This window comes from Actinomadura sp. 3N407 (assembly GCF_052245875.1).
In the GTDB taxonomy this organism is placed as follows: domain Bacteria; phylum Actinomycetota; class Actinomycetes; order Streptosporangiales; family Streptosporangiaceae; genus Spirillospora.
On the sequence record NZ_JBQQBP010000002.1, the window covers coordinates 619,631 to 732,359 of the forward strand.

Sequence of the window (112,729 nt, forward strand, 5' to 3'; positions counted from 1 at the left end):
TAGGGTGGACGGTCTCCGGCGGTCAGAGACGCGCCCTGCATGTACTTCGGAACCTCGATACCGGCCAGCGACAGCACTGTCGGCGCCAGGTCGATGGAGGAGACGGGTGCGGTGATGACCGACCCGGGACCGGCTGGTGCCAGATGCGCCCACTTGCGCGGGTAACGGACGATCAAGGCGGTGCGCAGGCCGCTGTCGAAGCAGTAGCGCTTGCTGCGCGGCAGGACGCCGCCGTTGTCGGAGTAGTGGAGGACGATGGTGTCCTCGGCCAGCCCGTCGGCCTCGAGTTCCGCGAGACGGGCGGCGAGCTGCCGGTCCATCCGCTCCATCTGGTCGTGATAGCGGGCCCGATCGGCGCGAATGCGCGCGGTGTCGGGTAGATACGGCGGCACCCGTACATCCTGAGGCTGGGTCTTCCCGGGAGGAGCCAGGAAGAGACCGAACTCGTGCGTGGTCTCGAAGTTGAAGACGGCGAAGAAGGGTGCGCCGTTCGGTCGGCCGCGCCAGTGCGCCAGAATGTTCGAGGCGTCCCAGGTGCGCGACTCGTCGATCGGCGCGTTGTAGTCGGTCTTGGCGTTGTTCGTGCAGTAGTAGCCGGCCTTCCGCAGATATTCCGGGAAACCACGCAGGAACGCGGGTATATTTCCGCTGGCACGCATGTTCTGGGCAGGACCGCAGCTCTCCGCGTACATGCCGGTGACGATGGCGAACCGTGAGGGGGCACAGACCGGGGCGGTGGAGAAGGCGTTCTCATAACGCACGCCCTCCCGGGCCAGCCGGTCGATGGTGGGCGTGCGCGCCACCCGATCCCCGTAGGCACCGATGAAGGGACTGTTGTCCTCGCTTACCAGCCACAGAATGTTGGGCCTGCTCTGCTTGGCATCGGCCAGGGCCCGGTCGGGCAGGCCCGCGGCAAGGAGACCTCCCGCGCTTGCGGCCAGGACTTGTCTGCGCGAAAGCTGGACTTTGTTCACGGCGGCTCCACACCATTCGAAGTGAGGTTCTCACTTAGGGGAGCATATGACGATCTATCGATTAAGTCACGAAATGGAAACAGCTTCCGACCGTCATGCGCTGCGAGACGAGTTGAAGTTGCCCCGGTTGCGCGACCGGCTTACCGGTTTCCTGCACGATACGCACCGCTCCGGCCCGGAACTCCGGACCGAACGAGCGTCTCTCGGTATCCAACGACCCATCCTTCTCCCAGGTTAGGTCTCCACGATCTCAGGGGGAGCGCAGCCGCATAGCCGACCGACACAAACCAGCCCGCCGCACAGGCCACGGGCTGATGACGTGTGCCCGGTGACGCTCCGGATTTTCGGATGAGTCTCCCAGCCGGTCCCGCAGGAGGCGCATTGGCTACGGCCGTCGACCACGCCGGCTGCACGATGGCGACACCGGTGAGCACGGACACCCTCCGCCAGCGCCAACGCCGCCTCACCCGCTGAGGTCCATCAGAAGGATGCCGTTGCCCTCGCCCTCGGCACCGCCCTCCACTTTTAGTCCGAAGGCCATTTGCGTGCCGTCGGGCGACACGACCGGGTTGTTGGCCCCGAAGCCCTTGTAGTAGTTGAACCTGGTCATCCGCTCGAACGTCCCGGAGCCATCCAGCGGAAGGCGCCAGATGTCGACCTGGCCGGGGAACAAGGTGATCGCGAGGTCTCGCTCGACCATCAGGTAGCGGCCGGACGGGTCGATGCCTTCCGCTTCCTCGTAGAACAGCGACGACGACGTGTAATCAGCGACGGCGCCGGTGTCGAGGTTGACACCCATGGCCTGTCCGCCCTTATGGAAGTAGGCGCTGAAGATCAGTTCGTCGTCGGAGTCGGCGTCCCCATCGGGCAGGGATCGGAAGTCCTGCGCCTCGACGGCGGGCGTGTCCAGGGAGACATCGCGCTTGTCGAGGGCAACCCTCCGATCGGCGATCTCCGGTCGGCCATTGCGGTAGACGATTCGACCCGTCAGGATCTTCGACTTGCCCACCAGGGCTTCGATTATCACGGTCGGCTTGGTGAAGTCGATGGTCGACTGGTTCCACGCGATGCGGGTGGAACCCGGTTGCTTGGATACCGCGATGCCTTCCCAGCAGCTCTCGCCGAGACGGACCGGGGCACGTATGCCCAAAGGCTGCTGGAGCACCCACAGTTCACCGCGGAAGCGGTCGCCCTCGGGGTCGTCGGCGCTGCGCTCAGTCACCGCGCACAGGGCGACGTCGCCGTTGGTCAGGTGGTGCGCCCGTAGCACTCCCTTGTGGAGCACAGACGTCTCAGTCAGGTTGCGGCTCGCGCCGGTCGCCAAGTCGTACTTCCAAAGGTCACCGAACGGAGCATCGAGGAAAACAAGACGCTTCCCGTCGGGAGACCAGTCGGCCCGCTGCGGTGCGCCGCCGTTCGGCAGCTGGATGTCGAGCAGCCGGATGTGGTCGGGCAGATGATCAACCGGCGAGCCATCAAGGGTGCCCTTGTTCGGATCGAAGTTCACCCCCGACAGCCGACCCGTAGCCATGACCGGCGACGTGTTCGTGTTCGCTGCCGCCTTGACCGGCAGTGCGTGAACCTGAACCAGCAGGCACGCCAGGACGACCGACCCCGCGAACGTGGTTAAGTGACGAATCCTCATGTTTGTCAGCCTGGCATTTTGACGGCATCGATGCAAGAATCTTCTTACACGTCTCGCAATAAGATCACGCTGGCCCCGGGTCGTAGTAGCCCCCTCCTTCTCCCTGCAATTGCACCTATGTCAGTGCCGACGCGAATAGGGATCCTTCGCGGTGTGGGATCTTTTCCTGCGAGCAGGATTCGCCGGGACGACCGTGACGCAGATCGAGGCGGCGGCGGGCCTGTCAGCGGGGAGCGGCAGCTTCTATCGGCACTTCCGGTCGAAGTAGGAGGTGCTCCAGGCGGTCGTCGACCGCGAGGCCGACCGCACCAACGCCAAGCGGCAGATCGGTCCCGAGCCCGAAGAGACCAGAGGCGATGTGCGCGGCGCCCTCACGCTCGAGTTCGCGGCCGTCCCGTCATCGTCGCCGTCCGTGGCGCCCGCCGCCACGGGGTCCGCGCGGCCGCCCGGCCCCGCTGGTCAGGTTGCCGTCGGGGCTGTGCCGTCGCTCGACCACGCAGCTTCGAATTCCTGCACGGTTACGCGTTCCAGTTCCCACGCCTCCGGCTCGATCTCGCCCTCGGCCAGGAATCCGTGCTCGTCCTCAAGGTGCTCCCAGCCGTACCGCAGCACCCCGCCGGCGTCTTCGATCTCGATATGGCGGATCGCCCAGTGCGCCCCGCGGTCGATGACCGTCTCGAACAGGTAGACCCGGTCATGGACCTCAGCATGCCGACCGCGCCAGTGGTGAGTCTCTCGGCCCGACTCAGCCAGCTCCCGAATCGCCGGGCCGCGCTGGTCCCTCACCACCGGTCGCTGCACAGCAGGAGCTTAGGGCGAGGACGCCTTCGGCGGGGCGCTCCAGCTCCAGGAATGAGGCGTATCCGTGGCGGTCGCCGAGAGGTGGCGGCGCTCTGGTCGCTGTCGTGGCCCCCCCGTGCCTGGCCCGGAGCGTGCGGTGTGGGTGCTGGTCACCGGACGCTGCGCCGGATCGTCCCGACCGACCGATCCCGGGTACGCGTCGCCGCCCTGAGTGACGGTTCCTGCGGGCTAGTCTCATGCAGGTGCGACTTGGTCTGATCACGATCGTTGTGGACGACTACGATCAAGCCATCGAGTTCTTCACCGCCGCCCTGGGATTCGACCTGGTCGAGGACTCGCCATCACTGACCAACGACGGCCGCCCGAAACGCTGGGTCGTCGTACGGCCGCCGGGCGCCGAGACCGGCATCCTGCTGGCTCGTGCGGATGGCGAGCGCCAAACCGGCGCCGTCGGAAATCAGGTCGCCGGGCGCGTTGGGTTCTTTCTGCAAGCGGACGATTTCGATGCCGCCTATGAACGCATGATGGCCGCCGGCGTCGACTTCGTGATCTCGCCACGCACGGAGACCTATGGGCGAGTCGCCGTGTTCCTCGATATCGCGGGCAACCGATGGGATCTGCTCGGTTCGGCTTGATGAACTACGAACTTGCATCCGGCGGGGGCCTCGAGCCGACGCGCGTAGTGCGGATATCCGCAGACCACGGAGTCGAGCAGGGTGAAGGTCTGAACCGGGAGGGGAGAACACTGCTGGGGCGGTATATGTAATCCTCCCTTGTCGGGCCCGCCTTGGGGAGCGAGGGTGATCGCATGTTGTGGCTGGTCCTCGGATTCTTGGCCCTGTTGCTCGTTTACGGAGTGGTCTTCGACTGGCGTCTCCGCCGGCGGGGGCATCGGCTGCGAGACGGTGCGGCGCTGACGGCCGAGACGCGCGAGAACCGTCGCGACATGCGCGCATGGGACAGAGGCTCGCAAGGACACAGCGGGGCGGATTTGTCTTGGACGGATGAAGCGCGGCGTTACCGCGGCCGATGACCCGCCCATCAAGAGGCCCAGGTCAGAACCAAAGTTCTGGCCAACCTCGCCAGGCAGGAGGCCGGCTGGCGGTGATGCTCGCCGAGGCGGATCGGGTGGTCCTGATGCTCGCGGAATCGGGCGCCTGCACGGTCGGCGCTTGACAGAGGGAAGACGCGTCGGAGGTCAGGCCCGGGACCGCCCGACGTAGAGGTCGCGGGCCCGGTAGTAGGTGTCGGACGTCGGGCCGGGGGAGCCCGACGAGCCCTCCATCTGCAGGTTGATGATGATCCACATTGGCTGCCCGACGAAGCCGGCGCCGCGGTGGCGGCCGACCCACGAGCCGTCCAGGTAGTAGTGGATGTCGACGTCGGTGGCGTTGACCTTCGTGATCCAGGCGCGGTAGCCGTGCCAGGCGCCGGGGTTCGGGACGTTGACGATGGTGCTGGACCACCCGCCGGACGCGTTCCGGTACGTGTTGAACCAGTTGCGCGCGTCGCCCTTGTACTCCAGGATGTCGCTCTCCGGCGGCCAGGAGTCGGCGCCGGTCAGCCAGAACGCGGGCCACGTGCCCCGGGCAGACGGTGCCTGGAACTCCCCTTTCACCTCCCAGTTGGGGAACCGGTCATTGACGATCACGTGTTGCTTGGCGTGAACGGCGCCCGAGTGGTACCGGATCGGCAGGTGCGGGTCGGCGGAGCTGTTCCCCTCGTCCCAGGTGATGCGGGTCGCCTTGATCGTCAGGACTCCGGGGCTCGCCAGGTAGACGTGGTTGCGGTCGGAGGCGCTCCCGTACATCCGGGCGCTGCCGTTGTGGTCCGAACCCCAGGGGTAGCGGTGGTTCCAGGCCGCTTCCAGCGCCGAGTAGCTCGCGAACGAGTCGTTGATGACCGTCTCCCATGCCGCCGCCGCTGCGGGTCTGGCGACGCCGAGCGCGGCGCCGGCGGCACCGGCGCCGCCGGCGATGAGAAACCCTCGCCGCGTATGGCTCATGGTCGTCCTCTCCTCATGTCGGATCACTCCGGTCACGTGGTCGGCTGGTCGAGGGTGATGAGGTGCTCGATGCCGCGGGCGGCGAGGTAGGCGGTGTCGGTGGTGCGGCTATGGAGGACGACGGCGGGCCGCGTCCCCTCGTCCACGAGCTTCATGAACGGGTCGAAGAACGTGGTGAAGTCGGCCACCGGGATCATGTCGTCCGGCAGGACGAGCGCGGTGTCGCGTGGCCGCGGCGCCGGCGGATGGGCGTCGAACTCGGCGATGAGCCTGCGGATCGTCCTGCCGATCGGCTTCAGCCTGTGGTCGTTGGTGAACAGGCCGAGGTCGTATTCGAGGTCGACGTATCCGCTGAGCTTCGGGTTCAGGTCGTGTGAGTCCCACCAGGTGATGCCGAAGAGGCCGGAGCAGTCGGCCATCGCGCGGATCGACCGTTCGGTCCAGGGCGGGATGTCGGCGGCGTCCATCCACACGGTCGAGACGCCGGTCTCCTCGATCCACACCTTCCGTTCCAGGTCCGTCTGGAAGGCCTTGATCAGTTCGATGAAGAACTCGGAATAGTGGGTGGACGACGTGGACAGGGACCCGTATCGCTGGATCACCCGGGTCCATCCGGCCCAGGTGTGGTTGGCGGTCATCGTCCCCGACGTGGCGAGCCCGTGCCGCGTCCAGTAGGCGTTGTTCTGCCACGGCCAGTGGTCGATGCCCGACACGTGGATCTTCCCTGGCGCGACCTTCTCGCAGGTGTCGAAGAGGGCGGTGTGCCAGGCGTCGCCCTGCTCCGGGGTGGCGGTCATGCCGAGGGGGATCGCGTACCAGTGGATCTCGTTGGACAGGTCGAACCCCATGAACCTGCGGTGCCGCCCGATCCGTTCGGCGATCTGGCCGAGGAGCCACTGTTCCCGCTCGATCGCCACCGGGTCGGTGAGCACGTTCCGGATCTGGCCGTCGCTGTTGCCGATGAGGAACGGCGGGACGAACAGGACGCCGCTGACCGCGCCGATGAAGACGGTCACCTCCACGTCCAGGTGCCGGCGGTCGGCGAGGTCGAGCAGTTCCTCCAGCCGGTCGAGCTGCTCGCCGCGCACATAGGTGGCGTTCGGCTGGAGTTCCGACCAGATCAGCATGATGCGGATGTGGTCCATGCCGAGGGACGCGATGTCGTCGAGGTCGGCGGCGATGGACGCGCGGTCCCAGTCCGACCAGGAGAACCACCAGTTCTTGCTCGGCACGTAGTTCACGCCGAACCGTACGCGGCGGTGCCTGCGGTGGCCGCCGCCCGGTATGCGCGCATCGGCGGGTTCCGTTGCGTCGGCGCGTGCCTCTGCGGGGTTCAGGAGGGTGGACGCCGCGGCGGCCCCCGCGGTGACGCCGAAGAACTTTCTGCGGTCGATGCCTGTCCGGCCGCGGGCGGATGCGGGGGGCGATTCGGGCATGGACGGCCCTTCCGAGTTCGTCTCCGACCCCCGGAAGCCTAAGAAGATCCCATACATCGGACCAGTGGGCTTTCAGCCCTTTCACGACCGGGCGGGCTCGGCGGTTCGCTCGCGGTGCCACAGGGACCGGTAGATGCCGGGACGGGACAGCAGGCCGGCGTGGGTGCCGCGGTCGGCGACGCGTCCCTCGTCGAGCACGACGATCTCGTCGACGGCGTCCAGTCCGGCGAGGCGGTGGGTGACCAGCAGCGTCGTGCGGCCCTCGGTGGCGGTCAGGAGGTCGGCGGTGAGGTCGTCGGCCGTCGCGATGTCGAGGTGTTCGGCGGGCTCGTCCAGCAGGAGGATCGGGAAGTCGGCGAGGAGGGCGCGGGCGAGGGCGATGCGCTGGCGCTGGCCGCCGGAGACCTGGGCGCCGTGCTCGCCGACGCGGGTGCCGAGGCCCCTGGGCAGCGCGTCGACCCAGTCGAGGATGCGGGCGCGGCGCAGGGCGTCGCGGATCTCGTCGTCGGTGGCGGCGGGGCGGGCCAGCCGGACGTTCTCGCCGATCGTCGAGTCGAACAGGTGGGCGTCCTGGGCGCAGAGGCCGATGATCTGGCGGACGTCGTCGCCGGTGAGGGCGCGAAGGTCCACACCGTTGAGCGTCGCCCTGCCGCCGGCGGGTTCCAGGAAGCGCAGGAGGACGGCGGTGAGGGTGGTCTTGCCGGAACCGCTCGGCCCGACGATCGCGCAGCGGCGCCCTGGCGTGAGGTCCAGGGAGATGCCGTCGAGGGCGTACGGTCCGGTGGGCGTCCACCGGGCTCGCAGGTTCTCCACCGAGACGGTGTGGGGCGCCGCCGACAGCGGTGCCGGGCCGGCCGGGTCGTTGACCGGTTCGGGGCTGTCCAGGACGGCGAAGATGCGTGTGGCGGAACGGCGGACACGTTCCATGTACTGGGCGGCCAAGGGCAACCCGGCCACGACCTCGAACGCGGCCAGCGGAAGCAGGACGACCACGGCGAGCAGCACCCCGTCGAGCGTCCCTGAGCGGACGGCCGGGACCCCGGCGGCGAGGCCGCCCCACACGGCCAGACCTCCGGCGAGAGCGGAGATGGCCGCGCCCATGCCCGCGGTGGTGGCGGAACGCGCCGTTGCGCGGGTGAAGTCGCGGTCCAGCCGGGTGGCTTCGGCGAGTTGTGCGGGGGCGGCGCCGTAGGCGATGAGTTCGGGTGCGCCCTGGAGGGTGTCGACCACATGTGAGGTGAGTTCGCCGCGCAGGTCGGTCGTCTGCAGTTCGGCACGCCGCGCCATGGCGGCCGACAGCCACGGCGCGACGACGCCTGCCAGCAGCAAGGCGAACAGGAGGACGGCCCCCGCCGATGGGAGCAGCGCCCAAGCGAGGCCGACGGAAGCGCCACCGACGACGGCGGCGACCGTGCAGGGCAGCAACACCCGGAGAAAGAGGTCCTGGACGGCGTCGACATCGGCGACGAGCCGGTTCATGAGGTCGCCGCCGCGGAAGGTGGGCAGCCCGCCGGGCGCGAGCCGTTCCAGCCGTTCGTACACACACGCGCGCAGGTCGGCGAGGATCCGGAACGTCGCGTCATGTCCGGTGAGGCGCTCGATGTAGCGGAACACGCCGCGTCCCAGCCCGAACGCGCGGACGGCCACGATCGCGACCATCAGCGTCAGCACCGGCGGATGCTGCGCGGCCCGCGAGATGAGCCACGCCGAGGTCGCCATCAGCCCCACGCCGCTGCCCATCGCCAGCACGCCGAACACCACGGCGAGGACGAGCCGTCCCCGGGCCGGCCGGGCGAATCGGAGGAGCCGGAAGATCATGTCGTCACCGCCGCGGGCCGGGCCGCCCGGTGTGCCCGGGCGTTCACGGTCGAGCGGTGCGCCGGGAGCGCCACGGCGTGACAGGCCTGGGCGCTCATGCCGTCACCGTCGCGGGTTCGATGTGGACGACCCGGTCGGCCACGGCGGTGAGGGCCGGTCGGTGGGCGACGAGGATCACGGTGCGGGTGGCCGCCAGGCGGCGGACGGCGTCGGTGACGGCCGCCTCGCTTTCCGCGTCGAGGTTCGAGGTCGGCTCGTCCAGCAGGAGGAGCGGCGCGTCCCGCAGGAACGCGCGGGCCAGGGCGATGCGCTGCCGCTGGCCGGCGGACAGGCCGAGGCCCCGCTCGCCGAGGGGCGTGCCGAGGCCGTGGGGCAGGTCGTCGATGAACTCCAGTGCGTTCGCCGCTTCCGCGGCGGCCCGGACCTCGGTGTCCGTCGCGTCCGGGCGGCCGAGGCGGATGTTGGCGGCGACCGTCCCGGCGAACAGGTGGGGACGCTGCGGCACCCACGCGATGCGGGCCCGCCAGGCGTCCGGGTCGAGGTCGGCGAGGTCGTCCCAGTCGGCCAGGACGTGCCCGGAGTCGGGCCGGACGAAGCCGAGGAGCACGGCGAGGACGGTGGACTTGCCGGCTCCGCTCGGCCCGGTGAGCGCGACGGTCTCCCCCGGGTGGACGGTGAGGGAGAAGCCGTCGAGGGCGGGGACGTCGCGCCCGTCGTAGGCGACCGTCACACCGTCCAGGCGGACTGTGGCGTGCGCCAGGTCGGGGACGTCGGTGCGCGTGCCGGAGGGCGGCGGCGTCGTCTCGATCACCTCGAAGATCCGTCCGGCGGCGGTGAGGCCCTCGACGCTCGCGTGGTACTGCGCGCCGACCTGCCGCAGCGGGAGGTACGCCTCCGGCGCGAGGATCAGGACGAGCAGGGCGGTCTCCAGCCCCATGCCGCCCTCGACGAGGCGCAGTCCGATGGAGACGGCGACGAGGGCGACCGAGATCGTCGACAGCAGTTCCAGGACGAGCGCGGACAGGAACGCGATCCGCAGCGTCGACATGGTGGCCCGCCGGTGCCGGTCGGCAACCTCGCGGATCTTCGCGGCCTGCGCCCGCGCCCGGCCGAAGATCTTCAGGGTGGGCAGTCCGGCGACGACGTCCAGGAAGTGCGCGGCGAGGACGGACAGCGTCCGCCACTGCCGGTCCATCTTCCGCTGGGTGGTGAGGCCGACGAGGATCGCGAACACGGGGATCAGCGGCAGCGTCACCGCGATCGTCACGGCGGACAGCCAGTCGCCGAACAGGATCCGCGCGCCGACGGCCGCCGGGACGATCACGGCGAGGACGAGCTGCGGCAGGTAGCGGGAGAAGTAGTCGTCCAGCGCGTCGATGCCGCGGGTGGCGAGGGTGGCCAGTTCCCCGCTGCGTTCGCCGGACAGCCAGCGCGGGCCGAGCAGCAGGGAGTGCGCGAGCAGCCGGCCGCGCAGCTGCGACTTGACCGCGGCGGACGAGCGGTGGGCCGCGACCTCCTGCAGCCACGCCACGAGAGTCCGCCCGGCGACGACGGCGAGCAGGAGCAGCATCGGCGTGCGCAGGCCGGCGAGGGACGCGCCGCCGAGGAACGCCCGGGTGAGCATGTCGGCGAGCAGCGTCGCCTGAGCGATGATCAACCCCGCGGTGGCGGTGCCGAGCACCACGGACGACAGGAGGAAGACCCGTGTCGTCCGGGCGTACTTCAGCAGCCGGGGGTCGAGGGGTTTCATTTCACCCGCTCGGGCTTGCGCGCGGGGATGTGGGACGTGCCGATCCGCTTGCGGAACACCCAGTACGACCAGCCCTGGTAGATCATCACGATCGGGGTGAACACCGCCGCGACCCACGTCATGATCTCCAGCGTGTACGGGGACGAGGAGGCGTTCTCGGTGGTCAGGCGGCTCGCGGCGCCGAGGGTGGACGGCATGACGTCCGGGAACAACGAGGTGAACAGGGTGGCGACGGCGAGGACGATGGCGGTTCCGGTGCCGATGAACGCCCAGCCTTCGCGTCCGCGCCCGTTGGCGACGGCGGCGATGACCAGCCCGGCGGCGGCGCCCCCGGCGGTCGGCCAGGTCACGGGCTTGCCGTGCTGGAGCTGTGTGATCAGCAGGAAGCCGCCGCCGGCGGCCATGGCCGCGACGACGGCGACGCTCGCGACGCGGCGGGCCTGGGTGCGGATGTCCCCGGACGTCTTGAGCGCGAGGAACACCGCCCCGTGCATCACGAACAGGGTCATCGTGGTGAGCCCGCCGAGCAGCGCGTACGGGTTGAACAGGTCGGCGAGCGTCCCGGCGAACTCGTGGTCGGCGTCCAGCGGCACGCCGCGCACGATGTTCGCGAACACGACGCCCCACAGGAACGCCGGGACGAGGCTGCCCCAGAAGATCGCCTTGTCCCAGCGGCCGCGCCACCGCGCCTCGTCGCGCTTGCCGCGGTACTCGAACGCGACACCGCGGACGATCAGCGCGATCAGGATGAGCAGCAGCGGCAGGTAGAAGCCGCTGAACAGGGTGGCGTACCACTCGGGGAACGCGGCGAACATGGCGGCGCCCGCGACGATGAACCACACCTCGTTGCCGTCCCAGACGGGCCCGATGGTGTTGATGACGACGCGGCGTTCGACGTCGTCGCGACCGAGTACCGGCAGGAGCATGCCGACGCCGAAGTCGAATCCCTCCAGGAAGAAGTAGCTCGTCCACAGGAAGGCGATGATGATGAACCAGACGGTGGTGAGTTCCATGACCGGCGGCCCTCTCAGTAGGCGAACGCGAGCGAGCGCTCGGGGTCGGAGTCGTCGTCATCGGCGGCCGGGGGCGGCAGGACCTCGTCCTCCGAGGGCGGCCCGGCCTTGGCGTACTTGAGCATCAGCCCGGCCTCGATGACCATCAGGACGCCGTACAGCGCGGTCAGCGAGACGACGGAGACGAGCATCGAGCCGGCGCCGACGGCCGGGGAGACGCTCGCCGACGTCTTCAGCACGCCGAAGACCGACCAGGGCTGCCGTCCCATCTCGGTGAAGATCCATCCGGCGGAGTTGGCGATGAACGGGAGCGTCAGCGACAGCATGCCGATCCGGTAGGCCCACGGGCTCGACGGCAGCCGCCCGCGCCGCAGCAGCCACAGCCCGCCCAGCGAGACCAGCGCGGTGAGGAACCCGGCCCCGACCATGATCCGGAAGTTCCAGTAGACGACGGGGATCGCCGGCCGGTAGTCGCCGGGCCCGTAGGTCGCCTCGGCGTCGGCCTGGAGGTCGTTGATGCCCTGGACCTCGCCGTCGAAGCTGCCGGTGGCGAGGAACGACAGGACGGCCGGCACCTTGATCCCGAAGATCTCCTCGTCGCCGTCCAGGGTGCCGACGGTGAACACGGAGAACCCGGCGGGCCGCTCGGTCTCGTAGATCGCCTCGGCGGCGGCCATCTTCATCGGCTGCTGCTCGGTCATGACCTTGCCCAGGTGGTCGCCGCTGATGGCGACGCCGATCGAGGCGACCGCGGTGACGGCCAGGGCCAGCTTCAGCGACGGGCGGAACACCTCGACGTTCTTGCGGCGGGCCAGGTGCCAGGCGCTGACGCCGGCCATGAACAGCCCGCCGGTGACGAACGCGGCGGTGATCGTGTGCGGGAACGCGGCGAGGTGAGTCGGGTTGGTCAGCACGGCCCAGAAGTCGGTGAGGACGGCCCGTCCGGTCTCCTCGTCGATGCGGTAGCCGACGGGGTGCTGCATCCAGGAGTTCGCGGAGAGGATGAAGAACGCCGACAGCACGGTGCCGATGGAGACCAGCCACATGCACATGACGTGGAGCGGTTTGGGGAGCCGGTCCCAGCCGAAGATCCACAGCCCGAGGAAGGTCGACTCGACGAAGAACGCGAGCAGCCCCTCGATGGCGAGCGGGGCGCCGAAGACGTCGCCGACGAACCGGGAGTAGTCACTCCAGTTCATGCCGAACTGGAACTCCTGCACGATCCCGGTGACGATCCCCATCGCGAAGTTGATCAGGAAGAGCTTGCCCCAGAACTTGGTGGCGCGCAGGTAGGCCGTCCTGCCGGTCCGGATCCACGCCGTCTCCAGGCCCGCGACGAGCGCGGACAGCCCGATCGTCAGCGGGACGAACAGGAAGTGGTACACGGTGGTGATCCCGAACTGCCACCGTGCGATGTCGACAGGATCCATGGGCGGGGGCCTCTCCGGCTATCTACTACAAGCTGTAGTACTACATCCTGTCAGAGATACTACGAGCCGTAGTACTACGGAGAGTCGTTGAATGCGTCACACGCCCCGGACGCCGGCGCGCGTCAGTAGTGGAACGCCGAGGCGACCCTCGCGCCCTTGCTGCCCAGGTTCACCACGGAGGCGCCACCGGACGGGACCGCACGGCAGAACGCGCCGCCGTACTCCTCCGGGAAGACGAACAGACCCCAGACGGCCAGCCAGTCCTCGACCGCGCCGCTCGCCGGGTCCAGCACCGGCTCCCGGACCGGGACGACACGCCGCTGGACGATGTAGTCCCGGCCCAGGGAGTCGGAGACCGTCTCCGCCCATTCACGGTCGGTCTGGTCCCAGCCCGCGCGGATGCCCCTGCCCGACAGGCCCGCGAACGGCTTGAGGATCAGCTTCTCCCGTTCGGCGCGGACCCGGTCGACCAGGCGGGGGGTGAGGATCCGCGTCCACGGCAGGATCCGGTCGACCAGGGCCTTCTCGTCCGAGGACAGATCCGCGCGCAGTTCCGGGTCGGAGATCAGCGGCAGGCAGCTCTTGTAGGCCAGCATGGCGCTCGTCAGCGGAGTCCAGAGGACGACCTTCCCGTCCTCGTGGGCCCCCATGACGGTCTCCGCGGGCCGGTCGTTGCGCGGGTCGCGGGCCAGCTGGTTGACGGAGTAGTACCGCAGGACGAGGTCGATCGGACGGCCGTGCAGGAACAACCGGCCGTCCTTCACCTCCACCTGGTCCACTTCGCCGAGCAGCAGCTCGATCCCGCACCGCTTCATCGTCTCCTGGAAGGAACGGTGCAGCGACTCGTACGCCATCAGTCCCCCGATGGCCTCCAGGGTGGCGACGACCGGTGCCTCCTTCCCGGTCGCCCGGACGAACTGGCGCGCGATGGCCGCGGGCGTGTCCACGTGGGACAACCCGTACTCGACCGCGAACTCGGCGAACTCCCGATGCGCGAGGAGACCCCGGTTGACCTCGCTGATGTCGACGCCGCCGAGTTCGCTGCCGACGTTGAACTCCAGCAGCCGGAACCGCGAACCGTCGTCGTAGAGGTCGGCCCGCCCGTACAGGTGGGGTTCGCCGGCGAACGCGGTCATGAGGGCGGTGCGCCGCTCGTCGGCGCCGATCGCGGCGCAGAACTTCCGCCGGTCGCCGCCGAACAGCCGGTCGGGCAGGGACGCCATCAGCGTGAACAGCCCGGCGAGGTCGGCCGCGGCGCGGCGGGTCCGGCTCTCCTCGGAGAACAGGGGACGCGGCAGCAGGTACCTCCCCCACGCCTCGGTGAACACCGCCGGAAGCTCGGCGTCCGCCATGACGTCGCGCAGGCCGCCGCCCTCGGTGGCGCACGCGGCCAGGTACTTCTCGGTGACCATCTGCGGGCCTTTCCATCGCGGGGGTCGGGTCGTGTCGAGGGGTCACACGTCGGGGTCGACGATCAGGTCCTTCTCGATCTTCCGGATGGCCTCGCGGTCGGCGTGGATCTGCGCCGAGTCCTCGTGGGCGAGGACGATGTAGCCCATCGTCATGCTGGCGAACAGGTCGGTGCTCGCGTCCACGTGGTCTCCGGTGCCGACCATGTGCACCGGGGAGTGGTAGCTCGGCAGGTCCCGGGCCTGGTCGTAGATCTCCGCATTGCGGACGATCCCGGTGGAGTGCGACATCAGGAACACCGCCATGACGTTGCGCCGCAGCGTGTAGCCGGGCGGCATCTGCGGGCCGAGGCCGCGGCACACGTCCACGATCCGGGTGACCTGGCTCTCCCCCGTGGCGATCTCGGTCACCGCGGGGTTGCCCGCGCCGGCCAGCCGGGCGTTGACCTCCAGCAGCCGCGGCCCGTCCGGGGTCATCATGATCTCGGTGTGCGCCGCCCAGTTGCGCAGCCCCACCGCGTCCAGCGCGCCGAGCCCGTAGTCGATCAGCTCGCCGTAGGCGTCGGTGTCGTAGGGCAGCCACTCGACGCAGTCGTACACGGCGATGCCCTCGCCGAACGGCACCCGCTTGTACTTGATCATGTCGGTGATCGAGTGCCGGCCGTCGTGGCTGACGGTGTCGATGGCGTACTCGGTGCCGGTCATCATCTCCTGGACGAGCACCTCCTCGGCCAGCACGTCCAGCTTGTCGCGGGTGCCGAGCATCGCGGTGAACAGCTCGCGCCAGCCCCGCCCGCCGGGCGCGCGGCTCACCCCGACGGTGCCGGCGCTGGTCGGCGGCTTGACGACGAGGTCCCGGCCGGCGAGCCCCTCGCGCTCGATCCACGCGGCGACCTCCTCGGGGTCGGTGGTGGAGATCTGCCGGGGGACGGGCAGCCCGGCGTCGGTGAGCGCCTGGTGCATGAGGTACTTGTGCCGCCGGGCGTCGACCAGTTCGGCGACGTTGGAGAACTCGGGCGCTAGCGCGTCCGAGCATTCCTGCGCGAGCCGCAGCGCCGCCTCGACGCCGGGGATGACCGCGATCGGCTTCAGCCCGCCGAGCAGCGCGACGGTCTCCGCCATGTCGCCGTGGTGGTTGATGACCGCGTCATAGTTGCCGGGGTCGTGCGAGGAGTGCAGCGGGGCCAGCGACGGTCCCGTGTAGTCCATCACGGCCACCGGGCTGAACCCCGCCTCCCGCAGCGCGGGGGCGACCATCGCCGCCGAGGTGAAAGGCCGCACGATCGCCACGACTGGTCTGTCCATGATGTTCACCCTTGTCTCCGGTTGATCCGTTCGGTTGCGCGGTCGGGTGCGGGACGGCCGCCGTTCACCGGCCCCGCCCATCGGTCACGGCCCATCGGTCACGGCCCATCAGTCGCCGCCGTCGGCCGTCGTGGCGGGGGTCAGCTCCGGCTCGTCCGGTTCGTCCGGTGGACGCCGGCGCGCCAGCCCCGCCCCGGCCGCGACGAGCACGGCGGCGAGGAGCCCGAACGCCCCGGTCAGCACCCACACCCCCGAACCCCAGGTGTGCCACGCCGCGATCCCGATCATGGGGCCGACGGCGTAGCCGACCTGCTGCGGGACGGTCGCCGCGGCGATGTAGCGGGCGCGCAGCGCCGGCGGCGCGACGAGGCCGGGGTAGGCCATCATCGACGGCGCCGCGATGACCTCGCCGAACGTCCACACGACGGTCGCGAGGATCAGCAGCGCGATCGGCGTCGGGCCGGTGTAGAGGAGGTGGCCGACGCCCAGCATCGCCATGCCGATGGTCATCGGGAGCCCGATCGGGAGCCGCTGGAGCCACTTGGACAGCAGCACCTCGAACGCGATGACGATGGCCCCGTTGACCGTCAGCAGCGTCGCGTACACCCGCTCGTCGTGACCCGAGCCCGTCACGAACAGCGGCAGCGCGGCCGACGCCTGGATGTAGGCGACCGCCGTGAAGAACAGGCCGAGGACGACGAGCATGAACCGCCGGTCGGCCAGGATCTGCCCGTAGCCGGCGCGTTTGCCGCCGGACTTCTCGCCGCCGGTGTCCGGCTCGGGGTTGGACCGCAGCGCCGCGTAGGCGACGATGCCGAAGGCCAGCGACGTCGCCGCGTCCACGTAGAACAGGGCGCCGTAGGACGCGTAGGTCAGCAGCAGCGCGGCGCCCATGGGGCCGAGGGTCGCGCCGACGTTGAACGTCAGCCGCAGCACCGAGAAGACCATCACGTGCCGGTTCTTCGGCGTCAGCTCCACGACCCACGCCATCGCGGCGGGACGGTACGCCTGCGCCGTCATGCCCGCTCCCGCCGCGACGAGGGCGCCGGTCCACACGTCCGGCACGTGGACGAGGGCCGCGGTCAGGACGGCCGTGCTCACCATCGAGCCGACGATGACCGCGCGGTACCCGACCCGGTCGGCGGCGGCGCCGCCCACCGCGGAGCCGGAGATCCGCCCGATCATCAGCGCGGTCAGCACGACGCCGCTCTCCCACGCGGTGAATCCCTCGTCGGTGAGGAACAGCACCAGGAACGCGTTGAGGAACATCGCCAGGTTGCTGATCAGGTTGCCCAGGACCAGGATCCGGACGGTCCCGTTCATCTCCCGCAGCGTCGAAATGACGGTGGGGTGCTCGGCGGTGGTCATGACGCGGGCTCCAGCCTGGTTCCCTCGAATGTGAAGTACCGTCCGGCATCGGTGACCGCGCCGGCGGCCTCCTCCGCCGACGCGCCGACGGCGATCACGTAGCCGCTGCGGGCCAGGCCGTGCGGTGGCCGCCGGACCCGCATGCCCGGCTGGACGCCGACCTCCACCTCCGTGACCGGCGGGCGCATCAGCTCCCGGTGCGCGGTCGCCGAGGTGACCTCCATGTCGTAGGGCGGGTAGGCGAACCTGATCGACGCGGCCCGGGGCGGCTTGGGGAACGCCACGGTGGGGGGACGTCCCGCCAGCACGTCCGCCGCGGCGAGCGGGGCGTCCACGCCGGACGTCAGCAGCCCGAGATAGGGGATCATCCCGCCGCCGAGGCGGGCGTTGATCTCGATGACGTGCCGCGCGCCGTCCGGGGTGAGCTTGAACTCGATGTGGGTGAAGCCGTCGGTGAACCCGGCGGCGGCGTGGGCGCGGGTCAGGGTGGCGAGCATGTGCGGGTCGGTCAGCAGCGGGTCGTTCGCGTCCACGTCGTGGCCGATCTCCTCGAACGCCAGGTCGCCGCTGCCGCCGAGGACCTTGCGCGCGACGATCAGCGGCGTGCACTCGCCCTTGTGGACGACGCACTCGAAGGAGACCTCCGGGCCGTCGAGGAACTCCTCCACGACCACGTAGTCGTCGAACTGGCGGATGCCGCCCATCCGCGTCCCGTCGGTGAGCGCGAACGCGCGGTCCAGGTCGTCGGGGCCCTCGGCCTTGCTGAGCCCGAGGCTGCCGCCCAGGTTCCGGGGCTTGACGATGACCGGGTAGCCGATCTCGTCCGCGAACGCGCGGGCCTGCTCCAGCGACGCGACGGCACGGGACCCGGGCTGCGGAAGCCCCGCGTCCCGCAGCGCCGCCCGGGTGGCGGACTTGTCGCGGCAGCGCGCCACCGCGTCCGGGTCCAGGGCGGGGAAGCCGAGCGCGGCGGTCAGATGCGCCGACGTCTCGATGTAGACCTCGTCGTAGCAGAGGACGCCGGCGACGTCGTGGTCGCGGGCCACCTCCCGGGCCGCCGCCGTCAGCTTCTCCAGGTCGAGGCAGTCGACGACGGTGTGCCCGATGATGTAGGGGTCCTCCCAGGTGGCGGGGGCCGGGTTCAGCAGCCAGAGCCGGTACCGCGCCGACACCGACTCCAGGATGTAGGCGCGGTAGACCCGGTAGCTGCTCGCGACCAGGAGAAGGAGCGGACGGTCGTCGCCCGCGGACGGGTTGTGCGACATGCGGACCTCGTTGGGGGGCGTCGGGGGAGCGTCAGGAGAAGTAGTCCTGGAGTCCGCCGCGCCGGCGGACGTCGAGGGTGGCGCAGTGGAAACCGCCGCCGAACGTGTTGACCGTGCGGAACGGGACGGGGATGGGCGTGAACCCCTCCTTGTCCAGCAGCCGCAGCAGCTCGGTCTCCTGCGCCTCCACGAAGATCCGGTCGTGGTCGAGCATCAGGGTGTTCATCGTGATCCAGCGGCTGCAGAAGTACATCGTCTGGTCGGCGGGGATGGCGGGCTCGGGGCAGATCAGCACGTCCCAGTCGGCGAACATCTCCGGCAGTTCGGGCACCCGCTCCGGGTTGATCAGCACGCGGCCGGGACGCAGCGGGACGAACGTGGCGTTGAGGTGCATCGGATGGTCGTCGATGAACGCCACCTCGTGCACCCGGAACTCGTCGCCGAGCAGCCGCCGCGTCCACTCGATGCCGAACCGGTTGGTGACGTGGCTGCGCTGGACGAGGATGTCGCGGCCGAACCGCATGAAGTCGCCCGCGTCCACGATCGGCTCGAACTCGGTGATGACGGACGTCGCGTCCGGGAACGGGTCGTCCGGCGACGGCGTCTCCGGTTTCGCCGCGGCGTAGCCGGGGTTGTAGGACGCGTCGGTGAGCTGCGGCTTCGGGGCGGCGACCCAGCGGGCGCCGCGCCGGAAGTAGTCCTTGAAGATCGTCCGGAAGGGGTGGGTGGCGAAGTAGTACGACCGCCAGCCCATCGTCGCCTCGACGATCTGGTCCCCCGCCACGAGCGCGATGTCGCGGGGGAACGTGTGCGACGACCCGCCGGTGGACGACCAGTCGGCGGTCCCGAACGAACGGGACTGGTCGACCGGGTCGGGCCGCCGGACCGTCACGCCCTCGCCCTCCAGGATCGACACGAACCCTTCGAGTTCCTCGCGGGCCGCGTCGACCTGCGCGGCCGGGAAGCCGCCGCCCCCGTTGCGGCGGTAGAAGTCCCACGCCTCCGGCGGCACCGTCGCCTCGACCGCCGGATGCCACGGCGGGACGGCGGCGCCGTCGATCACGCCGACGATCACCTCTTCGAGCGGATCCCACTCGTTGTACGAGCCGACCGGGGAGGAGTTCTCAGCCATCGTGGGACGTCCTTTCGACGGTTCGGACGGTCACGCGCGCCTCCGGCGAGGCCGCCTTCAGGCCGTGCAGCCGGCTCCGCGGCACCAGCAGCACGTCGCCCGCCCCGAGGCGGTGCGGGTGCTCGGTCGCCCACGCGTACACGTCCACCTCACCGGCGGTGACCTCGATGAGCCGGTCGGTCTCGTACACGCCGGTGCAGAACGGGCTGTCGGGACGGAGGGTGCTGGTCACGGCGTCGTCCAGCGCGGAGGACGCCAGCGCGGCGCCCGCCTCCGCGTGGTCGTCGAGCGTGTCGGCCCAGGCGATCTGGGCGCGGAAGTCGGCGTCCCCGAGCCGCAGCAGGAGCTTGGTGTCCTCGATGCCGCGCACCAGTTCGGGGATGACCAGCTCACCGTGGGTGCGGGCCAGCCCCAGCAGGAGGTTCTCGTACGTCATCCGCCCGTGGTGGATGTCGATGTGGGCGTGCTCGTCGCAGTACTTGGCGTCCACCCGGTCGCCGTAGACGGCGCGGAGCATCGCCCCGGTGTCGGCGAAACCCTGGGCGAACAGCCACTCCAGGTAGGTCACCGCGGCCATGTAGCGGAACATGCCGCGGTGGTCCTCGGTGAGCCAGTTGAAGTAGTTCACCCCGACCAGGGAACTGGTCAGGTAGAAGTTCCAGTAGGCGTGCACGTCGGTGCGCAGCCCGACGCTCGCCAGCATCTCCTTGAAGATCGTGCTGTGCTTGGCGCCGTACACCCCGTACCCGAACTCGTCGTTGAAGATCTTGAAGAGTTCGGACTGCTCGACGCCGTAGGACCCGCCCAGGTTGCGCGCCATCGCCGACGCCTCCGTCAGCGCGTCCAGCGCGAGCTGGATCAGGTGCAGCGCCGCCGCCTCCTCCGGGTGCCGGCACTCGGTGATGGCCCGCATCGTGCCGGTCACCGGCGCCGCCGCGTCCACCGCCGGGTTGGTGCCGGACGCGTCCGCCGGAGCCCCCGCCCCGCCGACCTCGGCGAGGAAGTAGGCCTGCAGCTCGTCCAGCGTCCGGACCGGCGGTACCGTCACGGCGTCGTCCAGGAACGAGAAGGCGTACCGCTCCAGATCCGGCCGGACGGTGTCGCGCAGCCGCCGCACCTCGTCGCCGTAGAACAGGTCGAAGTCGTCCTTGGCCGCCGCGAGGCCCTCGGCGGGCAGCAGGATCATGTCGCTCTCGTAGGCGTTGCACAGCACACGCCCCGCGACGAGCTGCCCGCCGCTCAGGAACTCCGCCTCGGTGGCGGGGACGGAGAAGTCCCGGTCGCCGGTCCCGGGCGGGCCGATCGGCCGCCGGAACGGGTTCCCGGCGATGTACACCTCCGGCCCAGGCTGGAAGATCCGCTGCGCGCAGTACGCCGCGAGGGCATCGGACCGTTCCGTCGTGATGATCGTCATCGCGCCGCCTCCGAGACATCGCGTTCCTTGCCGGGGGCCGTCCCGGCGGGAATGGTGAAGCGGACGCACTCGCCGTCGTGCGCCGCGTCCAGCACGACCGGCTCGCCCGGCTGGACGTGCACGGGGACGGGCAGGCACTGGATCGCCTGCTTCCAGTGCGAGTCGTGCCCGGGTGCGTTGTCGAGCGTGATGCCGGGGAGCAGCTCCATCTCGAACCAGAAGGCGATCGCGTGGAGCTTCCCCGCGGCGGTGGGACGCACCCGCAGTTCGGTGCTCCGCGGCGTCGCGTCCGCGGTGTGGAAGTCGAAGTCGAACACCGTCAGCGGGTCCGACAGCGCCCGGTGCTCGTGCCGGTGGAGCCGGGAGTCGAAGTACTCCAGCGTCGACAGCCGGTTGAACGGCGCCAGGTCGAACCCGTACAGCTTGCCCACGTGGTTCTTGCGGTGCAGCCGCTCGCTCTCGATCAGCTGGGCGATGATCCGTCCCCGCGACGGCATGATCGTCGCGTCCCGGGTGAGCAGATGCTCGCGGGCGTGCGCGATCGTGCCGAGGATGCCCTCGCCCAGCAGCCCGCAGTCGACGATCTCGGTGACCAGCAGGTCGGCCCGCCTGGGCATGTCCTCCGGCACCGTCATCCGGGTGGACATCTTCGGGACGACGGTGACCGCGTCGTCGTACCCGGCGACCCGGACGACCCGGGACGCCGTCTCGGCGACGGCCGGCTGCCCCTCGCACGCCACCACCTGGCGCGCCCCGGCCCGGGCGGCCATCATCGCCAGCAGCCCCGACCCGGCGCCGATGTCCAGCACCAGCGAGCCGGGGTCCGACGCCACCGCCCGCCGGATCGCCCGGTCGTAGAACTCGGCGCGCTCCTCGTCGTGCAGCATCTCCCAGTGCCAGCGGGGGACGGCGCGGCGGACGGCGCGGTTCCGGCCGATCCGCGCCTCCTCGTTGTCGCGGTCCAGGCCGAGGATGAGCTCGTACGCCTTGGCGGCGTCCTCGTAGCGGCCCTGATGGTGCAGGTCGCGTCCCCAGCGCAGGAACTCCGCGAGCTCCAGGTCGGCGTGGGTCTCCGGGACGGGATCCATCAGGTCGGATTCGTGCGTCGGCTCCACGACCGTGCCTCCTCGGTTCGGACCAGGTGGTGAGGTGTTGGTGGCGCTGTCGGGCGTCATCGGCGCACGGCCCCCTTCCCGCCGGAGGCGTCGATCACGTCGGCGGCGCAGGGCGCGTCCGGCGGCAGGTTGGCGAGGACCTCCTTGCGGATGACCGAGATCGGCGCCCCGGCGTCTCCCCCGCCGTCGCCGTCCGGGAGGACGACGACGGCCTCGTCGCCGCTGCGCACCATCGGCAGGCTGGTGCGTTTCACGGCGGCGACACCGACCTTGGTGCCGTGCCAGGGGCAGCTCAGGCGCCGCCCGTCCGGGGTGAGGCGGGCCAGGCTCAGCGGCCCGCCCCGGTGCGGGCAGCGGTCGAGGACGAGCAGGGACCGCCCGTCGGTGTGGAAGACGAAGTAGCGGTCGTGGCCGACCATCACGGTGTTGTGGCGGCTCAGATCCATGACGATGACGCGGGCCATCGGCTCCTCTTGTCGTTCGGGCGCGGCCGACGGGCGGGGGGACACCGGCATGGCGCGGGCGAGCGAGATCAGGCGTACGGGGCGGGGGCGCGTTGGCGAGGACGGACGCGCCCCGCCGGTGTGTTCGGGGAGGGAAGGGACGCCGCTCCGAAGCGGCGCCTCGTGAGCGATCAGCCGTCGGGTGCCGCGGTATGGAGGAGGTAGGCGCTCTCGGGGGCCGCCGACCGCACCCCGTAGAGCCGGCCGGCCGGGATCAGCACCACGTCCCCCCGTACCAGCCGCTCCGGCGGGCCGGTCGGGGTGGTGATGAGCTCCGCCTCGCCGCGCTCGACCTCCAGGACCATGGCGTCGTCATGGCCGCGCGTCCCGAACGGGCTGTCCGGCGTCAGGACGACCCGCCGCGGCGGCGCGGACTCCAGTCGGACCGTTCCCGCGAGCTCCCGGTGGCGGGCAAGGCCGTCCGCCCACCGGATCTGCGCCGCGGTGTCGTCCTCGAACCATCCGCCGACGAGCCGGGCCTCGGCGACGCCGCGCATCAGCTCGGGGACGACCCGGGGACCGTGCCTTTCGGCCAGGGCGAGCAGCACCTGTTCCCTGGTGATGCGCCCGTGGTGCTCGTCGATATGCGCGTGCTCGTCGCAGTAATGCAGATCGACTTCGTCTCCGAAGATTTCCCGGAATACCTTGACCATTTCCACGAAGGCGGGCGCGAAAACCGCCTCCGCATAGGTCACCGCACCCGCGTAGCGGAAGAACTTCGCATGGTCGCGGGACAGGTAGTAATAGTAGTTGTTCGTGGCCAGCGGACCGGCGAGGTAGAAGTTCCAGTACGCGTGCACATGGGTCGCCATGCCGCGGCTGCGCAGCATCTTGGCGAAGATGGTGGTGTGCTTGGCGTCGTAGACCCCGTACCCGAATTCATCGATGAAGATCTTGAACAGGGCGGATTGTTCGGGCCCGTAGGCGCCGGCGAGGTTGCGCGACATCGCGGACGCCTCGGTGAGGCCGTCGAGCGCCAGCTGGACCAGATACAGGTCGGCGGCGCTCTCCCGGTCGCGGGCCCCGGCGATGGCGGTCAGCGCGGGCGATGGACCGTTCTCGGCCTCGGCGACCACATGCTGGAAGTAGGCGTCCAGCACCTCGGGCGTGGTGGCGCCGCTGACGTCCACGGCGTCGTCGAGGCAGGCGAACGCGAAACGTTCCAGAGCCGAAACGGACGATTCCCGCAGTTCACGCAGCCCGGAGCCGTAGAACAGGCCGAAGTCCTCGTGCAGGCCGTCCAGTCCCTGTTCGGGGAGTAGGACCGTGTCGGCCTCGTAGAAGGTGCCGAGCAGCCGGTGCGCGGCGAGGGAGCGGTGCGCGGCCCACTGGCCGGCACCCGGCGGCCGGTCGAAGTCGGCCTCGGCGAGCGAGTCCGGGACCAGCATCCGGCGGTAGGGGTTGGGAGCGTGCAGTACCTGGGCGGCACCTTGGAAAAGCGGGCTCCGCGCGAACGAGATGATTCGCTTTCCCAGTGTGCCGGCGACTTCCTTGTCGACAGATTGAATTGTCATTTAATTGTACCGTTCACCTGACTACTTCATGGGTCGGGTGTAGTTGTGCGCGCGCCCTTGCCGATTATGTGCGGGCCCGTGAGAACGGTTTGCGGTTCGTTGGCGGATACGGTCGGCGTTGCACAGCGGGAATGAACTCTCACTTGTGGCGAGAGCGCGGGTTCCCGCTGCCGGAGGCACGTTAACAAATGCCGGTGATCCGATCAATGATCAACCTTGACCTTATCGACCGGATGATCTGGCAGGTTTTGTGCGCGCCGATACCGGTCATGTCGCCGCCGAATTAGGACTTTCCTTATTCCGCGCGCCGGGTGCGGGCCCCGGCCCTCATTCGCGGTGGGCGCTGACCTTGGTGTCCGCCGCCCCGACGGTGCCGCCGTCATGGGGCGCACCGCCGCGCGGGTAAAGGACGGACTTCGCCTGACGCGCGGTGGAGGCACCTGTCAGACCGTAGCCGGAGACTGTCCCCGGTTCGTGACCGTATTCGCGATGCTCGCGGCCGCCCGCCCGCCGCGAGCCGTCCGCGCGTCCACCGGGCGGACCGGTACCCGTGGCGTTGCGCCGCGCCTAGACTCCCGTCATGAACCTCACCGACGCGACGCGCATGATCCTTTCCGAGTCGGCAGAGCATCCGGAACTCCTCCGGGTGACCCGGCGGACGCACGACGAGCTGGTACTCGGCCGAGGACGCGGTGTTCGCCGTCCGGTACCGCAGATCGAAGTGGGCGCTGAACAATCACCTGTTCGTCGACTACCTGACCACCGGCCTGGAGGTGGCGCGCCTGCTGACCGGCCTCGACAGCCTCCCTCAGGACGGCGACGTCGGATAGCCCGGCTCCCGGAAGGCGCGCCGGTAGGCGGACGGTGAGGTCTTCATCGCGCGCGCGAAATGGTGCCGGAACGTCACCGGGCTCTCGAAGCCGACGGCCGCGCCGACCTCCTCGACCGGTGTGACGCCCTCCTCGAGCAGCGGCAGCGCCGCCATGACCCGCTGGGCGACGACCCAGCGGAGCGGGCTCGTCCCCGTCTGCCGGTGGAAATGCCGGATGAACGTGCGGGGAGCGAGACGCGCTTGCCCGGCCATCCGCGCGACCGTGATGGGCTCGGCGAGGTGCGCGAGGGCCCACGCCATCGCGCGGGCTATCGCGTCGTCCTCCGCCGGGCGGGTCACGGCGGCCTCCACGAACTGCGCCTGCCCGCCCTCCCGGTGCGGCGGGACGACCAGCCGCCGGGCCACCGCGTTCGCGACCCGGGCGCCGTGGTCCTTGCGGACGAGGTGCAGGCACATGTCGAGCCCGGCGGCGCTTCCGGCCCCGGTGAGCACGTCGTCGCCGTCCACGTACAGCACGTCCGGGGTCACGCGGACCTTCGGGAAGCGACGCCGCAGCAGGTCCGCGTGCCGCCAGTGCGTGGTGGCCTCGCGTCCGTCCAGCAGGCCGGCCGCCGCGAGCGCGAACGCGCCCGAGCAGATCGACACGACGCGGGCGCCGCGCGAGTGCGCCTCCCGCAGGGCCGCGACGACCTCGGGCGCGGGGTCGTCGCGGACGTCGGGGACGGCGACGACCATCACCGTGTCCGCGGACGCGAACGCGTCGAGGCCGTGCTCGGCCGTCATCGTGAAGCCGCCGACCGCGCGCATCGGGCCGCGTTCCAGTGAGCAGACCCGCAGCTCGTACCAGGGGACGTCCAGTTCCGGCCGGGGCAGCCCGAACACCTCGACGACCGAGCCGAGTTCGAACGGCGCCATCCCGTCGAACGCGAGCACCGACACCGTGTGCCGGCGTGCCGGGGGAGCGACGAACATGGCGCGATCTTAACGATGGTCGGCGTTCATGCCACTGTCCGGCCGGGCCGCCATCGCCGCAGCATTGAGGCGTTCACAAAGACCCCCAGGTCAAGGAGCGTCAGATGAGCGATTCCCACCCCGCCGCGCCGAGCGAGGAAGCCGTCCGCCACTTCGCCGCCCGCCTGTCGTTCGAGACCGACGTGTCCGATGTGGCCGCCCGGATCCTTGAGCGAAGCGAACGGGGAGGTGTGGCGGGCCCCACCGGGAACGCGGGCACCGGCGGAATCGTGGTCGTCGACACGCGCAGCACCGAAAGTTGGGACCAAGGCCACATTCCGGGCGCGCTCCATCTGCCGGCCGCCGAGATCGCCGGGCTTGCCGCGACACGGATCCCCCGGGACGTGACCGTGGTCGTCCACTGCTGGGGACCCGGCTGCAATGGCGCGACGAAGGCCGCATTGCGGTTCGCGGAGCTCGGCTTTCCGGTGAAGGAGATGATCGGCGGATTCGAATACTGGGCCCGCGAAGGACTCCCCGTGGAGACCGCCGCCGGTGCGGTCACCCGGCGCTCCCCCGACCCGCTCACCGCCCCTGTGACCACCGTCTCCTGTGACTGTTGACACCCTGAGAAACCAATGACGCGGAATGTTCCGACCGGGACGGGGCATAAGAAGCCGCCACGGCGACGTTAGACTCTAGGAATCATTCTTCGACGCCCCATGGCGTCAGGCTCGTCCTTGCAGCCCACTCACACCGTGGTGCCTCCCGAGACGTGCCCCCCTCTCGGAAGGTAATGAGTGACCTCAGCTGCCGCTGCACAGAACCCGTCCATGCCCGCCACCGCGGACGAGGAGCAGGTTCCCACCTTCACCGAGCTCGGCATGCCGCCGGCGCTGGTGAGCTCCCTGACCCGTCAGGGAATCGACACGCCGTTCCCCATCCAGGTCGCCGCGATCCCCGACATCATGGCGGGACGCGACGTCCTCGGGCGCGGTAAGACCGGCTCCGGCAAGACCCTGGCGTTCGGCCTGCCGCTCCTCACCCGGCTGTCCGGCCGCAAGGCCGCCCCGAAGCGTCCCCTGGCGCTGATCCTGGTGCCGACCCGCGAGCTGGCCCAGCAGGTGCAGACCAACCTGGAGCCGCTCGGCCGCGGCCTCGGGCTGCACTTCAAGACCGTCATCGGCCAGACCTCGATGTTCAAGCAGATCGACGCGCTGCGCCGCGGCGTCGAGATCCTGGTCGCCACCCCCGGCCGCCTCAAGGACCTGATGCGGCAGGGCGCCTGCGACCTGTCCGACATCGAGATCCTGGTGCTGGACGAGGCCGACCACATGGCCGACATGGGCTTCCTGCCCGACGTCACCGACATCCTCGACGCCGCCAAGCCCGGCGGGCAGCGCCTGCTGTTCTCCGCCACGCTCGACAAGGACGTCGACGTCCTGGTCAAGCGCTACCTGAACAACCCGGTGAGGCACGCCATCGGCCCGGTCGACGAGTCCGTCGACACGATGGAGCACCATCTTCTCCTCGTCGCGCCCAAGGAGAAGGCCGCCGTCACCGCCGAGATCGCCAACCGCGAGGGCCGGACGATCCTGTTCGCCCGCACCAAGCACGGCGTGGACCGGCTCGCCAAGCAGCTCGTCCAGGTCGGCATCCGCGCGGCGGGCCTGCACGGCGGCAAGAGCCAGGGCCTGCGCACCCGCACGCTCGCCGAGTTCCGCGAGGGCTCGATCAGCGTGCTGGTCGCCACCGACGTCGCCGCCCGAGGCATCCACGTGGACGACGTGTCCCTCGTCATGCACGTCGACCCGCCCGCGGACAGCAAGGACTACATGCACCGCGCGGGCCGCACGGCCCGGGCCGGTGAGAGCGGCACCGTCGTCACCCTCGTCCTGCCGCACCAGGTGCGCGCCACGTCCGCCATGACGCGTCGCGCCGGCATCAACGCGCCCCGCACCCGGGTCGCCACCGGCGACCCGGAGCTGGTCAAGCTGACCGGCGCCCGCCCGCCGTCCGGCATCCCGATCGAGGGCCCGATCATCCCCGAGCGCCCGCGCCGCGAGGGCGGCGGCGGCCGGGGCCGCCAGGGCGGACGCCGCGGCGGCCGAGGCTTCGGCGGCGGCGGCCGGGCCCCGCGCTCGTACGACCGCCAGGACGGCGGCCGTCCCCGCGACGGTGAGCACCGCGGCTCCTACTCCGGCGGCGAACGCCGCGGCGGCGGCCCCCGCACCGGCGGCGGCTCGCACGGCAACCGCCGCCCCGCCCGCTACAACTGATCCCACCTTTCCGGAGCCCCGCCCCACCCGGGCGGGGCTCCGCCTGTTTCCGCGCGGCGCCCACCCGGGAACGGGCGAGGCCTGCCCCATTTCAGGCGTTCGCTACGGCATCAAGTCGGGGCGGGCGGAACTGACCGTGGACACGCGGGCGGGGCAGCCCGTGTGGCTCTTCTACACGGCCCCCCGCACGATCTACAACCGCGGCATGCTCGGCTACGAGCCCGCCGAGCCGCATGGCAAGTCCACGTTGGTTCTCATCTCCACGCTCGTCCCCGTCTTGGTGGTGCTCGCCGTCGTCATCGCCGCGCTGCTGGGCCGCTAGCGCTAGCCGGCCTCTTCGCGGAGGACGCCGTCCTCCTGGAGGACGTTCTCGTCGCGGGCGGCGGCCTCCTCGCGGAGCCTGTCCTGGAGGATCTGGAGGCCTTCGAGGCCGTTCACGGAAAGGGCCGCCAGCTCGTCCAGGGACATGAGGGGGTCGGCGCGCAGCGGCGGCTGCCAGCCGTTCTCCTTGTCGTGGCTGCGGAGGACCTTGGCGGGGACGCCGCCGATGACGGCATGGTCGGGGAACTCGCCGCGGACGACGGCGCCGCCGGCGACGGCGACGTTGCGGCCGAGCCGTGTGCCCGGGAGGATGATCGCGCCCGTTCCGATCCAGCAGCCGTCGCCGATGACGACGGGGTTGTTCTCCGGCCACTGCCGCCCGATGGGGGTGTGCAGGTCGCCGTAGGCGTGGTTCTGGTCGGTGATGTAGACGTTGGGGCCGGTGAAGACGTCGTCGCCGATGTCGATGGACTGGTGGCCCACGATGTGGGTGCCGCGTCCGAGGGAGCAGCTCGAGCCGATCCGGACGATGACGTCCGGGCCGAGGTCGAGGCCGGGGACGAAGCCCGCCGAGATAGTGACGTGCGTGCCGACCAGCGTGTGGTCGCCGATCGAGATCCACGGCTCGCCGTAGATGGCGCCGACCGGGAAGCCGATGCACGCGCCCTCGCCCAGGTAGGCGAACTTGCGGCGGCCCGGTGTCCGCGGGGTGATCTCACCCTGCCGCTGGATCCACTCCCAGGCGCGGTGCACGGCCGTGTGCACGCCGCGGCGCGCCCGGTCCCTCGCCCGGGTCGCCAGCATCTGCCGGATCGAGCGTTTCGGCGACATGGCGTTCACCGTACCGGGTGGTAGCAACCGTGGGTGTGAGAGGGACGCGATGGACCGAACGTGAATCGGCACACTGGGCGCACGACGGGGGCCCGGCCGCGAAACGGCCGGGCCCCCACCGTGTGTGCACGCTAGTGTGGAGAGTGCACCTGACCGTCGACATCAGCACCGGTGACCGTCATGGAGTCGGCCGAAGTGGCGTCCTCCGCGTGCTCACCGGAGCCCTTGGTCATGACGCCGCGTCGTGTCGCCACCGCACCGGCCACGCCGATCGCGGCGACCACCCCCATCATCGTCATGAGGGCGCCACGCCTGGGCTTGGACGATTTCGGCGGTTCCACCCGATGGGCGGCATCGCTCAGGAACGTGCTCACCCGCGGGGCGAGCCCGGTCTCCACATACCGGGCCGCCCGCCGGAGCCTCGGTGCGCTCCAGCCACGGACGATCATGACGCGCTCACCCGCGGCGGGCCTGATCCGCTCCACCGCGGAGGAGGCACTCCGGCGGCACATCTCGGCGCCCTGCCGGGCGGCCTCCTGGGCGCGGCCGAACCGCGTGAGAACTTCTTCCTGCGGCTTCCGGCGGATACTGATCATTAGGGACACGCTAACCTCCCTGTTTGCGAGGTCCTGTCATGCAGCCTTCCCAAAGACAGGGGGGTAAACCCTGTATGCGCAACCATCCGATCACACAGGGTGACCACTTTCGGACGTGACGAGACCCCAGAAGTCCAGACGTACAGACCAACTCCATGAGGAGGAGGCCAGCGTGGCCAACGAGATCTTCGCGACGCTCAACACGTCGCTCGGCAAGATCGTGATTCAGCTGTACCCGGAGCAGGCGCCCGAGACGGTGGCGAACTTCGTCGACCTGGCGGAGGGCAACCGGACCTGGCACGACCCGCGCACCGGCCAGAAGTCCAACGAGCCGCTCTACAACGGCACCATCTTCCACCGCGTCATCGACCAGTTCATGCTCCAGGGCGGTGACCCGCTGGGCACCGGCACCGGCGGACCGGGCTACGAGTTCAAGGACGAGTTCCACCCGGACCTGAAGTTCAACCGGCCCTACCTGCTGGCGATGGCCAACGCCGGGCCCGGGACCAACGGCTCCCAGTTCTTCATCACGCTCAGCGTCGCGCACACCCAGCACCTGACCGGCCGGCACACCATCTTCGGCAAGGTCATCGAGGGCACCGACGTCGTCGACCGGATCGGCAAGGTCCCGACCGGCCGGCAGGACCGTCCGAAGGAGGACGTCGTCATCCAGTCGGTGACGATCGAGCGCCGTTAGACGTTCCTACGGTGAGACCTGAACCCGGGTGAGACCCGCGACGGGTGCGACCCGCACCGGCCCACGGAGCCCCAGATGAGCACAGACCACAGTCCCGCCCCCGAGACCTCGGTGCCGACCTGTTACCGGCACCCGGGGCGGGAGACGTACGTGCGCTGCACGCGGTGCGACCGCTACATCTGCCCCGACTGCATGCGGGACGCGGCGGTGGGACACCAGTGCGTGGAGTGCGTCGCGGAGGGCAACCGGGGCGTCCGCAAGCCGGTTCCCCGGACGCCCATCGGCGCGCGGGGCTCCACGTCCACGGTGCCGGTCGTCTCGTACACGCTCATAGGCGCGTGCGTGGCGATCTACCTCGCCGAGCTGGCGTCGTGGCGCGTCGTGTGGGAGTTCATGATGCTCGGACGCGGCGTGCTGCCCGACGGCGAGCTCGGCGGGGTCGCCGAGGGCGAGTGGTACCGGCTCTTCACCACGATGTTCCTGCACCAGCGCGGCGGGTCGTTCGGCATCACCCACATCCTGTTCAACATGTGGGCGCTGTGGGCGGTCGGCCCCGCGCTGGAGCAGGTGCTCGGACGGTGGCGGTTCCTGGCCCTGTACATGCTGTCGGGGCTGGGCGGCTCGGTGCTGCTGTACCTGGTCGGCGACCCGGCGTCCTCGGCGGTCGGCGCGTCCGGCGCGATCTTCGGCCTGTTCGGCGCGTTCTTCGTGATCGGCCGGAAGCTGGGCGGGCCGGTGGGCCCGATCGTGGTGCTGCTGGTGATCAACCTGGTGATCACGTTCTCGGTGCCGAACATCTCCTGGGAGGGGCACGTCGGCGGCCTGGTGGTGGGCGCGGTGCTGGCCGCCGCCTTCGCGTACGCGCCGGAGGCGCGGCGGCGGCTGCTGCACATCGCGGCGCCGCTGGTCACGTTCGCCCTGCTCGCCGCGCTGGTCGTCGTCAGGACGGCGGAGCTGACCCCGGCCATGGGGTAGCCCTGAGCACGCGGACGCCGCTCATGGCGCGCGGCGTCCGCGGCTTCCCCGCGACCGCGCCTGTGGAATATCTGGGGAAAGCCGGCACCGGCCCTCCCCGAGCTGTGGACGGCTCGCGGCTAGCGCCACCGGGTGGAAAGGATCACGCCGAGAATGATCGCCGTGAATCCGATGCCCAGGTTCCAGTTGTGCAGGTCGCTCATGTACGGCACATCGGTGCCGGTGCTGGCCGTCACGTAGAAGACGGCGATCCAGATCAGGCCGAAGAGCCACAGCCCGACCATCGTGGGCACGAGCCAGCGCGGGCTGACCTCGGGAGCCTTGGACTTCTGCGGGGGCGTGTAGACGGCCTTCTTGCGGGTTTTCGACTTGGCCACGGTGAGTCGATCTCCTCGGGCGTTCCGGCGGCCGGAGCGCCGGACCGCGCATGGGTGTTTTGTCGGTTAGCGTAGTCGCTGGTGAGCAGCGTACGGCGTCCAGCGTGGGGAAGCATCATCCCAGTTCTCACGCTCCTTGCGGGAACCCTGTTCGCGGCGAGCGCGAGCACGGCCCGCGGCACGAGCCTGCGCGAGCAGGGCCGCACCGAGATCACCGAGCTCATCGCCGGGGAACAGCGCCGCAGCCGTCAGGAGCGCGCCGAGTACCGGCGGCTCCGCCACGATATCGACCGTATCTCGCGGGAGGCCGGACGTCACGACGCCCGCGTGAAACAGGCCCGCGCGGAGGCCGACCGCCTCGCGGCCGGCGCCGGATTCACCCCGCTCAGCGGCCCCGCCGTCCGCGTCTCCCTGGACGATGCGCCGCTGCCGAAATCCGGGGAGCTGCCGCGCGGCGTACGCCCCGACGACCTCGTCGTCCACGAGAGCGACGTCCAGGCCGTCGTGAACGCGCTGTGGGCCGGCGGTGCCCGCGCGATGCAGATCATGGACCAGCGGGTGATCTCGACCAGCGCCGTCCGCTGCGTGGGCAATACGCTGATCCTCCAGGGCGTCGTGTACTCCCCGCCGTTCCGGATCACCGCCGTCGGCGACCCGGAACGGCTCCGCGCGGCGCTCGGCGCGTCCCCCGAGATCGCGCTCTACCGCAAGTACGTCCGCGCGTACGGGCTCGGCTACTCGGTGCGGACCGTGGACCGCGCCACGTTGCCGCCCTACACCGGCAACGTGACGATGAAGCACGCTACGGTGCCGGACTAGCCGGCCCGACCCGAGGAGGACGCACCGGTGCGGATGCTGATCCGTGGCATGGGCGAACTGTGCATCACCGCCGGGCTGATCCTCATGCTCTTCGTCACCTACTCGCTGTGGGGCACCGGCCGCTACACCCAGGGGCAGCAGGACCGACTCGGCGAGGAGATGCTGAGCAAATGGCAGGCCCCCAAGGTCACCACGGAGAAGGTGAAGCTCGGCAAGGGCCTCGCGATGATCCGCATCCCCGAGTTCGGGAAGGACTACGGCTTCGTCGTGATCGAGGGCGTCGACCGCGAGGATCTGCGCAAGGGCCCCGGCCACTACCCCGGCACCGCGCTGCCGGGCCAGGTCGGCAACTTCGTGATCTCCGGGCACCGGACGACCTACTCCGCCCCGTTCAACCGGCTCGGCGAACTGGAGCGGGGCGACAAGATCCTCATCGATACCCGGGACCGGCAGTACGTCTACAAGGTCACCGACCGCGAGATCGTGAAGCCGTCCGCGGTGGAGGTGACCGCCCCCGTCCCGGGCCGTCCCGGGCGCAAGCCGACCGAACGCATGATCACACTGACCACGTGTCACCCCAAGTACTCCGCAGCCGAACGAATGATCATTTTCGGCGAGCTGGCGTCGTCCGTGCCCCGGGTGCGGTCGTCCGCCGCCGGAACCTAGGAGGTCCCCGTGTACGCCTGGATCTGGCGCCATCTGCCGGGCGCGTGGCACACCAAGACCGCCACGGCGCTCGGCCTGGTCATCACCGTCATCGCCGTCTTCTGGTACCTGGTGTTCCCGTGGGTGGAACCCAAGATCCAGTTCGACCAGGGGGTCGTGGAAGGCCCGACCCAGTCCTCGGTCCCCGGGTGATGGGACCTGACGTGCGCGTCCTCGTCGTGGACAACCACGACAGCTTCGTTTACAACATCGTCCAGTACCTGCTGGAACTGGGCGCCGACTGCACGGTCAAGGACCGCTCCGACGTCACCCTCCAGGACGCCGCGGCGGTCGACGGCGTCCTGCTGAGCCCGGGCCCCGGCCACCCCGCGGACGCGGGCATCTGCCTCGACCTGGTCCGGGACGCCGAACTCCGCGCGACACCCGTCCTCGGCGTCTGCCTGGGCCACCAGGTGATCGCGCATGTGCACGGAGCGACGGTCACCCGCGCCCCGGAGATCGTCCACGGCTCCACCAGCGAGATCACCCACGATGCCGCCGGCGTCTTCCAGGGACTGCCGAACCCGTTCCCCGCGACCCGCTACCACTCGCTGGCCGTCCGGCCCGACACGGTGCCCACGACCCTGCACGTGACCGCCCGCACCTCCGACGGCGTGATCATGGGCCTGCGGCACCGGACCCGCCCCATCGAGGGGATCCAGTTCCACCCCGAATCAATCCTCTCCGCGGGCGGCCACCAGCTCCTGAAAACCTGGCTGACCGCCAGCACCGCCAAGTAACCGGCCGGGGCCCCCACCGGATCTCACGGACGCCGGATCTCACGGACGCCGGATCACACGGACGCGGAATCTCACGGACGCGGAATCTCACGGACGCGGAGCCGACCAGCGCGGAAACGCAAGAACCTCAGCCATCGCCGCAACCACGCAACGACCAAAACCGTCGCGATCGCGACCGAAGGCAGGTTCGAGCGAAGCGAGAATCTGATCGCGCAGCGAGCCGCAAGGCGAGCCGGAGCGATGCAGCGATCGCACCGCAGTTCCCGCCGAAGGAGGGCCGCCAAGGCCCGACGCCAAGGGCACTGCAATAAACAAGAGGGCTTCCGCCACTCGGGGGCAATGGCGGAAGCCCTCATCATGGTCTTCGTCCTCACGCCGTGGGACGTTACGGATTTCAACCGAAATTTTCCGGCGGAACCGGCGACGGCAGGACTTCCTCGGCACGACCGACCCCGGCCGCGCACGACAACCAGGCGTCGCGGCGGCCGGCGCAGCCGGTCGCGGTCGTGCTAGTCGTCACCGCCCGGGAAGCCGGGGAAGCCTGGGGTCGGGGTGTTGCCAGGGGTGGTCGGCGGGGGCGGCGGCTTCTCCGCGATGAAGATCGTGACCGTGTCGCCCGGCGCGACCGTCGCGTCCGGACCGGGCTGCTGGTTGAACACCAGGCCGGGCGAGACCTGCCTGTCGGGAGGCGCCACGGCCTTCTCCACCTTGCACTTCAGCCCGAGGTCTTCGAGTTTGCCGCAGGCGGCCCGCTGGCTGTTGTTGAACAGGTCCGGCACCTTGAGGTTGCTCGGGCCGTTGGAGATGGCCACGGTGACCGTCGCGTTCTTCGGCGCCTTCGAGCCGCCGGGCGGGTCGGTGCTGATGACGCTGAGCCGCGGGACGCTTTCGCTGTTCTCCACGCGCTTTTCGACCTCGAACCCGCGCTGCTCCAGGATCTTCTTGGCCGTGCTGTACGGCTTGCCCGTCACGTCGGGTACCTCGATCTCCGTGGGCGGCTTCTTGCCCTTGGAGACCAGCAGCGACACCGTGGCGCCCTCGGGCGCGTTGGCGCCGGGCCTCGGGTCGGAGCTGATGACGAATCCCTTCCGGATCTCGTCGCTGTACTCCGTCTTCGGTGCGCCGACCTTGAAGCCGAGCTTGGTCAGCTGGGCCGTCGCGTCGCTCTGCGAGACGTTGACGATGCTCTTGGGGACGGCGACCTGGTCGCTGGCGTCGTTGCCGCTCATCAGGAAGCCGACGAGGGCCGCGCCGCCGATGAACAGCACCGCGAGGCCCAGCCACAGCGCGGCCTTCTTGCCGGCGCCGCCGCGTTCGGGGTAGTCGTCATCGTCGTAGCGGGCGGGGGGCAGGCCGTAGCCGTTGTCGACGGGCCGCTGCATCTGTGTGCGCGGTGGGGCGCCGCCCGGGTATCCGCCCATGACCTGGGTGCCCTGTGCCTGCGAGCCCATCATCATCGTGGACGCGGCGGTGGACGCCACCGGATGTCCCTGCAGGACGCGCTGGATCTCCTGCCGGAACTCGTTCGCGTTCTGGTAGCGGTTGTCGGCTTCCTTCGCCATCGCCTTCAGCACGATCGCGTCGGCCCACTGCGGGATCTGGGGGTCCACCTGCGACGGCGGGACGGGCTCCTCCCGGACGTGCTGGTAGGCGATCGCGACCGGGGAGTCGCCGGTGAACGGCGGTTTGCCGGTGAGCAGTTCGTAGAGGACGCAACCCGTCGAGTAGATGTCGCTGCGGGCGTCGACCCGCTCGCCGCGCGCCTGCTCCGGCGAAAGGTACTGCGCGGTACCGATGACCTGCGCGGTCTGTGTCATGGTGGCGGCCGTGTCGGCCATGGCACGGGCGATGCCGAAGTCCATGACCTTGACCTCGTGCTGCCGGGTCAGCATCACGTTGGCCGGTTTGATGTCGCGGTGCACGATCCCGCCGCGGTGGCTGTAGTCCAGCGCGCGCAGGATCCCGTCCGTTATCTCCAATGCCTTGTCGGGGAGCAGCGCGCGGTTCTCCCGCAGCAGGTCGCGCAGCGTGCTGCCGTCCACGTACTCCATGACGATGTACGGGATGGAGGTCTCACCGATCATGTCCTCGCCGGTGTCGTACACGGCGATGACCGAGGGGTGGTTCAGCGACGCGGCCGACTGGGCCTCGCGCCGGAACCGGGCCTGGAACGTGGGGTCACGGGCGAGGTCGGACCGCAGCGTCTTGACCGCGACGACGCGATCGAGGCGCAGGTCTCGGGCACGGTAGACCTCGGCCATGCCGCCGCGCCCGATCACCGTTTCGAGCTCGTAGCGGCCGCCGAGCAGCCGAGGTTGACTCATATGTGCACTTTCCCTCGTACGTCTACACCTTGTCCTCCGAACCTAGCTCCCCGCTTTCTTCAGGCGAGGGATCCGGGCTCGGAGTTGACGGAGTCGTGGTGCTCTCCGTCAGTGTGGGTGTCGGCTCTGGGGCGGTGGGAGTCGCCCGGGGCGGATTGCTGGATGGCTTATGTGAAGGAGACGTCTTGGGGGCGTCCGGCGTTGACGGACGGATCCTATGCGTCCCGTACCGCTGCGTGACAGTCGGCCTTGGGGTGCGGTTCTGGTTCCTGGTCGGGTCGGCGGGGCCCGGGTGGACGACCGGTTCGTCGACGATGTCGTCTCCGACCGGCCTGGTCGCCGGGGAGCCGGGCGGGTCCCGTTCGTCGCCGGATCCCGTGAAGGCGAAGCCCTTCCACAGTGACCCGATCACGATGGCGCAGACCAGAAGCACGGCCGCGACCGACGTGTACGTCAGTGTCGTGCGCCGTTGCCCGCGCACTGACCCCGTGGTGAGGTTATCCGCCCCCAGGGCTGCGTCAAATCCCGACAAAGTAGTCGATTGGGTAACGATCTTCGGCCGGGGTTCCCGGCCGGGCACCTTGGCGTCGGCGTTCGTGCGCGGAAGACGCCCCGTGCTGAGGGCCGCCCGGATCGTCAGTGCACGCGCGGCGACCGTCTCCGCGTCCGCCGGACGGTCCGCCGGGTCCTTCGCCAGCATCTCCATGACCAGCTTGCGGGCCGCCCTGGGGAACCGCGGCGGCAGCTCCTCCGGCGCGTCCCGGACATGCTTCAGCGCCACCTCCACCGGCGTGGAACCGTCGAACGGCGGTGCCCCCGTCAGGCACTCGTACGCCACCGCGCCCAGCGAGTACAGGTCGGCGGACGGCGACAGCTCAAGGCCCTGCGCCTGCTCCGGCGAGATGTAGTGCGCCGTCCCCATGACCATCCCGGTCTGGGTCTGCGACGCCGCGGCCAGCCGCCGCGCGATCCCGAAGTCGGTGATCTTCAGGGTGCCGTCCGGCGACACCATCAGGTTCGCCGGCTTGACGTCGCGGTGCACGATCCCGGCCCGGTGCGCGACCGTCAGCGCCCGTCCCGCCTGCACCATCAGGTCCAGGACGGCCTCCAGCGGCAGCCCGCCGTCGCGCGCCAGGATCTCGTCCAGCGGCTCGCCCGGCACCAGTTCCATCACCAGGAACGTCCGGCCGTCCTGCTCACCGAAGTCGTACGCCCGCGCGATCCCCGGATGCCCGAGCTCCGCCGCGAACCGCGCCTCCGACTCGAACCGGCCCCGCGCCGACATGTCCGACCCGAGCTCCAGCCGCAGCAGCTTCACCGCCACCTGCCGCCCGAGGGTGTCGTCGGACGCGCGCCAGACCTCGCCCATCCCGCCGATGGCCAGCCGCTCCAGCAGCCGGTACCGGTCGTTGAGGACGAGGCCCCTGCTCACTTCTTCAAAACCTTAGCCATGATCGCCCCGGCGACGGGGCCGGCGTCGCCGCCACCCGAGCCCGGGCCCTCGGTCATCACGGCGAACGCGTAGCGCGGATCCTCGACCGGGGCGAACCCGACGAACCAGCGGGCGTTCGGGTTGCCCTGGCCCTGCTCGGCCGTACCGGTCTTACCGGCGATCCGCATGCCCTGCAGGTTCTTCGCGGTGCCCTCGGTGATCACCGCGCGCATCATGTCCGCCAGCTGCTCGGCCTGGTCATCGGTCATGGGCTGCTTGAACTCCTCCGGCGAGGCGTTGTAGAGCTCACTCTGGTCCTTCGCCCGGACCTTCTGCACCACATACGGGCTCATGATCTTGCCTTCGTTGGCGACGGAGGCCGCGACCAGCGCCATCTGCAGCGGCGTGGCCCGCACGTTCTCCTGCCCGATGCCGGACCGTGCCGTCCCGTCCTGGCCGGTCGGGATCGTCTTGCCGTCGGGGCCCGTGTACGACACGGGAACATCGCTCTCGGCCGCGTACATGTCCGGCTCCAGCTGGACGCGCTCGTTGAAGCCGAACTTCGAGGACCCTTGACTGAGCTGCCGGATGCCCATGTCGAGCGCCATCTTCGCGAACGAGGTGTTGCAGGACTCGGCGAACGCGCCCCGCAGCGGGGCCGTGCCCGCGCAGCTGCCGCTGTCGTGGGAGTTCGGCAGCGGCCGGCCCGACTCCGGCAGGATGAGCTGCCCCGTCTGGATCGTGGACGAGATGTCGATGCCGAGTTCCTGCATCGCGATCGCCGACGTCACCGTCTTGTACGACGAACCGGGCGGGAACGTCTGGCTCAGCGCGTTGTCGACCAGCGGCTTGACCACGCCGGTGCCCTCGTTCAGCTGCTCCAGCTTCTTCGCGCCCTTCTCGCCCGTCTGCGGCGCCACCTCGTTCGGGTCGAACGACGGCCACGACGCCGCCACCTTCAGCGCACCCGTCTTCACGTCCATCACCACCGCGCCGCCGCGGCGGCCCTGCACCGTCTTCGCCTTCAGCTGCTGGTACGCGGTGCGCTGCGCCTCCGGATCGATCGTCAGCTCGACGTTCGCGCCATCGGCCGGCTTGCCGATGAACGTGTCGAACCAGCGCTGCTGCGTGATGCGCTTGTCCTTGCCGCCCAGCAGCGAGTTGTAGGCCCGCTCGACCTGCGTGGCGCCGCCGTTGAAGTACCCCGTGACCGGCGCGAAGATCGGGCCGTCCTTGTAGGACCGGCCGTACTTCGGGTTGTCCTTGCCGGTCGGCTCCGACGTCACCAGCACCTCGCCGCCCGCGGAGATCTGCCCCCGCGGCGAGTTGAACACGTCCGCGAACTGCCGGCTGTTGTTGGAGTCGGTGCGCAGATCCTCCGCCTGGCTCCCCTGGACGTAGTTGATCTGCACCATCAGCCCGAAGAACAGCAGCAGGGCAAAGATGGCCACCCGGCGCACGGGTTTATCCATGTTCATCGGCAGAACTCACCTCGTGCTCACGATCTGGGTCATGCCCTCGTCCTGGATCGCCTGCGGGGCCGGCTTGCGCGCGTCATGGCTCATCCGCACCAGAATGGCGATCAGGATCCAGTTGGCCATCAGCGACGAGCCGCCCTGGGACAGGAACGGCGTCGTCAGGCCGGTCAGCGGGATGAGCCGGGTGACGCCTCCGACGATCACGAAGACCTGGAGGGCCAGGACGAACGAGACACCGCCCGCGAAGAGCTTCAGGAACGGGTCGCGCGCCGCCACGGCGGTCTTCATCCCGCGTTGCACGATCAACGCGTAGATCAGCAGCAGCACCATCAGCCCGGTCAGCCCGAGCTCCTCGCCGAACGAGTCGAAGATGAAGTCGCTGAACGACAAGGGCGTCCGCCACGGCTCGCCCTGGCCGAGGCCGGTGCCGAGCACGCCGCCCTCGCCGAGCGCGTACAGCCCCTTCATCAGCTGCGCGCTGTCGGAGTACTCGCCGCCGAGTTCGGCGCAGGCGGTGAAGCCGGGCGAGATGGCGCCCTCGGTGTCGTACTTCTGGTAGATCTCGGTGTTGGGGTTGACGGGGATGACCTTGCCGCTCTCCATCAGGCAGCCGCCGTCGAAGTACGGCTTCGGGTTCAGCCAGATGTCGATGCGCTGGTTCACGTGGCCCATGAACGGCAGCAGCGTCGCGACGAACACGCCCACCGCCAGGAGCCCGATACCGATCACGACCCAGGAGAGGCGCTGGGTCGCGATGTAGAGCAGCGACACGAACAGGCCGAAGAACAGCAGCGCGGTCCCGAGGTCCTTCTGCAGGAACAGCACGCCCAGGCAGAAGAACCAGATCACCATGATCGGGCCGAGGTCGCGTCCCCGCGGCAGGCTGAACGGCCCGACCTTCTTGCCGATCAGCGACATCGCCTGCCGCTTGTTCACCAGATAGCCGGCGAAGAACACGACCAGCAGCAGCTTGGCGAACTCGCCCGGCTGCACGGAGAACGGGCCGACGCTGATCCACACGCGGGCGCCGTTGATCTGCTGCCCGATGCCGGGGACGATCGGGAGCAGCAGCAGGACGACCGCGGTGAGGCCGATCAGGTACGTGTAGCGCTGTGCGGTCTTCGGCGTGAACGACAGCGGGGCGTCGGTCTTGTCGGTGTCCCGCATGATCAGCACGGCGGCGACGAACAGCCCGATGCCGACGAACGTCCACATCAGCTGGCTGGGCGCGTCGGCGGCGTCCTCGACGAGCTTCTTGCCGGCGAGCGCGGCGGCCTTGCGGTCGGCACTGGTGTCCAGGTCCAGCCGGTAGATCATGGCCAGCCCGACGCCGTTCAGCGCCACCGCCAGCGGCAGCAGCAGCGGGTCGGCGTACGGCGTGAACTTCGCCTGGACGAAGTAGGCGATGAGGGCCAGCACCACCAGGCCGCCGCCGTACACGAACAGCCCGGCGGGGATGCTGCCGTCACGGGCGAGCCCGACCTCCGCGAACGCCGACAGCGTCAGCACCATCGCGAAGACCAGCAGCGCCAGCGAGGCCGCGTTGCGCCGCTGATACGGCAGCCTGGCCCTGATCTGCTCCCCGAGCGAATGCATCTACGATTTCCCCCCGTTGGAGGGACAGTCCGGGATGCCGGAATCAGGTGTCTTGCACTGGTCCCGGCGGGTGGTCAGCTCCTGCAGCTTCTGCTCCGCGGCCGCCTGCCCGATGAACGCCATGTCGCCCTTGTCGACGGCCGTGGCGTCCGACCCGGGAAGCTCGCCGATCGGGACGTTGCTGGTCTTGACCGTGGCCTGCTTGCAGTTGTTCTGGCCCTTGCCCTTCACGATGGCGATCTTGCCGCCGTCATCGACCAGGGAGTACTTGCAGACGGCGTTCTCCAGCGTCTTCCACGCCTCTTCCGGACCGTCCACCGTGTAAGTGTTCTTCACCTGCTGCTGAAAGTCCTGGGGCAGGTCCGCTACCATGATCGGCGGGTTCGGCTGGTTCTTCTCCTTGCGGGACAGGCTGAGACCCGGCACCTCCTGCGTCGTCCCCCGGAACAGGACCACCCTGCCGTTCTCCTCGCCGATGTAGTAGCCGTTGCGGACGTTCTGAACCAGCACGAACCCGCCCGCCACGACACCCACGACGACCACCCCGGCGACGACCACCAGCCACGTCCACCGGCGGGCACCGCCGCGCCGCGGCCGCTCCATGGGCGCCTGCTGCATCACGCCCGGCGCCGGCGGGCCGCCCATGGGTTCGCTCATCGGCGCAGGCGCCGGAGGCGGCGGCATCTCGTCCACCGCGACCGGCGGCTGCGGCCTCGTGTCACGCAGCTGCGCCGCCCGCCCCGCCGGCGTGTCCGCCGCGGTCGTGTTCGCGCCGGGCCCCCCGCCCGGCGGCTCCGGCGGCGCCGTGTTCGCCGCCGCGCCCACCGCGTGGCCCGGGCCGCCCGTCGGCGGCCGCCGGTCCAGGTCGACCACGTCGGCCACCACGCACGTGATGTTGTCGGGGCCGCCGCCGCGGTTCGCGAGATCGATCAACTGCCGGACGGCCTGCTCCGGGTCGTCCACGTCCGTCAGCACCTGGAAGATCGTCTCCGCCGTGACGACGCCCGACAGGCCGTCCGAACACAGCAGATACCGGTCGCCGGACTGCGCCTCCCGCAGCGACAGATCCGGATCGACCTCACCGCGGCCGTCCAGCGCCCGCAACAGCAGCGAACGCTGCGGATGCGACGCCGCCTCATCGGGGCTGATCCGGCCCTCGTCGACCAGCGACTGCACCAGCGTGTGATCGTGCGTGATCTGGAACAGGCTGCCGTCCCGCAGCAGGTACGCGCGCGAGTCCCCGATGTGCACCAGCGCGACCTGGTTGCCCGCCCACAGCATCGCCGTCAGCGTCGTCCCCATGCCCTGCAGGGCGGGGTCAGACTCGACGATGCGGTGCAGGTTGTCGTTCGCCGCCTTGACCGTGTGCTCCAGCGCGGCCAGCAGTTCCGTCGCGGGAAGGTCCTTGTCGAGCGCCCGCAGCGCCTCGATCGCGGCCGCGCTGGCGATCTCGCCGCCGACGTGGCCGCCCATCCCGTCGGCCACCGCGAGCAGATGCGAGCCCGCGTACGCCGAGTCCTCGTTGCCCTCGCGCAGCATGCCGACGTCGGAGCGCGCCGCGTACCGGATTCCCAGAGTCATTTGCGCAGCTCGATCACGGTCTTGCCGATACGGACCGGTACGCCGGGCGGCACCGGCATCGGCCGGCTCACCTTCGTGCGTCCGAGATAGGTCCCATTGGTCGAGCCGAGATCTTCCACGATCCACTGACCGTCCTGCGCATAAAGTCGGGCATGCCGGCTCGAAGCGTAGTCGTCGGTCACGATGAGCGTGGCGTCATTCGCCCGACCGATGGTGATGGGCACCCCCGTGAGGTCTATGACGGTGCCGGCCCGTTCGCCCTGGACGACCACCAGCTTCGTCGGGGCGCCTTGCTGGGCGCTGCGCTGCTGTCGCGGTGGCTTCGGCTGCCTCGCCGCCCGGGGCGGTCGGGGCTGAGACGCGCGCGTGGCCGCCTTGGACGCGGCCTTCGAGCCGAACAGGTCGGCTCTGATCACGCCGACGGCCGCGATGACGAACAGCCACAGCACCGCGAGGAACGCCAGCTTGATCAGCGTGAGGGTGAATGGGGACATCGGAGTCGGGGTTACTCCCTATCGCGCCGGAACACAAGGGTGGTCCGGCCCATCGTGACGCGCGAGCCGTCGACGAGTGTGACCCGCCGTATCGGCTGCCCGTTCACGAACGAGCCGTTGGTCGACCCTAGATCCACGAGAGCGATTTCGGGACCTTCTACGCGTATCTCGGCATGGTGCCTGGACACGCCCGGATCGACGAGACGCAGGTCGCAGTCGGTGCCGCGACCCAGCAGAGTCACTGGTGTGTTGATCTCATAGGTGCGCTGAGTCGTGTCGGAGCCCTCCACCGCCGTGGTCACCAGAAGCCTCGGATGCCCCCCGAAGGCGCCCCCGCGCCCGCCCTGCGGAACATCGCTCACCGGCTGGCGGATCTCCCCGCCCTCCACGGTCGAACCCCTGATCACCCCCGACCTGATGCGGAACATGCCCGTGGCCAGGTCGCCCGCGTTCTCGAACCGCACACGCACCGGCCCCACAAAGGAGTACCCCTGCTCCTTCGCGTACTCCCGCGCGAGATTCGCCAGCTCCTGGCTCAGGCTGTCGGCGTACACCTGGAGCCGCTGCCCGTCCTGCTGAGAGATCTCCACGACGAAGTCGTTCGGAACCAGCGTGCGGCCCTGTGCCACGATCGCCGCCCGATCGTCCATCTCGCGCTGCACAGCACTGGCCACCTCGACCGGCTGCAGCTCAGACTTGAAGGCACGGGCGAAGGCTCCTTCGACCATGCCCTCGAGCCGTCGCTCGAAGCGCTGAATGACACCCACGGGCACCTCCCTTCCCCACTGGTAGACGATCGTATCGGTGCGAAGGTTCGCTGGAAGTATCTGGATACCTAACCACCGCTGCGAGCGTGCTAGCCTTTTCAGGCACCCGGAAACGGGTGCACAACCCGGGGCGGGTGGCGGAACGGCAGACGCGCACGGTTCAGGTCCGTGTGTCCGAAAGGATGTGAGGGTTCAAATCCCTCCTCGCCCACGAAGGGGTACAGACGAAAGTCGTAGCCCTACAGTGACGGAACAGACCCCGGAGCAGCAAGCTTCGGGGTCTTCGTCGTTACGGAGGCCAGCCTGCCGTCTGACCCAGGCCGGGACGCCATCCGGACGTGGACGTCGGAAGCCTTGGCGACCGGTTTCCGCGGCCGGTGTTCTCCGTGCCTGGATTTCCCAGCGGTACGGTGCGGGGGTATCGTCTATCTCGTGGTCGTGAGGACGTGACCGCACGACCTGGGGATCAGCACGGATCTCGATGCCGGCCGGGCCCATACGGGTGACCGGCCGACGACGAAGGGCGCACCAGCATGACCGACTGTGGCGGGCAGGCCGCCCATGGCGCCCCGGCGTCCTCCGGTCCCCGGAACGGCGCCGGCCCGCCCGCCGGCCCGGGCATCACCGCCCCGCCGTCCCGGCTGGACGGCACGATCTCCACGCACATTGCGCGTTTCCTGGCGCAGGAGGTACGCAAGGCCGGCGGCAATCCCGGCGAGGTCGCGCGCCTGCTGGACCTGCGGACCGACGTCCTGGCCGACGACCTCGTCCGGTTGCCGACCGGCTCCGCGGACGCGATGTGGAAGTACCTGGTCTCCAGGAACGCCGCGATGATCCGCGACGGCGCGCTGCTGGTCGACATCCCGCCGCCCGGTGGCTTCGGGCTGTGGGACTACATGCTCACCTCCGGGCCGACCCTCATGGAGTCGGTCCGCTGCACCGCGCGGCACATGGGCGTCCTGGGCGATCCCGCGGTGGAGAAACTGCAGGGGATCGAAAACGGCGAACTGTTCACCATCAGAAATGCGACCACTCCGCACGAGCCGGATGTGAGCGCAGCGCAGGAGGTGTTCGCGCTGGCGGTGCTGCTGCGGCGGTGCCGCGAGGCGACCGGGACACCGCTGGTCCCGGTACGCGTGGAACTGCGGCAGAAGGCCCCGCGCTCGCGCGCGACACTGCTGGAGCTGTTCGGCACCTCCCACGTGGACTTCGCAGCGCCGGCCACCTCGCTGACGTTCCTGGCCCGGGACGCCCGCCGGCCGCTGCCCAAGGCCCAGCCCGGGCTGCTGGAGATGCTGTGCGAGCACGCCGCCATGAAGATGGGCGCGGCAAGACCGGTCGGCGACTGGTACGACCTCTTCCGCCTGGCACTGCACGCCCGCTTCGAACAGGACTCGCTCTCCCTGGAGACCGTCGCGCAGCAGATGACCATCAGCGCCCGCACACTGCAGCGCCGACTGGCCGAACGGGGCAGCACCTGGCGCGGCGAAGTCGAGACCGCACGCCAGGAGAAGGCGCTGGCCCTGCTCCAGGACGGCCGGCTGCCCATGACCTCGATCGCCGGCCGGGTCGGATACAGCGACGTACGCGCACTACGCCGCGCCGTCCGCCGCTGGCAGAGCCGACCGGCCGGGTCCTTCGGAAGCGACACGAAGCAGACCTAAGCAGCGTCAAAGCCCCGGCCCACGACACCCGCCCGGCGGCTCCCGCCAGGTTCACCACCGCCCTGCACACTGCAGGAGACGCAACTGCTGGTGGATGTGATCCTTCCTGTACTGGCAGACCCGGGGATTCTTGATGAGCTGATCGAAGACCTACGCTGACCCGTACGGAGACATCCAGCTCAACCTCAGCGCCGCCTAATTAGTTCAGAGAATTACGGGTTCACCCCGCTGCACGAAGCGGCAGAGAACGGACACGCCGAGGTGACGCGTGCCCTGCTCGCGGCAGGCGCGCACGTCGGAGATCGTCTCGCCTGTGACGGCCGGCCGGCAGCCTCCCTTGTTGCCCTCGGCTCGGCCGCGCTGGTCGCCGACGGCCGCACGCCCGTACCGACGGCTTCCCCTCGCTGGCGGTGCTGGGCGGCGCCGCCGGCGCGGCCCTCGGCCACCCCCGCAGCCGGCGATCTCAATCTAGAAACCGCGCTTCTTCCGGCACAGGGACGAACACGCCATCGACAGGTCCGAACCCGCCGCCGTCCTCGCGCCCGCCTGCCGTACCCGTTCCGCTGACCCGGCCCTCAGCGGTCTTGACGCGAGCCGGCCGGGTCGAGGTCCAGCACGACGTGGCCGGGTGCCGAGCCGGTCTCCGCGGCGGCGTGGGCCTCGGCGATTCGATCGAGGGGGAAGCGGGCCGCGACGGGGCACCACAGATCGCCGTCGCGCAGCGCGGCCGTCAGGTCGGCGGTCGCCTGCCGGTTGGCCTCGTCCGGGAAGTCGTCGTGGCCGAGGAAGTGGACGGTGATGTTCTTGTCCGCGAGCCGCCGGTAGGGAATGGCCGGGTGGGCCCGGTCGCTGGAATGGATGGCGATGGTACCGCCGTGGGCGAGGATCTCCAGATCGACGGCGAGGTTCGCGCCGAAGGCGCCCTCGACCACCCGGTCCACCCCGTGCGGCGCGATGGCCCTGATCCGGTCCGTGACCCGCCCGCAGGAGGCGACGACGGCGTAATGGGCGCCGGCCGCCAACGCCGTCTCCAGCAGGGACGGTCCGCCCACCGCGGCGATCACCACGGCGCCCCCGCGCCGCGCCAGGGTCACCGCCGCCCGTCCCACCGCGCCGAGCGCGCCGGTCACCACCACGAGCCGCCCGTCGACGGGTCCGTCCTCGAAGATCGCGCGGTGCGCGACGATCCCCGGTACGCCCATCCCGGCGGCCTGTTCGAGCGGCACCCCCTCGGGCAGGGGCACCGCCTGCACGGCCGGGACCACGGCGTACTCGGCGGCGGTGCCGAAGGGCCGGTACGACTGGGCCAGGTAGACCCAGACCCGCTGGCCGAGCCGGCGCGCGTCGACGCCCCGTCCCACGGCATCGATCACACCGGCGCCGTCGTCGTGCGGGATCACCCGGGGGAACGTCATCGCCGGCCCGCGCCGGCCATGCCGCTTCGCCGCGTCCCAGTGGTGGACGCCGGAAAAGGCGATCTTGACGCGCACCTCGCCCGGCGAGGGCCGCAGGGTGGCCATCGTCCCCACGGTCAGCACCATGTGAGCCGGGCCGTGGCGCTCGTACCACGCCGCGCGCATCGCGACTCTCCTCCCCAACTCCGGCATCCGCCCGCGCCCCACCCCCGGAGGCGGACGGCAAGGTGCCTTCACCATAGGGAGGGCACCGGCCTGGCGCAGGGGACCGAACACGCCATCAACGGAACCGAACCCGCCACATCGGCGGCGAGGTCGGTGTACTTCTCTGCGCGCAACCGAGCGACCAGGGCGTCCTTGCCTCCGATCGGCGCAGGGAAGTCGGCCGGGACCAGGCCGGCAAAGCGTCCGGCGGCAGCCGCGCCGTGTCGGGCCTCGGCGGCGGCCAGCAGCGCTTTGGACGGCACACAGCCCACGTTGACGCAGGTGCCGCCGATGATGCCGCGCTCGACCATCACCACCCCCTTGCCGCTGTTGGTGGCGCGCCGAGCCTGGGCGAGCCGGTCGACCGTGCGTGACATGACGGCGCCGGGCGCAGTTAGGCGAGGTATCGCGGGGGGCGCCTCAGAGCTTCACCAGCATCTTGCCGATGTTGCCGCCGCGCATCATGTCCAGGAAGGCGGCGGGTGCCCGCTCGATGCCCTCGGCCACGGTCAGTTCGGTGTGCAGTGAGCCGTCGGCCAGCCAACCGGCCGCCTTTCCGATCCATTCGGGGAAGAGATGGAAGTAGGAGTTGATCAGCATGCCGCGCAGGGTGGCGTCCTTGGCGGCGAGGGTGAACAGGTTGCTCGGGCCGGGGACCGGCTCGGTGGCGTTGTAGGAACTGATCGCGCCCACCATCGCGATCCTGCCGCCGCGCCTCAGCGCGTCGATGGCCGCGGCCAGGTGGTCGCCGCCGACGTGATCGAGGTAGACGTCGATGCCGTCGGGGGCGGCCTCGGCCAGTTGCCCGGCGACCGAGCCGGCGCGGTAGTCGATCGCGGCGTCGTAGCCGAAATCCTCCACGAGCTTCCTGGTCTTCGTCGGACCGCCCGCCGAGCCGATCACGCGGGAGGCGCCGAGCTTGCGGGCGAGCTGCCCGGCGATGCTGCCCACGGCCCCGGCCGCGGCGGATACGAAGACGACGTCGCCGTCCCGCATGGGGGCCACCTGGGTCAGCGCCGCGTAGGCGGTCAGCCCGGTGGTGCCCAGCGCGCCGAGCCACGCCTCGGCGGGGGCCAGGGCAAGGTCGGTGACGGTCGCGGCGTCGGCGTCCACCACGGCGTACTCGCGCCAGCCCAGGAAGTGCACGACGGTCGCGCCGGCCGGGACGTCCGACGAGCGGGAGTCCACGACCTCGCCGATCGCCGCGCCGTCCATGGGGGCGCCGAGCGGGAACGGCGGCAGGTAGGACTCGGTTTCCTGCATCCGCTCGCGCATGTAGGGGTCGACCGACATCCAGGTGTTGCGGACCAGGACCTGGCCCTCGGCCGGCTCGGGTGGCGCGGTGGTGACCAGCTCGAAGTCCTGCGGGCGCGGCTCGCCGACGGGGCGGGCGGCCAGGTGGATCTCACGGTTCGCGGTCATGGTGGTGCTCCTCATCGTGTTGCCGCCGGGTTCGGGCTCCACTCTCGATAAGGGCGCGCACGATCGGCTGCGGGTTCGCTGTGGGTACCGTGAGTCGATGCGATTCGGTGTGCTCGGTCCGCTTTCGGTGTGCACCGATGACGGGCGCCCGGTGCGGGTTCCCGAGGTGAAGGTCCGGGCGCTGCTCACCGATCTGCTTGCCCATGAGGGGCGTCCGGTGTCCGCGGACCGCCTGATCGAGGACCTGTGGGGGGACGACCCGCCGGGCAGCCCCGTCAACACCCTGCAGACCAAGGTGTCCCAGCTGCGCCGCACCCTGGAGAAGGCGGAGCCGGGAGGTCGCGGGCTGGTGGCCTTCCGGGCGCCGGGCTACGTCCTGCGCGCCACCGACCTGGACGCCGCCCGTTTCGTCGCGTTGCTCGACCGGGCCCGCGCCGCCACTGATCTCCGGGAGAAGGCCGGGCTGCTGTCGGACGCGCTGGCACTGTGGCGCGGTCCCGCCTACGCCGACTTCCGCGACGAGGAGTTCGTTCGCACCGCCGCAGCCCGTCTGGAGGAGCGGCGCCTGACCGCGCTGGAGGAGTGGGCTGAGGTACGGCTGGAGTTGGGCGAGCACAGGCTGCTGGCCGACGAGCTGGGCGAGATGGTGGCCGCGCATCCGCTGCGCGAACGTCTGTACGCCGTCCACCTGCGGGCGCTTTACCGGTCGGGGCGGCAAGGCGAGGCGCTGGCCGGGTACGACGAGCTGCGGCGCCTGCTGGCCGACGAGCTCGGCCTCGAACCCGGCCCCGAGCTGGCCGGCCTCCACCAGGCGATGCTGCGCCAGGATCCCTCGCTCGTGCCCTCGCGTCCACGCACGAACCTCCCCGCCCCCCTCACCGGGCTGATCGGCCGCGAGCAGGCCGTGGCCGAGGTCGGCGCCCTGCTCGGGTCGGCGCGCATGGTCACGTTGACCGGGCCGGGCGGTGTCGGCAAGACCAGGCTCGCCCTGGCGGCCGCCGACCGCGCGGCCGCCGCCTTTCCCGACGGGGTGTGGCTGGTCGAGCTGGCGGGGACCTCCCGCGAGACGGCGACGGTGGCGGAGGTGGTGGCCGCCGAACTGGACGTCCGCGACGACACCGCGACGGGTTCGCGGCCCGGCGTGCGACCGGCCGGCCTGGCGCACCGGCTCGCCGAGGCCCTGCGCGGCCGGCGCCTGCTGCTCGTGCTCGACAACTGCGAGCACCTGATCGAAGCGGTCGCCGAGCTGGTGGATCTGCTGCTGCGGGCCGCTCCGGAACTGCGGGTGCTGGCGACCAGCCAGGAGTCGCTGGCGATGCCCGGGGAGACGCTGTACGCGGTACCGCCGCTCGAACTCCCGGTGCCCGGCACGGACCCGGGAGAAGCCGGCTCCGTGCGGCTGTTCGCGGCCCGCGCCGCGGCCGCCGCGCCCGGCTTCGTGCTGGACGAGGTCAGCGCCCCTTCGGTGGCGACGATCTGCAGGAGGCTGGACGGCCTGCCGCTGGCGCTGGAGTTGGCCGCCGCCCGGGTGCGGACCTTGGGCGTCCGCGGCGTGGCCGACCGGCTGGACGACCGCTTCCACCTGCTCACCGTCTCGGGCAGGGGACGGCCCGCCCGCCAGCAGACGCTGCGCGCGGTGATCGACTGGAGCTGGGAGCAGCTCGGCGAGCGGCAGCGGCTGGTCCTGCTCCGGCTGGCCGTCCACCCGGGCGGCTGCACGCTGGAGGCGGCCGAGGCGGTGTGCGCGGAGCCCGGGCTGGACGTGGCGGACCTGCTGGACGAGCTGGTGGCCAGGTCCATGGTCGAGTCCTCCGGCGGGGCCCGCTTCCGGCTGCTGGAGTCGATCGCCGCCTACTGCCTCGAACGGCTCTCAGGCGACGACGCCGTTTTCCAGCGCCGCGACCTCTACTACACCGAGCTGGCCGAACAGGCGAGACCTCACCTCCACGGTCCCGGGCAGCGCCAGTGGCTGGACCGCCTGGACGCCGAGGTGGCGAACCTGCGGGCCGTCCTCGCGCACACCACCGACCACGCGCTGGCGATGCGCCTGGTCGACGCCCTCGCGTGGTACTGGTACCTGCGCGGCAGGCATCGGGAGGGCCGCGCCTCGTTCGCCGCGGCCATGGCGCTGCCCGGCGCCGGCTGCCCGCGGACGGCGGCGTGGGAGGCCGGGTTCGCGATGCTGACGGGCGACGGCACCGACCTGGTGGAGCGCAGCCGTACCGCGGCGCGGGCGCTGGACGCCGGCGACGCGCGGTCACGCTGGTTCCTGGCGCTCGCGCATCTGAGTTTCGGGGACGCCGCCACCGCTGAGGGCCTGCTGACGGAGGCGCTGGCCGGGTTCCGCGCCGCCGGCGACCGCTGGGGCGAGGCGGCGGCGCAGGCGTGCCGCGCCAAGCAGGCGATGTTCCAGGGCGACCACGCCCTCGCCGAGCGGTCCGGCACCGAGAGCCTGACGATCTTCGGGGAGCTGGGCGACGGCTGGGGACGGCTGCAGGCGTCCGACATGCTCGGCTTCCTCGCCGAGATCACCGCTGACTACGAATGGGCGGCCCGCCTGCACAGCGAGGGCCTGGCCGTCGCCGAGGACCTGAGGCTGTGGACGGACGCGTCCTACCGGCTTTCCAGCCTCGGCCGGCTTGCCCTGCTGGCCGGCGACCTGGACCGTTCCCGTGAACTCCATCGGCGCGGGATGCGCCTGGCGGCCGAGCAGTCGAGCGGCTTCGCCGAGGAGTTCGCGCGGGTCGGCCTCGGTCTCGTGGCCCGCCGCGCCGGCGATTTCGACACGGCCGAGCGGCTCTTCCAGCAGTCGCTGACCTGGAATCGCCGCCTGAAGGCCGACTACGGCCTGCCCTTCTACGGGATAACGCTGCTGCTGGCCGAGCTCGGCTTCATCGCCGAGCAACGCGGGGACACCGCCACGGCCAGGTCACTGCACCTGGAGGGACTCGCCGCGGCCCGCGAGGTCGGCGATCCGCGCGCCATCGCCCTGGCCAGGGAAGGACTGGCCGGGGTCGCGGCCGCCGAGGGCGCCCATGCGGAAGCGGCGGCCCTGCTCGATGGGGCCGCCGCGCTCAGGCGGTCGGTGGGGGCGCCTCTCCCGCCTGCCGAACGCGGCGACGTCGACCGGATCGCCGCCGTCGTCAGCGCGGCGCAGGCCAAAGGGACGCGCTGACCCCCGGACGCCGGTCCAGGTGGCGGCGTTCTCGCTCAACTTCGGTGGGATCGCCTACAGAAGCCCGAACGTCGTGCCCCGGTACATCCCCGGATGGGACGCCGCCGGCACCCGCGTGGTCACGTTCGGCTGGTCGGGGGGCCTGGGCGGAGCTGCGCGAGAACTTCAATGTCACCACGCCGTTCGGCGGCGGCCTCGCTTACCTCGTGGGGCTGCTGGTGGTGGGCGAACTGGACGCGCAGGTCGGCTTTCGTGGGCCGTGGGTGGTCAGGACGGCCAGGTGCGCCTGTCGTCCGGGGCCGTCGTGTCGGCGCCGGGCGGTGGGGAGGCGCGTAGCTCGCTGGTCTGCAGTGCCCGGCTGATGTCGCTCGGGGTGATCAGGCCGACGACGTCGCCCTCGTCGTTCAGGACGACGGCGCGGCCGTCGGTGCAGCCGGCCATGCGGGGCAGCAGGTCGGGCAGCGAGTCGTGCGGGTGGGCGGTCGGGACCTCGTCCGGCGGGCAGGCGATGTCGGCCAGGCTGAGTGTCCTCCGCTGATCGGGCGTGGTGCCGCGGACGCGGTTCAAGGTCACCAGGCCGGCGAAGCGGCCGTCCTCTGCCAGGGGGTAGGTGGAGTAGCGGTGTGTCAGGACGACGTTGTCGACGAGGTCCTGCACCGGTGTCGTCGCGTCCGCCACGAAGGGGTCGGTCGTCATGACGTCGCCGACGCGGACGTCCCGCAGTGCGGCGTTGACGCGTGTCTGCTGCTCTTCGGCGCTGGCGGCGGTGACGAGGAAGAAGCCGATCAGGGCCAGCCACAGTCCGCCGAAGCCGGCCCCGAGCACGAACTGGACGAAGCCGACGGCTATCAGGGCCAGGCCGAAGACGCGGCCCGCGCGGGCCGCGGTGACGGCGGCGGCGGTCCGGTCGCCGCGCCGCCACCACAGGAACGCCCGCAGTACCCGGCCGCCGTCCAGCGGGGCCGCCGGGATCATGTTGAACACCGCGAGGATCGCGTTGATGCCGGCCAGGTAGGCGAGTGTCGCCACGAGCAGGTCCGGTCCGGCGGCGGCCGCCGCCAGCGTGGCCGCGGCCGCGAAGACCGCGCCCACGACCAGGCTGGTGACGGGGCCGATGACGGCGATGCGCAGGTCGGCGCCCGCCGTGCGCGGTTCGCCTTGGAGCTGGGCGACTCCGCCGAGCAGCCACAGCGTGATGCCCGTGACCTCGATGCCGTTGCGGCGTGCGACCACGGCGTGCGCCAGTTCGTGGGCGAGGAGGGACGCCAGCAGCAGGACCGCGCTGATCGTCCCCGCCAGGAGGTAGGCCCAGACTTCGTGGCCCGGATACACCTCCGGGAAGCGGCCGAATGCCAGGCCGAAGACCAGGATCGCGACGATCACCAGCACGCTGACATTGAGGCCGACCCTGATTCCGGCGATGGTGCCGAGCCGGATCGACTCACGCATCCGGTCTCCTCCGTCCGCGACTCGCCTGCCGGAACCGACCCTTTACCCGCCGTGCGGGCGGCTAAGCGGTTCCGGGTTCGCGAGCTCCCCGGGACGCGCCTCGCGGCAGGGTGGTTCTCAACTGGACAGGCGGCGGCGCAGGTGGTCCTTGCCCTGCTCGGCGCCCTTGCGGCTCTCTGCCTGCGCGCGGCGGAAGAGATCGGCCAGTTCCGTGTCACCGGCGCGCTCGGCGTCGCCGATGTAGGTCTCCAGCCGCAGTGCGTTGCTCAGGCACTGCTCGACGAACCAGACGAGGTTGTAGTCCTTGTCCTTGGTGCCGGTGATCCCACCGGTCTCCTGTGTCGCGCTCATCTGCTTGCCTCCCTTGTCGTGCGGCCGTCCGTCCGGCCGGCTGCGCGTCCCCTACCCGGCAGGCCAAGTCCCATGCTCAGCCGGGGCGGCGCACGGCGCGGCGCAGTCCGTAGAGGGCGGCGCCGGCGGCGAGGACGGCGGCGCCGGAGGTCACCGACGACAGCGGCAGCGCGAAGGCCAGGGTCAGGCAGCCGGCCAGCCCGACGAGGGGCACGACCCTGGGCGGGCGGCCCTCGTCCGGCGTGAGGGTCCAGGCGGAGGCGTTGGCGATGGCGTAGTAGACGAGGACGCCGAAGGACGAGAAGCCGATCGCGCCGCGCAGGTCCGCCGTCGCGGCGAGCACCGCCACCACGACGCCGATCAGGAGTTCGGCGCGGTGCGGCACCTGGAAGCGGGGGTGGACGGCGGCCAGGGCGTGCGGCAGGTGCCGGTCGCGGGCCATCGCCAGCGTGGTGCGTGAGACGCCCAGGATCAGGGCGAGCAGCGAGCCGAGGGCGGCCACGGCGGCGCCCGCGCGGACCGCGGGTGCGAGGGCGTCCGCGCCGGCCTCGTCGACGGCCTGGGCCAGCGGCGCGGTCGCCGCGCCCAGACCGGAGGTGCCGAGGGCGGTCAGGACCGCCACCGCGACCGCCGCGTAGACGGCCAGGACGATGCCGAGCGCGAGGGGGATGGCGCGGGGGATCGTGCGGGCCGGGTCGCGGACCTCCTCGCCGAGGGTGGCGATGCGGGCGTACCCGGCGAAGGCGAAGAACAGCAGGCCCGCGGCTTGGAGGATCCCGCCGGGCCCGGTTCCGGAGCCGAACTCCAGGCGTCCGCCGCCGGTGGTGCCGGAGGCCAGGCAGGCGACGACCACGGCGGCGAGCACGGCCAGCACCACGGCGACGATGGCGCGGGTGAGCCACGCGGACTTCTGCATGCCGACGTAGTTGACGCCGGTCAGCAGCACGACCGCGGCGACGGCCACCGCGTGCGCGTGGGCGGGCCACACGTACGACCCGACGGTCAGCGCCATCGCCGCGCAGGAGGCCGTCTTGCCGACGACGAAGGCCCAGCCGGCGAGGTAACCCCAGAAGTCGCCCAGGCGCTCACGGCCGTAGACGTAGGTGCCGCCGGACGCGGGGTGGCGGACGGCGAGCCGCGCGGAGGACGTCGCGTTGCAGTAGGCGACCACGGCGGCCACTCCCAGGCCGGCCAGGAGCCCGGACCCGGCCGCGCGCGCCGCGGGTGCGAGGGCGGCGAAGACACCCGCGCCGATCATCGACCCCAGGCCGATCACCACGGCGTCGAACACGCCCAGCCGCCGCCGCAGCTCATCGCCGGTCGGTGACCCGCTCATGGCGCACTCCTCCGTGCTCCGGTGTTCCGGGATGCCGCCTCACGATTTTCGTCCAACGGCGAATGTTCCCACCTCCGGGTGGACGCCAGGGTGTCCGCCGGGCCGCGCTCGTTCTGCGACGGGTCGCGGAGGGGGGCTCGGCGAGGAGGAGCGGTACCGGTTCTTTCCCGAGTGCCACGGCTATTCATTGCTTGTGTGAATGCCGCAAGATCGGCCGCGGGAGTGTGCCGGGCTCCGGGGCGGCGTCAGAGGAGCGGTCGGCGGACGTCCAATTCACATACCCGTACGGAACGGAAAAATGGGATATTTATGCCATATATCCCGTGTTGTTCATGGGTTATTGCTCACGAGATGTGGCTCTGACACCCTATTGCGAGGTTGCCGTACGGGGCCTTCTCGTGCACCGGTGCGCATGGCTCAGCCGTGCGCCGAGGCGAGGCAGGGGCACCCGATGGTCACGCGGCGCCGACTCCCCGGGGGCGCGGACGCAACGACCGGAAGGACGACGCCAACCATGAATCGGGCCCGTGGCGACACGGACATACCGGTGTACGCGCAACCCGGCGGTGACCTCACGTGAGATTGCGGAGACGCAGAACCCCCGCGTCCCTGCCGCCCCAGCCGGCCCCCGCGCAGCAAGTGCAGCAGGTACGGCAACCGCAGCCGGCAGCGCACGCAGAGCCCAGCCGGCGGGCCCAGGTCGCGGCCACCGGGCAGGCGACGTCCTCGCCCGCCATGTCCCCTCCCGCGGCGTCCCTTCCGGCGAACCCGGATCAGAACGCGTGGCCGGGGGTCTGCGAGCAGTTCTCCCAGCAGGTCCTGCTGCTGGCCGAACAGCTCCGCCCCTCCCTGGACGAACTGGAGGGCGAGGAGGAGGACCCCGACCGGCTGCAGCTCCTCTACCAGGTCGACCACGCGGTCACCCGCATGCGCCGCGCGGCCCGCGAGATGAGCGTCCTCGCCGGAAGCGGCATCGAGGAGATGGCCGGTCACACCACCTCCCTCGTGGACGTCGTCCGCCTCGCCGAATCGTCGATCGAGCGGTACACGCAGGTGGTCATCGGCAAGGTCGTCGAGCTCGCCGTCGTCGCGTACGCGGCCGACGACGTGGCCTCCCTCGCCGTCGTGCTGATGGACAACGCGACCCGGTACTCCCCGTCCACGGTCACCGTCAGCGCCCACCTTCTGGACAACGGCGCCGTCATGATGCGGATAGAGGACTCCGGCATCGGCATCGCCCCCGATCGGCTCCAGGACGTCAACGAGATGCTCGCCGGTCCCGTCCGGCCGATCGGGCCCGAAACCGCACGCCACACCGGCTTCCCGGTGGCTCACCGGCTGGCGCGCAAGCACGGGATCGGTGTGCGGCTGGCGTGCCGTCCGGCCGCGAACGGCTCCCCCCGGGGGACGGTCGCGATGATCGTGATCCCGCCGGCGCTGCTGTGCGAACTCGTGGACGAGCCCCCGGCTCCGCCCGCCCGGTCGCCGCGCCGCGACGGTGCCCGGGACCGGTCGATGGCGCACCTGACCGTCGCGGGTCCCGTCCAGGCACCGGACTCGCCGGCCGGCCTCGGGCCCGCGCCGGCTCCGGGTTCCGACGGCCCCGACCCGCTCCCGCGCCGGCAGAGCATGAGCCTGCGGCGTTCGGAGCCCAAGGCGGAGCCGACCGCCACGCTGCGTTCGGAGACCGCGGCCGCCGGCGGGGAGGCGTCCGCCCGGTCGTTCGCCGACGACCTGGAGGCGTTCACCACGGGCGGCCTCGAGGCCGGCCCGCAGAGCGGCGTCGACGCCCCGGAGGGACGAACCGAATGATGACCGTCAACGCCGACAACAGCGGGCCGCGCGGCCCGGAGGACTTCGGCTGGCTGCTCAACGACTTCGCCGGCTCGACGCCCGGGGTCGCCCGCGCGCTGCTGGTGTCCTCGGACGGCCTCGCGCTCGCCGGCTCCGGCCGGATGCCCGCCGACTTCGCCGACCCGATGGCCGCCATGACCAGCGGAATGATCAGCCTGGCCAACAACATCGCCCGCCGGGTCGGGGAGAGCGGCTGCGAGCAGGTGATGCTGAAGTTCCCGGCGGGGCACTTCCTGTTCATGAGCATCGGCAGCCTCGCCGGGCTGGCGGTGCTGGTGTCCGAGGGCGCCAACCTCGGGGCCGTGGCGTACCGGATGAGCCGGCTCGTCGAGAGCGTCGGGCATGTACTGACCCCGCAGATGCGCGACGACCTGCGCCGGATGTCGGCCGGGCAGGGGACGCCATGACCCGCGCCATCCCCCGGAACGGAGAACGACCATGACGGCCCATCCCTGGGTGCGGCCCTACGTCCTGACGGGCGGGCGGACCCGCGGGCGGCGGCACCTGTTCGTGCACACCCTGGTGCACGGCCGCGGCTACGACGCGGCTTTCGCCGCCCGGCTGCTCCCCGAGGCCCGCGCCCTGTACGACCGCGTGCACACCGTCGACGAGTCGGTGGCGGAACTGTCCGCGCACTGCGGGGTGTCGCTTGGGGTCACCCGGGTCCTGCTGAGCGACCTCGCGTCGGGCGACAGGGTCGCGATCGGTTCCGAGATCTCCCCGTACGACCCGCGCATCCTGGAGAGAGTGATCGATGGCCTACGCGAGCTCGCCTGACCGCCCGCCGCGCTCGCCCGCCTCGGCCAAGATCGTGATCGCGGGCGGGTTCGGCGTCGGGAAGACGACCCTGGTCGGTGCGGTCTCGGAGATCCCGCCCGTCAACACCGAGGCCTGGATGACGCAGGCCGCCAAGACCGTCGATCCCCTCGGGGGCGATCCCGGCGGCAAGACGACGACGACCGTCGCGATGGACTTCGGGCGCATCACCATGGCCGATGACCTGGTGCTGTACCTGTTCGGCACGCCCGGGCAGCCGCGTTTCTGGCCGATGTGGGACGACCTGTGCCGCGGCGCCAGCGGGGCGCTCGTCCTCGTGGACACCCGCCGGCTGGACGTCTCCTTCCCCGCGGTGAACTACTTCGAGAACGATTCCGATGTTCCGTTCATCGTCGCGGTCAACCTGTTCGACGGCCGGCACGCCCACCCGCTCCCGGAGGTGCGGGACGCGCTGGGCCTTCCCGCCGAGGTGCCGCTGACGACCTGCGACGCCCGCGACCGCGGTTCGGTCGCCGGGGTGCTCACCGAGACCCTGACCCACACCTTGCAGATCACGGCCGGACGGCGGTCCGGCGCCCTGACCACCCCGTGACCCCGGGGATCCCCGCCTAGGAGGACGTGTTGCGCAGGATCCTGATCATCGGCGCAGGGCAGGCCGGGCTGCAGCTCGCGCTGAGCCTGCGGTCCGAGGGCTACGACGTGACGGTGATGTCGTCCCGGACGCCGGACGAGATACGCGGCGGCCGGGTGATGTCGACCCAGTGCATGTTCTGGCCGCAGCTCCAGTTGGAACGTGACCGGGGGCTGAACCTGTGGGAGGAGCAGACCCCCAGGATCGTCGCGCAGCGGCTGACGGTCGCCGGCCCGCCCGGTCAGGAGGCGCTGCAGTTCGTCGGCCGGTGGGACGATTTCGCCCAGTCGGTGGACCAGCGGGTGAAGATGGCGGGCTGGCTGGAACTGTTCGAGTCGCGTGGCGGGAACGTGGTCTACCACGGGGTGATGACGTCCGACCTGGAGGGCCTGGCCGCGCTGTACGACCTGACGCTCATCGCGGCGGGCAAGGGCGAGCTCGTCGAACTGTTCGACCGCGACGCGTCCCGATCTCCGTATGACCGCCCGCAGCGTCACCTGTCCTGCATCTACCTGCACGGCATGTCCCTGCGGCCGGACTACCCCGAGCCGCACGTCCGGATCACGGCGACGCCCGGGATCGGCGAGCTCTTCTTCATGCCGGGCTACACCAACACCGGTCCCTGCGACATTCTGCTCTGGGAGGCCGTCCCCGGAGGGCCTTTCGACGTGTGGTCGGACCGTCCGTCCCCGTCCGCGCACCTGGCCCGGACGCTGGAGATGATGCGCCAGTACGCCCCGTGGGAGTACGAACTGACCGTCGGCGCGGAACCCACCGACGCCCGCTGCACCCTGTACGGCGGCTATGCCCCGGTCGTGCGGCACCCGGTGGGGCGGCTGTCCGACTCTGTGCACGTGCTCGGCATGGGTGACGTGCTCGTGGCGAACGACCCGGTCACCGGGCAGGGCTCCAACAACGCCGCGCGCTGCGCCGCCATCTACTGCGACGAGATCGTGCGGCACGGCGACCGGCCGTTCGACCCGGACTGGATGCAGCGCACGTTCGAGGCGTACTGGGACTACGCCCGCCACCCGACCGAGTACACCAACATGATGCTCGGCCCGCTGCCGGAGCACGTGCAGCGGGTGCTCGGCGCGGCGACCCAGAACGAGGCGGTCGCCTACCGGTTCGCCTACGGCTACGCCAACCCGAACGACTTCGAGAACTGGCTCATGGACCCGGCCAAGACCGACGCCTACCTGGCCTCACTTCCCGGCCCCCAGAACTGACCGGGCTGCGTCCGGGGCCGGGGTCTGCGCGCGCGCCGGGCGGCGTGGGCCGCGTGGGCCGCGTGGGCCGCGTGCCAGGACGGCCAGGACCAGGCAGGCCGGGGCGGCGAGATACACGCCGCACGACAGCAGGACCGTGCCGGTGAAGAACGTCCCCGCGCGGGCGAGGGTGCGGGCGCGTCCGGTGAGGAGTCGTGTGGCGGAGGCCGTCCCGATGAGGGTGACGGTCGCCAGGCAGGCGGCGGTGACGCGCATGAGCGGGTCCAGGCCGAGCCCGGCGGACAGGACGACGGCGGTCAGGGCGCCCGTCGCGATGGCGAGCAGCGCCAGGCTCCGTCGCGGGATCCGGCCGCGCGCGAGGGCCGCGGGGAGGGCGCCGTCGCGGGCGAGGGCGGCGCCGAGGCGGGCCCCGCCCGCGATGTAGGTGTTCATCGCGACGAAGCTGAGGACGAGCGCCGCCCCGGCGGTCACCGGGCGCGCGGCGTCCGCCCCGAGGCCGGTCTCCAGGAGAAGCGCGAGCGGCACCGGGGACGAGGCGGCGCGGTCGCCGAGGACACCGGTCACCGTGATCGCGAGACCGAGGTAGAGGACGCCGACGACGGCGAGGGTGAGGACGGTGGCGCGGGGCAGGAGGCGGCGCGGGTCGGCGAAGTCCCCGGAGAGGTGGCTGGCGGCCTCCCAGCCCGCGAACGCGAAGAACAGGACGCCGGCCGCGTGGACGATGCCGAGGGTTCCGTGCGGGGCGAACGGGGTGAAGTTCGCGGTGTCGAGGTGCGGCCCGGCCGCAACGATCGCGGCGACCAGCAGTGCCGCGAGGAGCGCCACGAGGACGAGCTGGATCCGTCCGGAGAGGCGGAGCCCGCCGTGGTTGGCGGCGAACGCGGCCAGCAGGAGCGCGCAGGTCACGGCGGCGGTCCCGGGACGTCCGAGACCGGCGGCCGAGGCGAGGTAGTCGGCGCCGATCATCGCGCCGGCCAGGACGCCCACCGGGACGACCGCGTAGAAGCAGAAACCGGCGATCATCGCGGGGCGGGGGCCGAACGCGCGGGACGCGAACGTCGCGACGCCGCCCGCGTCGGGATACCGGGCGCCGAGCGCGGCGAACGTCAGCGCGACCGGCACGCTCAGCACCAGCAGCGCCGCCCACGCCACGATCGAGGACGGGCCGGCCGACGCGGACGCCAGGTGCGGCAGGGCCAGGACGCCGGGCCCGAGCACGGCGCCGATGAACAGCGCCGTCCCCTGGCCGAGGCCGAGCCGATGACCGGTGACGTTCGCCATGATCCCCCCGATTGAATGGTCACGTGGGTTGAAAGTAGCCATTTGGGTGACGTCTTCCGCTACCAGGCGAACGTTCGTTCGGAATCGATGGTCATACTGCGGTCATGGACGAACTTGATACGGAGATCGTGCGGCTTCTCCAGACGGATGCACGGCAGTCCAACCGTGAACTGGCGCGGACGCTCGGGATCGCGCCGTCCACGTGCCTGGAGCGGGTCCGGGCGCTGACGCGGCGCGGCGTCATCCGCGGGTACCACGCGGAGATCAGCCCGGCGGCGCTGAACCGGGGCGTGCAGGCGCTGGTGTCGCTGCAGGTCCGGCCGCTCAGCCGGACGGTCATCAACACCTTCCAGGACTACGTCTCCGGGATGGCCGAGGTCATCGGCGTGTTCGTGGTCGCGGGCGGCGATGACCTCGTCCTGCACGTCGGCGTCCAGGACCTCGATCACCTGCACGCGTTCCTGCTGGACGGGCTGAGCAAGCGCAAGGAGATCGCCGGGTTCCGGACGTCGGTGATCTTCCAGCACGTGCACAACACCGTCCTCAGCAGGCTGGACGATCCCGCGCCCGGCTGAGCGCAACCGGCGAGCGCGGGCCGGGGTTCATGGGGGCGAGGCACGTCCGGAGGGGGCGTGCTCGCCTATGAACGGAGATTCCATGGACTTGCAGCTCGCCGGACGCGTCGCGGTCGTCACCGGTGCGTCGAAGGGGATCGGGCTGGCCGTCACGCGGACGCTGCTCGGCGAGGGCGCCCGCGTCGCCGCCGTGTCCCGCAAGACGGGCGGGGAACTGGACGCGCTCGCCGGGCCGAACCTGCTGCACGTGACGGCGGACCTGATGGACCCGGACGCCCCGGCGCACGCGGTGGAGCGCGCGGTCGAGGCGTTCGGCGGCCTCGACGTCCTGGTCAACAACGCGGGCGGGCCGCCGCCCGGCGCGGACCTGCCGCGCTTCGGTTTCACCACCCTGGCGGACGACGACTGGCGCGACATGTTCGAGTTCAACCTGTTCGCCGTCGTCCGGGCGCTGCGGGCGGCGCTCCCGCATCTGCTGAAGAGCGACGCGGCGTCCATCGTGAACGTCTCGTCGGGGAACGCCCGTCGCCCCGGGCCGATGAACTACGACTACAACGCGGCGAAGGCCGCGGTGACGAACCTGACGAAGGGCCTGTCGGAGGAGTACGCGCCGCAGGGGATCCGGGTCAACACGGTCTCGCCGGGCCCGGTCCGGACGCCGTGGTGGACGGACGAGGGCGGCGCGGCCGACATCATCGCAGGGGCCACCGGCTCCGACCGCGACGCGGTGCTGGAGCGCGGCGCGGCGGAGATGATGAGCCTCGCGACCGGCCGTCTCGCCGACCCGCAGGAGGTCGCCGACGTGATCGCGCTGCTGGCGTCGCCGCGTTCCGCGAGCACGACGGGCGCGGACTTCGCCGTCGACTCCGGCTTCCTCAAGGAGATCTGAGCCGCGCCTGGGACCCCCGGCCGGCACCGGCCGGGGGTCTCTGGCGGTCGAACGTGTGGTCGGCCGCGGCCGCCGAAAGGGGAGTTGACCTTCAGTCAGCTTGAGGTTTTAGCGTGAGGTCGTCCGTTCGGCCACGCCAAGGATGACCATGCGCATCAGCACGAGCCTGCCCACGAACGATTCCGGCATCCCTGACATCACACAGGCCCGTCACCTCGAAGCCCTCGGGTACGACGCCGTCGGCATGCCGGACCTGCTCATCGGCGACGGCACGCCGGGGTTCGACCCCACCCTCGTCCTGGCGGCGGTCGCGGCCGTCACCGGCGAGATCAAGCTGGGGTTCGGCGTGCTCACCCTTCCGCTCCGCCCCGCGGCCTTGGTCGCCGCGCAGATCCAGACGCTTCAGCATCTGTCCGGCAACCGTGTCGTGCTGGGCGTCGGCATCGGCGGTTTCCCCGGCTCGCCGTTCTGGCACGCGGTCAACGGGCCACCGCGGGCGGAGCGGGGCCGCCGTACCGACTCCTCGCTGGCGCTCTTGCCGCGCCTCATCCAGGGAGAGCCGGTCGAAGTCGTCGCCGGGGAGACGGTCATGCTGGCCCCGGCGGCTCCGGTCCCGCCCATCCTGATCGGCGGGAACTCCGAGGCCGCGATGCGCCGCGCCGTGCTGTACGGGGACGGCTGGGCGCCCTCGCTCCTCACCCCGCAGGCGCTGACGGGCAAGGCGGCGCGGTTGCGCGAGATCGCCGACGATCTGGGGCGGCCGGTCCCCTCGATCTCCGTGGGCGGTCACGCCTTCCTCGCCGGCGACACCGCGGCCGCTCTGCGGTCCTTCATCCGTTCCCTGGTCGACGTGCACGGGATGGCCCCCGAGGAGGCGGCGAGCGTCGCGGTGACGGGCAGTGCCGCGCAGGTGGCCGAGCGCCTGGCCGCATACGCCGAAGCCGGGGCGGACGCGGTCGAGTTCGGCCTCGACGGCGGTGAATGGCAGCGCCAGGCCGAACTGCTGGCCGAAGCGAGAGACCGGGCGGCGCATGGCTGACAGGGCAACGGCCCCGGCAAGGACGCTCAGGGCCCTGACCACGTAGGTTCGCCGGGTCGGTCGTGGGGGCCCCTGGCGGTGCCCTACTCGTTCATGTCCAGGTCGACCTGGTCGATGACCCAGTAGCGGTCTTCCGCTGTTATTCGGTCTTGGCGGACGCAGGAACGGGCCAGGACTTTGAGCACTTGCTCCGGTTCGCATCCGTAGAGTCCCGCACCCCATGCCGCGTTGGCTTCCACGACCGCCCAACCACGGTCGTGGATTCGTCCCACATCGAGGACGGTCGCCGGTGGGACGGGCACTTCGGCGAGGATTTCTTCGACGTACTGCCTGGCCTGGTGGACGTCGTTTTCTGGGGCTTTCCAGAGGCCGTCGTCCGTGCGCGCGAGTTCACCGTCCAGCAGATAGGGGGACATGGCGACGACCGCACCGTCGAGCACATGACAGCGGAATTCGACGTCCCATCTGACGGGCTCGCAGACGAACACCGGCATGTCGTCCGGCAGGACGTCCCGACCGGGGAGTTCTGCGGGCGCCGAGTAGACCTTCCCTTCGAATGCCTTCCGCCCGTCCGCCGGCTTGACGAACGTCGGTTCGGGGAGGCTTTCCCGGACGTCGCCCAATGTCGACTTATCGATGTGTCGCCGCCGATGCCGCTCGGGAAGTTCCGGCAGCCAGTCGTGCGGCACATCGAGCAGCCTCACCCCGATCTGCGCCCCGATGACCTCGGCGAAAGTCGGCTCTCCGTACAGCGCCACGTCCTGCCCGCGCAGCCGTCCCGGGGCCCGCCACCCGCCCAGCCGTTCCGCCTTCCAGCCCACGCGTCCCGTCGCGGCGCGCAGCGCCTTCGAGTCCGATGTGTACCGGGGCGAAAGCAAGAGAAGCGGCATCGAGTAAGACTAAATCGTCGGAAACCCAGGTATCGCATGCACCGATGAACACGTGTGGCGCCGCCGCGTCATGGCTGCAGGTCTTTGACATAGCGGTGGACGGGGACGGTGACGGTTCCGGTCGAGGTGGGCGCCTGGTAGGTCATGGGGCCGGTGTCGCGCCACCCGTGGAATTCGTAGAAATGCCTGGCCCGCGTGTTGCCGGGGACGACCGCGAGCCACGCCTGGCGATGCCGCCCCCTGAAGCGGTCTTCCGCGCTCTGCAGCAGGGCGCCCCCGACGCCTTCGCCGCGGGCGCGGCGGTCGACGGCCAGTTGGACGACCTCGCCGTCGTCGTCCCCGAGGATGATCAGGCCGAGAAGGCGGCCGCCGCTGCCGGTCGCGACGAGGGTCGCGTTCGCGTACTTCTCGGCGTGGACGGCGAAGTGTTCGGGGCCGCGTTCGTCCATCAGTTCCGCGGGGACGTGCCCCTCGTGGCCATCGAGCCAGGCGGCTCGCCACAGCCGGGCGAGGCCGGGGAGGTCGGCGGATCGGGCGGGTCTGACGTTCATTGGTCACCTTCCGGCGGACTCGGCTCATGCCGATCATGACGGATCGGTCGCCCGCGGGTCTGCCCCCCAGGGCGGCTGATCACCCCGATCCCGCGGTCACCTTCGCGGAGCCGGCGGCTGATCCGGCCCTGCGGGTCTCGGACGAGCCGCTGTACGGGGACGACGCTGGACGCCGCCGGGCCGGGGCCGGCGCCCGGAGGCGGACACGGCCCCGGCCCCGGCCGGTGGGCGTCAGATCATGATGGGGTGTTCTTCACCGCCGTCACCGTCCCCGGCCGGGTGTCAGGACGGCGGCCGCGACGGCACCGGCCGCTGCGGCGACCGCGGCGACGATGAAGCCGTCCTCGAACCCGGAAAGGGTGTCGCCGACGAGGCTGACGGCCGCGACGCTGGAGATGACCGCGGCTCCGATGGAGGCGCCGAACTCGTGGAACGTGCTGACGATGCCGGAGGCGATGCCTGATTCGTGCGGGGCCACCTGCCCGAGGGCGGTCGCCGACGCGACGACGAACATCGCGCCGGTCCCGGCGCCCGCGATCGCCGTCCCGGCGACAACGGTGACGGGGTGCATCGACAGGGCGGGCACGGCCATGCCGATGGCGGCGATGACCAGCCCTCCCACGGCGAGCGGGCGCGCACCCGTCCTGGCGATGGTCCGGCCGGTGAGGTTGGCCCCGAGCATCGTCGCCACCGCGACCGGGAGGAACAGCAGGCCGGTCTGCAGGGCGCCGAATTCCTCCGCGTGCTGGAAGTAGAACGTGCCGAGGAAGAACACCGCGATCATCAGTGCGGTCGCCATCAGGATCAGGAACGTGCCGGTGGCCACCGGGCGCCGGGCCAGCAGCGCGACGTCCATCATGGGTGACTTGGCGGTCTTCTGCCTGGCCACGAACGCCACATAGCCGATCGCGGCCAGCAGCGCGAGGACACCGGTGGCGATGGTGAACCAGCCGTGGTCGCCGGCGCGGATGAACGCGTAGATCAGCGCACCGGACGAGGCGGTGACCAGCAGCGCACCGAGCACATCGAGCCGGGGACGTGGCGCTGCCGTCTCCTGGTGCGGAAGCATCCGGGTGAGCGCCGTGAAGATAACCAGTCCGATGGGCACGTTGACGTAGAAGACCCACGGCCAGCCGGGGCCGGCGGTGAGCAGTCCGCCCAGGAGGACGCCCAGCGCCGCGCCGCCGCCGCCGAGCGCGGACCAGACGCCGAGCGCCTTGTTGCGCTCTTCCCCGCCGAACAACTGCACCACGAGTGACAGGGCGGCGGGGGACATCAGCGCCGCGCCGATTCCCTGCGCGACGCGGCCGCCCAGCAGCAGGCCGGCGGATCCGGCGAATCCGGTCACCAGCGAGGCCGCCGTGAAGATCAGCAGGCCGGTGAGGACGACGCGCTTGGCGCCGATCAGGTCTGCGGCCCGCCCCCCGAGGAGCATCAGGCCGCCGAACGTCAAGGTGTACGCGCTGACCGTCCAGGTGATGGCCTGGCGGCTCAGTTCGAGGTCGGCCTCGATGTTCGGCAGCGCGATGGCCACGACGGTGACGTCGAGGATCAACATGAGCTGGGCCACACCGAGGAACCCCAGGATGCGCCACCGCAGCGGATGGGGCGAGCCCTCCTGCGCGGCCGGGTCGTGGGTCTTGTACGTCATTGGAACCTCCTTAACTCGTACTACGGAATACGAGTTCTGGAGTGAGAGTAACACGTACATCGGCGTACGAGTTAGGGTGATGGCATGTCCACTTCCACTTCCGGCCGGCGCCGGCGCGCGGACGCCGAGCGCAGCATCGCCCGCATCGTCTCCGCGGCGCGCGACAGCCTGAGCAAGGACCCGACCGCGAGCATCGACGACATCGCCAAGGCCGCCGGAGTGGGCCGGATGACGCTCTACGGCCACTTCCGCACCCGGGCGGACCTGGTCGAGGCCGCCCTGGGCGACGCGCTGCGCTCCGGTGAGGAGGTGCTCTCGGCCGTCGACCTCACCGGTGACGCGCGAGACGCCCTGACCCGCCTGCTCGACTCCAGCTGGTCCCTGGTGGCGGAGTCCACGGCGCTGTTGACCGCGGCCCAGGGAACCCTTCCGGCCGAACGCATCCGCCAGCTGCACACCGCCCCCGCCGAACGCGTCCAGGAACTCATCCGCCGGGGCCAGGAACAAGGCGCCTTCCGCACCGACATGCCAATGACCTGGCTGGTCAGCGTCATCCAGCACGTCCTCCACGGCGCCGCCGAGGAGAACCGCACCGGACGCCTGAAACCGGAGGAAACCGGCCCCGTCGTCATCGCCACGGTGCAGTCGATCCTGGCCGTCCCGTCACCGCGCTGACCAGGGTCAGGGCCGCGGTTGCCGGTTACGTGTCACAGGACGTCGTCGGGTGCTCGGCCGGGCAGGATGGTCGGGTGAACGAACTCGAAGAAGGCACCCGGCTCACTCTGGACTTCGACAAGCTCGCCGGGGTCGCGGCGACCGGTGCGCGGGTCGTTCCCGTGGTCCTGCAGGACGCGGGGAGCGGGGACGTCCTGTTCATCGGATACGCGAACGACCAGGCCCTCAAGGCGACGCTCGACGAGCGGATCGCCGTCCTGTGGTCGACGTCCCGTAACGAGCTGTGGCGAAAGGGCGCGACGTCGGGGGACGTCCTGGAACTGGTGGACGTCCGCGTCAACTGTGAGCAGAATTCGCTGCTCTACCTGGTGAACCGGACCACCGGCGGTGCGTGCCACACGACGCTTCCGTCCGGAGAAGCCCGCCCCACCTGCTACTACCGCTCGGTCACCGACGCGACGCTCCGCCACGTCCCGCAATGAACTCAGCGGACGGGTCGCCTTCCGGCCGGCGTGCGCGATGGGGAGATTGATCTCCCGCTCCGTTCACGCTGCCCGCCCGCACCTCGGCGACGTTCACCTGGTCGGGGACGCAGTCGGGCGGTGGCGCCACGGGCCAGGTCACCGGCCTGGCCGGCACTGCTCGGCCGGCTCCCCGGCCACCCCCCGCGCCGGCCTAGATCGGCTGGGTGAACGCTTGACCGGGAGGCGATGGGGGACCTGTCGAGGAAGGTCACCGGTCTCAGTGTGACCGGTCCTCATGAAGGTCGGCGTCCACCAGCGCGCCGCCCGCGAGGATGCCCTCGATCACGCACCGTGCCGGGATACGGGTGAGCGGGCCGGTGGGGCGGGTCAGGGGACGGGGGCGATGCCGCCGTCGACGCGCAGGTTGATTCCGTTGATGTACCCGGCGAGCGGGCTGGCCAGGAAGGTGACGGTGGCGGCGATGTCGTCGGTTGTGCCCAGCCGGCCGGTCGGGTTGGGGGCGTACTCGGCCGCCACCAGCGGCTCCAGTTCGTCCCACTGCCGCGGCCAGCCGCGGCGGGCGGCGCCGTCCTCGAACAGCTTGCGCATCCCCTCGGTGACGATCACGCCGGGGCTGACGGTGTTGGCGGTGATGCCGGTGCCGGCCAGGTGCCGGGCCAGGCTCGTGGTCATGTTGACCACCGCCGCCTTGGCCGCCGAGTACTCCACGAGGTTGGGCAGCGGGGTGGTCGCCCCACGGCTGCCCAGGTTGATCACGCGGCCCCAGCCGCGCGCACGCATCCCCGGCAGTACCCCCTGGATCAGGCGGACGGCCGACAGGACGTTGCCGTTCATCGCCGCCAGCCATGCCGCGGGTCCGGCGTTCTCCCAGTCGTGTTCGGCGACGGGGCCGGCGTTGTTGACCAGCACGTCCACGTTCCATGCCGCGGCGTGCCCGGCCACCTCGGAAGCGGCGTCCTCGTCGGTGAGGTCACCGAGGACGGTGTCGGCCGTGCCGCCCGCCGCCCGCAGCCGTTCGGCGACCTTTTCGGTGCGTGCCGCGTCGCGGCCGTGCACGAGTACCGCGCACCCTTCGGCGGCCAGCCGTCCGGCGATCGCCGCTCCGATGCCGCCGCCGCTCGCCGTCACCAGGGCCCGCCGCCCTGCGAGCTCAAGTTCCACGGTTCACCAACCTAGGCGAAGGCACCGACAGTCCGGCGTCGCAGCGGTGTCGCGTCCGCCGTCTCGTAAATGCGTGGACGTCGGTGTGGTCGCCGGGTGGGATCGGAGCGTCCCGACTTTGCGGGGAGGTGCCCCTTGATGGACCGCCCGGCGGACGCTGCCGATGCATGCCGGGCGCCGGTCAGGCCGGTTCCGGTCAGGAGGGTGGAGGCATGATCGCCGTCCTGCGACTTTGTAGGCGGGTGCTCCCTGTTCGATGGGACCAGGGCCGCGCTACGGGATGGGGGGATCCGCGGATGCGGCGACTCGTCGCTTCGGTCCTGGTGGGCTGCCTCGCCCTGGCCGGGTGCGGGGGCGCCGAGACGGCGTCCATAGTCGGGAAGACGACGCTGGTGGCGGGGGTGCGGCCGGATCTTCCGGGGATCGGGTTCCGGCGGGCGGACGGCACGTTCGAGGGGCTGGACGTGGACGTGTCGCGTTACCTGGCGACACGGATGGGGAAGAAGGTCCGGTTCGTCCCGGCGCTGGCGGCGGATCGCGAGGAGCTGCTCCGGACCGGGAAGGTCGACATGGTGCTGACGTTCTGGCTGGAGCCGGAGTGGAAGCAGCGGCTGGCGTTCGCGGGGCCGTACCTCCTGTCGTACCAGGACATTCTCGTGCGGGACGGCGAGCGCGGCGTGCGCGGCGTGCAGGATCTGGAGGGACGCAGGATCTGCGCCGTCACCGGGTCCGGGGCGGCGGAGGCGGTGACCGTGGAACGGCAGGTCGCGGCGGTGCCGGTGGCGGCGAGGTCCTACCGGGAGTGCATGACGATGCTGGGGGACGGCCGGATCGATGCCATCACGACGAACGACACGATCCTGGCCGGGTTGAAGACGCGGCAGGGCGGGGACTTCCGGTTGCTGAACGCCCGCTTCGGGGAGCGGCGGACGGGCATCGCGATCCGGAAGGGCGACCCGGACGGGTGCGAGGCGCTCAACAAGGCGATCACCCAGATGTATCAGGACGGGACGATGGCCGGGTTCATGCAAAGGTGGTTCGGCTCGTCGGGGCTGGACCTGTCGGACGTGGACGTTCCGCAGTTCGAGGGCTGCCTGTAGCGCCGGCGGGCGTCCGGTGGCGCGGGCGGGTCAGTCCGTCGGGCTGCCGGCCGGTGTGCCGTTCTCGGCGTTGCCCGACTTGATGCCGGTCGGGGGGCGGGTGCCGCCGGGCTGGTCGCCCCCGGTCCCCGTGCCAGGCGGGCCGCCGGGGTCCGGTGGTGGCGAGCCTTGGTTGGAGCCTGGGCCGCGAGGGGGCGTCCTGATGTTCCTCGGCGGTGTCGGCTTCGTCTTCCCCAGGCCCGGCGCGGTCGAGCCGCCGTTGACCTTCTTGGACGCGCTGGGCGTGGGCGACGCGCTCGGCGGCGTCGCGGGCTCCGGGTTCGCCGGCGCTCCGCCCGGTGAGAACTGGGTGGCCGGAGTCTCGTCCTGGCGTGTGCCCGTGCCGTCGCCGGGCGTCGTGCTGGGCGTGGGCGACGCCTCCTGCCCAGGGATGTTCCCGGTGATCGCGGCTGCGGCCCCTCCGGTCAGGATGAGCGAACCGCCCACCAGCACCAGGGCCTTGACCGTCAGGAAGCGGCGCATGGCGGCGACGCAGGACATGCGGGACTTCCGCACGGGATGCGGGGCGGCTCTGAAGGCGGCGACGGCGGCGTCCTCACCCGCGAGCTCGTCCGGGCGGGCGGGCGCGGCCGCCGCGGAGAGCAGGGCGTGGAGCCGGGCGTGCCCGTCCGCACCGTCGAGGCCGAGGAGGCCTTCGAGGGTGTGTTCGTCGAGCCGTCCGGCCCCGTGGTGGTCGCTCATGTCACCCCTTCAGCGCCGGTACCGCCGTTTTTGTCACCGCGGACGAGGGGCAGGGCCTTCGAGGATTCGGGCGGGGACGGCGCGTTCGCGTGGGAGGGGTCCAGCAGTTCGGCGAGGCGGCGCAGCCCGCGGTAGGAGGCGGTCCGCACGGCCCCGGCCCGCTTGCCGAGGACCTTGCCGGCGGTCTTGGCGTCCAGGCCGACGACGACGCGCAGCAGCACCGCCTCGGCCTGGTCGCGGGGGAGTCCGGCGACCAGGCGCAGCGCGTCCTGGGTGGCGATCCCCGCGAGGGCGTCGAGTTCGGTGTCGCCGTCGGCGGCCATCGTGACGAGTTCCTCGACGGGGAGGTCGCCCATGGGGCGGCGCGACTTGCGGCGCAGATGGTCCAGGGCCCGGTGCCGGGTGATCGTCGCGGTCCAGCCGCGGAAGCCGTCGAGGTCGCCGCGGAACGAGGGCAGGTCCCGGGCGATCTGCAGCCACGCCTCCGAGGTGACGTCCTCGGCGTCCGCGCCGACGAGCGCACCGGCGAAGCGGATCAGGCGGGGCTGGACGTCGCGGTAGAGCATGCGGAAGGACTCCTCGTCGCCGTCCTGCGCCGCCCGCAGAGCACGGCCGAGTACTTCCTCGTCCGCCCGTTCCATCCGGGCCATTGTGCAGGGAAACGGCCGCCCGTGTGACACGTACGGGGTTGTTCGCGCTGACGCATTGAGCGTTCACGCCGCCCCTCGTGCGTGAGCGTTCCCCACCGGACGAAGTGATGGACGAAAATGACCGGCAATACCCCCCAAAACCGGGACGAATTGCTCATCACGGGCATCCCGCCAGTTGTCGATCCCCTGCTCGCGGTCCCGGGTGAATCACCGCGCGCGACGCGGCCCGAGACGCCGGTCCAGACCAAGGCGGTGTTCGTCGACGCGACCGGGTGGCGGGCACGGCTCGGGAGGCGCCTGGGCCTGGGGGCCGGGGCGGTGCTCGTCGTGTTCCTCGGCGCCCTCGGCCTCGGCATGACGACCGGGCCGAGCGTGCCGCTGACGTCGTGGAGCGACCCGTCGCCCGATCCGCGCGTGGAGCCGGGCACACCCGTCATGCCGCCCGCGAACCCGCGTGAGCGAGGCGCCGCAAGCCCCGAGCCCACGAGACAGGCCGCCGCACGCCCGGGAGGCGGCGGGCAGGGCACGGCCCCTTCCGCGCCGCCCGCCGCGCCGCCCGCCGCGACACCGCCGGCGACGCCGACGCCCGCCTCGACGGCGAGCCACCCGGGGAGGGGGAGGTCGACCGCGAACCCGCCCGGCTGGGAGCGTAAGAAGCAGGGCCGGTGACCGGCCGGCGAGGTGAACCCAGGGGCCACTGGATCCTGCTGATGCTCGGCGGCCTCCTGTTGGCCGTGCTCCTGCTGCTGGACGGTTTCTCCCACGGTGTCGTCGGCGAGGCGCCGCGGAACACACCGGCGCGTCCCGTCCCCGCGCCATCGGAGATCACCTCCGGCGGACCGGTCGTCAACCTCGCGGGCGACACCCCGCAGAGCCGGCGCATGCCGCCGAAGACGATCGCGCTGACGTTCGACGACGGCCCCGACCCGGCATGGACGCCGCGGCTGCTGGACGTCCTGCGCCGCCACGGCGCCCGCGCCACGTTCTTCACGATCGGCGCCCACGTGGCCGAGAACCCCCGGCTGACCCGCCGCATCCTCCGCGAGGGCCACGAGATCGGCTCGCACACCTACACCCACGTCGACCTCGCCACCGCGCCGGCGTGGCGGCAGCAGCTGGAACTGGACCTCACGCAGCGGGCCCTGGCGGGGGCCGCGGGAGTCCACACGAGGCTGATGCGGATGCCGTACTCGTCCCGTCCGGACGGCCTGACCGCGCCGGAGTGGCGCGCCGCGCGGCGGGCGGGCGAGGACGGGTACGTCGTGGTCCTCACCGACCGCGACACCAAGGACTGGGCGGCTCCCGGCACCGCGAAGATCGTCCAGGCCGCGCTGGCGGCCGGCGAGCGCGACGAGGGCGCCGTGGTGATGCTGCACGACTCGGGCGGCGACCGGTCCGCCACCGTCGCCGCCGTCGAGCGCGTCATCGAGCGGCTCCAGCCGGAGGGCTACCGCTTCACCACGCTCACGGACGCGCTGAACATGCCCGACGCCGAGGTTCCGGTGCCCGCGCACGAGAGGGCCGCCGGCTGGACGCTCGTCGGCGCGCAGCACGCCGCGTCCGCCCTCACCGGAACGATGGGCGTGCTGTTCGGGGCGGCCGGGATCCTGTACGTGCTGAGGCTCGTGCTGATGCTGCTGTTCGCGCACGTCCACGTGCGCCGGGTCCGGTCGCCGGCGCGCCGCCCACCGGACGTGTCCGGTGCGGCCGACCTTCCGGCGCCGTCCGGGTACGACCGGCCGCCCGGGCACGAGGGCATGCCGCCCGACCCTTTCCCGCCCGTCTCCGTGATCGTCCCCGCCTACAACGAGGAGGCGAGCATCGGCGCGACCGTCGCCTCGCTGCTGGACACCGACTATCCGGGCACCGTCGAGGTGATCGTGGTGGACGACGGATCCCTCGACCGCACCGCCGCGATCGTCGACTCGATCGGGCTGCCCGCCGTCCACCTGATCCGCAAGGCGAACGGCGGCAAGCCCAGCGCGCTCAACGCGGGGATCGCCGTCGCCCGCGCCGAGGTGCTGGTGCTCGTGGACGGCGACACCGTCTTCCAGCGCGACACCATCCGCCATCTCGTCGCGCCGCTCGCCGACCCGCGGGTGGGCGCGGTCAGCGGCAACACCAAGGTCGCCAACCGCGGCGGGATCCTCGGACGCTGGCAGCACATCGAGTACGTGATCGGCTTCAACCTCGACCGGCGGATGTTCGACGTCCTGCGGTGCATGCCGACCGTGCCCGGCGCGATCGGGGCGTTCCGCCGGTCGGTCCTCGCCGAGGCCGGCGGCGTCCCGGACGACACCCTCGCCGAGGACACCGACCTCACGATGGCGATCTGCCGCACCGGCCTGCGCGTCGTCTACGAGGAGAAGGCCCTGGCCTGGACGGAGACCCCGTCGTCGCTGCGGCAGCTGTGGAGGCAGCGCTACCGCTGGTGCTACGGCACGATGCAGGCGATGTGGAAGCACCGCCGCTCCGTCATCGAACGCGGCGGCTCGGGCAGGTTCGGGCGCCGCTGCCTCCCGTACCTGACGGTGTTCCACGTGCTGCTGCCGCTGTTCGCGCCGGCCATCGACCTGTTCGCGTTGTTCGGCCTGCTGTTCCTCGATCCGGTCGTGCCCGTCCTCACCTGGGCGGTCTTCGTCGCCGCGCAGGCCGCCGCCGGCGCCTACGCCCTCCGGCTGGACGGCGAACGTATCCGTCCCCTGTGGGCGCTGCCGCTCCAGCAGTTCGTCTACCGGCAGCTCATGTACCTGGTCGTCGTCCAGTCCGTCGTCACCGCGCTCCTGGGGGCGCGCCTGGGCTGGCACACCGTCCGGCGGACGGGGACCTTCGCCGATCTGAAGGGCCGGGAACAATCCCGGGGGCCCGTCGGTTACACCTAACAGCCGGTGTGCCTGGTGTCCCCGGGCCTCACCTTTTGCCTTCACGGAATACCGTCCGGCTGGAGCCGTGTTGTGCCTTTCGCCGAGAGGCGACCCGCACACCGGTGCAAGACCAGGGCCCCGCCGGGTCGCAAGACTCGGCGGGGCCTGGTCGTTTTCCGGGTCCGTTCAAGGCGATGCGAGACTGCGGGCATGAGTCTCGCGGCGCATCTGGAGGAACTCGGCCGTCCGCTGGTCGACGACCAGCTCAAGCACCCTACCGTCGTGGGCATAGCCCAAGGGAACCTGGACGAGGCGGTGTTCCGGTCCTGGCTGGAACAGGACTACCTCTTCCTGCACGACTACGTGCGCGTGTTCTCCAGGCTGGCGTGGCAGGCCCCCGCCTCCCATCTCGGTGATCTCGTCGATCTCGCCTACGCGACGTTCCACGACGAGCTCGACCTGCACAGATCGTTGTCCGCGAGCTTCGCCGCCGACCTGGACGGTGCGGAGAAGGGCCCGGCCTGCGTCGCGTACACGTCCTTCCTTCTGGACAGCGCCGCCTCGTACGCCGACGGCCTCGCCGCCCTCTACCCGTGCATGTGGGGCTATTCCACGCTCGGTGCCCGCCTGGCCGAGAACCCGCCGTCCGAGCCGCGTTACCGCCGCTGGGTCGACACCTACGCCGACCCGGGTTTCGCCGAGCTGACAGGACGCATCGCCCAGATGATCGACGAGTCCGGCGCCGGCCGCGAAACCGCCGAACGCCTGTTCCTGGAGGGCATGCGCCACGAGATCGCCTTCTGGGACGTCCCGTGAGGGCCCGTCCGGGCTAACGCCTGGGCGCCAGGGCCGGGTAGTCGACGTAGCCTTCGGCGCCTCCGCCGTAGAGGAGTCCGGGGACGTGCGGGTTGAGCGGCGCGTCCCCCTCGAAGCGGGCCGGCAGGTCGGGGTTGGAGACGAACAGGCGTCCGAACGAGAAGACGTCGGCCAGGCCCACGGCGACGACCTGTTCGCCGGCCTGCCGCGATGTGGGCTCGGGGCCGTTGAAGTTCCCGATCAGGGTGCCCGACCAGCGCGGGCGCAGATCGGCGAGCGCCCCGTACGCGCCGCGCTCGATGATGTGCAGGTAGGCGAGGCCGAGCGGGTCGAGGGCGTCGACGAGCGCCCGGTAGGTGCCCTGCGGGTCCTGCTCGGCGATCTCGTTCTCCGGGTTGTGCGGGGAGATGCGCAGCCCGACCCGTCCGGGCCCCACCTCGGCGGCCACGGCCTCCACGACGTCGAGCGCGAACCGCAGCCGCCCGGCGCGGGAGCCGCCGAACCGGTCGGTGCGCCGGTTGGTTCTGCTGGATGAGGTAGCCGTTGGCGCCGTGCACCTCGACGCCGTCGAACCCGGCCCTGATGGCGTTGCGGGCCTCGGCGGCGAAGGCGGCGATCGCGGCCTCCGCCTCGGCGGTCGTCATGGCGCGCGGTGTGACGTGGTCGACGTCGCCCGCGGGGGTGTAGATGGGCTCCGCCTCGATCCGGACGGGCGAGGGGGCGACGGGCGTCGCGCCGCCGGGCAGGTTGAGCGGGTGGGTCATCCGTCCCACGTGCCAGAGCGGCGCAGCCGCAGGCTGTTGCTCACCACGAAGACCGAGGAGAACGCCATCGCGCCACCCGCGATCATCGGGACGAGCAGGCCGGACGCCGCCAGCGGCAGAGCCGCCACGTTGTAGGCGAACGCCCAGAACAGGTTGCCCTTGATCGTGCCGAGCGTGCGGCGGGACAGCCGGATCGCGTCGGCGGCGGCCCGCAGGTCCCCGCGGACGAGGGTCAGGTCGGACGCCTCGATCGCGACGTCCGTGCCCGTCCCCATCGCGAGACCCAGGTCGGCCTGGGCGAGCGCGGCGGCGTCGTTGACGCCGTCGCCGACCATCGCGACCGTCCGGCCCTCGGACTGGAGACGCTTGACGACGTCGACCTTGTCCTGGGGCAGGACCTCGGCGATCACCTCGTCGATCCCGACCGCGTCGGCGACCGTGCGGGCCACCGTCGCGTTGTCGCCGGTCAGCAGGACCGGACGCAGTCCCAGCGACCTGAACTGCTCGATCGCCTCCCGAGAGGTCGGCTTGACCTGGTCCGCGACGGTGATCACGGCGCGGGCCTCGCCGTCCCAGCCGACCGCGACCGCGGTGTGGCCGAGCGCCTGGGCCTCTTCCATGGCCTGTTCGAGGCCGGGAGTGAGCTGCTGCGACCACTCGGCGAGGAGCTGCGGCCGGCCGGCGAGGACACCGTGACCGTCCACGACTCCCTGGACGCCGAGTCCCTCGATGTTGGTGAAGCCCTCGACCGTGCCGAGTTCGCCGACGCGCTCGGTCGCGCCCTGTGTTCCACCCCCTTGGCCACGCCCCACCGCCCCCCGGGCGATCGCCTGCGCGATGGGGTGCTCGGACGCGTTCTCCAGCGCCCCCGCCAGCCGCAGGACGTCGTCCTCGGACACGCCGCCGGCGGTGACGACGTCGACCAGGGCCATGCGTCCCGTCGTGACGGTGCCGGTCTTGTCCAGGACGATCGTGTCGATCTTCCGGGTGGACTCCAGCACCTCGGGGCCCTTGATCAGGATGCCGAGCTGGGCGCCGCGTCCCGTCCCGACCATGAGGGCGGTCGGGGTGGCGAGACCCAGGGCGCACGGGCAGGCGATGATCAGCACGGCGACCGCGGCGGTGAAGGCGGCGGTGGCGCCGGTGCCGGTCCCGATCCAGAAGCCGAGCGTGCCGAGCGCGAGCGCGATCACCACCGGGACGAAGATCCCGGAGATCCGGTCGGCGAGCCGCTGCGCCTGCGCCTTGCCGGTCTGCGCGTCCTCCACGAGCCGGGCCATCTGCGCGAGCTGGGTGTCGGAGCCGACGCGGGTGGCCCTGACCAGCAGCCGCCCCCCCGCGTTCACGGTGGCGCCGACGACGCCGTCGCCCGGCCCGACCTCCACCGGGACCGACTCGCCGGTCAGCATGGACGCGTCCACGGCGGACGAGCCCTCCTCGACGATCCCGTCGGTGGCGATCTTCTCGCCGGGGCGGACGACGAACACGTCCCCCGCGGAGAGCAGGTCGACCGGGATGCGCTCCTCGCGTCCGTCCCGGATGACCGAGACGTCCTTGGCGCCCATCTCCAGCAGGGCGCGGAGGGCGGCTCCGGCGCGGCGCTTGGACCGCGTCTCGAAGTACCGTCCGGCGAGGATGAACATGGTGACGCCGGCGGCGGCCTCCAGGTAGATGTTCATCGACCCGTCCGAGCGGGTCATCGAGAACTCGAAGCCGTGCTTGACGCCCAGTTCACCGGCGGTGCCGAAGAACAGCGCCCACAGCGACCAGCCGAACGCGGCGATCGTGCCGAGCGAGATCAGCGTGTCCATGGTCGCCGCGCCGTGCCGCAGGTTGATCGCCGCCGCCTTGTGGAACGGCCATCCCGCGTACACGACGACGGGGGCGGCGAGCGTCAGCGACAGCCACTGCCACGCCTCGAACTGCAGTGCCGGGATCATCGCCATCGCGATGACCGGGACCGACAGGACGACCGAGGTGATCAGCCGCTGCCGCAGCGGGCGCAGCCCGTCGTCCGGCTCCGCCGCGCCGGGCTCCTGCTCGGACTTCGGCGGTGCCGGGAGTTCGGCGCTGTAACCCGCCTTCGCGACCGTGGCGATCAGCTCGTCCGCCGATACCCCCTCGGGGAACTTGACGCTGGCCTTCTCGGTGGCGTAGTTGACCGTCGCGGTCACGCCGTCCAGCTTGTTGAGCTTCCGCTCGATGCGGTTGGCGCACGACGCGCACGTCATCCCGCCGATCGCCAGCTCGATACGCCCGGACCCGGTGTCCGTGCTCATCGCTCCTCCTCTGCTTTGATCGTGCGGGATGGTCAGTGCGTGTGGGGCCGGTCGTCGTGGCCGGGCTCGTCCTCGGTCTCCTGGACGGGTACCGCGGCATCGCCGGCGTGCACCGTGAACTCGGCCGTGCGGACCTCGCCGTCGTGCTTGAAGTCCAGGTAGAGACGGTATGCGCCGGAGCTGGGCGCTTCGGCGAAGAACGTGATGCCGGGCCCCGGCTTCGTCTTTCCGTCTCCGGGCGCCCCGTCCGGGTGGACGTGGAGGTAGGCGAGGTCGCCCTGGCGCAGCGCCACCAGGTGGCCGTACGCCTCCAGGTACGGCTGCAGGTCGGTGACCGGCTCGCCGTCCTTGCTCACCGACAGAGTGAGTTCGGTGGACTTGCCGGGAGTGAGTCCGCCCGACAGCGCGACCTCGTACCCGTCCACCTTCGCGACCTGCTCGGGCTTCGGCAGCGGCGTGCGCCGCAGGTCGCCCGGGGCGAAGACGTCGGTGCCCAGCGTCAGCTGGCGCCGCGCGCCATCCGGCTGGATGTCGGTGAAGAACCGGTACAGGCCCGCCTTCGGCAGCGTGATCGGCACCGTCCAGACGCCGCCTCCGGCCTCGGTCGGGTGCAGGTGCTGGAACCCCGACAGGTCCCTGCGCGCGACGATCAGATGGAGGCGCTTGCCGTGCAGGGGCTTGAACCCGGTGACGGGCTTGCCGTCCGGCCCGTTGACGGTGAACCGGAAGTCGGTCCGCTTGCCGGGCGTCAGCGTCGTCCTGCGCGGGACGAGCGTGTAGCCGTCCTCGGACACCTGCAGGCCACCGGGTGCGTGGGACGTCCCGCCGGTGTGGCCTCCGCCGCCCCCGCCGTGGCCCCCGCCGTCATGGGACGCCGTCTCGGCCGCGGCGCCGACGGGACCGACGGCCTTGCCGATGCCGGCGGCTCCGCCGAAGATCACGGCCAGGCCCACGGCATACGCCCCCACCTTGGTCGCGCTGTTCATGCCGATTCACTCCGCTCGTTGCTCATGGGCGCGCCCCGCCGGGACGCGGGGCGCCGCCCGGTCATGACGTCAGTTCGTAACCGGCCTCTTCGACGGCGTCCTTGACCAGGGCGTCGTCGAGGGGCGCGTCGCTCGTCACGGTCACCCGGCCGGTCGGCAGGTCGACGTCGACGGCGGTCACGCCCGCGATCTGCTCGACCTCCTCGGTGACCGAGCTGACACAGTGGCCGCAGGTCATTCCGGTGACGGTGTAGGTGGCGGTGCTCATCTCGTGTTCTCCCTCGTCTTACCCCAGGGGGGTATCTCGTGCCCTCATGCTGCCATAACCGTTCGCCCCCGGCAACCCCTACCCCCTAGGGGTTATTTCGAGATCCCGGTCACACCCTGGCGAACCACCCGCACAGGCTCCCGGAGGCGGTTACCCGGGGGTCGTTACATGGAAGTTATCCACACCCTGTGTGACGGCCGCCCGGGACCCCCTCGTCGCTTTGTCCGGATTCGCTGAGGTATTGCCACCTGAAAAGCCGCACGTGCAAGCGAATCCGAAGTTGTGCACAAGCTTTTCCACAGCCATCCACAGCCCTGTGGACGACTTCATCGCCGATACTGAAGACATGCCTGAGCTACCTGAGGTTGAGGCGCTGGCGGGCTTCCTGCGGGAGCGCGTGGTCGGCCATGCGGTCGCCCGGATCGATGTTCTCGCCATCTCCGCGCTGAAGACCTATGACCCGCCGGTGACCTCGCTGGGCGGGCTGACCGTCACCGGCGCGTCCCGGCACGGCAAGTTCCTCGATCTGGACGTCGACGGGCTGCACCTGGTCATCCACCTGGCCCGCGCCGGCTGGCTGCGATGGCGGGACGAGATCCCGTCCAGGCCCGTCCGGCCCGGCGGCAAGAATCCCCTGGCCCTGCGCGTCCACCTGGACGACGGTTCCGGCTTCGACCTGACGGAGGCCGGCACGAAGAAGGGCCTCGCCGTCTACGTCGTCCGCGACCCCGCCGACGTGCCGGGCGTCGCGTCGCTGGGGCCCGACCCGCTGGACGACGCGTTCACCCCCGAGGCGCTCGCCGCGATCCTCAACGGCAAACGCACCCGGATCAAGGGCCTGCTGCGCGACCAGAAGGTGATCGCCGGAATCGGCAACGCCTACTCCGACGAGGTGCTGCACGTCGCGAAGACGTCCCCCTTCAAGATCGCCGCGTCGCTGACCGAGGAGGACGTCGCGATCCTGCACGAGGCGATCGTCGGCACCCTGCGGGACGCGGTGGAACGTTCACGCGGCCTCGAAGCACAGGACCTCAAGGGCGAGAAGAAGACCGGCCTGCGGGTCCATGCCCGCACCGGCCAGAAATGCCCCATCTGCGGCGACACCATCCGGGAGGTGTCGTTCGCCGACTCGTCCCTCCAGTACTGCCCCACATGCCAGACGGGCGGCAAACCCCTCGCCGACCGCCGCATGTCCCGCCTCCTCAAGTGAGGGCTTAGAGGAAGCGCCAGAGGTGGTCGTCGGTGCCGTTGTCGTCCCATATGACGATCTGTGCGCCGCGGGTGGAGGAAGCGCCGCTGACGCCCAGGACCCGGCCGCCGTGGGCGCACTGGATGCGGAAGCGGCCGCTCGCGGTGTGGCGTAGCCGCCAGCGGTGGTCGTCGGTGCCGTTGTCCGTCCACTGCAGGACGCGGGCGCCGTTGGTGTTCGCCATGTTCTCGACACCGAGCACCTTGCCGCTGTGGGCGTTGCGGAGCCGGACGTAGCCGCCCGTGTCGAGGACGGCGGTCCAGAGGTGATCGGGCGTTCCGCTGTCGTCCCACTGGACGACCAGGCCCCCGTCCGACGTGGACATGTTCTGCACGCCGAGGACGAGACCGGTGGCCATGTTCTGGATGCGTCGAGTGCCGTTGGGCACGAACCACCATCGGTTGTCCGCGGTCCCGTTGTCGGAGTCCTGGACGGCCTGGGCACCGGCGGCGGTCGAGCCGTTGAGGATCGCCAGCAGTTTGCCGCTGTGGGCGTTGCGGATCTTGTGGGTGCCGTCGCCCGCGTCGATGACCGTCCAGCGATGGTCCGCCGTGCCGGTGTCGGACCACTGCAGCACGCGGGCGCCGTCCGCCGTCGACATGTTCTCGACGCCGAGGACCTTCCGGCTGTTGACGTTGCGGAACTTCACGGCGGAGCCGTCGACGGGCATCTCCCAGTCGTGGTCCGGGGTTCCGGTGTCGCCCCACTGCAGGGCCAGGGCACCGTCGGCCAATGACATGTCCGTCACGCCAAGGACCAGGCCGCTGGCGGCGTTGAACAGCCGGTAACTCGGGACGGCCTCGCCTCCGCCGGGTGCGCGCCAGTACACGGTGTAGTTGTGGCCGTGCGCGTCATAGAACGGGATGAGGCCCACCTGGGAGCCGTCGGCGGTGGCGGAGAAGGTCAGGGTGGTGGGGTCGGTGCGGGTGATCGACGCTACGTCCAGTGCCGGGAGGGTGCTGAGCGCGGTGTTGCCGTAGTCGCCCGACAGGACCGCCGGGCCGTAGGTGATCGCGGAGACGCCGGCGTCGTCGTTGGCGGCGCGCATGATCACCCGCATGGGGAGGCGGACGGTGACCCTGTCGCCGGACGTCCACGACCGGCTGAGGGTGGCGTAGCCGCCCGGGGTCGTGGCGATGCTCTGGGGCGCGCCGTTGACGCTGACCGTCGCCCCGCTGGTCCAGGACGGGATCCGGATGCGCATCGTCCACGTTCCGCCGACGTCGCCGGTGACCGTCAGGGTGGTGGTGTCGCTCGCCGGGTAGCTCGTGGCCTGGGTGACGGTGATCCCGCGCTGCGACCAGTTGAGCACCGATGGGGTGAACAGGTTCACCGTCAGCGTGGTGCCGTTTTGGAAGTAGATGGAGTCCATCAGCTTGGTGTTGGTCTCCAGGGCCGTCCCCTGACAGCACCAGAACGTGCCGTAGTCGGTGCTGAAGCTGCCCCCGCCGACCACCGGCCCTGCCCGGCCGCGGCGACCGCCCGGGTTGAGCCCGGTGAAGTAGCAGACGTGGCCGTGGCCGCTGGCGGGGTTCTGCTGGCCGATGAGGTGGTTGAGCAGCGCGCACTCGTAGAAGTCGAAGTACGCCGCCTGGTCCGGGTCCAGCAGCCACAGCTCCCGGGTCAGCTTGAGCATGTTGTAGGTGTTGCACGCCTCGGCCGTGTCGCTTTTCAGGTACGAGGCGATGGCGTGCGGCGCCCGGAAGTGTTCTGCCTGGCTGTTGCCGCCGATCGCGTAGGTGTGCGCGTCGACGGTGATGTTCCAGGCGTTGGCGGCGATATCGCGGTAGCGGGTGGTGCCGGTGGCCTTGAACTCCCGGGCGGCCCCGACCCACTTGGGGACCTGGGTGTTGGCGTGCAGGCCGTTGAGCCGGTCCGTGCCGTCCGCCAGCGGATCGAAGACGGCGGCGTGGTCGAATCGCCGCGCCACGGCGAGCCAGCGGGAGTCGCCGGTCTGCTGGTACAGGTCGGTCAGGACGGCGTTCATGCCACCGAACTCGACCCTCAGCGTGGTCTGCATCTGGTCGTACGTCAGCCGGCCGGTCCGCCAGTCGACCCACCCGGCGAACCGCAGCAGTACGTCCCGGGCCTGCGTGTTGCCGATGTACCGCCACACGTCCAGGAGGCCCGCCAGGGTCTTGTGGAGGCAGTAGTACGGCACGCCCTTGCGTGCGCCCGTTTCCACGGTGTCGAGGTCTGATTCGGGGAACCCGGACAGGTAGCCGGTGTTGAACCCCGCGACGGCGTTGTTCGCCTGGCACTTGGCCAGCTCGGCGACCATGCGGTTCGCCTTGTCCCGGCAGGTGGTGTCCCCCAGTACCACCCACGCCTGCGCCCAGGCGGTGAGGAAATGCCCCTGGCTGTGGCTGCGGAACTCGAAGTCGGGCGCCTCCCACCCACCGCACGGCGCCGCCCCCTGCGTGGACAGCCGGTGGTTCGCACGGAAGCTGTAGAGCAACCGGTCGACGTCGATGAAACGCAGGTACGCCAGCGTGCGGTTCTGGTTGTCCAGCCAGCGGCCGGCGGTCAGGCGGACCTGGCCCGGCTCGAACGGATGGGCCGAGACACCGATGTCGTCGCGGGCGGGCGGCACCGCGGCCGCGGCGATGCCGCCGCCGACGGCGGGCACGGCGGGCGCGACGACGGCGATGCCCGCGGCCTGAAGCAGCCGGCGGCGGCTGAGATGCGGGGACGGCATGACGGACTCCAAGATCGTTCAGCTGGGTGCGGGGAGGCCCGCCCGGCGCGGGGAGGGGCCGCGCCGGGCGGGGTGGTCAGGGAGTGACCCGGAATGTGGCGTCCTGCCGGTCGGTGGCGCTCGACGAGGCGCTGATCGGGTCGATCCGCAGCACGAAGCCGGAATGCCGGAGGTGGCGCGCCGGGTAGTTGTGGGAGCGGAACGACGACCAGCCGGCGTCGGCGAGACCCGCGGTGCGATGGAACGTGGCGTCGGCGTGGAACGTCGCCGTGCCGTCGTTCTGCTGGAGCCGGACCTCGAAGTCGCTGTGCCGGAGATAGTGGCCGGGGTGGTTCACGGACTCGAACGACACGCCGGCGGAATCGGCCAGGCCGGGCACCATCCGCCACATCTGATCCTGGTACGGGTCGAACGGGTACGCGTCGAGCCGCCCGACGTAGTTCGCGTGCCGGACGTAGCGGTCCGGGTAGTTGAACGACTTCAGCCGCACCCAGTCCGGTGTGCCCCAGCGGGCGACCAAGGCGTCGTACTCGGCGGCGGTGATCCCGGTGATCGAGCCGTGCTTGGAGTTCAGCGGCGGTGTGTAGTCGCGCTGGCTCATCGCCGTCCACGCCCCGCTGCCGAGGTCCGAGGTGGACCATGCGTAGTAGTCGTTGTTGACGGGGCTGAACGAGTCACCCCACAGCCGCCACCCGCCGCCTTCGTTGCTTTTGACCAGCAACGGCGCTTCGATCGCGTTCCCCTGCCTCAGCCCACCGGTATAGGTGGTGAAGCTGTTGGGCGCTCCGGTCGATGACCTCGCCCCGTAGAGGAGTCCGTTGGACAGGTTCTTGTAGTACAGGTACGTCGTACCTCCGTCGACCACGATGTCCCCGTCGAGAACAGCGAAGCCGGGGCTGAAGTAGACCTGCGGCGCGCTCACCGTGCGGAAGTCCGTGGTGTAGTTCACCATCAGCACGTCGCTGCCGTTGTTGGCGGAGTAGACGATGCCGTACTGCCCGCGGGAGGCGTCCCAGAACGCCGTCGGCGCCCAGGTATGGGTGCTCAACGTGTGCATCCTGATCCGGCGGTACCCGCTGAAATTCGTCAGGTCCGCGGAGTCCCATACGTGCAGGTACTGGTTGTCCTGCGAGAAATCGGTGCCGTTGAGGTCTGTCGCCAGCACGACGAACGTGCCGTCCTGCTGGCGGAACACGAACGGGTCGCGAAGGCCCCGCGTGCCCGCCGTCGGCGTGGCCACCGGGCCGTTCCCGTTCAGCGGCGCCCAGTTGAGCCCGTCCCGGCTGACCGCGAGGTGCAATCCGTAGTTCGCGCCCGCCCTCTGGGGCGTTTCGGTGAAGTACGCCATGACGTAGGCGCCATACGCCGCCGACGCCGCCGACGCGGCCGGCGGACCGTTGACCACGATGGCGGCGGCCGCCGTGAAGGCGCTGATGAGCAGTGTCAATGCTCTCCGGCGATTGATCAAGGCGCCGATCCTTTCCACAGAGACGACAAGGCATGGCCGTACCATTGGAAGTTCGAACAGCCACCGCCGGGGGCGGCCGCGCACATTGGGTCCGGATATCGCGGGGGTAGGGACGTACCAGGGATAATGTGAGCGATAACATATGTGGTGTCAAGACCGTGAACCATGAATGTTCGGCACTCGCTCCCTGGCTGACTGGCCCTGCTGCGCCCCCCGCCCAATGGTTGCCGGCGGGCTGACGCCGATATGATGTTTGCGCAAACACACATCTGGCTTGGGCATTAACATGGGCATCGAGCGCAGAAAGCAACTCCAGAGTGATCGATCACCCGCCTCGCCGGGCGGCGATGATTCTTGCGACCCGTACACCGGTCAGGGACTCTTCCGTTCGGCCGTCGAGTCGGCCAGGGCGCTGAGGTGCTCGTGGGCGGCTGATCGGCTACGTCGCCGGTACTCGGTGGGTGTCAGCCCGACCAGCGTCCGGAAGCGGCGCGCGAAGTATGTCGGGTCGGCCCAGCCGACGGCGGCGCCGACCCGGGCGGCCGGCAGGGTCGAATGTGCGAGCAACGTGGCGGCGCGCTCGGCCCGCACCCGGGCCAGGAAGCCCAGCGGCGTCAACCCGACGTGCCGTCCGAACAGCCTGCCGAGATGGGCGGGATCCAGATTGACCGCCCGGGCGAGATCGTCCAGCCGCCACGGATCGGCCGGTGCCTCCTCCAGCCGGGCGATGGTGGCGGCGACGGCGGGGTGGACGGCGGATTCCACCCGGCCGGGGCCACGGCCGTCGGCCAGGACGCCGAGCACGGTGACCAGCCGACCCAGCACGCGGCCCGGCCGCCGCCCCCGTCCGGCCCGGAGGTCGCGTTCAAGCAGGATGATCTCCTTGATGGCCTCCTCGGCGGCGGCCGGATCGACGGTCGTGACCGCCACGCCGTGCGTGCCGGACGCCACCGGATCGGTCCACAGCATCCGGCGCAGCATCGGGATGTCGACCAGCGCCGCCAGTTCGGCTCGGAGCGCCTGGGCGGACAGGCAGCAGTTGGCGACGGTCAGATCGGCGCAGTCCCGGAACCCGTGCCAGGCGCCGGGGCGGAGCACGATGACCTGACCGCGCCGCAGCGCGTGCTCGCCCCGGCTGGTCACGTGCCGGCCGCGGCCGGTTCCGATCACCGCGATCTCGACGAAGTCGTGCGCGTGGGGCTCGATGTCGGCGTCCAGGTGGTGGACGCCTCCCATGACCGGGCCCTCGCTGAACAGAGCGTGCTCGTGCAGCGTGGCGGTCATGTCGGGATCGTACGACTACTCGCCGGGATCGGCCTAGCCCGAAGCGGCTCGTCACGGCGACGCTGAGGTGTGTCCCAACGGCAGGAACCTCGGAGGTCAGCGATGACGACGCCCACGACCGACTCGTCCCAGAGCGACATCGATGCCGACGGCCGGGTGCCGGACGAGCTCGTCGCGGCCTACCGCGAAGCCGGTTTCGTTCGAGTGCGAGGCGTTCTCGAGCCGGAGCAGGTCGAGCGTTTCCGGACCTGCGCCGAGGGGTTCCTGGAGGCCCATCGCGCGGAGAGTCTGGAGAAGCAGGGCGTCTTCAGCCAGCTGGTCAACGTCTGGCAACGGGACGGGACACTGCGGGAGCTCACCTTCGACCGGCGGCTCGGCCGGATCGCCGAACAGCTCGCCGGGTTCCCGCTGCGGCTCTGGCACGACCAGATGCTGGTCAAGGAGCCGCACAACGACGCCGCCACGGAGTTTCACCAGGATCGCCCGTACTGGCCGCATGCAGGCGACCGGCTCCCGCTGTCGGCGTGGATAGCGCTGGTGGACGTTCCGCCCGAACGAGGCTGCATGACCTTCCTGCCGGGCACCCAGGATCGCACCGGCCTGCGCCCGCAGGACCTCCACCACGAGGACGACCTGTTCGCGACGGACCCGTCCTTGCGCTGGATCCCCCGCGTCACCGTGCCGCTGCGCGCCGGCGACTGCACCTTCCACAGCGGCTATACCGGTCACATGGCGCTGCCCAACCGCACCGACCGGGCCCGGCTCGCGCACGTCGTCATCTATATGGACGAGGAGACCCGCTACAGCGGGACTGAGCACATCGTGACCGATCTTCTCGGGCTCACCGCGGGCGACCGGCTGGACGGCGGCATCTTCCTCCGTCCCTGGGCTTGAGCCGGCCGAGAGGGACGCTCACGATAAGCACGTCAGGCCCCGGCGGATCGCCGGGGCCTGTTGGTGGACTGGGAACGGAGCCGGAACGGGGAAGGCTCGTTCAGCGGACTTTGGGGACGTTGCCGAAGAGGGGTGCCACCTGGGTCCAGCGGTGCAGCTGGCAGCCGTCCTTGCGGGTGAACTTGGTGTCGATCTCCTTGCCGTTCCAGGTGCCCTTGACCGTGGCGACCGCGGGGCCGCCGTAGATCTTGGTGCACATCTGGTCCTCGGGGACGGGCTTGAACGGGTCCTTGGTCTTGGCCAGAGCCGCGCAGGCTTCGGCGGCCTTGGGATGGGTGCCGCCGGGCGGTTCGCAGGTCAGTGTCCAGGTCTTGGCGGGGGCCTCCGCGGAGGCCCTGACCTCGATGGTGAGCGTGTCCGCCGGCGAGCTGGAGGGCTGCACGGACGTGGTGCCCGAAGGCTTGTCGGCGGGGGTTCCGTTGGCCTGTTCGTCGCCGCAGGCGGCCGAAGAGAGGAGCACGGCCAGCCCGGGCGCCACGAAAAGGAGCGTCCGATACCGCATGCGTGATTCGACGCAGGGGGGCTTCGCGCGGTTCCATGGGTGTGTGATGAATTTCGGGGACGACGTGCCGGCGGTCGGAGCCGCTGACGTTCCGCAGGACGCGTACCTGCTGGACGTGCGGGAACAGGACGAGTGGGACGCGGGTCACGCGCCGACGGCGGTCCACATCCCCATGGGCCAGCTGGGTGACCGTGCCGGAGAGGTTCCCCGTGACCAGGAGGTCTTCGTGATCTGCCGGTCCGGGCCCCGGTCCGCGCAGGTGACCGTGGCGCTCAACCAGGCGGGCTGGCTGGCCAAGAACGTCGACGGCGGGATGAAGGGCTGGGCCGAGGCGGGACGTCCGATGGAGGGCGGCGGCGACGGTCCCCCGTACGTGGCATGACGGTGGTCTTGCTCTTTTTCAGGTGATCTACGCCCTATTGGGCGGAAGCCGGGCCCTTGTACGATCGGGGCCGGCCACAGGACCGGTCCGATACGGCGCCGGTCCATTTCCGCGGGAGCTCGGGCCACTGCCGGGCTGAGAGGGCGGCCTTCGAGGCGTCGCCGACCGCATGAACCTGTCCGGGTAATGCCGGCGTAGGGAGTGTGTTCCGTGACGTCCGACGTGGGCGAGCGCCCGAACGAAGTCCCCTTCACTCTCGAAAAGCCCGCCCCCAAGGTCCTCGGGTTCTGGGACCAGGGCGCGTTCTGGGCGAACCTCGGGGTCAGCCTGCTGGCCTTCTCCGGCGCGTACACCGTCCTGGCGCCGGACACCGACGGCAATCCCACGCTGTCGATCATGGCGGGCATCGTCGCGATGGCGGTCGGGACGATCCTGGGCGGGCTGATGCTCGGCCTCGCCGCCGTCCCCGGTGCCCGCACCGGCCAGCCCGCGATGGTGCTGCTGCGCGGGCTGTTCGGCGCGAAGCTGTCGTACGCGCCGACCGTGCTGAACATCGCGCAGCTCGTCGGCTGGGGGACGTTCGAGCTGATCGTCATCGCGGACGCCGCGACCGAGCTGTGGGACGGGATACCGCGCTGGGGCTATGTGATCGCCGCCGGGCTGATCACGACGGTGCTGACGATCTGGCCGCTGGGGTCGGTGCGCCTGCTGCGCCGGTACGTGACGGTCGCCGTGGCGATCGCACTTGTGTACTTCTATTTCCAGATCCTCCGCGAGCCGCTGCCCGACCTCTCGCAGGGGTCGTGGGGCGGTTTCTGGATCGGTGCGGACGCGGCGCTCGCGGTGTCGATCTCCTGGGTGCCGGTCGCGGCCGACTACACCCGGCACTCGCGGACGGAGCGCGCGGCGTTCGGTGCCGCGGCCGTCGGTTACTCGGTGACGCAGATCGTCGCCTACGTTCTCGGCCTGCTGGCGCTGGCGCTGGTCGCGGGCAACACCGACAACGTCTTCGACCCGTTCCTGGGCGCCACGCTCGGCGTCGTCTTCTTCGCGGTGTTCGTGCTGCGGGAGGCGGACCAGTCGTTCGCCGACACCTACTCCACCGCCGTGTCCATCCAGAACCTCGCGCCGCGCGCCGACCGCCGTGTGCTGAGCGTCCTGCTCGGCATCGGCATCACCGTCCTCGCGCTGGTCCTGGACATCGGCGACTACGCGGGCTTCCTGTCGCTGATCGGGTCGGTGTTCGTGCCGATGCTCGGTGTGCTGGCCGCCGACTTCTTCCTCGGGCGGCGCCGCCGGGCCGGCGCCGCGGCGGGTGCCGGGGAGGGCCTGGACGGGTGGGACGTCTCGCGGACGGCGCCGTCCCGCTGGGGGATGATCGGTGCCTGGGCGAGCGGGTTCGTCGTCTACCAGCTCATCAACCCCGGCACCGTCAGCGGGTGGGCGGACTTCTGGATCGACGTGCGGGACGCCGTGCGTTTCGTCCCGCAGACCTGGATGAGCGCCTCGATGCTGTCGTTCCTGGTGTCCGGGTTCGCCGCTCTCCTCATCGGCCGTGTTACCAGACGGTAGCCTTACCAAAGGGTAAGGGTGACGTGGGAAGTTTCGGTGCAAGTTACCCGGCGCCATGCCGGGGTCCGGTGGCACGATGACAGGCGTGCATCACCACGTCCACGACCCGATCGCGCGCGCCGTCATCGAGAGCGCCGCCGACGCGATCGTGGCCGTTGACCAGCGGCACCGCGTCACGGTGTGGAACCCGGCGGCCGAGCGCATGTTCGGGTGGACGGCGCTGGAGATGGTCGGCCGGGTCCCGCCGATCGTCCCCGACGAGCTGAAGGCCGAGCACAACGCCGTCCAGGAGCGGCTCCTCACACGGCGGGCGGGCGACGGCGGGCAGATCTCGATCGCGACCCGCAGGTTCCACCGGGACGGCCGCCTCATCGACGTGCGGATCGACACGAGCCTGCTGAAGGACCCGTCCGGGAACCTGCTCGGCTGGGTCGGGGTGTACCACCCGGTGGACGAGGACGAGATCGTCCAGCACCACATGACCGAGCGGGCCCGGCTCGTCCGGCGGCTGAACGACATCGTCGCCGACCTGAACGCCGAACTGAACCTCGCCGTCGTCCTCGACCGGATCACCGCGGCGCTGATCGAGCTGACCGGCGCCGACGCGGGCGGGTTCGTGCGGATCGAGGGTGAGCGGCTGCGGCTGGTCAGCATGTCGGGGCTGCCCGAGCACATGCGCGGGACGTCCGCGGAGCTGCGGTCCAGCCTGGTCGGGGAGGTGCTGCGGTCCGGCAAGACCGTTCTGCTCGCGACGGGCGAGCGGCGCCTCGGCGACCTGATCTGGTCGGAGCTGTCCGGCCTCCACACGATCGCGCTCGGGCTGTCGTACCTGCAGAACCGGCCGTACGGCGCGCTCTACGCCCTGTTCTCCGGCAGCAAGGTCGGGCACACCGAGCTCGAGCTGCTGGAACTGCTCGCCGGGCACGCGGGGGTCGCGGTCGGCAACGCCGTCGCCTACGCGGAGGTCGTCCGGCAGCGGGCGCACGAACGCGCCGTCATCGACTCCAGCGCCGACGGCATCGCCGTGCTGGACCACGATCTCGTCGTCCGGCAGTGGAACCCCGCCGCGCACACCCTCACCGGCATCCCGCCGGAGGACGCGATCGGGCGGCCGCTGCCGTTCGACATGCCCGCGCTCGGGGAGATGCTGACGTTCCGGCTGGAGTCGGGGACGTGGCTGAACGTGCTGGCCGCCGAGATCGAGGAGACCGGCGAGCTGGTCGTCGACTTCCGTGACGTGTCCGAGGCGAAGGCGCTGGAGGAGGCCAAGGACCTGTTCCTCGCCACGACCAGCCACGAGCTGCGCACCCCGATCACGGTCGTGCAGGGGTTCGCGTCCACGCTGGTCAACCGGTGGGACGAGCTGGCCGACACCGACCGCCGCGCCGCCGTCGCCACCATCGCCGAACGCGCCCAGTCGCTCGGCCGCCTCGTGGAGCATCTGCTGCTGGGGTCCCGCGCGGGCGCCGACGAGCTGACCGTGACGATCGAGTCGTTCGACCTGGCCCGGGTGCTGGAGGGCGTCGTCGCGGGGTTCCGGTCGCTGTCGCCGCTGCACCGGGTCGAGCTGGAGATCGCGCCGGACCTGCCGCCGTGCCAGGGGGACGCGATGGCGACCGACATCGTCCTCGGGCAGCTGCTGGAGAACGCGTTCAAGTACTCCCCGGACGGCGGGACGGTCAGCGTCCGGGCGGTCCGCGAGAAGTCCGACGTCGTGGTGACGGTCGTGGACGAGGGGATCGGCATCCCGCCCGGCGACCATGAGCGGATCTTCGAGCGGTTCGTCCAGGGCGAGGCGGGGGACCGCCGGCGCTTCGGCGGCATCGGGCTCGGCCTCTATATCGTCAAACGCCTGACGGAGGCCCAGGGCGGAACGATCTCCGCACATCCGGGCGGAGCTGGCAACCGTGAGGTATCTCACACAAACCCGTACCGGCGGGGAGGAAAAGGATCGGCGACCCCGGCGACGGTGCCGCCCGGACGTCCGAACACCCTCCTGCGGGCGGCGGAGGGACGAGGACCCGCAGGTGGCGCGCACCCTGGAGACGGCACCTGCATGCGGCTCGTGCTCCGCGCGGCGGACTGACCGCCCGGCCGGACCCGACCCCGGCGGCGGTTACTCACCGTAAGGACAGTCCCTCGATGGTGCCGTGGTGAGACCGTTGTGACCAGGGCAATGAGCGGTCTCGACAGGTGGCAGGGTTGGCCTCTGCGGGAAAGTTCGGTGGCCCCGGGGTGTGACGGACGAAACGCGCGCGTGAGGAGTAAATCCGCCGTTGGCTGGATAGATCCTTTGATGGTTGCCGTTGGTGACGGGATTCCGATCCGGGGGTGATCACCGTGACCGGATGGGCGGTGACTCGTTGTGCAGGTGGCAGACTGAATCGTTCGCGTTTCCGGCCATGGCCATCAGGGCATTTCGGTCGTACCGGAAGCGCGATGACGGGAATCGTCCGGGTGAACGGAACCACGGGGAGGTGAGGGCGTCGAGCGTCGTACTGCTGCCACACGCACCGTCCAGCGTCGCGGTCGCCCGTAAGCGCCTCAGCTCGGAGCTGGTCGACTCCGGCGTCTACGAGACCATCGTGGACGACGCGGCCGTCATCGTCAGCGAACTCATCAGCAACGCCCTCCGGCACGCGCGGCCCCTGCCGTCCGGACAGGTGAGGGTCTGCTGGCTGCGCCGCGGAGACCTCCTCGAAGTGGAGGTGAGCGACGGCGGCGCCATGACCGAGCCGCGCCGCGGCCCGGGCACGCTGTCCTCGCTCGGCGGACGCGGGCTCGGCATCGTCGAGGCCCTGTCCGAAGGGTGGGGCGTGCGCCACGAGGAGGGCGCCACCACGGTGTGGGCCGTCCTGCGGGCCCCCAAGGCGTCCGGCGACGGCGGGGTGGCCGCCCCGGCCGGCGCCCAGGCCGTCATGCCCGACCTGTCCGACTTCCCGGATCTCACGGACGAACCAGGCGACGAAGCCCGCAACGGCACCAGATCGGCCCAGAGCAGCGCCTACCCCGCCTAGCCGGGATTCCCCGGCGGCCGCGCCTCAGATGTCGTCGCGGAGGATCGGGCAGGACATGCAGCGCGGGCCGCCGCGGCCGGTCCCCAGTTCGCTGCCGCTGATCCGGATGACCTCGATGCCCGCCGCCTCAAGCTGCGCGTTCGTCTCGATGTTGCGTTCGTAGGCGACGCACAGGCGCGGCGAGACCGCGAGCGTGTTGTTGCCGTCGTCCCACTGCTCGCGTTCCGCGGTGACCGGGTCGAGGCCGGTGTCGATCACCTTGAGCCGGTCCAGACCCATCGCCTCGGCCGCCGCCTCCAGGAACGGGCGCGGCTCGGCGACCCTCAGGCCCCCGTCGTCGAGCGTGACCGTGTAGGCCGTCAGGGAATGCGCGATCGGCGGGTACATGACGACGGTGTCGACGTCGACCATCGTGCACACCGTGTCCAGGTGCATGGTCGCCCGCTCCTGCGCGATCGGGACGGCCAGGACGGTGTGCGCCAGCCCCGCCCCGATCACCTGGCGGGCCAGCCGCTCGACGCCCGCCGGCGTCGTCCGCTCGCCCGTCCCGACCGCGATCACACCCGGGCACAGCAGCAGGACGTCCCCGCCCTCGAGATGTTCGAGGGACGGCGAGTACACCGGCTCCGCCCCGGCGAACCGGGGATGGTGCGCGTAGACGAGGCCGGTCAGCGCCGCCTCCCGCCGCCGGGCCTCCATGGTCAGGCTCGTCACCGCCACCCGGTCGCCGATCCAGGTGCTGTTGTCGCGGGTGAACAGCAGGCCGGGCAGCGGATCGACGATGAAGTCGAGCCGGTCCATCAGCCGGTACACCAGGCCGTGCCCCGCCTTCAGCTCCTCGTGCGCCAGCCCGGCGATCAGCGTGTGCGCCAGGTTCTCCGGGTCGAGATCGCGCAGGTGGCCCTCGACGACGCGGCGGAGCTGGTCCCCGAGGCGCAGGTCGACGATGGCGTCCGCGATCGCCTGCTCCCGCGCCGCCTCGTACTCCAGCGCGTCCTGCAGAAGCTCCGTCACGTACAGGACCTCGACGCCGTGCGACCGCAGCGCCTCGGCGAACGCGTCGTGCTCCTCCTGCGCCCGGCCCACCCACGGGATCGCGTCGAACAGCAGCTTGTCGCTGTTGCGCGGCGTGAGCCGCTTCAGCTCCGCGCCGGGACGGTGCAGCAGGACGGTCCGCAGCCGCCCGACCTCACTGGTGACCCGGTGCTCGTGCGCCGCCCTCGATGCCGTCACACTCCGCAGTCTAGGCGGGGCGTCGACGGGCGGATCGGCCGGACCGTCCCCCTGTGTCAGGATGCGGTCGTGGTCGGCAGGACGGCGGCGCTCCCGCTTCACCTCACCTCGGCGACGCTGCTGCGGGTGTCCGCCGAGGGCGTCGCGACGGCGCTGGTCCTGACCGTCCAGGCGCGCACCGGCAACGCCGCGACCGCCGGATACCTGCAGACCGCGATGACGCTCCCGTACGTGCTGAGCGGCCCGGTGATCGGGAACGCGCTGGACCGGGTGGGCCGTCCCCGCCGCGTCGCGGTCGTCCTCGCCGCCGGATACGCCGTCGCGACCGTGGTCCTGCTGGCGATGGCGGGACGGTCGCCGCTCGTCCTCGCGCTCCTCGTCGCCGCCGTGATCGGCTGCACCGAGCCGATCGTGGTGGCGCTGACCAGCCTGCTGCCCCGCTTCGTCCCCGCCGGGCGGCTGTCCCGCGCGTACGGGCTGGAGGCGTCCAGCTACAACCTCGCCGGGATCGCGGGCCCCGGCCTCGCCGCCGGGCTCGCCTCCCTGGCGGGCGGACAGTACGCCGGGGTCGCCATCGTCGCCGTCGGCGCCCTCGGCCTGCTGACCCTCCCCCTGCTGCCCTTCCCCGGCCCGTCCCCGTCCCCGTCCGGAGAATCGAGAACGCCCCCCGGCCCGAGCCCGGCCCCGGACGCGAGCCCGGCTTCGGATGTGAGCGCGGGTTCGGGCGTCGCGGTCGAGGCGGCGGGGGAAGGCGCGGTGTCCGGGGCCGCGGGATGGTTCTCGATGATGACGGGCGGGCTGACCGTCCTCGTCGAGGGACGGGTGCTGCGGGCACTGACGGTGGCCACAACGCTCGCGTGGATGGGGTTCGGCGGTGTCGCGGTGACGGCGGTGCTGCTCGCCGAGCACATCGGCGCCGCGCCCAGCGCGGGCGGGCAGATGCTCGTGGCGCTGGCGATCGGCTCGCTCATCGGTTCGCTCGCGTCCAGCCGGTGGCTGACGCCCAAGCACGGGGAACCGGTCATGATCGCAGGGCTCGTCGGGTTCGGGGCGTCCCTCGCGGCCCTCGCGGTGACGCCGTCCCTGCCGTGGGCGATGGCGGCGTCCGTCGTCGCCGGAATCTGTGAAGGACCCGTGTTCGCGGCCACGCTGATGCTCCGCCAGCGGGAGGCGCCACCGGATCGGCTCGGCCAGGTCAACACGACGGCGGGCAGCCTCAAGATCGGCGCGTCCGCGGTCGGCGCCGCGCTGACCGCCGCGTCCGCCGAGGCGATCGGGCCGGTCGGGCTGGTGCTCGCGATCGCCGGGTTCCAGTTCGCGGGCGCGGCCGCCGGGCTGCTGCTCCTGCGCGTCCCCGCACGTGAAAAACCTGTCGACCAGGTCAAGCGCGGCTCGTAACCTTCGGACCATGTTCTTCGCGGTCGGCACCCGGACGCTCGCAGGCCACGGCCTGCCGGGCGCGGTGCCGGCCGCCCTCCCGGCAGTCGCGGCGAACGCGGTCGTCACCGACGGCGCGCGAAGCTGACCCCTCTCCGTCCCACCTCCGGAGAACCAGCGGAGGGGGGTGGTCAAGCACTGCGCGTGTGCACGCGCAGGGGTTCTCACCGGATCCACCAGTGAGGACGAGACAATGGCCAAGCGGCTTTACGAGCGCGACAAGCCCCACCTGAACATCGGCACGATGGGGCACGTCGACCACGGCAAGACGACCCTGACCGCGGCGATCACCAAGGTGCTCGCCGACCGCGGGCTGGCGTCCGCCGTGCCGTTCGAGCGCATCGACCGCGCCCCCGAGGAGCGCGACCGCGGCATCACCATCAACGTCGCGCACGTCCAGTACACGACCGCGACCAGGCACTACGCCCATGTCGACATGCCGGGCCACGCCGACTTCATCAAGAACATGATCACCGGTGCGGCGCAGGTGGACGGGGCGGTGCTCGTCGTGTCCGCGCAGGACGGCGCGATGCCGCAGACCCGCGAGCACATCGTCCTGGCCCGCCAGGTCGGGGTCCGGCACATCGTGGTGGCCCTCAACAAGGCCGACATGGTCGAGGACACCGAACTGCTCGACCTCGTCGAGCTGGAGGTGCGGGAGCTGCTGTCGGAGTACGGGTTCCCCGGCGAGGAGATCCCGGTCGTCCGGGTGTCGGGCCTGCGGGCGCTGGAGGGCGACCCGTACTGGACGGCCCGGATCACCGACCTGCTCGACGCGATCGACGCGTACGTGCCGGTGCCGCCGCGGGTGCTGGACGAGCCGTTCCTCATGCCCGTCGAGAGCGTCCTCACGATCACCGGTCGCGGCACCGTCGTGACCGGCGTCGTCGCGCAGGGCTCGATACGCGTCGGCGACGCCGTCGAGGTCGTCGGGCTCGGCGAGACGTTCGGCACCGTCGCGACCGGGCTGGAGACGTTCGGCCAGTCGATGGACCACGCCGAGGCCGGTGACAACACCGCGATGCTGCTGCGCGGCGTCAAGCGGGACCAGGTCCGGCGCGGTCAGGTCGTCGGCGCGCCGGGCGCGATCCGGCCGCACCTGCGGTTCCGGGCGCGGGTCCGGGTGCTGACCGCCGACGAGGGCGGGCGGAGCAGGCCGTTCTTCCACGGGTACCGGCCGCAGTTCCACTTCCGCACCACGGACGTGGTCGGCGGCATCGACCTCGGCGGCGACGGCCGCATGGCGCTGCCGGGCGACTCGGTCGAGATGGCCGTCGAGCTGGGCAAGCCGGTCGCGATGACCGAGGGCCTCGGCTTCGCCGTCCGCGAGGGCGGCCGGACGGTCGGCGCCGGCACGGTCACCGGGCTGCTCGACTGACGGGACGGCCGCTCGACCAGCGGGACGGGGCCCGGCGGGAACGCCCGCCGGGCCCTCTAGCCTTGGTCGCGGAAATCTTCACATCCAGGTGGCCGAATCGTGAATGCCCGACTGGTCGCGAATCACTGGCGGAAGCGATCTTGATGTGGTGAGATTCCGCCATCATCCCCGCTGACAGCCCCCCTCTGGAGAACGTGTGCGATCCCCCCGCGCCCTGATCCCCCTCTTCTCGGTCTGCGCGGCGGCCGCGGTCGTGACCGCGGCCGCCACCGGTGCCGGCATCGAGGACCTGCCGGGCGGCGGAGGCCCCGCCCACGCCGACGGAGCCGCCGCCCGCCCCGACGCCGTGACGATCAACGCGATGACCTGGAACGTCTGCGGCGCCGCCGAGCCCGGCTGCCCGCTCGGCACCGCCCCCGCCGACCTCGCCGGGCAGATCGTCCAGCGGATGAACACCACCGAGGTCGGCGGACGCAAGGTCACCACGAACGCCGTGCTCCTCCAGGAGGTCTGCGAGGGCCACGTCCGCGACTTCAAGAAGGCCCTGGGCAAGTGGAGCTGGGCGTTCACACCGCTGCCCGAGGGCCCGGACTGCGCGCAAGGGCAGGGCCGCCTCGGCGTCGCCATCGGCACCGACGCGCCCCTCACCGAGACCGGCGAGAACAAGCTGCCCGCACCTCCCGGCCGGGCCCACGTCGCCCTGTGCGGCGAGGTCCCGTCCTGGGCGACCCGGGTATGCGTCACACAGCTCAACTCGTCCGAGAACGGTGACTGGCGCCGCAAGCAGGCCCGCGCCCTCGTCGCCCTGGCCGGCACCGGCCGCGTCCTCGTCGGCGGCGACCTCGCCGACACCCCCGGCAGCCCGGCCCTCGACCCGCTCTACGAGGTCTATTCCGAGTGCGACCAGTCCGGCACGTCCCGCACAGGCGCCAAGACCCGCCAGAACTGGCAGGGCGCCGCGGTCGCGAAGACCGACTACCTCTTCATCACCAAGTCGGCCGCCGTGTCCTGCAGCGTCCCCATGGACCGCGTAAAGCCCTCCGACCACCGCCCTCTCTCCGCCGCGGTCCGCTACCGCTGACCACCGGAGGCGTCGGTCGTTGACCGCGAGTGCGTCGCCGAACAACACATTCGCCGTTGTTCGGCGACACCTCGCCCGACCTGAAGGCCGGCGCACGGCGCGCTCTCAGGGCTCGTGCGAAGGGACACCGGCGACCTCAGCCGACACCCGGCCCCAGCCGTCGCGATCGCGTCCGAAGGCAGGTTCGAGCCCGCGAGAACTTGATCGCGTAGCGGAGCCGGGGTTGCGGCGATCGCGTTAGTGCACGGCTCGGTCTTCGCCCTGCCAGTAGGGGGCGCGGAGCTCGCGCTTGAGGATCTTGCCGGTGGGGTTGCGGGGGATCTCGTCGCGGCGTTCCACGGAGCTGGGGCACTTGAAGTGGGCCAGGTGCTCCCGGCAGTAGTCGATGATGTCCTGCTCGGGCACGTCCGAGGACAGCACCACGAGGGCCTTGGGCGTTTCGCCCCACCGCTCGGACGGGACGCCGATGACCGCGCAGTCGGTGACCTCGGGATGGCTCATCAGGACGTTCTCCACCTCGGCGGGGTAGATGTTCTCGCCCCCGGAGATGATCATGTCCTTGACGCGGTCGTGGATGTAGAGGTAGCCGTCCTCGTCGAGGTAGCCGGCGTCGCCGGTGCGGAACCAGTTGTCCTCCGACAGCGCGGTCGCGGTCGCGTCCGGCAGGCCCCAGTAGCCCTTCATGTTCTGCGGGGTCTGGCAGACGATCTCGCCGACCTGGCCGGGCGGCATCTCCTCCTGCGTCGCCGGGTCGACGATCTTGAGGTTGCACGTCGCGTTGGGCAGGCCGGCGCTGCGCAGCCGGTGCGCGTTCGGGCCGTCGGGGTCGTGGTCCTCGGCGGGCAGCATGGTGATCGCGCCGGTGACCTCCGTCAGCCCGTACACCTGCATGAACTCGGCGTCCGGCAGCATCTCCATGGCGGCGCGCAGCACGCCCTCGCTGATCGGCGAGGCGCCGTACAGCATGAGCTGGACGCTGGACATGTCGGCCGCGGTCACCTCGGGGATCAGCGGCATGAACTGCAGCAGCACCGGGACGAGGAAGATGTGCGTGACGCGGTGCCGCTCGATGCCCTGCGCGATGAGCGTCGGGTCCGGCTCCCGGGCGATGACGCCGGCGAGGCCGTTGTAGACGGTGGAGACGGTGAGGACGTTGCCCGCCACGTGGTACATCGGCATCGCGACCATCAGGACGGACGATTCGTCGATGTCCCACACGTCGTTGGTCACGGTCAGCGCGGCGAGGAAGTTGTCGTGCGTCAGCATGACGCCCTTGGGCAGGCCCGTGGTGCCCGACGAGTACAGCTGGACGAACACGTCCGCGGTGTCCGGCTCGTGCTCCGGCGGGGGCCCGGATGCTTCGTCGACCCAGGCGGCGTAGTCCTTGTACCGGTGGTCGGAGCCGCCGATGACCACCATGGTGGTGGTGTGCTCCAGCTTCTCGGCGATCGCGTCGAGGACGGGGACGAACTCGGGGCCGACGACGAAGACCTTCGCCTGCGCGTTGTTGACGATGTAGGCGACCTCGTCAGGCGCCAGCCGGTAGTTCACCGGCACCTGGGCGGCGCCGACCCGCGCCGCGCCGAAGAGCTGCTCGGCGTACTCCAGGGAGTTCTTGTCTAGCACCGCGACGCGGTCGCCCGGCACGATGCCGACGGCGGCCAGCGCGGAGGCCACCCGATCGACGCGCCGGTCGAAGTCGCCGTAGGTGATCTCCGTGTCGCCCGCGATGAACGCGACACGATCGGGATGCGAGCCTGCGCGTTCGCGCAGCACCTCGGTAAGGCCTGGCACGGTATGTCCCTTCGCCGATGACCGCCTGGTTATTCCGGCATCATGCGGTCACCGGCGATGCCCCGGCAAGAGGTGCGGCCCACTCGGCTAGTTACTTTTTGACATCTTGGAGACGGCGGTTACGGCAAGTACCACCACGACGGCGATGAGTCCGATGAAGAAGAAGAACTTCAGCATCGAGATGATCGACCCGATGACGGTCATCACCAGCCATATCGCGAGGACGACACCGAGGATGGTCAGAACTGTCTTACCCATGTCCTCACCGTATGCGCTCGTCTCGCCGAGGTCATCACCCTTGGGGACGACCCTGGGCGGATCAGGCCCCGCCGCTCGGCGGAGGCCCACCCTGATGCGGGCCTCCGGGTCCGGGCGGCGGGTAGGGCTGCCCTGACGGAGCCGGCGGCTGGATCGGCTGCCCCGGCACCGGCGGCTGCCCCGGCATCTGCTGGCCGGGCATCTGCTGGCCGGGCATCTGCTGGCCGGGGGCGGGCGGATAGGGCCGGCCGTGACCGCCGGGCTGCGGGAAGGGCTGACCGGACGGCCGCCTCGGCGCGAGGCTCCCCGCGACCATCGCGACGCGCAGCCCCCCGATGATTCCCGCCACCAGCGGCGCCAGCAGGTCCTCCACATCGAAGTGGTACTTCATGACGTCGACGAGGAAGTCCCCGCCGGGGACGCCGCCGTGCGTCACCGCGTAGGTGATCACGCCGAGCCGGTTCCCCACGTAGAGGGCGACGATCGCGGAGATCACCGCGACGATCGGCGCGACCGGCCCGCGCGGGCGGGTGAGCATGAGCCCGATCGCGGTGAAGAAGCCGACGAGGACGCACGCGAACGCGTAGTAGCCGGTCGAGTGCCGGACGGCTTCCAGCAGGTCGGTCTGGTAGAGGCGGGCGAACATCATGATCGCGCCGACGGCCGTGGCGACCGCGCCGCCGAGGAGGACGAGCGCGATGGTGCCGGCGACGGGGGTGGCGGGGCGCGTCTGAGCCATCCGGACATTAAAGCGGTGATCGTCCCCTGTCGCGACGTGATGGCCCGAGGACGCGAACACTCCTTACAGGGTGATGACGGACGATGTGGTCTTGTTGCGCTGGCCGTAGCGTGGGGCCTGTGAACTCCGTGTCCCATGCCGGCCGCGTCCTGGTGGTCGACGACGACCCGACCGTGGCCGAGGTCGTCGCCCGTTACCTGGCCCGCGACGGGCACGAGGTGGTGTGCGTCGCGGACGGCCTGGCCGCCCTGCGCAAGGCCCTCGACCATCCGCCCGACCTCGTCGTCCTGGACCTGATGCTCCCCGGCATGGACGGTCTGGAGGTGTGCCGGCGGCTCCGCCGGACCTCGACCGTCCCGATCGTGATGCTGACGGCGCTCGGCACGGAGACCGACCGGCTCGTCGGGCTGGAGACCGGCGCCGACGACTATGTGACCAAGCCGTTCAGCCCGCGTGAGCTGGCGCTGCGCGTCCGGTCGGTGCTGCGCCGGGCGCGGGGCACGCTGGTGCCCACCGGCCCGTCCGGTCCGCTCCGCGACGGCGACCTGGTCGTGGACGTCAGCGCGCACGAGGCCGGGCTGCGCGGTGAGCATCTGGCGCTCACGTCCCGCGAGTTCGACCTGCTGGCGTTCCTGCTGCGCCATCCCCGGCAGGCGTTCACCCGCGACGAGCTGCTCGAACGCGTCTGGGACTGGACGTTCGGCGACTCGTCCACGGTGACCGTGCACGTCCGCCGGCTCCGGGAGAAGATCGAGGACGATCCGACCACGCCGCGCCGCATCGTCACCGTCTGGGGCGTCGGCTACCGGTACGAGCCCGTCGACCCGGAGGCCGCCGCCGGCGCGGGGGACGGACGATCATGATCCCGTTCGAGGACCTCCTCTGGGTCGTCTTCTACGCGGTGCTCGCCGCGTCCGTCGTCGCGGCCGTCGCGCTGGGGCTGCTGTTCGTGCTGCGCGACCGCTCGATCGCCATCCAGATGATCATCGTGTGCGCGGCGACCATGCTGGCGACCGTCTCCGGCATCCTCGTGATCTCGTTCATGATGCTGCTGAACGATCATGACCGCGCGGTGGTGCTCGCCGTGGTGACATCCGCCGGGCTGGTCGCGATGGCGGTGTCGGCCCTGCTCGGGCGGCGCCTGGTCGCGGCGAACCGGATACTGGTGGAGGCCGTCCGCGCCGACCGCTTCCGCCCGCCGTCCGCGCATCTCCCGGCCGAGCTGGCCGAGCTGTCACGCGAGCTGGAGGCCGCCTACGAGCGGCTGGCCGCGTCCCACGAACGCGAGCAGGCCCTCGAGACCAGCCGCCGCGAGCTGGTCGCCTGGGTGAGCCACGACCTGCGCACCCCCCTGGCGGGCCTCCGGGCGATGGCCGAGGCGCTGGAGGACGAGGTCGTCGCCGACCAGGGCACCGTCCGGCGCTACCACGGGCGCATCCGCGTCGAGGTGGAGCGGCTCACCGAGATGGTGGACGACCTGTTCGAGCTGTCCCGCATCCATGCCGGGGCGCTGCGCCTGTCCCGGCAGCGCGTCGGACTCGCCGATCTGGTCGCCGAGGCCGTCGCGGGAGCGGAGGCCCTCGCCCGCGCCAAGGGCGTCCGGCTGCACGGCGACGTCCGGGAGGGCCTGCCCGTCCAGGTGGACACGGGCGAGCTGGGCCGCGCGCTGCGCAACCTCGTCGTCAACGCGATCAGGCACACGCCGAGCGACGGCGCGGTCGAGATCATCGGTGAGGTCCGCGGCGGGGAGGCGCGGGTGACGGTGGCGGACGCCTGCGGCGGCATCCCCGACGACGATCTGCCGCGCGTGTTCGACGTCGCGTTCCGCGGTGAGGCGGCCCGGACACCGGGCGGCGGCGCGGGCCTCGGCCTCGCCATCGCCCGCGGCATCGTGGAGGCCCACGCGGGCGAGATCGGCGTCGCCAACGACGGTCCGGGCTGCCGTTTCGAGGTCCGCCTGCCGCTGACGATCTGAAGCGTCGCGCTCACCGAGGGTGATCTGGACGGCGCATGTTCACCGGGCGGCCGCGCGGGCGTCATCCTGGCGTCGCTCCGCGGGGTGAGGGGGACGGGTGTGACCCGTCCCACATGCGTGAGGAGTGCTCGTGCGCGTCTACCTTGCCCTGTCGGCCCGCCGGGGCCGGGAACGGCTCTCGCCATTGCCGTTCGAGGCCGCGCGCCGCGCGATCCGCGAGGCGTTCCCCGTCCCGGCCGATGTCGTGTCGTCGGAGTCCTGGACGGTGCCGGGCGAGGGTGCGGCGCTTCTCGGCTGGTCGAACGAGCCGGAGCACGAGCTGCTCCCGAGCGTCCTCACCGGCAGGCCGGGCCGCGTGCTCGGGTACTGCGGCTACCTCACCGACCCGGAGCATGACGAGGACGTCCTGCTCGCCAAGGACGACCTCGGGGACGTCACCGCCGACCTGGGCGGCGTCTTCTCCGTCTTCCGGGCCGGTGACGACGGGGTCATGGCCGCGACGGCGATCGCCCGGGTCTGCCCCGTCTACCACACCGAGACGCGCGGGATCCGGATCGCCGGCAGCCGTGCGCTGCTCGTGCATCTGGTGGCGCGGGCGCTGGAGACGGGGCTGGCGGAGCCGCCCGTCGACATCGCGGTGGAGGCGCTGCACCCGCTCATCCGGCACGGCTTCCTCACCAGCGACGACACTCCGTTCCGCGGGGTGCGGGCCCTGTCGGCCGCCGCCGTGCTGGAGGCCGTGCCGGGCGAGCCGACCGTGATCCGGCGGCTGCCGCTGCCGAGGGCGGACCCGGAGCCCCGGGAGGCGGCGGGCCGCGCGGCGGCGGTGCGTCCGCTGGCGGAGTCGCTGGTGGCGTCGGCGGCGCCGCTGGCCAGGCACCGCGAGGCGGTGACGCTGTCGCTGTCGGGCGGCCGGGACAGCAGGCTGATGGCGGCGGCGCTGTCGGCGGCGGGGGTGCCGTTCGGCGCGTCCACGCACGGTTTCGCCGACGACCCGGACGTGATCCTCGGCGGCCGGGTTGCGGCGGCGCTCGGCATCGGGCACCGGGTGGACCTGGCGGTCCCCGAGCCCGCCCGCGACACGATCGCCGTCCAGCATCCGCTGGCCCGCGCCCATCACCTGGTCCGCATGTGCGAGGGGATGAACTCGGCGTACGAGAGGGTGAACTCCTATCGTCCCTACGACCTCGTGCCCGGGACGTCGGGATCGGGCGGGGAGACGTTCCGCGGCGGGTTCCTCTATGACCAGGACGATGTCAGCGCCGACGGGCTCCTCGGACGGGTCCGGCTGATCTTCCGGGCGGCGGAGCGGATCATGACGCCGGAGGCGAACGCGCTCGCCGCCGCCGAGCACGCCCGCTGGGCCGACCGGGCGGCGCGGGACGGGTTCGACGCGCTGGACAAGCTGTACCTGTTCTACCGGACGGGACGCTGGATCGTCGGGTCGCACAGCGCGACGCTCATGAACTCGCCGTACTACCACCCGTTCTTCGACAACAGGGTGGTCCGGGACGTGCTCGCGCTGGCGCCGTCGTGGCGGCGAAGCGAGGAGCCGTTCTTCCTCCTGCTGGGGGAGCTGGCCCCGGAGCTGGCGCGGATCCCGCCGGAGGGGAAGCGCTGGAGGTTCGACCGGGAGCGGCGTCCGCGGTTCGTGGGCCGCCGGGCGTGGCGGGCGCGTGCGCCGCTCGTCCCGCGGGGGCGGACGGCGTCGTTCAACTGGCGGCTGTCGCACGGCGAGGAGTTCCGCCGGCTGCTGGCCGAGCAGATCATGGACGGGCCGCGGGAGCTGTTCGGGCTCGTGGACCGGCGGGCGATGGACGAGGTGCTGCGCGACATGTCCGGCCGCCGGTGGTCGAAGCAGATCTGGCACGCGTACACGCTCAGCGTGCTGCTGTCGGGGGCGTGGCGTGAACCGGCCCCGAAGCTCCCGCCGGTGGAGATACCGATTCCGGGTTGACCGGATTCCGGGTCGACCGGGTTTCCGGTCGATCAGATGTTGAGGGTCTCGTCGATCGCGCGGAAGGTCGGGCAGGGCCAGCGCGACATGCAGGCGCGGCAGCGGCGGATGGGGCTGCCGGGGTCGCTGGTGATGCCGCCGGCCTCCTGGGGGCGGTGCAGGTCGAGGAGGCGCACACCCAGTTCGGCGAACGTGATGACTTCCTCGCGGGCGCCCGCGAGGAAGGCGAGGTCTTCGCGGGACAGGCGCGCCTTGACTGGGATGAAGCCGCTCGCGTTCACGAGGCGTGACAGGTATTGGGTGGACGTCCGCCACGAACTGGACTTTGCGGAGCGGGTGCGGATCGTCTCCAGGCGTTCCCGCAGCCGAGTCTCTCTAGGGTCGGCCTTGTGTCCATGCCGCTGTTGCACCTGCTCAGCCTCTCCTACTCGGGGTGCCCGCGAGGCGGGAACCGGGAGAACGCCGGACCGGCCGCGAACATCACCAACGGTGAAATCATGACATTACGGTGCGTAGTTCTCAAAGCGTACGGACTGCCCGCGTGGCGACACGCCCGTCCCACAGGGGACTTGGCGAACTGTCTGGCCCGCGGGCCGTTCCCGAGATAGTGTGCCGGACGTGGAGCTAAACGTCTCGACCGCGTCTCAGGAGGGTCACGCCGTCGTCACGGCGATCGGTGAGCTCGACCTGTACACCGCGCCCAGGTTGCAGGCGGCCCTCGCGGGTCTCCTGCGCGACCAGGTCACCCGCATCGTGGTCGATCTGAGCGGTGTCGAGTTCTGCGACTCGACCGGCATGAACGTGCTCCTTGCGGCCATGAAGCGGCTCAAGGAGCAGGGCGGTTCGCTGGAACTCGCCGCCCCCCGCCCGGCCGTGAAGCGGATCCTGCAGGTCACCGGGCTCGACACCGTCTTCACCGTGAGCGACGCGGCACCGGCCATGGACGCGGGCTGAACCGTCCGACCGTCCGGCCGGCCCGTTCGACCGGCGGCCCACCGGGGGTGAAACCCTGGGGGTCGCCGCTTCGGCGTGCCGTCCCTCCCTCCGCCGTGGCGGGGTGAACGGCGCTCGTCACGCGGGTAACGCGTCGGGGTGTTCCCTCCGGCATTCCCCGCCGCGCGCCCGTCCCCGACTACGATCGCGGTTATGCAGGACGTAGCGGTGATCATCCCGGCCAAGGACGAAGCCGACCGCATCGCGGCCACCGTCAAGGCCGCCCAGGAACTTCCCGGCGCCGACCTGGTCGTGGTGGTCGACGACGGCTCGTCCGACGGCACCGGGCGGGTCGCCCGCGACGCCGGGGCCCGGGTCGTCCGGCACAGCCGCAACCGGGGCAAGGGCGCCGCGATGGAGAGCGGCGCCGAGGCCGTCCGGCTGCTGGACGACGGTCGCGACCAGCCGCGCCACCTGCTGTTCCTGGACGCCGACCTCGCCGAGACCGCCCGGGAGGCCGCGCCGCTCACCGAGCCCGTGCGGGCCGGTGACGCCGACATGACGATCGCGGTGTTCACCACGACGGTGAAGCTGGGCGGGCACGGGTTCGTCGTCCGGCTGTCCCGCGAAGGGATCCGCCGCGCCACCGGATGGGAGGCCACCGCCCCCCTCAACGGGCAGCGCTGCCTGACCCGCGCCGCGTTCGACGCCGCGCTGCCGCTGGCCGCCGGGTTCGGCGTGGAGACCGCGCTCACCATCGACCTCCTCCGCAAGGGGTTCCGGGTGAAAGAGGTGGAGGTCCCGCTCGCGCACCGCGCCACCGGGACGGACTGGCACGCCCAGCTGCACCGCGCCCGGCAGTTCCGGGACGTGGCCAGAGCCCTCGCCGTGCGCGAACCGGTCGTGGCCCGCCGCGTGGACCGCCTGCGCGGCAGCCGCCGGTGACCCGTCTCGGGACGGGCGGGCTGTGCGGCATCGGAGCCGCCGTCGCGTGCTTCCTCGTCACCGCGCTGCTGGGCCCGTCCGTCTTCCAGCCCGAACTGGAGGGCGCACCGGGTGAGCCGCCCTACTCGCTGACCGCCCACCCGTCGCCGTACCTGGTGATCGGGCTCGTCGTCGTGGGCGTCGTCGCGGGCGCCGTGGGGCTCGGGCTGTGCTTCGCCGCCGTCCGGAAGGGCTGGCGCGTCCGGGCGCTGCCGCTGCTGATGGCGGGGCTGCTGGCGGCGGTCGCGTTCATGATGATGCCGCCGGTCGGGTCGACCGACCATCTGAACTACGCCTCCTACGGGCGGATGGCGGCGACGGGCCATGACCCGTACGCCACCAGCGCCGCCGACCTGCCGCAGGACCCCGTCGCGGGGGCGCCGGAGGAATGGCGCACGACACCGTCGGTGTACGGGCCGATCGCCACGGGGGAGCAGGCGCTCGCCGCGTGGATCGGCGGCGGGTCAGTGCGGCTGACCGTGTTCGTCCTGTCGGTGTTCAACGTGCTCGCGTTCGCGGTGACGGCGCTGATCCTGTACCGGACGGCCGGGAGCGAGGAGCGGCGGCTCCGCACGACGCTGCTTTGGACGTGCAATCCGCTGGTGCTGTTCCATCTGATCTCCGGCGCGCACAACGACGTCCTCGCGATCGCGCCGATGGTCGCGGCGCTCGCCGTCCTCGGCGGCCGGGCACGCCGACGGGCCCGCGGCGGCTGGCTGCGCTCGCTCGCCGCGGGCGCCCTCGCCGGGGCCGGCACGGCGGTCAAGCTGCCCGTCGCGCTCGTCGCCGGCGGGCCCGCCTGGGCGCTGCTCCGCGAGACGTGGACACAGCGCGGATGGCGGCCGGCCTGCCACCTGGCCGCGCTGGCCGGCGGCGCCGGAGCCGTCACGGCGATCTCCTACCTGCTCGCCGGGCCGCACGCGCTCGACCAGGTCCGGGACGCGAGCGACATGGTCTCGTTCGCCACCCCCTGGCATCTGCTGGACGAGTCGCTCGGGCGAGGCTCGCAGCGCGACATCATCAAGGCGGGCGCGCTGCTACTCGGGCTCGTGCTGTTCGTCCTGCTCGCCCGCACGCTGCCGAAGGACCCGCTGCCCAAGGACGCGCCGCCCGAAGACGCGGTCGCGCCGGACGGGGAGAACCGCCGTATCGCGGCGGCGTTCGTCCTCGCCTGGCTCCTCGCAGCCCCCTACGCGCTGCCCTGGTACGACGGGTTCGGCTGGGCGCTGCTGGCCCTGCTCCCCTGGACGCGCGTCGACTGGATCCTGCTCGCCCACACCGCTGCGCTCAGCCTCGCCTACCTCCCGGCCCGCGCCCCCGCGCGGATCATGCTGCCGGACGACCTGTCGTGGCTGTTCACCGTCGTTCGGCCGACGGTGATTCCGTGGACCCTTGTCGCGGTTCTGACGATTCTGGTGGTGCAGAGTCTGCGTTTCTCAGGTCGATCTCCAGCGACCGGACGCCCGCGGCGAGCATCAGCGGAGTCGACAGGCTGAACGCGACCGACAGGATCACCACGCCCGAGTCGTTCACCAGCATGCCGACGACGCCGACCGACAACGCGCAGATCAGCCCGGGGCGCATCGTCAGGCTGTGCTCGTAGGCGCGCTGCAGCAGCGACACCCGCCACCGCGTCGGGCGCGCCAGCACGAAGAACAGGAACACCACCGCCGCCGCGACCGCGAGCGTGTACGGCCAGTACCCGAGGCTGTTCACCATGGCGTCGAACTTGCGGGTGACGATGCCCCAGGCCTCGCCGTCCATGAGGTCCTGCCAGAACCGGCCGAGGTGCGTCGGGTTGGTGGCCCTCGAGTTCAGGTAGGAGATGAACAGCACCAGCGCCACGCCGGCCAGGCCGAACGACGCGAGCTTGAGCGCCGAGACGCGCCGCCCCGTCACCATGAGGCCGAGCATCGCGAACGCCGGCACCATCGCCAGCACGCCGCCGAAGTCGCTGCCCCACGCCGGGAGCCCGTCGACCGCGACGGCGAACGCCCCGATCACCACGACGATCCCGAGCGCGAGCCTCTTGCGTCCGGCGCGCAGCGGGTACTCCGCCAGCCACGCCGCCGTCAGGATCGAGGCGACGGCGAACAGCGAGAACGCCTGGTTGCCGAACCCGTAGAAGCGTCCGGCGACGAGCGCGGTGTACCCCATCAGCGTGTTGAGCTGGAGGTTCGACCCGGTCATGACGTCCAGCGCGAGGACGCCGGCGGTGATCCCGGTGATCACCAGGCCGGGCGCGAACGAGGACCGGCGCCACGGGCCGGCGAGCGCCAGGCCGGTCAGCAGCCCGGCGAAGCCGAGCACGGTACAGATCAGCACGGGGGTCGGATGCGCGGCCCGCCACCACGGCAGCAGCCCGGCGAGGAACGACGCGCCCGGCGCCGCTCCCCCGAGCAGCGCTATCACGCGGGTGCCGCCGAGTATCCGCGCCCGTGACCCGCGGTCGCCGCCGAGCCGCCGCAGCACGAGCGCCGCGATCCCGTACAGGACGAGCTGCGTCGCGAACAGCACCCAGTAGAACGACGTCTGGACCGTCCGGATGCCCTGTGCCGCGACGTCGGAGTCCTCAAGCGACTCCACGCGTTCGGTCGTGCTGGTGTCATCCGACGGCTGCGGCTGCCACACCGACCCGACGGCCTGCTTCGGCTGCGGCAGCCCGAGGACCTTCATCGTCGTCGCGGTGAGGTCGGTGAGCGTGACCAGGCCGTCCTGCCGGGTGGCGGTGGACGTCATGTACCCGGGGCCGTAGGTCAGGTCCTCGCCGGCTTCGCCCTTGGCGATGGCGACGCGCAGGTGCGGGTCGATCCCGACGTCGGACAGCCCGGCCAGCAGCACCGTCGTCCCTGCGGGGATGCGGTTCACGACCTGCGCGACCCGATGGTCCGCGGCGGCCGCGGCGGCGGCGCGCACGCGGTCCGACAGCGGAATCTGCTCGCCGTCCGGGTCGACCCCCGCGTCGATGTAGGCGCGGAACAGTTCGTCGACGTCGACGGCGGTGAGGGGGCAGCGCGCCCAGTCGGCGGCGGTCGCCTTGTCGGGGGACGGGACGTAGTGGTCGACCCGCCCGCCGCCGTTGCCGGCCCCGAACACCGCGCCGGGCCCGACCGCCGTCGTGCAGCCGCCCGCCGCCTTCACCGCGTCACCGAGCAGGCCGATCTGGGCGTGGTAGTTGGTGTCGGCGTTGTCGCTCTTGATCGCCGGCCAGCCGGGGGCGATGGCGCCGCCCTCGGGCGGCGGGCCCGTGGGGGAGTCCTGCCCGGACAGGATCGGGGCGGCCGGGAGCGCGCAGTCACCGTGCGGCAGCCGGGACCGCTGACCGGCCGACAGCGTCAGCCAGGCGTCCGTCGGGCACGTGTTGACCCGTGTCGTGCGGACGGACAGGCTCGCGGCGGAGCCCTGCGCGGTCAGGTCCCACAGCGCGGGCGTGTTCTCCCGGTCGACGTCGCTCCACAGCAGCCCCGGAACCCCGATGATCACGACCCGGCCGTTGATGGCCGACGCGCCCTGCGGGGCCACCGCCTGAGCGGACGCGGTCTCGCCGTGGGCCGGGGACAGCCCGGAAAACCCCATCAGCGCTGCGACGAGGGTCGCGAGGAACATGGCGATCTTTGCTCCCCGCGAAGTCATGGCGCTCAGGTTACAAGAGCCATACCGTTCCGGAGGGGCCATATCCTGCGGGCTGTGGACGGTCCCAAAGCGCAGGTTGTCAGCGGAGCCCGTGACGGGGCCGAAGCCCGGCACGGCCCCGCCGGGCGGCGGTGGGCGCGGGCCGATCTGCTGATCCTCATCGCGGGCGTCGCCGTCGCCGTGGCCGCCGTGACGCCGGTCGTCACCCGGTGGCTCGGAAACCCGCCCGACCAGAGGCTCGTCGACCTGGAGGTGTACCGGGACGGCGGACGCGCCATCCTGCGCGGTGCGCCGCTGTACGAGGTGCTCACGCAGCCGCCGCAGTTCCTCCCGTTCACGTATCCGCCGTTCGCCGCCGTCCTGGCCGTCCCGTTCACCCTTCTCCCCTGGCGCGCCGCCCAGCTGGTGTGGACGGGCCTCATCTACGCCGCGCTGGTGGTCACGGTCTGCTACGCGTTCCGCGACCTCATCCACCGGTTCGGACGCTGGGCTCCGCTCGCCGCGGGCGTCCTGGTCGCCGCGATGACGTGGCTGGAACCCGTCCGGGACCAGTTCCGCTTCGGCCAGGTCGGGCTGTTCCTCCTCGCCATGTGCCTGGCCGACTGCTGTGCCCGCACGGCCCGCTGGCCGCGCGGGATGCTCGTCGGCCTCGCCGTCGCGATCAAGCTGGTGCCGGGCGTCTTCCTCATCTGGTTCCTGATCACCGGGCGGCGGGACGCGCTGGGCAACGCGCTGCTCACCGCCGCGGCGGCGACCCTCGGCGGGTTCGCGCTGCTGCCGTCCGACTCGTCCGACTACTGGTTCCGCGTGCTGCTGCAGGGCGGCGACCGGACGGGCGCGGTCGACGGCACCACGAACCAGGCGGTCCACGGGATCGTCGCGCGGATCCTGGACGAGGGACCCGCCCGCACGCTCGTCTGGCTCGCCCTCGCGCTGATCGTCGCGTACTACGGCTTCCTGTGGGCCCGCCGCACGTCCCTGGCCGCCGATCTCCGGGCTGGGGCCGATTCCGCGAGCCTGCTCCTCGCGTCCGTCGCGATCGTCGGGCTGCTCTCCGTCGTACTGTCCCCTGTGGGCTGGATCCACCATCTTGTGTGGATGATCGTTGTTTTTGCGGCTTTGGCCGGTGATGGCCGCGACACGCGAAGATGTCTTTTCGCGTTCGTGCTGTGGCTGCTGTTCCTGTTCCCGATCCCGTGGTGGGCGCGGGCCATGATCGGCCCGGAACACTCCGTGGTCTCGGTTTTCGTGGGCCAATTCCTCCGCGACTCGTTCGGCATCGCCGCCCTCGTCTCGATCCTCGCGCTCGGAACCTGGCTCGTCGGACGGCCCCGACCAGAAGTTGATCACGAGGATTCTTCGCGACGCGAGGTCAGGGTGGGTACGCTCAGCCCGTGATGCTTGTCGCGGTGGCCGTCGCCGGCCTGGTCGCGGGGGTTGCGGGCCTCTCCATCGCGGTGGTCGCCCACAACCGGGTGAACCAGGTCGTCGACGAGTGTGGGGAAATGCTCAGGCGCCAGCTCCAGGTGGCCAGTGGATCGGTGGACGAGCGCGCCATGCGCGACCTCGCCATCGTCCACTACGACGCCCTCAAGGAGATGTCGGGACACCGGTCCTTCTCGCTCGCCCTGATCAACGCGGTCGGGGACGGGGTCGTGGTCAGCTCCATCAACGGACGGACCGAGACGCGGACCTACGCCAAGGCCGTCCAGGGCGGGCATCCCGTCGAGATGCTCTCCCCCGAGGAGAGCCAGGCCCTGCGCGCGGCCAAGCTCGGCAAAGGCCCCGTCGTGTCGATGGACGATCCGCTGGCCGACTTCGGCAACGGCGACCGCACCCCCACCGCGCGCGCCTGAAGCGCCCCGCGCTTGACCCGCGCGGCCGGTCCCTACCGGCCGGGCGGTAAACTCGGCCTTCTCACCTCTGATCGCGCCGAGGCGCATCCCGCTCACCGGCGACACACGCACCAGTGACACACGCACCGGGGGACTCCGTGACCGCAGACCGCAGGCCAGCGCGCTACGCCTACCTGGGGCCGCGGGGCACGTTCACCGAGGCCGCGTTGCTGACCCTCCCGGACGCCGCCGCGGCCGAGCACGTCCCGTACTCGACGGTCCCGGCCGCGCTGGAGGCCCTGCGCCGCGGGGAGGCCGACACGGCCGTCGTGGCCTTGGAGAACTCCGTCGAGGGTTCCGTGCCGACCACGCTGGACGAACTGGCCACCGGTGAGCCCCTCCAGATCGTCGGCGAGATCCACCTGCCGGTCTCGTTCGCGCTGCTCGTCCGCCCCGGTACCGCGATGGCCGACATCAAGACCGTCGCGTCCCACCCGATCGCGCAGCCGCAGTGCCGCCGCTGGCTGCTGGAGAACGTCCCGGACGCCGAATGGCGCGCCGCGACGTCCAACGCCGAGGCCGCCCAGCACGTCGCCGACGGCCACTACGACGCCGCCCTCGCCGGCTCGTTCGCCGCGTCCCGCTACGGCCTGTCCGTCCTCGCCGAGGACATCCACGACGTCGCCGACGCCGTCACCCGCTTCGTCGTCCTGCACCGTCCGTGCACGCCGCCCGTCCCGACCGGCATGGACAAGACGACCGTCGTCGCGTTCATCGGCGAGGACCACCCGGGCGCACTGCTGGAGATCCTCACCGAGTTCTCCGTCCGCGGCATCAACCTCACCCTGATCCAGTCGCGCCCCACCGGGGCCGGTCTCGGCTCCTACCTGTTCTGGATGGACTTCGAGGGCCACGTCGCGGACGCCCGCGTCGGTGAGGCCCTGATGGGCCTGCGCCGCGTCTGCTCCGACCTCCGCTTCGTCGGCTCCTACCCCCGCGCCGACCAGATCCGCCCCGAGATCCGCCGCGGCACCCATGACGACGCCTTCGCCGAAGCCGCCGCCTGGGTGGAGGACATCCGCACGGGCCAGGTCTGAGCCCACCCGGAAATCGATCCGGGCCAGGACGCGTTGTTGTGGGTCGACCGTCCCGAGAGGTGCCCGTCCCATGCGCGTTCAGATCTGGTCCGATGTCATCTGCCCCTGGTGCTACATCGGGAAGCGGCAGTTCGAGCAGGCGCTGGACGGCTTCGAGCACCGTGACCAGGTCGAGGTCGTGTACCGGGCGTTCCAGCTCGACCCGTCGTTCCCCAAGGGCGAGACCATGGACGTCGCCGACATGCTGGCCGGCAAGTACGGCATGCCGCGTGAGCAGGCCGTAGAGATGAACCGGCAGATGGAGGAGCGCGCCGCCGGAGTCGGCCTGGAATACCACCTGGAGGGCGGCCGGGCGGGCAACACCGCCGACGCGCACCGCCTCGTCCACCTCGCGGCGGAACAGGC

102 protein-coding genes, 1 tRNA gene, 1 pseudogene and 1 riboswitch (2 of these 105 cut by a window edge) are annotated in these 112,729 nt (G+C 71.1%); of the genes and pseudogenes, 49 read left to right on the forward strand and 55 right to left on the reverse strand.

All coding sequences use genetic code 11. The annotated features are described in order from the left end of the window. Nucleotides 1-974, reverse strand: partial view of a sulfatase-like hydrolase/transferase gene (locus ACTWPP_RS07030; protein WP_443103251.1) — the 5' portion only. The gene continues 883 nt to the left of window position 1, outside the view; 974 of the gene's 1,857 nt are visible here — the first part of the coding sequence; its start codon is at nt 972-974; its stop codon lies off the left edge, out of view. A gap of 463 nt (nt 975-1,437) precedes the next feature. Then, nucleotides 1,438-2,619 (reverse strand): TolB family protein, encoded by a 1,182-nt coding sequence (locus ACTWPP_RS07035; protein WP_443103252.1) that lies wholly within the window; start codon nt 2,617-2,619, stop codon nt 1,438-1,440. A gap of 151 nt (nt 2,620-2,770) precedes the next feature. Between ACTWPP_RS07035 and ACTWPP_RS07040 the strand changes: the two genes are divergently transcribed. Continuing rightward, complete coding sequence (locus ACTWPP_RS07040; protein ID WP_443103254.1) at nt 2,771-2,887, forward strand: TetR/AcrR family transcriptional regulator; 117 nt, start codon at nt 2,771-2,773, stop codon at nt 2,885-2,887. A 191-nt stretch (nt 2,888-3,078) separates the two neighbouring features. Here ACTWPP_RS07040 and ACTWPP_RS07045 read toward each other — a convergent pair whose 3' ends face one another. After that, nucleotides 3,079-3,420: a hypothetical protein gene (locus tag ACTWPP_RS07045; protein ID WP_443103255.1), complete on the reverse strand. Its 342-nt coding sequence runs from the start codon at nt 3,418-3,420 to the stop codon at nt 3,079-3,081. Between the two features lie 242 nt (nt 3,421-3,662). On the opposite strand from ACTWPP_RS07045, the gene ACTWPP_RS07050 reads away from it, so the two are divergent. Continuing rightward, nucleotides 3,663-4,055, forward strand: a complete 393-nt coding sequence (locus tag ACTWPP_RS07050; protein WP_443103256.1) for a VOC family protein — start codon at nt 3,663-3,665, stop codon at nt 4,053-4,055. 563 nt (nt 4,056-4,618) lie between these two features. Here the strand turns inward: ACTWPP_RS07050 and ACTWPP_RS07055 are convergent. From ACTWPP_RS07055 to ACTWPP_RS07125, 15 genes are all read right to left on the reverse strand, one after another. After that, a complete protein-coding gene (locus tag ACTWPP_RS07055) occupies nt 4,619-5,425 on the reverse strand; it encodes a glycoside hydrolase family 16 protein (protein ID WP_443103257.1) in 807 nt (268 codons plus the stop codon). A gap of 32 nt (nt 5,426-5,457) precedes the next feature. Then, nucleotides 5,458-6,861: a hypothetical protein gene (locus tag ACTWPP_RS07060; RefSeq protein ID WP_443103258.1), complete on the reverse strand. Its 1,404-nt coding sequence runs from the start codon at nt 6,859-6,861 to the stop codon at nt 5,458-5,460. Between the two features lie 81 nt (nt 6,862-6,942). Then, nucleotides 6,943-8,679: a thiol reductant ABC exporter subunit CydC gene (gene cydC, locus ACTWPP_RS07065; protein WP_443103259.1), complete on the reverse strand. Its 1,737-nt coding sequence runs from the start codon at nt 8,677-8,679 to the stop codon at nt 6,943-6,945. A gap of 94 nt (nt 8,680-8,773) precedes the next feature. Beyond that, nucleotides 8,774-10,429 carry a thiol reductant ABC exporter subunit CydD gene (cydD, locus tag ACTWPP_RS07070; RefSeq protein WP_443103260.1) on the reverse strand — a complete coding sequence of 552 codons (1,656 nt, stop codon included), beginning with the start codon at nt 10,427-10,429 and terminating at the stop codon, nt 8,774-8,776. Beyond that, complete coding sequence (cydB, locus tag ACTWPP_RS07075) at nt 10,426-11,442, reverse strand: cytochrome d ubiquinol oxidase subunit II (protein ID WP_443103261.1); 1,017 nt, start codon at nt 11,440-11,442, stop codon at nt 10,426-10,428. The genes cydD and cydB overlap by 4 nt, the downstream gene beginning before the upstream one ends. A 14-nt stretch (nt 11,443-11,456) precedes the next feature. Beyond that, on the reverse strand, nt 11,457-12,872 hold the full coding sequence (locus tag ACTWPP_RS07080) for a cytochrome ubiquinol oxidase subunit I (protein WP_443103262.1): 1,416 nt from the start codon (nt 12,870-12,872) through the stop codon (nt 11,457-11,459). 122 nt (nt 12,873-12,994) lie between these two features. Next, a complete protein-coding gene (locus tag ACTWPP_RS07085; protein WP_443103263.1) occupies nt 12,995-14,284 on the reverse strand; it encodes a hypothetical protein in 1,290 nt (429 codons plus the stop codon). Nucleotides 14,285-14,326: 42 nt separating this feature from the next. Further along, nucleotides 14,327-15,586 carry an ATP-grasp domain-containing protein gene (locus tag ACTWPP_RS07090; RefSeq protein WP_443103264.1) on the reverse strand — a complete coding sequence of 420 codons (1,260 nt, stop codon included), beginning with the start codon at nt 15,584-15,586 and terminating at the stop codon, nt 14,327-14,329. Nucleotides 15,587-15,694: 108 nt separating this feature from the next. After that, nucleotides 15,695-16,954, reverse strand: a complete 1,260-nt coding sequence (locus tag ACTWPP_RS07095; RefSeq protein ID WP_443103265.1) for an MFS transporter — start codon at nt 16,952-16,954, stop codon at nt 15,695-15,697. Beyond that, a complete protein-coding gene (locus ACTWPP_RS07100) occupies nt 16,951-18,219 on the reverse strand; it encodes an ATP-grasp domain-containing protein (RefSeq protein WP_443103266.1) in 1,269 nt (422 codons plus the stop codon). The genes ACTWPP_RS07095 and ACTWPP_RS07100 overlap by 4 nt, the downstream gene beginning before the upstream one ends. A 31-nt stretch (nt 18,220-18,250) precedes the next feature. After that, nucleotides 18,251-19,351, reverse strand: a complete 1,101-nt coding sequence (locus ACTWPP_RS07105) for a hypothetical protein (protein WP_443103267.1) — start codon at nt 19,349-19,351, stop codon at nt 18,251-18,253. Beyond that, a complete protein-coding gene (locus ACTWPP_RS07110) occupies nt 19,344-20,765 on the reverse strand; it encodes an iron-containing redox enzyme family protein (RefSeq protein WP_443103268.1) in 1,422 nt (473 codons plus the stop codon). The genes ACTWPP_RS07105 and ACTWPP_RS07110 overlap by 8 nt, the downstream gene beginning before the upstream one ends. After that, complete coding sequence (locus ACTWPP_RS07115; RefSeq protein WP_443103269.1) at nt 20,762-21,880, reverse strand: 50S ribosomal protein L11 methyltransferase; 1,119 nt, start codon at nt 21,878-21,880, stop codon at nt 20,762-20,764. Before ACTWPP_RS07115 ends, ACTWPP_RS07110 begins: the two co-directional genes overlap by 4 nt. Nucleotides 21,881-21,936: 56 nt before the next feature. After that, entirely contained in the window at nt 21,937-22,344 is a 408-nt protein-coding gene (locus ACTWPP_RS07120; protein ID WP_443103270.1) for a Rieske (2Fe-2S) protein, read from the reverse strand. 170 nt (nt 22,345-22,514) lie between these two features. Next, nucleotides 22,515-23,897 carry an iron-containing redox enzyme family protein gene (locus ACTWPP_RS07125; RefSeq protein WP_443103271.1) on the reverse strand — a complete coding sequence of 461 codons (1,383 nt, stop codon included), beginning with the start codon at nt 23,895-23,897 and terminating at the stop codon, nt 22,515-22,517. Between the two features lie 692 nt (nt 23,898-24,589). Between ACTWPP_RS07125 and ACTWPP_RS07130 the strand changes: the two genes are divergently transcribed. Then, nucleotides 24,590-24,727, forward strand: coding sequence for a hypothetical protein (locus ACTWPP_RS07130; RefSeq protein ID WP_443103272.1), 138 nt, complete (start codon nt 24,590-24,592; stop codon nt 24,725-24,727). Here ACTWPP_RS07130 and ACTWPP_RS07135 read toward each other — a convergent pair. Then, nucleotides 24,706-25,701 (reverse strand): helix-turn-helix domain-containing protein, encoded by a 996-nt coding sequence (locus ACTWPP_RS07135; protein WP_443103273.1) that lies wholly within the window; start codon nt 25,699-25,701, stop codon nt 24,706-24,708. The genes ACTWPP_RS07130 and ACTWPP_RS07135 overlap by 22 nt on opposite strands. A gap of 104 nt (nt 25,702-25,805) precedes the next feature. On the opposite strand from ACTWPP_RS07135, the gene ACTWPP_RS07140 reads away from it, so the two are divergent. The 3 genes from ACTWPP_RS07140 to ACTWPP_RS07150 all read left to right on the forward strand — a co-directional run bounded on the left by ACTWPP_RS07140 (nt 25,806) and on the right by ACTWPP_RS07150 (nt 28,281). Beyond that, nucleotides 25,806-26,303, forward strand: coding sequence for a rhodanese-like domain-containing protein (locus ACTWPP_RS07140; protein ID WP_443103274.1), 498 nt, complete (start codon nt 25,806-25,808; stop codon nt 26,301-26,303). Nucleotides 26,304-26,513: 210 nt separating this feature from the next. Beyond that, the gene (locus ACTWPP_RS07145; protein ID WP_443103275.1) at nt 26,514-27,959 is read left to right on the forward strand and encodes a DEAD/DEAH box helicase; all 1,446 of its coding nucleotides are present in this window, start codon (nt 26,514-26,516) and stop codon (nt 27,957-27,959) included. 136 nt (nt 27,960-28,095) lie between these two features. Beyond that, a complete protein-coding gene (locus tag ACTWPP_RS07150; RefSeq protein WP_443103276.1) occupies nt 28,096-28,281 on the forward strand; it encodes a hypothetical protein in 186 nt (61 codons plus the stop codon). A gap of 2 nt (nt 28,282-28,283) precedes the next feature. Here the strand turns inward: ACTWPP_RS07150 and ACTWPP_RS07155 are convergent, their stop codons facing one another. Together ACTWPP_RS07155 and ACTWPP_RS07160 are read right to left on the reverse strand one after the other, a co-directional pair. After that, on the reverse strand, nt 28,284-29,111 hold the full coding sequence (locus tag ACTWPP_RS07155) for a DapH/DapD/GlmU-related protein (RefSeq protein WP_443103277.1): 828 nt from the start codon (nt 29,109-29,111) through the stop codon (nt 28,284-28,286). A 131-nt stretch (nt 29,112-29,242) separates the two neighbouring features. Continuing rightward, the gene (locus ACTWPP_RS07160; protein WP_443103278.1) at nt 29,243-29,707 is read right to left on the reverse strand and encodes a hypothetical protein; all 465 of its coding nucleotides are present in this window, start codon (nt 29,705-29,707) and stop codon (nt 29,243-29,245) included. Between the two features lie 172 nt (nt 29,708-29,879). Between ACTWPP_RS07160 and ACTWPP_RS07165 the strand changes: the two genes are divergently transcribed. Together ACTWPP_RS07165 and ACTWPP_RS07170 are read left to right on the forward strand one after the other, a co-directional pair. Next, the gene (locus ACTWPP_RS07165; RefSeq protein WP_443103279.1) at nt 29,880-30,404 is read left to right on the forward strand and encodes a peptidylprolyl isomerase; all 525 of its coding nucleotides are present in this window, start codon (nt 29,880-29,882) and stop codon (nt 30,402-30,404) included. Nucleotides 30,405-30,479: 75 nt separating this feature from the next. Continuing rightward, nucleotides 30,480-31,379, forward strand: coding sequence for a rhomboid family intramembrane serine protease (locus ACTWPP_RS07170; protein WP_443103280.1), 900 nt, complete (start codon nt 30,480-30,482; stop codon nt 31,377-31,379). Between the two features lie 119 nt (nt 31,380-31,498). On the opposite strand, the gene ACTWPP_RS07175 is transcribed toward ACTWPP_RS07170, so the two are convergent. After that, complete coding sequence (locus ACTWPP_RS07175) at nt 31,499-31,756, reverse strand: cell division protein CrgA (protein ID WP_443103281.1); 258 nt, start codon at nt 31,754-31,756, stop codon at nt 31,499-31,501. Nucleotides 31,757-31,837: 81 nt separating this feature from the next. Here ACTWPP_RS07175 and ACTWPP_RS07180 point away from each other — a divergent pair, with 81 nt between their 5' ends. From ACTWPP_RS07180 to ACTWPP_RS07195, 4 genes are read left to right on the forward strand one after another with little or no spacing between them, the layout of a single operon-like run. Next, nucleotides 31,838-32,575 (forward strand): DUF881 domain-containing protein, encoded by a 738-nt coding sequence (locus ACTWPP_RS07180; RefSeq protein ID WP_443103282.1) that lies wholly within the window; start codon nt 31,838-31,840, stop codon nt 32,573-32,575. Nucleotides 32,576-32,608: 33 nt separating this feature from the next. Beyond that, a complete protein-coding gene (locus ACTWPP_RS07185) occupies nt 32,609-33,241 on the forward strand; it encodes a class E sortase (protein WP_443103428.1) in 633 nt (210 codons plus the stop codon). A 9-nt stretch (nt 33,242-33,250) separates the two neighbouring features. Continuing rightward, complete coding sequence (locus ACTWPP_RS07190) at nt 33,251-33,433, forward strand: hypothetical protein (protein WP_443103283.1); 183 nt, start codon at nt 33,251-33,253, stop codon at nt 33,431-33,433. Next, nucleotides 33,433-34,020 (forward strand): anthranilate synthase component II, encoded by a 588-nt coding sequence (locus ACTWPP_RS07195; RefSeq protein WP_443103284.1) that lies wholly within the window; start codon nt 33,433-33,435, stop codon nt 34,018-34,020. Before ACTWPP_RS07190 ends, ACTWPP_RS07195 begins: the two co-directional genes overlap by 1 nt. A gap of 509 nt (nt 34,021-34,529) precedes the next feature. Here the strand turns inward: ACTWPP_RS07195 and pknB are convergent. Genes pknB through ACTWPP_RS07230 form a run of 7 tightly spaced genes read right to left on the reverse strand, consistent with a single transcriptional unit; the run spans nt 34,530 to nt 43,692 of the window. Then, on the reverse strand, nt 34,530-36,344 hold the full coding sequence (gene pknB, locus ACTWPP_RS07200; RefSeq protein WP_443103285.1) for a Stk1 family PASTA domain-containing Ser/Thr kinase: 1,815 nt from the start codon (nt 36,342-36,344) through the stop codon (nt 34,530-34,532). Between the two features lie 22 nt (nt 36,345-36,366). Further along, nucleotides 36,367-37,776, reverse strand: a complete 1,410-nt coding sequence (locus ACTWPP_RS07205; RefSeq protein WP_443103286.1) for a serine/threonine-protein kinase — start codon at nt 37,774-37,776, stop codon at nt 36,367-36,369. Further along, the gene (locus ACTWPP_RS07210; protein WP_443103287.1) at nt 37,773-39,248 is read right to left on the reverse strand and encodes a peptidoglycan D,D-transpeptidase FtsI family protein; all 1,476 of its coding nucleotides are present in this window, start codon (nt 39,246-39,248) and stop codon (nt 37,773-37,775) included. The genes ACTWPP_RS07205 and ACTWPP_RS07210 overlap by 4 nt, the downstream gene beginning before the upstream one ends. Before the next feature lie 15 nt (nt 39,249-39,263). Further along, nucleotides 39,264-40,850, reverse strand: coding sequence for an FtsW/RodA/SpoVE family cell cycle protein (locus tag ACTWPP_RS07215; RefSeq protein WP_443103288.1), 1,587 nt, complete (start codon nt 40,848-40,850; stop codon nt 39,264-39,266). Further along, nucleotides 40,851-42,431 (reverse strand): Stp1/IreP family PP2C-type Ser/Thr phosphatase, encoded by a 1,581-nt coding sequence (locus tag ACTWPP_RS07220; protein WP_443103289.1) that lies wholly within the window; start codon nt 42,429-42,431, stop codon nt 40,851-40,853. Continuing rightward, nucleotides 42,428-42,925 (reverse strand): FHA domain-containing protein FhaB/FipA, encoded by a 498-nt coding sequence (locus tag ACTWPP_RS07225; protein ID WP_443103290.1) that lies wholly within the window; start codon nt 42,923-42,925, stop codon nt 42,428-42,430. Before ACTWPP_RS07225 ends, ACTWPP_RS07220 begins: the two co-directional genes overlap by 4 nt. A gap of 11 nt (nt 42,926-42,936) precedes the next feature. After that, nucleotides 42,937-43,692: an FhaA domain-containing protein gene (locus ACTWPP_RS07230; RefSeq protein ID WP_132157741.1), complete on the reverse strand. Its 756-nt coding sequence runs from the start codon at nt 43,690-43,692 to the stop codon at nt 42,937-42,939. Nucleotides 43,693-43,820: 128 nt separating this feature from the next. Here ACTWPP_RS07230 and ACTWPP_RS07235 point away from each other — a divergent pair. The 3 genes from ACTWPP_RS07235 (at nt 43,821) to ACTWPP_RS07245 (ending at nt 45,923) form a co-directional block, all read left to right on the forward strand. Then, nucleotides 43,821-43,903 (forward strand) — tRNA-Leu (locus ACTWPP_RS07235). Nucleotides 43,904-44,225: 322 nt separating this feature from the next. Beyond that, nucleotides 44,226-45,356 carry an AraC family transcriptional regulator ligand-binding domain-containing protein gene (locus ACTWPP_RS07240; RefSeq protein WP_443103291.1) on the forward strand — a complete coding sequence of 377 codons (1,131 nt, stop codon included), beginning with the start codon at nt 44,226-44,228 and terminating at the stop codon, nt 45,354-45,356. A 198-nt stretch (nt 45,357-45,554) separates the two neighbouring features. After that, nucleotides 45,555-45,923: a hypothetical protein gene (locus ACTWPP_RS07245; protein ID WP_443103429.1), complete on the forward strand. Its 369-nt coding sequence runs from the start codon at nt 45,555-45,557 to the stop codon at nt 45,921-45,923. An 8-nt stretch (nt 45,924-45,931) separates the two neighbouring features. Here the strand turns inward: ACTWPP_RS07245 and ACTWPP_RS07250 are convergent, their stop codons facing one another. From ACTWPP_RS07250 to ACTWPP_RS07260, 3 genes are all read right to left on the reverse strand, one after another. Next, nucleotides 45,932-46,936, reverse strand: coding sequence for an NADPH:quinone reductase (locus tag ACTWPP_RS07250; protein ID WP_443103292.1), 1,005 nt, complete (start codon nt 46,934-46,936; stop codon nt 45,932-45,934). A gap of 68 nt (nt 46,937-47,004) precedes the next feature. Continuing rightward, a complete protein-coding gene (locus ACTWPP_RS07255; RefSeq protein ID WP_443103293.1) occupies nt 47,005-47,352 on the reverse strand; it encodes a hypothetical protein in 348 nt (115 codons plus the stop codon). Between the two features lie 43 nt (nt 47,353-47,395). Continuing rightward, a complete protein-coding gene (locus ACTWPP_RS07260; protein WP_443103294.1) occupies nt 47,396-48,397 on the reverse strand; it encodes an NADP-dependent oxidoreductase in 1,002 nt (333 codons plus the stop codon). Between the two features lie 97 nt (nt 48,398-48,494). On the opposite strand from ACTWPP_RS07260, the gene ACTWPP_RS07265 reads away from it, so the two are divergent. Further along, nucleotides 48,495-51,572 (forward strand): BTAD domain-containing putative transcriptional regulator, encoded by a 3,078-nt coding sequence (locus tag ACTWPP_RS07265; RefSeq protein WP_443103295.1) that lies wholly within the window; start codon nt 48,495-48,497, stop codon nt 51,570-51,572. 267 nt (nt 51,573-51,839) lie between these two features. On the opposite strand, the gene ACTWPP_RS07270 is transcribed toward ACTWPP_RS07265, so the two are convergent. The 3 genes from ACTWPP_RS07270 to ACTWPP_RS07280 all read right to left on the reverse strand — a co-directional run bounded on the left by ACTWPP_RS07270 (nt 51,840) and on the right by ACTWPP_RS07280 (nt 54,708). Then, nucleotides 51,840-53,021: a site-2 protease family protein gene (locus tag ACTWPP_RS07270; protein ID WP_443103296.1), complete on the reverse strand. Its 1,182-nt coding sequence runs from the start codon at nt 53,019-53,021 to the stop codon at nt 51,840-51,842. A gap of 117 nt (nt 53,022-53,138) precedes the next feature. After that, nucleotides 53,139-53,372: a hypothetical protein gene (locus ACTWPP_RS07275; RefSeq protein WP_443103297.1), complete on the reverse strand. Its 234-nt coding sequence runs from the start codon at nt 53,370-53,372 to the stop codon at nt 53,139-53,141. A 76-nt stretch (nt 53,373-53,448) separates the two neighbouring features. Beyond that, complete coding sequence (locus ACTWPP_RS07280; RefSeq protein ID WP_443103298.1) at nt 53,449-54,708, reverse strand: APC family permease; 1,260 nt, start codon at nt 54,706-54,708, stop codon at nt 53,449-53,451. Between the two features lie 735 nt (nt 54,709-55,443). Here ACTWPP_RS07280 and ACTWPP_RS07285 point away from each other — a divergent pair. The 5 genes from ACTWPP_RS07285 to ACTWPP_RS07305 are packed head-to-tail and all read left to right on the forward strand — an operon-like array spanning nt 55,444 to nt 59,199. Beyond that, the gene (locus ACTWPP_RS07285; RefSeq protein ID WP_443103299.1) at nt 55,444-56,520 is read left to right on the forward strand and encodes an ATP-binding protein; all 1,077 of its coding nucleotides are present in this window, start codon (nt 55,444-55,446) and stop codon (nt 56,518-56,520) included. Further along, entirely contained in the window at nt 56,517-56,969 is a 453-nt protein-coding gene (locus tag ACTWPP_RS07290; RefSeq protein WP_443103300.1) for a roadblock/LC7 domain-containing protein, read from the forward strand. Before ACTWPP_RS07285 ends, ACTWPP_RS07290 begins: the two co-directional genes overlap by 4 nt. A 31-nt stretch (nt 56,970-57,000) precedes the next feature. Beyond that, complete coding sequence (locus ACTWPP_RS07295; protein WP_443103301.1) at nt 57,001-57,339, forward strand: DUF742 domain-containing protein; 339 nt, start codon at nt 57,001-57,003, stop codon at nt 57,337-57,339. After that, nucleotides 57,317-57,931, forward strand: coding sequence for a GTP-binding protein (locus ACTWPP_RS07300; RefSeq protein WP_443103302.1), 615 nt, complete (start codon nt 57,317-57,319; stop codon nt 57,929-57,931). The genes ACTWPP_RS07295 and ACTWPP_RS07300 overlap by 23 nt, the downstream gene beginning before the upstream one ends. Before the next feature lie 29 nt (nt 57,932-57,960). Continuing rightward, nucleotides 57,961-59,199: a styrene monooxygenase/indole monooxygenase family protein gene (locus ACTWPP_RS07305; protein ID WP_443103303.1), complete on the forward strand. Its 1,239-nt coding sequence runs from the start codon at nt 57,961-57,963 to the stop codon at nt 59,197-59,199. Here ACTWPP_RS07305 and ACTWPP_RS07310 read toward each other — a convergent pair. Beyond that, on the reverse strand, nt 59,176-60,480 hold the full coding sequence (locus tag ACTWPP_RS07310) for an APC family permease (protein ID WP_443103304.1): 1,305 nt from the start codon (nt 60,478-60,480) through the stop codon (nt 59,176-59,178). The genes ACTWPP_RS07305 and ACTWPP_RS07310 overlap by 24 nt on opposite strands. 104 nt (nt 60,481-60,584) lie before the next feature. Here ACTWPP_RS07310 and ACTWPP_RS07315 point away from each other — a divergent pair, with 104 nt between their 5' ends. The 3 genes from ACTWPP_RS07315 (at nt 60,585) to ACTWPP_RS07325 (ending at nt 62,983) form a co-directional block, all read left to right on the forward strand. Continuing rightward, nucleotides 60,585-61,055 (forward strand): Lrp/AsnC family transcriptional regulator, encoded by a 471-nt coding sequence (locus ACTWPP_RS07315; RefSeq protein WP_443103305.1) that lies wholly within the window; start codon nt 60,585-60,587, stop codon nt 61,053-61,055. Nucleotides 61,056-61,137: 82 nt separating this feature from the next. Then, a complete protein-coding gene (locus ACTWPP_RS07320; RefSeq protein WP_443103306.1) occupies nt 61,138-61,944 on the forward strand; it encodes an SDR family NAD(P)-dependent oxidoreductase in 807 nt (268 codons plus the stop codon). Between the two features lie 148 nt (nt 61,945-62,092). Further along, nucleotides 62,093-62,983 carry an LLM class flavin-dependent oxidoreductase gene (locus tag ACTWPP_RS07325; RefSeq protein WP_443103307.1) on the forward strand — a complete coding sequence of 297 codons (891 nt, stop codon included), beginning with the start codon at nt 62,093-62,095 and terminating at the stop codon, nt 62,981-62,983. Nucleotides 62,984-63,066: 83 nt separating this feature from the next. On the opposite strand, the gene ACTWPP_RS07330 is transcribed toward ACTWPP_RS07325, so the two are convergent. The 3 genes from ACTWPP_RS07330 to ACTWPP_RS07340 all read right to left on the reverse strand — a co-directional run bounded on the left by ACTWPP_RS07330 (nt 63,067) and on the right by ACTWPP_RS07340 (nt 66,075). Then, entirely contained in the window at nt 63,067-63,873 is an 807-nt protein-coding gene (locus tag ACTWPP_RS07330; protein ID WP_443103308.1) for an ATP-grasp domain-containing protein, read from the reverse strand. 68 nt (nt 63,874-63,941) lie between these two features. Beyond that, nucleotides 63,942-64,424 (reverse strand): GNAT family N-acetyltransferase, encoded by a 483-nt coding sequence (locus ACTWPP_RS07335; RefSeq protein ID WP_443103309.1) that lies wholly within the window; start codon nt 64,422-64,424, stop codon nt 63,942-63,944. 262 nt (nt 64,425-64,686) lie between these two features. Further along, complete coding sequence (locus ACTWPP_RS07340) at nt 64,687-66,075, reverse strand: MFS transporter (protein WP_443103310.1); 1,389 nt, start codon at nt 66,073-66,075, stop codon at nt 64,687-64,689. An 84-nt stretch (nt 66,076-66,159) separates the two neighbouring features. Here ACTWPP_RS07340 and ACTWPP_RS07345 point away from each other — a divergent pair, with 84 nt between their 5' ends. Next, the gene (locus ACTWPP_RS07345; protein WP_443103311.1) at nt 66,160-66,750 is read left to right on the forward strand and encodes a TetR/AcrR family transcriptional regulator; all 591 of its coding nucleotides are present in this window, start codon (nt 66,160-66,162) and stop codon (nt 66,748-66,750) included. Between the two features lie 74 nt (nt 66,751-66,824). Beyond that, entirely contained in the window at nt 66,825-67,232 is a 408-nt protein-coding gene (locus ACTWPP_RS07350) for a phosphoribosyl-AMP cyclohydrolase (protein ID WP_443103312.1), read from the forward strand. A 369-nt stretch (nt 67,233-67,601) separates the two neighbouring features. On the opposite strand, the gene ACTWPP_RS07355 is transcribed toward ACTWPP_RS07350, so the two are convergent. Next, nucleotides 67,602-68,396, reverse strand: coding sequence for an SDR family NAD(P)-dependent oxidoreductase (locus ACTWPP_RS07355; RefSeq protein WP_443103313.1), 795 nt, complete (start codon nt 68,394-68,396; stop codon nt 67,602-67,604). 296 nt (nt 68,397-68,692) lie between these two features. On the opposite strand from ACTWPP_RS07355, the gene ACTWPP_RS07360 reads away from it, so the two are divergent. Beyond that, a complete protein-coding gene (locus tag ACTWPP_RS07360) occupies nt 68,693-69,496 on the forward strand; it encodes a transporter substrate-binding domain-containing protein (RefSeq protein ID WP_443103314.1) in 804 nt (267 codons plus the stop codon). Between the two features lie 30 nt (nt 69,497-69,526). Here the strand turns inward: ACTWPP_RS07360 and ACTWPP_RS07365 are convergent, their stop codons facing one another. Together ACTWPP_RS07365 and ACTWPP_RS07370 are read right to left on the reverse strand one after the other, a co-directional pair. Next, the gene (locus ACTWPP_RS07365) at nt 69,527-70,237 is read right to left on the reverse strand and encodes a hypothetical protein (RefSeq protein WP_443103315.1); all 711 of its coding nucleotides are present in this window, start codon (nt 70,235-70,237) and stop codon (nt 69,527-69,529) included. Further along, complete coding sequence (locus tag ACTWPP_RS07370; protein ID WP_443103316.1) at nt 70,234-70,878, reverse strand: RNA polymerase sigma factor; 645 nt, start codon at nt 70,876-70,878, stop codon at nt 70,234-70,236. Before ACTWPP_RS07370 ends, ACTWPP_RS07365 begins: the two co-directional genes overlap by 4 nt. Before the next feature lie 126 nt (nt 70,879-71,004). On the opposite strand from ACTWPP_RS07370, the gene ACTWPP_RS07375 reads away from it, so the two are divergent. The 3 genes from ACTWPP_RS07375 to ACTWPP_RS07385 all read left to right on the forward strand — a co-directional run bounded on the left by ACTWPP_RS07375 (nt 71,005) and on the right by ACTWPP_RS07385 (nt 74,567). Then, nucleotides 71,005-71,556 (forward strand): hypothetical protein, encoded by a 552-nt coding sequence (locus ACTWPP_RS07375; RefSeq protein WP_443103317.1) that lies wholly within the window; start codon nt 71,005-71,007, stop codon nt 71,554-71,556. Between the two features lie 212 nt (nt 71,557-71,768). After that, nucleotides 71,769-73,769 carry a bifunctional polysaccharide deacetylase/glycosyltransferase family 2 protein gene (locus ACTWPP_RS07380; protein WP_443103430.1) on the forward strand — a complete coding sequence of 667 codons (2,001 nt, stop codon included), beginning with the start codon at nt 71,769-71,771 and terminating at the stop codon, nt 73,767-73,769. Nucleotides 73,770-73,961: 192 nt separating this feature from the next. After that, complete coding sequence (locus tag ACTWPP_RS07385; protein ID WP_443103318.1) at nt 73,962-74,567, forward strand: TenA family protein; 606 nt, start codon at nt 73,962-73,964, stop codon at nt 74,565-74,567. A gap of 13 nt (nt 74,568-74,580) precedes the next feature. Here the strand turns inward: ACTWPP_RS07385 and ACTWPP_RS07390 are convergent. The 4 genes and pseudogenes from ACTWPP_RS07390 to ACTWPP_RS07405 form a co-directional block, all read right to left on the reverse strand. Continuing rightward, a pseudogene (locus ACTWPP_RS07390) lies at nt 74,581-75,331 on the reverse strand (oxidoreductase). Continuing rightward, nucleotides 75,328-77,610 carry a heavy metal translocating P-type ATPase gene (locus tag ACTWPP_RS07395; protein WP_443103319.1) on the reverse strand — a complete coding sequence of 761 codons (2,283 nt, stop codon included), beginning with the start codon at nt 77,608-77,610 and terminating at the stop codon, nt 75,328-75,330. Before ACTWPP_RS07395 ends, ACTWPP_RS07390 begins: the two are co-directional and overlap by 4 nt. A gap of 32 nt (nt 77,611-77,642) precedes the next feature. Next, nucleotides 77,643-78,596: a hypothetical protein gene (locus ACTWPP_RS07400; protein WP_443103320.1), complete on the reverse strand. Its 954-nt coding sequence runs from the start codon at nt 78,594-78,596 to the stop codon at nt 77,643-77,645. Nucleotides 78,597-78,657: 61 nt separating this feature from the next. Beyond that, the gene (locus ACTWPP_RS07405; protein ID WP_443103321.1) at nt 78,658-78,864 is read right to left on the reverse strand and encodes a heavy-metal-associated domain-containing protein; all 207 of its coding nucleotides are present in this window, start codon (nt 78,862-78,864) and stop codon (nt 78,658-78,660) included. Nucleotides 78,865-79,210: 346 nt separating this feature from the next. Between ACTWPP_RS07405 and ACTWPP_RS07410 the strand changes: the two genes are divergently transcribed. Next, entirely contained in the window at nt 79,211-80,074 is an 864-nt protein-coding gene (locus ACTWPP_RS07410; protein WP_443103322.1) for an Fpg/Nei family DNA glycosylase, read from the forward strand. A 4-nt stretch (nt 80,075-80,078) separates the two neighbouring features. Here ACTWPP_RS07410 and ACTWPP_RS07415 read toward each other — a convergent pair whose 3' ends face one another. From ACTWPP_RS07415 to ACTWPP_RS07425, 3 genes are all read right to left on the reverse strand, one after another. Then, nucleotides 80,079-82,811, reverse strand: a complete 2,733-nt coding sequence (locus tag ACTWPP_RS07415) for a beta-L-arabinofuranosidase domain-containing protein (RefSeq protein WP_443103323.1) — start codon at nt 82,809-82,811, stop codon at nt 80,079-80,081. A gap of 76 nt (nt 82,812-82,887) precedes the next feature. Then, nucleotides 82,888-84,279: a glycoside hydrolase family 43 protein gene (locus ACTWPP_RS07420; protein WP_443103324.1), complete on the reverse strand. Its 1,392-nt coding sequence runs from the start codon at nt 84,277-84,279 to the stop codon at nt 82,888-82,890. 372 nt (nt 84,280-84,651) lie between these two features. Then, on the reverse strand, nt 84,652-85,563 hold the full coding sequence (locus ACTWPP_RS07425) for an AraC family transcriptional regulator (protein ID WP_443103325.1): 912 nt from the start codon (nt 85,561-85,563) through the stop codon (nt 84,652-84,654). A gap of 102 nt (nt 85,564-85,665) precedes the next feature. Here ACTWPP_RS07425 and ACTWPP_RS07430 point away from each other — a divergent pair, with 102 nt between their 5' ends. Continuing rightward, complete coding sequence (locus ACTWPP_RS07430) at nt 85,666-86,457, forward strand: phytanoyl-CoA dioxygenase family protein (protein ID WP_443103326.1); 792 nt, start codon at nt 85,666-85,668, stop codon at nt 86,455-86,457. A 100-nt stretch (nt 86,458-86,557) separates the two neighbouring features. Here the strand turns inward: ACTWPP_RS07430 and ACTWPP_RS07435 are convergent, their stop codons facing one another. Continuing rightward, entirely contained in the window at nt 86,558-86,995 is a 438-nt protein-coding gene (locus ACTWPP_RS07435; protein ID WP_443103327.1) for an SSI family serine proteinase inhibitor, read from the reverse strand. A gap of 70 nt (nt 86,996-87,065) precedes the next feature. Between ACTWPP_RS07435 and ACTWPP_RS07440 the strand changes: the two genes are divergently transcribed. The 4 genes from ACTWPP_RS07440 to ACTWPP_RS07455 all read left to right on the forward strand — a co-directional run bounded on the left by ACTWPP_RS07440 (nt 87,066) and on the right by ACTWPP_RS07455 (nt 91,990). Continuing rightward, nucleotides 87,066-87,401 carry a rhodanese-like domain-containing protein gene (locus tag ACTWPP_RS07440; protein WP_443103328.1) on the forward strand — a complete coding sequence of 112 codons (336 nt, stop codon included), beginning with the start codon at nt 87,066-87,068 and terminating at the stop codon, nt 87,399-87,401. 101 nt (nt 87,402-87,502) lie between these two features. After that, nucleotides 87,503-87,619, forward strand: a riboswitch (TPP riboswitch). After that, nucleotides 87,612-88,973 (forward strand): purine-cytosine permease family protein, encoded by a 1,362-nt coding sequence (locus ACTWPP_RS07445; protein WP_443103329.1) that lies wholly within the window; start codon nt 87,612-87,614, stop codon nt 88,971-88,973. Its footprint overlaps the riboswitch before it by 8 nt. 76 nt (nt 88,974-89,049) lie before the next feature. Then, complete coding sequence (locus ACTWPP_RS07450; RefSeq protein ID WP_443103330.1) at nt 89,050-91,059, forward strand: PAS domain-containing protein; 2,010 nt, start codon at nt 89,050-89,052, stop codon at nt 91,057-91,059. Between the two features lie 391 nt (nt 91,060-91,450). After that, nucleotides 91,451-91,990, forward strand: a complete 540-nt coding sequence (locus ACTWPP_RS07455) for an ATP-binding protein (RefSeq protein WP_443103332.1) — start codon at nt 91,451-91,453, stop codon at nt 91,988-91,990. A gap of 24 nt (nt 91,991-92,014) precedes the next feature. Here the strand turns inward: ACTWPP_RS07455 and ACTWPP_RS07460 are convergent, their stop codons facing one another. After that, nucleotides 92,015-93,223 carry an arginine deiminase gene (locus ACTWPP_RS07460; protein ID WP_443103333.1) on the reverse strand — a complete coding sequence of 403 codons (1,209 nt, stop codon included), beginning with the start codon at nt 93,221-93,223 and terminating at the stop codon, nt 92,015-92,017. A 69-nt stretch (nt 93,224-93,292) separates the two neighbouring features. On the opposite strand from ACTWPP_RS07460, the gene ACTWPP_RS07465 reads away from it, so the two are divergent. From ACTWPP_RS07465 to ACTWPP_RS07475, 3 genes are all read left to right on the forward strand, one after another. Next, a complete protein-coding gene (locus ACTWPP_RS07465) occupies nt 93,293-94,621 on the forward strand; it encodes an MFS transporter (RefSeq protein WP_443103334.1) in 1,329 nt (442 codons plus the stop codon). A gap of 232 nt (nt 94,622-94,853) precedes the next feature. Next, nucleotides 94,854-96,038, forward strand: coding sequence for an elongation factor Tu (gene tuf, locus ACTWPP_RS07470; RefSeq protein ID WP_443103335.1), 1,185 nt, complete (start codon nt 94,854-94,856; stop codon nt 96,036-96,038). Nucleotides 96,039-96,234: 196 nt separating this feature from the next. Then, nucleotides 96,235-97,119, forward strand: a complete 885-nt coding sequence (locus ACTWPP_RS07475; RefSeq protein ID WP_443103336.1) for an endonuclease/exonuclease/phosphatase family protein — start codon at nt 96,235-96,237, stop codon at nt 97,117-97,119. 237 nt (nt 97,120-97,356) lie between these two features. On the opposite strand, the gene ACTWPP_RS07480 is transcribed toward ACTWPP_RS07475, so the two are convergent. The 3 genes from ACTWPP_RS07480 to ACTWPP_RS07490 form a co-directional block, all read right to left on the reverse strand. Continuing rightward, nucleotides 97,357-98,913, reverse strand: a complete 1,557-nt coding sequence (locus ACTWPP_RS07480; RefSeq protein WP_443103337.1) for a long-chain-fatty-acid--CoA ligase — start codon at nt 98,911-98,913, stop codon at nt 97,357-97,359. A gap of 87 nt (nt 98,914-99,000) precedes the next feature. Further along, nucleotides 99,001-99,171, reverse strand: a complete 171-nt coding sequence (locus tag ACTWPP_RS07485; RefSeq protein ID WP_443103339.1) for a hypothetical protein — start codon at nt 99,169-99,171, stop codon at nt 99,001-99,003. A gap of 61 nt (nt 99,172-99,232) precedes the next feature. Continuing rightward, nucleotides 99,233-99,910: a hypothetical protein gene (locus ACTWPP_RS07490; protein ID WP_443103340.1), complete on the reverse strand. Its 678-nt coding sequence runs from the start codon at nt 99,908-99,910 to the stop codon at nt 99,233-99,235. 119 nt (nt 99,911-100,029) lie between these two features. Between ACTWPP_RS07490 and ACTWPP_RS07495 the strand changes: the two genes are divergently transcribed. From ACTWPP_RS07495 to ACTWPP_RS07505, 3 genes are all read left to right on the forward strand, one after another. Beyond that, nucleotides 100,030-100,773 (forward strand): response regulator, encoded by a 744-nt coding sequence (locus tag ACTWPP_RS07495; protein ID WP_443103341.1) that lies wholly within the window; start codon nt 100,030-100,032, stop codon nt 100,771-100,773. Beyond that, complete coding sequence (locus tag ACTWPP_RS07500) at nt 100,770-101,885, forward strand: sensor histidine kinase (protein ID WP_443103342.1); 1,116 nt, start codon at nt 100,770-100,772, stop codon at nt 101,883-101,885. The genes ACTWPP_RS07495 and ACTWPP_RS07500 overlap by 4 nt, the downstream gene beginning before the upstream one ends. A 130-nt stretch (nt 101,886-102,015) precedes the next feature. After that, a complete protein-coding gene (locus tag ACTWPP_RS07505; protein WP_443103343.1) occupies nt 102,016-103,842 on the forward strand; it encodes an asparagine synthase-related protein in 1,827 nt (608 codons plus the stop codon). A 32-nt stretch (nt 103,843-103,874) separates the two neighbouring features. Here the strand turns inward: ACTWPP_RS07505 and ACTWPP_RS07510 are convergent, their stop codons facing one another. Continuing rightward, complete coding sequence (locus tag ACTWPP_RS07510; RefSeq protein WP_443103344.1) at nt 103,875-104,252, reverse strand: hypothetical protein; 378 nt, start codon at nt 104,250-104,252, stop codon at nt 103,875-103,877. Nucleotides 104,253-104,460: 208 nt separating this feature from the next. On the opposite strand from ACTWPP_RS07510, the gene ACTWPP_RS07515 reads away from it, so the two are divergent. From ACTWPP_RS07515 to ACTWPP_RS07545, 7 genes are all read left to right on the forward strand, one after another. Next, nucleotides 104,461-104,796 (forward strand): STAS domain-containing protein, encoded by a 336-nt coding sequence (locus ACTWPP_RS07515; protein ID WP_443103345.1) that lies wholly within the window; start codon nt 104,461-104,463, stop codon nt 104,794-104,796. Nucleotides 104,797-104,988: 192 nt separating this feature from the next. Continuing rightward, entirely contained in the window at nt 104,989-105,720 is a 732-nt protein-coding gene (locus tag ACTWPP_RS07520; RefSeq protein ID WP_443103346.1) for a glycosyltransferase family 2 protein, read from the forward strand. Beyond that, a complete protein-coding gene (gene mptB / locus ACTWPP_RS07525) occupies nt 105,717-107,255 on the forward strand; it encodes a polyprenol phosphomannose-dependent alpha 1,6 mannosyltransferase MptB (RefSeq protein WP_443103347.1) in 1,539 nt (512 codons plus the stop codon). The genes ACTWPP_RS07520 and mptB overlap by 4 nt, the downstream gene beginning before the upstream one ends. Nucleotides 107,256-109,446: 2,191 nt before the next feature. Then, entirely contained in the window at nt 109,447-110,790 is a 1,344-nt protein-coding gene (locus tag ACTWPP_RS07530) for a glycosyltransferase 87 family protein (protein ID WP_443103348.1), read from the forward strand. Then, nucleotides 110,790-111,248, forward strand: coding sequence for a DUF4446 family protein (locus ACTWPP_RS07535; RefSeq protein ID WP_443103431.1), 459 nt, complete (start codon nt 110,790-110,792; stop codon nt 111,246-111,248). The genes ACTWPP_RS07530 and ACTWPP_RS07535 overlap by 1 nt, the downstream gene beginning before the upstream one ends. A gap of 137 nt (nt 111,249-111,385) precedes the next feature. Beyond that, nucleotides 111,386-112,324: a prephenate dehydratase gene (pheA, locus tag ACTWPP_RS07540; RefSeq protein ID WP_443103349.1), complete on the forward strand. Its 939-nt coding sequence runs from the start codon at nt 111,386-111,388 to the stop codon at nt 112,322-112,324. Between the two features lie 70 nt (nt 112,325-112,394). Next, a protein-coding gene (locus tag ACTWPP_RS07545; RefSeq protein WP_443103350.1) for a DsbA family oxidoreductase crosses the window boundary here: on the forward strand, nt 112,395-112,729 show its 5' portion. The gene runs 100 nt beyond the window's last position; only the first 335 of its 435 coding nucleotides appear in the window; it begins with the start codon at nt 112,395-112,397; its stop codon lies beyond the right edge, outside the window.

What these genes read in the sequence shown, in the direction of transcription:
- ACTWPP_RS07035 (WP_443103252.1), bottom strand. Translation starts at nt 2,619, where the DNA reads ATGAGGATTCGTCACTTAACCACGTTCGCGGGGTCGGTCGTCCTGGCG.
- ACTWPP_RS07055 (WP_443103257.1), bottom strand. Translation starts at nt 5,425, where the DNA reads ATGAGCCATACGCGGCGAGGGTTTCTCATCGCCGGCGGCGCCGGTGCC.
- ACTWPP_RS07060 (WP_443103258.1), bottom strand. Translation starts at nt 6,861, where the DNA reads ATGCCCGAATCGCCCCCCGCATCCGCCCGCGGCCGGACAGGCATCGAC.
- cydC (WP_443103259.1), bottom strand. Translation starts at nt 8,679, where the DNA reads ATGATCTTCCGGCTCCTCCGATTCGCCCGGCCGGCCCGGGGACGGCTC.
- cydD (WP_443103260.1), bottom strand. Translation starts at nt 10,429, where the DNA reads ATGAAACCCCTCGACCCCCGGCTGCTGAAGTACGCCCGGACGACACGG.
- cydB (WP_443103261.1), bottom strand. Translation starts at nt 11,442, where the DNA reads ATGGAACTCACCACCGTCTGGTTCATCATCATCGCCTTCCTGTGGACG.
- ACTWPP_RS07080 (WP_443103262.1), bottom strand. Translation starts at nt 12,872, where the DNA reads ATGGATCCTGTCGACATCGCACGGTGGCAGTTCGGGATCACCACCGTG.
- ACTWPP_RS07085 (WP_443103263.1), bottom strand. Translation starts at nt 14,284, where the DNA reads ATGGTCACCGAGAAGTACCTGGCCGCGTGCGCCACCGAGGGCGGCGGC.
- ACTWPP_RS07090 (WP_443103264.1), bottom strand. Translation starts at nt 15,586, where the DNA reads ATGGACAGACCAGTCGTGGCGATCGTGCGGCCTTTCACCTCGGCGGCG.
- ACTWPP_RS07095 (WP_443103265.1), bottom strand. Translation starts at nt 16,954, where the DNA reads ATGACCACCGCCGAGCACCCCACCGTCATTTCGACGCTGCGGGAGATG.
- ACTWPP_RS07100 (WP_443103266.1), bottom strand. Translation starts at nt 18,219, where the DNA reads ATGTCGCACAACCCGTCCGCGGGCGACGACCGTCCGCTCCTTCTCCTG.
- ACTWPP_RS07105 (WP_443103267.1), bottom strand. Translation starts at nt 19,351, where the DNA reads ATGGCTGAGAACTCCTCCCCGGTCGGCTCGTACAACGAGTGGGATCCG.
- ACTWPP_RS07110 (WP_443103268.1), bottom strand. Translation starts at nt 20,765, where the DNA reads ATGACGATCATCACGACGGAACGGTCCGATGCCCTCGCGGCGTACTGC.
- ACTWPP_RS07120 (WP_443103270.1), bottom strand. Translation starts at nt 22,344, where the DNA reads ATGGCCCGCGTCATCGTCATGGATCTGAGCCGCCACAACACCGTGATG.
- ACTWPP_RS07125 (WP_443103271.1), bottom strand. Translation starts at nt 23,897, where the DNA reads ATGACAATTCAATCTGTCGACAAGGAAGTCGCCGGCACACTGGGAAAG.
- ACTWPP_RS07135 (WP_443103273.1), bottom strand. Translation starts at nt 25,701, where the DNA reads ATGTTCGTCGCTCCCCCGGCACGCCGGCACACGGTGTCGGTGCTCGCG.
- ACTWPP_RS07140 (WP_443103274.1), top strand. Translation starts at nt 25,806, where the DNA reads ATGAGCGATTCCCACCCCGCCGCGCCGAGCGAGGAAGCCGTCCGCCAC.
- ACTWPP_RS07145 (WP_443103275.1), top strand. Translation starts at nt 26,514, where the DNA reads ATGCCCGCCACCGCGGACGAGGAGCAGGTTCCCACCTTCACCGAGCTC.
- ACTWPP_RS07155 (WP_443103277.1), bottom strand. Translation starts at nt 29,111, where the DNA reads ATGTCGCCGAAACGCTCGATCCGGCAGATGCTGGCGACCCGGGCGAGG.
- ACTWPP_RS07160 (WP_443103278.1), bottom strand. Translation starts at nt 29,707, where the DNA reads ATGATCAGTATCCGCCGGAAGCCGCAGGAAGAAGTTCTCACGCGGTTC.
- ACTWPP_RS07170 (WP_443103280.1), top strand. Translation starts at nt 30,480, where the DNA reads ATGAGCACAGACCACAGTCCCGCCCCCGAGACCTCGGTGCCGACCTGT.
- ACTWPP_RS07185 (WP_443103428.1), top strand. Translation starts at nt 32,609, where the DNA reads ATGCTGATCCGTGGCATGGGCGAACTGTGCATCACCGCCGGGCTGATC.
- ACTWPP_RS07195 (WP_443103284.1), top strand. Translation starts at nt 33,433, where the DNA reads ATGGGACCTGACGTGCGCGTCCTCGTCGTGGACAACCACGACAGCTTC.
- pknB (WP_443103285.1), bottom strand. Translation starts at nt 36,344, where the DNA reads ATGAGTCAACCTCGGCTGCTCGGCGGCCGCTACGAGCTCGAAACGGTG.
- ACTWPP_RS07210 (WP_443103287.1), bottom strand. Translation starts at nt 39,248, where the DNA reads ATGGATAAACCCGTGCGCCGGGTGGCCATCTTTGCCCTGCTGCTGTTC.
- ACTWPP_RS07215 (WP_443103288.1), bottom strand. Translation starts at nt 40,850, where the DNA reads ATGCATTCGCTCGGGGAGCAGATCAGGGCCAGGCTGCCGTATCAGCGG.
- ACTWPP_RS07220 (WP_443103289.1), bottom strand. Translation starts at nt 42,431, where the DNA reads ATGACTCTGGGAATCCGGTACGCGGCGCGCTCCGACGTCGGCATGCTG.
- ACTWPP_RS07225 (WP_443103290.1), bottom strand. Translation starts at nt 42,925, where the DNA reads ATGTCCCCATTCACCCTCACGCTGATCAAGCTGGCGTTCCTCGCGGTG.
- ACTWPP_RS07240 (WP_443103291.1), top strand. Translation starts at nt 44,226, where the DNA reads ATGACCGACTGTGGCGGGCAGGCCGCCCATGGCGCCCCGGCGTCCTCC.
- ACTWPP_RS07250 (WP_443103292.1), bottom strand. Translation starts at nt 46,936, where the DNA reads ATGCGCGCGGCGTGGTACGAGCGCCACGGCCCGGCTCACATGGTGCTG.
- ACTWPP_RS07255 (WP_443103293.1), bottom strand. Translation starts at nt 47,352, where the DNA reads ATGTCACGCACGGTCGACCGGCTCGCCCAGGCTCGGCGCGCCACCAAC.
- ACTWPP_RS07260 (WP_443103294.1), bottom strand. Translation starts at nt 48,397, where the DNA reads ATGACCGCGAACCGTGAGATCCACCTGGCCGCCCGCCCCGTCGGCGAG.
- ACTWPP_RS07265 (WP_443103295.1), top strand. Translation starts at nt 48,495, where the DNA reads ATGCGATTCGGTGTGCTCGGTCCGCTTTCGGTGTGCACCGATGACGGG.
- ACTWPP_RS07270 (WP_443103296.1), bottom strand. Translation starts at nt 53,021, where the DNA reads ATGCGTGAGTCGATCCGGCTCGGCACCATCGCCGGAATCAGGGTCGGC.
- ACTWPP_RS07275 (WP_443103297.1), bottom strand. Translation starts at nt 53,372, where the DNA reads ATGAGCGCGACACAGGAGACCGGTGGGATCACCGGCACCAAGGACAAG.
- ACTWPP_RS07280 (WP_443103298.1), bottom strand. Translation starts at nt 54,708, where the DNA reads ATGAGCGGGTCACCGACCGGCGATGAGCTGCGGCGGCGGCTGGGCGTG.
- ACTWPP_RS07285 (WP_443103299.1), top strand. Translation starts at nt 55,444, where the DNA reads ATGTCCCCTCCCGCGGCGTCCCTTCCGGCGAACCCGGATCAGAACGCG.
- ACTWPP_RS07290 (WP_443103300.1), top strand. Translation starts at nt 56,517, where the DNA reads ATGATGACCGTCAACGCCGACAACAGCGGGCCGCGCGGCCCGGAGGAC.
- ACTWPP_RS07295 (WP_443103301.1), top strand. Translation starts at nt 57,001, where the DNA reads ATGACGGCCCATCCCTGGGTGCGGCCCTACGTCCTGACGGGCGGGCGG.
- ACTWPP_RS07300 (WP_443103302.1), top strand. Translation starts at nt 57,317, where the DNA reads ATGGCCTACGCGAGCTCGCCTGACCGCCCGCCGCGCTCGCCCGCCTCG.
- ACTWPP_RS07310 (WP_443103304.1), bottom strand. Translation starts at nt 60,480, where the DNA reads ATGGCGAACGTCACCGGTCATCGGCTCGGCCTCGGCCAGGGGACGGCG.
- ACTWPP_RS07315 (WP_443103305.1), top strand. Translation starts at nt 60,585, where the DNA reads ATGGACGAACTTGATACGGAGATCGTGCGGCTTCTCCAGACGGATGCA.
- ACTWPP_RS07320 (WP_443103306.1), top strand. Translation starts at nt 61,138, where the DNA reads ATGGACTTGCAGCTCGCCGGACGCGTCGCGGTCGTCACCGGTGCGTCG.
- ACTWPP_RS07325 (WP_443103307.1), top strand. Translation starts at nt 62,093, where the DNA reads ATGCGCATCAGCACGAGCCTGCCCACGAACGATTCCGGCATCCCTGAC.
- ACTWPP_RS07330 (WP_443103308.1), bottom strand. Translation starts at nt 63,873, where the DNA reads ATGCCGCTTCTCTTGCTTTCGCCCCGGTACACATCGGACTCGAAGGCG.
- ACTWPP_RS07335 (WP_443103309.1), bottom strand. Translation starts at nt 64,424, where the DNA reads ATGAACGTCAGACCCGCCCGATCCGCCGACCTCCCCGGCCTCGCCCGG.
- ACTWPP_RS07340 (WP_443103310.1), bottom strand. Translation starts at nt 66,075, where the DNA reads ATGACGTACAAGACCCACGACCCGGCCGCGCAGGAGGGCTCGCCCCAT.
- ACTWPP_RS07345 (WP_443103311.1), top strand. Translation starts at nt 66,160, where the DNA reads ATGTCCACTTCCACTTCCGGCCGGCGCCGGCGCGCGGACGCCGAGCGC.
- ACTWPP_RS07360 (WP_443103314.1), top strand. Translation starts at nt 68,693, where the DNA reads ATGCGGCGACTCGTCGCTTCGGTCCTGGTGGGCTGCCTCGCCCTGGCC.
- ACTWPP_RS07365 (WP_443103315.1), bottom strand. Translation starts at nt 70,237, where the DNA reads ATGAGCGACCACCACGGGGCCGGACGGCTCGACGAACACACCCTCGAA.
- ACTWPP_RS07370 (WP_443103316.1), bottom strand. Translation starts at nt 70,878, where the DNA reads ATGGAACGGGCGGACGAGGAAGTACTCGGCCGTGCTCTGCGGGCGGCG.
- ACTWPP_RS07375 (WP_443103317.1), top strand. Translation starts at nt 71,005, where the DNA reads ATGACCGGCAATACCCCCCAAAACCGGGACGAATTGCTCATCACGGGC.
- ACTWPP_RS07380 (WP_443103430.1), top strand. Translation starts at nt 71,769, where the DNA reads ATGCCGCCGAAGACGATCGCGCTGACGTTCGACGACGGCCCCGACCCG.
- ACTWPP_RS07385 (WP_443103318.1), top strand. Translation starts at nt 73,962, where the DNA reads ATGAGTCTCGCGGCGCATCTGGAGGAACTCGGCCGTCCGCTGGTCGAC.
- ACTWPP_RS07395 (WP_443103319.1), bottom strand. Translation starts at nt 77,610, where the DNA reads ATGAGCACGGACACCGGGTCCGGGCGTATCGAGCTGGCGATCGGCGGG.
- ACTWPP_RS07400 (WP_443103320.1), bottom strand. Translation starts at nt 78,596, where the DNA reads ATGAACAGCGCGACCAAGGTGGGGGCGTATGCCGTGGGCCTGGCCGTG.
- ACTWPP_RS07405 (WP_443103321.1), bottom strand. Translation starts at nt 78,864, where the DNA reads ATGAGCACCGCCACCTACACCGTCACCGGAATGACCTGCGGCCACTGT.
- ACTWPP_RS07410 (WP_443103322.1), top strand. Translation starts at nt 79,211, where the DNA reads ATGCCTGAGCTACCTGAGGTTGAGGCGCTGGCGGGCTTCCTGCGGGAG.
- ACTWPP_RS07415 (WP_443103323.1), bottom strand. Translation starts at nt 82,811, where the DNA reads ATGCCGTCCCCGCATCTCAGCCGCCGCCGGCTGCTTCAGGCCGCGGGC.
- ACTWPP_RS07425 (WP_443103325.1), bottom strand. Translation starts at nt 85,563, where the DNA reads ATGACCGCCACGCTGCACGAGCACGCTCTGTTCAGCGAGGGCCCGGTC.
- ACTWPP_RS07430 (WP_443103326.1), top strand. Translation starts at nt 85,666, where the DNA reads ATGACGACGCCCACGACCGACTCGTCCCAGAGCGACATCGATGCCGAC.
- ACTWPP_RS07440 (WP_443103328.1), top strand. Translation starts at nt 87,066, where the DNA reads ATGAATTTCGGGGACGACGTGCCGGCGGTCGGAGCCGCTGACGTTCCG.
- ACTWPP_RS07450 (WP_443103330.1), top strand. Translation starts at nt 89,050, where the DNA reads ATGACAGGCGTGCATCACCACGTCCACGACCCGATCGCGCGCGCCGTC.
- tuf (WP_443103335.1), top strand. Translation starts at nt 94,854, where the DNA reads ATGGCCAAGCGGCTTTACGAGCGCGACAAGCCCCACCTGAACATCGGC.
- ACTWPP_RS07485 (WP_443103339.1), bottom strand. Translation starts at nt 99,171, where the DNA reads ATGGGTAAGACAGTTCTGACCATCCTCGGTGTCGTCCTCGCGATATGG.
- ACTWPP_RS07490 (WP_443103340.1), bottom strand. Translation starts at nt 99,910, where the DNA reads ATGGCTCAGACGCGCCCCGCCACCCCCGTCGCCGGCACCATCGCGCTC.
- ACTWPP_RS07500 (WP_443103342.1), top strand. Translation starts at nt 100,770, where the DNA reads ATGATCCCGTTCGAGGACCTCCTCTGGGTCGTCTTCTACGCGGTGCTC.
- ACTWPP_RS07520 (WP_443103346.1), top strand. Translation starts at nt 104,989, where the DNA reads ATGCAGGACGTAGCGGTGATCATCCCGGCCAAGGACGAAGCCGACCGC.
- ACTWPP_RS07535 (WP_443103431.1), top strand. Translation starts at nt 110,790, where the DNA reads ATGCTTGTCGCGGTGGCCGTCGCCGGCCTGGTCGCGGGGGTTGCGGGC.